At 71.1% G+C, this 113607-nt stretch carries 102 protein-coding genes, 1 tRNA gene and 1 pseudogene (2 of these 104 only partly in view); 41 read left to right on the top strand and 63 right to left on the bottom strand.

Annotated features, from left to right (window positions below):
• From ACFQQJ_RS09600 to ACFQQJ_RS09585, 4 genes are all read right to left on the bottom strand, one after another.
• A protein-coding gene (locus ACFQQJ_RS09600) for a hypothetical protein (RefSeq protein ID WP_377106005.1) crosses the window boundary here: on the bottom strand, positions 1-182 show its start. 697 nt of this gene lie to the left of the window's left edge; only the first 182 of its 879 coding nucleotides appear in the window; its start codon is at positions 180-182; its stop codon lies beyond the left edge, outside the window.
• A 127-nt stretch (positions 183-309) separates the two neighbouring features.
• The gene (gene rpmA / locus ACFQQJ_RS09595) at positions 310-570 is read right to left on the bottom strand and encodes a 50S ribosomal protein L27 (protein WP_377106004.1); all 261 of its coding nucleotides are present in this window, start codon (positions 568-570) and stop codon (positions 310-312) included.
• Positions 571-580: 10 nt separating this feature from the next.
• Positions 581-889 carry a 50S ribosomal protein L21 gene (gene rplU / locus ACFQQJ_RS09590; protein ID WP_377106002.1) on the bottom strand — a complete coding sequence of 103 codons (309 nt, stop codon included), beginning with the start codon at positions 887-889 and terminating at the stop codon, positions 581-583.
• 180 nt (positions 890-1069) lie between these two features.
• Positions 1070-1705, bottom strand: coding sequence for an ANTAR domain-containing response regulator (locus tag ACFQQJ_RS09585; protein ID WP_377106001.1), 636 nt, complete (start codon positions 1703-1705; stop codon positions 1070-1072).
• A gap of 186 nt (positions 1706-1891) precedes the next feature.
• Between ACFQQJ_RS09585 and ACFQQJ_RS09580 the strand changes: the two genes are divergently transcribed.
• Together ACFQQJ_RS09580 and ACFQQJ_RS09575 are read left to right on the top strand one after the other, a co-directional pair.
• The gene (locus tag ACFQQJ_RS09580; RefSeq protein ID WP_377105999.1) at positions 1892-3373 is read left to right on the top strand and encodes an Ada metal-binding domain-containing protein; all 1482 of its coding nucleotides are present in this window, start codon (positions 1892-1894) and stop codon (positions 3371-3373) included.
• Positions 3370-3897: a methylated-DNA--[protein]-cysteine S-methyltransferase gene (locus tag ACFQQJ_RS09575; RefSeq protein ID WP_377105998.1), complete on the top strand. Its 528-nt coding sequence runs from the start codon at positions 3370-3372 to the stop codon at positions 3895-3897. Before ACFQQJ_RS09580 ends, ACFQQJ_RS09575 begins: the two co-directional genes overlap by 4 nt.
• 88 nt (positions 3898-3985) lie before the next feature.
• On the opposite strand, the gene ACFQQJ_RS09570 is transcribed toward ACFQQJ_RS09575, so the two are convergent.
• On the bottom strand, positions 3986-4666 hold the full coding sequence (locus ACFQQJ_RS09570; protein WP_377105997.1) for an alpha/beta family hydrolase: 681 nt from the start codon (positions 4664-4666) through the stop codon (positions 3986-3988).
• Positions 4667-4736: 70 nt separating this feature from the next.
• Between ACFQQJ_RS09570 and ACFQQJ_RS09565 the strand changes: the two genes are divergently transcribed.
• On the top strand, positions 4737-6776 hold the full coding sequence (locus tag ACFQQJ_RS09565) for an NAD(+) synthase (RefSeq protein WP_377105995.1): 2040 nt from the start codon (positions 4737-4739) through the stop codon (positions 6774-6776).
• 57 nt (positions 6777-6833) lie between these two features.
• Here the strand turns inward: ACFQQJ_RS09565 and ACFQQJ_RS09560 are convergent, their stop codons facing one another.
• On the bottom strand, positions 6834-9656 hold the full coding sequence (locus ACFQQJ_RS09560; RefSeq protein WP_377105993.1) for an Rne/Rng family ribonuclease: 2823 nt from the start codon (positions 9654-9656) through the stop codon (positions 6834-6836).
• Positions 9657-9906: 250 nt separating this feature from the next.
• Positions 9907-10557 carry a TIGR03936 family radical SAM-associated protein gene (locus ACFQQJ_RS09555; protein WP_377105991.1) on the bottom strand — a complete coding sequence of 217 codons (651 nt, stop codon included), beginning with the start codon at positions 10555-10557 and terminating at the stop codon, positions 9907-9909.
• A 102-nt stretch (positions 10558-10659) separates the two neighbouring features.
• Here ACFQQJ_RS09555 and ACFQQJ_RS09550 point away from each other — a divergent pair, with 102 nt between their 5' ends.
• The gene (locus ACFQQJ_RS09550; protein ID WP_377105990.1) at positions 10660-11151 is read left to right on the top strand and encodes a GNAT family N-acetyltransferase; all 492 of its coding nucleotides are present in this window, start codon (positions 10660-10662) and stop codon (positions 11149-11151) included.
• Between the two features lie 32 nt (positions 11152-11183).
• On the opposite strand, the gene ACFQQJ_RS09545 is transcribed toward ACFQQJ_RS09550, so the two are convergent.
• The 9 genes from ACFQQJ_RS09545 to ACFQQJ_RS09505 all read right to left on the bottom strand — a co-directional run bounded on the left by ACFQQJ_RS09545 (position 11184) and on the right by ACFQQJ_RS09505 (position 20266).
• Positions 11184-11633 (bottom strand): VOC family protein, encoded by a 450-nt coding sequence (locus tag ACFQQJ_RS09545; RefSeq protein WP_377105988.1) that lies wholly within the window; start codon positions 11631-11633, stop codon positions 11184-11186.
• Positions 11630-13390 carry a SulP family inorganic anion transporter gene (locus tag ACFQQJ_RS09540; protein WP_377105987.1) on the bottom strand — a complete coding sequence of 587 codons (1761 nt, stop codon included), beginning with the start codon at positions 13388-13390 and terminating at the stop codon, positions 11630-11632. The genes ACFQQJ_RS09545 and ACFQQJ_RS09540 overlap by 4 nt, the downstream gene beginning before the upstream one ends.
• Before the next feature lie 56 nt (positions 13391-13446).
• A complete protein-coding gene (locus ACFQQJ_RS09535) occupies positions 13447-15405 on the bottom strand; it encodes a TIGR03960 family B12-binding radical SAM protein (protein WP_377105986.1) in 1959 nt (652 codons plus the stop codon).
• A 104-nt stretch (positions 15406-15509) separates the two neighbouring features.
• On the bottom strand, positions 15510-16274 hold the full coding sequence (locus ACFQQJ_RS09530; protein ID WP_377105985.1) for a DNA alkylation repair protein: 765 nt from the start codon (positions 16272-16274) through the stop codon (positions 15510-15512).
• A 7-nt stretch (positions 16275-16281) separates the two neighbouring features.
• Positions 16282-16962, bottom strand: coding sequence for a uridine kinase (locus ACFQQJ_RS09525; protein ID WP_377105984.1), 681 nt, complete (start codon positions 16960-16962; stop codon positions 16282-16284).
• Between the two features lie 12 nt (positions 16963-16974).
• Positions 16975-17961: a CPBP family intramembrane glutamic endopeptidase gene (locus ACFQQJ_RS09520; RefSeq protein ID WP_377105983.1), complete on the bottom strand. Its 987-nt coding sequence runs from the start codon at positions 17959-17961 to the stop codon at positions 16975-16977.
• Positions 17962-18116: 155 nt separating this feature from the next.
• Positions 18117-18533, bottom strand: a complete 417-nt coding sequence (gene ndk, locus ACFQQJ_RS09515) for a nucleoside-diphosphate kinase (protein ID WP_377105981.1) — start codon at positions 18531-18533, stop codon at positions 18117-18119.
• Positions 18534-18578: 45 nt separating this feature from the next.
• Positions 18579-18911, bottom strand: a complete 333-nt coding sequence (locus ACFQQJ_RS09510) for a DUF4233 domain-containing protein (protein ID WP_377106322.1) — start codon at positions 18909-18911, stop codon at positions 18579-18581.
• A gap of 20 nt (positions 18912-18931) precedes the next feature.
• Positions 18932-20266: a bifunctional folylpolyglutamate synthase/dihydrofolate synthase gene (locus tag ACFQQJ_RS09505; protein WP_377105980.1), complete on the bottom strand. Its 1335-nt coding sequence runs from the start codon at positions 20264-20266 to the stop codon at positions 18932-18934.
• Positions 20267-20325: 59 nt separating this feature from the next.
• Here ACFQQJ_RS09505 and ACFQQJ_RS09500 point away from each other — a divergent pair, with 59 nt between their 5' ends.
• From ACFQQJ_RS09500 to ACFQQJ_RS09485, 4 genes are all read left to right on the top strand, one after another.
• Positions 20326-20874: a DoxX family protein gene (locus ACFQQJ_RS09500; RefSeq protein WP_377105979.1), complete on the top strand. Its 549-nt coding sequence runs from the start codon at positions 20326-20328 to the stop codon at positions 20872-20874.
• Positions 20871-21665 (top strand): DsbA family protein, encoded by a 795-nt coding sequence (locus ACFQQJ_RS09495; RefSeq protein WP_377105978.1) that lies wholly within the window; start codon positions 20871-20873, stop codon positions 21663-21665. Before ACFQQJ_RS09500 ends, ACFQQJ_RS09495 begins: the two co-directional genes overlap by 4 nt.
• 106 nt (positions 21666-21771) lie before the next feature.
• Positions 21772-24363 (top strand): valine--tRNA ligase, encoded by a 2592-nt coding sequence (gene valS, locus ACFQQJ_RS09490; RefSeq protein ID WP_377105977.1) that lies wholly within the window; start codon positions 21772-21774, stop codon positions 24361-24363.
• Positions 24364-24368: 5 nt separating this feature from the next.
• Positions 24369-24851 (top strand): septum formation family protein, encoded by a 483-nt coding sequence (locus tag ACFQQJ_RS09485; protein ID WP_377105975.1) that lies wholly within the window; start codon positions 24369-24371, stop codon positions 24849-24851.
• 188 nt (positions 24852-25039) lie between these two features.
• Here the strand turns inward: ACFQQJ_RS09485 and ptsP are convergent, their stop codons facing one another.
• The 8 genes and pseudogenes from ptsP to ACFQQJ_RS09445 form a co-directional block, all read right to left on the bottom strand.
• Positions 25040-26734 (bottom strand): phosphoenolpyruvate--protein phosphotransferase, encoded by a 1695-nt coding sequence (ptsP, locus tag ACFQQJ_RS09480; protein ID WP_377105974.1) that lies wholly within the window; start codon positions 26732-26734, stop codon positions 25040-25042.
• A 2-nt stretch (positions 26735-26736) separates the two neighbouring features.
• Entirely contained in the window at positions 26737-27006 is a 270-nt protein-coding gene (locus ACFQQJ_RS09475; RefSeq protein ID WP_377105972.1) for an HPr family phosphocarrier protein, read from the bottom strand.
• Between the two features lie 138 nt (positions 27007-27144).
• Positions 27145-28437, bottom strand: a complete 1293-nt coding sequence (clpX, locus tag ACFQQJ_RS09470; RefSeq protein WP_377105971.1) for an ATP-dependent Clp protease ATP-binding subunit ClpX — start codon at positions 28435-28437, stop codon at positions 27145-27147.
• A gap of 76 nt (positions 28438-28513) precedes the next feature.
• Entirely contained in the window at positions 28514-29158 is a 645-nt protein-coding gene (locus ACFQQJ_RS09465) for an ATP-dependent Clp protease proteolytic subunit (RefSeq protein ID WP_377105969.1), read from the bottom strand.
• Between the two features lie 23 nt (positions 29159-29181).
• The gene (locus ACFQQJ_RS09460) at positions 29182-29775 is read right to left on the bottom strand and encodes an ATP-dependent Clp protease proteolytic subunit (RefSeq protein WP_377106321.1); all 594 of its coding nucleotides are present in this window, start codon (positions 29773-29775) and stop codon (positions 29182-29184) included.
• A 420-nt stretch (positions 29776-30195) separates the two neighbouring features.
• Positions 30196-31503 (bottom strand): annotated as a pseudogene (tig, locus tag ACFQQJ_RS09455) (trigger factor); the annotation flags it as partial.
• A gap of 312 nt (positions 31504-31815) precedes the next feature.
• Positions 31816-31886: transfer RNA gene (locus tag ACFQQJ_RS09450), tRNA-Gly, on the bottom strand.
• 146 nt (positions 31887-32032) lie between these two features.
• Complete coding sequence (locus ACFQQJ_RS09445) at positions 32033-32230, bottom strand: hypothetical protein (protein WP_377105967.1); 198 nt, start codon at positions 32228-32230, stop codon at positions 32033-32035.
• A 131-nt stretch (positions 32231-32361) separates the two neighbouring features.
• Between ACFQQJ_RS09445 and ACFQQJ_RS09440 the strand changes: the two genes are divergently transcribed.
• Entirely contained in the window at positions 32362-33180 is an 819-nt protein-coding gene (locus ACFQQJ_RS09440; RefSeq protein WP_377105966.1) for a YwiC-like family protein, read from the top strand.
• A 77-nt stretch (positions 33181-33257) separates the two neighbouring features.
• Positions 33258-34994: a PQQ-binding-like beta-propeller repeat protein gene (locus tag ACFQQJ_RS09435; protein WP_377105964.1), complete on the top strand. Its 1737-nt coding sequence runs from the start codon at positions 33258-33260 to the stop codon at positions 34992-34994.
• 6 nt (positions 34995-35000) lie between these two features.
• On the opposite strand, the gene ACFQQJ_RS09430 is transcribed toward ACFQQJ_RS09435, so the two are convergent.
• On the bottom strand, positions 35001-36272 hold the full coding sequence (locus ACFQQJ_RS09430; RefSeq protein ID WP_377105963.1) for an LssY C-terminal domain-containing protein: 1272 nt from the start codon (positions 36270-36272) through the stop codon (positions 35001-35003).
• Positions 36273-36465: 193 nt separating this feature from the next.
• Here ACFQQJ_RS09430 and ACFQQJ_RS09425 point away from each other — a divergent pair, with 193 nt between their 5' ends.
• A complete protein-coding gene (locus ACFQQJ_RS09425) occupies positions 36466-37221 on the top strand; it encodes a class I SAM-dependent methyltransferase (protein WP_377105961.1) in 756 nt (251 codons plus the stop codon).
• A gap of 10 nt (positions 37222-37231) precedes the next feature.
• On the opposite strand, the gene ACFQQJ_RS09420 is transcribed toward ACFQQJ_RS09425, so the two are convergent.
• The 8 genes from ACFQQJ_RS09420 to ACFQQJ_RS09385 all read right to left on the bottom strand — a co-directional run bounded on the left by ACFQQJ_RS09420 (position 37232) and on the right by ACFQQJ_RS09385 (position 49764).
• On the bottom strand, positions 37232-38380 hold the full coding sequence (locus ACFQQJ_RS09420; RefSeq protein ID WP_377105959.1) for a glycerate kinase: 1149 nt from the start codon (positions 38378-38380) through the stop codon (positions 37232-37234).
• A gap of 321 nt (positions 38381-38701) precedes the next feature.
• The gene (locus ACFQQJ_RS09415; RefSeq protein ID WP_377105957.1) at positions 38702-41158 is read right to left on the bottom strand and encodes a thiamine pyrophosphate-dependent enzyme; all 2457 of its coding nucleotides are present in this window, start codon (positions 41156-41158) and stop codon (positions 38702-38704) included.
• A 20-nt stretch (positions 41159-41178) separates the two neighbouring features.
• Complete coding sequence (lpdA, locus tag ACFQQJ_RS09410) at positions 41179-42552, bottom strand: dihydrolipoyl dehydrogenase (RefSeq protein ID WP_377105956.1); 1374 nt, start codon at positions 42550-42552, stop codon at positions 41179-41181.
• 24 nt (positions 42553-42576) lie between these two features.
• Positions 42577-43953 (bottom strand): dihydrolipoamide acetyltransferase family protein, encoded by a 1377-nt coding sequence (locus ACFQQJ_RS09405; protein WP_377105954.1) that lies wholly within the window; start codon positions 43951-43953, stop codon positions 42577-42579.
• Between the two features lie 21 nt (positions 43954-43974).
• Positions 43975-44730 carry a DeoR/GlpR family DNA-binding transcription regulator gene (locus tag ACFQQJ_RS09400; protein WP_377105952.1) on the bottom strand — a complete coding sequence of 252 codons (756 nt, stop codon included), beginning with the start codon at positions 44728-44730 and terminating at the stop codon, positions 43975-43977.
• Between the two features lie 213 nt (positions 44731-44943).
• Entirely contained in the window at positions 44944-46581 is a 1638-nt protein-coding gene (locus tag ACFQQJ_RS09395; RefSeq protein WP_377105950.1) for an alcohol dehydrogenase catalytic domain-containing protein, read from the bottom strand.
• A gap of 10 nt (positions 46582-46591) precedes the next feature.
• Positions 46592-48568: an SDR family NAD(P)-dependent oxidoreductase gene (locus tag ACFQQJ_RS09390; RefSeq protein ID WP_377105948.1), complete on the bottom strand. Its 1977-nt coding sequence runs from the start codon at positions 48566-48568 to the stop codon at positions 46592-46594.
• Positions 48565-49764, bottom strand: coding sequence for a hypothetical protein (locus ACFQQJ_RS09385; RefSeq protein WP_377105946.1), 1200 nt, complete (start codon positions 49762-49764; stop codon positions 48565-48567). Before ACFQQJ_RS09385 ends, ACFQQJ_RS09390 begins: the two co-directional genes overlap by 4 nt.
• Before the next feature lie 225 nt (positions 49765-49989).
• Between ACFQQJ_RS09385 and ACFQQJ_RS09380 the strand changes: the two genes are divergently transcribed.
• The 6 genes from ACFQQJ_RS09380 to ACFQQJ_RS09355 all read left to right on the top strand — a co-directional run bounded on the left by ACFQQJ_RS09380 (position 49990) and on the right by ACFQQJ_RS09355 (position 56633).
• The gene (locus ACFQQJ_RS09380) at positions 49990-50424 is read left to right on the top strand and encodes an RbsD/FucU family protein (RefSeq protein WP_377105944.1); all 435 of its coding nucleotides are present in this window, start codon (positions 49990-49992) and stop codon (positions 50422-50424) included.
• The gene (locus ACFQQJ_RS09375) at positions 50421-51995 is read left to right on the top strand and encodes a sugar ABC transporter ATP-binding protein (RefSeq protein WP_377105942.1); all 1575 of its coding nucleotides are present in this window, start codon (positions 50421-50423) and stop codon (positions 51993-51995) included. The genes ACFQQJ_RS09380 and ACFQQJ_RS09375 overlap by 4 nt, the downstream gene beginning before the upstream one ends.
• Entirely contained in the window at positions 51995-53008 is a 1014-nt protein-coding gene (locus ACFQQJ_RS09370) for an ABC transporter permease (protein WP_377105940.1), read from the top strand. The genes ACFQQJ_RS09375 and ACFQQJ_RS09370 overlap by 1 nt, the downstream gene beginning before the upstream one ends.
• A gap of 52 nt (positions 53009-53060) precedes the next feature.
• Positions 53061-54053 (top strand): ABC transporter substrate-binding protein, encoded by a 993-nt coding sequence (locus ACFQQJ_RS09365; RefSeq protein WP_377105938.1) that lies wholly within the window; start codon positions 53061-53063, stop codon positions 54051-54053.
• A gap of 82 nt (positions 54054-54135) precedes the next feature.
• Positions 54136-55614, top strand: coding sequence for a xylulokinase (xylB, locus tag ACFQQJ_RS09360; protein WP_377105936.1), 1479 nt, complete (start codon positions 54136-54138; stop codon positions 55612-55614).
• The gene (locus ACFQQJ_RS09355; RefSeq protein WP_377105934.1) at positions 55593-56633 is read left to right on the top strand and encodes a LacI family DNA-binding transcriptional regulator; all 1041 of its coding nucleotides are present in this window, start codon (positions 55593-55595) and stop codon (positions 56631-56633) included. Before xylB ends, ACFQQJ_RS09355 begins: the two co-directional genes overlap by 22 nt.
• 16 nt (positions 56634-56649) lie before the next feature.
• Here the strand turns inward: ACFQQJ_RS09355 and ACFQQJ_RS09350 are convergent, their stop codons facing one another.
• From ACFQQJ_RS09350 to ACFQQJ_RS09340, 3 genes are read right to left on the bottom strand one after another with little or no spacing between them, the layout of a single operon-like run.
• On the bottom strand, positions 56650-57492 hold the full coding sequence (locus ACFQQJ_RS09350; RefSeq protein ID WP_377105932.1) for a class II fructose-bisphosphate aldolase: 843 nt from the start codon (positions 57490-57492) through the stop codon (positions 56650-56652).
• A 13-nt stretch (positions 57493-57505) separates the two neighbouring features.
• Positions 57506-58435 (bottom strand): 1-phosphofructokinase family hexose kinase, encoded by a 930-nt coding sequence (locus ACFQQJ_RS09345; RefSeq protein ID WP_377105930.1) that lies wholly within the window; start codon positions 58433-58435, stop codon positions 57506-57508.
• Complete coding sequence (locus tag ACFQQJ_RS09340) at positions 58432-59451, bottom strand: LacI family DNA-binding transcriptional regulator (protein WP_377105928.1); 1020 nt, start codon at positions 59449-59451, stop codon at positions 58432-58434. The genes ACFQQJ_RS09345 and ACFQQJ_RS09340 overlap by 4 nt, the downstream gene beginning before the upstream one ends.
• Positions 59452-59621: 170 nt before the next feature.
• Here ACFQQJ_RS09340 and ACFQQJ_RS09335 point away from each other — a divergent pair, with 170 nt between their 5' ends.
• From ACFQQJ_RS09335 to ACFQQJ_RS09320, 4 genes are all read left to right on the top strand, one after another.
• A complete protein-coding gene (locus ACFQQJ_RS09335; RefSeq protein WP_377105926.1) occupies positions 59622-61193 on the top strand; it encodes an FGGY-family carbohydrate kinase in 1572 nt (523 codons plus the stop codon).
• Positions 61190-62248, top strand: a complete 1059-nt coding sequence (locus ACFQQJ_RS09330; protein WP_377105924.1) for a galactitol-1-phosphate 5-dehydrogenase — start codon at positions 61190-61192, stop codon at positions 62246-62248. The genes ACFQQJ_RS09335 and ACFQQJ_RS09330 overlap by 4 nt, the downstream gene beginning before the upstream one ends.
• Before the next feature lie 2 nt (positions 62249-62250).
• Complete coding sequence (locus ACFQQJ_RS09325) at positions 62251-63306, top strand: aldo/keto reductase family protein (protein WP_377105922.1); 1056 nt, start codon at positions 62251-62253, stop codon at positions 63304-63306.
• A gap of 164 nt (positions 63307-63470) precedes the next feature.
• A complete protein-coding gene (locus tag ACFQQJ_RS09320) occupies positions 63471-65120 on the top strand; it encodes a hypothetical protein (RefSeq protein ID WP_377105920.1) in 1650 nt (549 codons plus the stop codon).
• 265 nt (positions 65121-65385) lie between these two features.
• On the opposite strand, the gene ACFQQJ_RS09315 is transcribed toward ACFQQJ_RS09320, so the two are convergent.
• From ACFQQJ_RS09315 to ACFQQJ_RS09275, 9 genes are all read right to left on the bottom strand, one after another.
• Entirely contained in the window at positions 65386-66213 is an 828-nt protein-coding gene (locus tag ACFQQJ_RS09315) for a class II aldolase/adducin family protein (protein ID WP_377105918.1), read from the bottom strand.
• A 2-nt stretch (positions 66214-66215) separates the two neighbouring features.
• Entirely contained in the window at positions 66216-67703 is a 1488-nt protein-coding gene (locus ACFQQJ_RS09310) for a rhamnulokinase family protein (RefSeq protein ID WP_377105916.1), read from the bottom strand.
• Positions 67704-67827: 124 nt separating this feature from the next.
• A complete protein-coding gene (locus ACFQQJ_RS09305; RefSeq protein WP_377105914.1) occupies positions 67828-68166 on the bottom strand; it encodes an L-rhamnose mutarotase in 339 nt (112 codons plus the stop codon).
• Positions 68167-68397: 231 nt separating this feature from the next.
• Positions 68398-69564 (bottom strand): L-rhamnose isomerase, encoded by a 1167-nt coding sequence (gene rhaI / locus ACFQQJ_RS09300; protein ID WP_377105912.1) that lies wholly within the window; start codon positions 69562-69564, stop codon positions 68398-68400.
• 91 nt (positions 69565-69655) lie between these two features.
• A complete protein-coding gene (gene rhaS / locus ACFQQJ_RS09295) occupies positions 69656-70558 on the bottom strand; it encodes a rhamnose ABC transporter substrate-binding protein (RefSeq protein WP_377105910.1) in 903 nt (300 codons plus the stop codon).
• 228 nt (positions 70559-70786) lie between these two features.
• Positions 70787-71830, bottom strand: a complete 1044-nt coding sequence (locus tag ACFQQJ_RS09290) for an ABC transporter permease (RefSeq protein WP_377105908.1) — start codon at positions 71828-71830, stop codon at positions 70787-70789.
• Positions 71827-72852, bottom strand: coding sequence for an ABC transporter permease (locus tag ACFQQJ_RS09285; protein ID WP_377105906.1), 1026 nt, complete (start codon positions 72850-72852; stop codon positions 71827-71829). Before ACFQQJ_RS09285 ends, ACFQQJ_RS09290 begins: the two co-directional genes overlap by 4 nt.
• Positions 72849-74363, bottom strand: coding sequence for a sugar ABC transporter ATP-binding protein (locus ACFQQJ_RS09280; protein WP_377105904.1), 1515 nt, complete (start codon positions 74361-74363; stop codon positions 72849-72851). Before ACFQQJ_RS09280 ends, ACFQQJ_RS09285 begins: the two co-directional genes overlap by 4 nt.
• A 78-nt stretch (positions 74364-74441) precedes the next feature.
• Positions 74442-75515 (bottom strand): LacI family DNA-binding transcriptional regulator, encoded by a 1074-nt coding sequence (locus ACFQQJ_RS09275; protein WP_377105902.1) that lies wholly within the window; start codon positions 75513-75515, stop codon positions 74442-74444.
• A gap of 165 nt (positions 75516-75680) precedes the next feature.
• Here ACFQQJ_RS09275 and ACFQQJ_RS09270 point away from each other — a divergent pair, with 165 nt between their 5' ends.
• The 3 genes from ACFQQJ_RS09270 (at position 75681) to ACFQQJ_RS09260 (ending at position 78314) form a co-directional block, all read left to right on the top strand.
• The gene (locus ACFQQJ_RS09270) at positions 75681-76721 is read left to right on the top strand and encodes an agmatine/peptidylarginine deiminase (protein WP_377105900.1); all 1041 of its coding nucleotides are present in this window, start codon (positions 75681-75683) and stop codon (positions 76719-76721) included.
• The gene (locus tag ACFQQJ_RS09265) at positions 76718-77641 is read left to right on the top strand and encodes a nitrilase-related carbon-nitrogen hydrolase (RefSeq protein WP_377105898.1); all 924 of its coding nucleotides are present in this window, start codon (positions 76718-76720) and stop codon (positions 77639-77641) included. Before ACFQQJ_RS09270 ends, ACFQQJ_RS09265 begins: the two co-directional genes overlap by 4 nt.
• Positions 77642-77858: 217 nt before the next feature.
• Complete coding sequence (locus ACFQQJ_RS09260) at positions 77859-78314, top strand: hypothetical protein (protein ID WP_377105896.1); 456 nt, start codon at positions 77859-77861, stop codon at positions 78312-78314.
• Between the two features lie 47 nt (positions 78315-78361).
• Here the strand turns inward: ACFQQJ_RS09260 and ACFQQJ_RS09255 are convergent, their stop codons facing one another.
• Positions 78362-79255: a class I SAM-dependent methyltransferase gene (locus ACFQQJ_RS09255; RefSeq protein ID WP_377105894.1), complete on the bottom strand. Its 894-nt coding sequence runs from the start codon at positions 79253-79255 to the stop codon at positions 78362-78364.
• A gap of 175 nt (positions 79256-79430) precedes the next feature.
• Between ACFQQJ_RS09255 and ACFQQJ_RS09250 the strand changes: the two genes are divergently transcribed.
• Entirely contained in the window at positions 79431-79964 is a 534-nt protein-coding gene (locus ACFQQJ_RS09250; RefSeq protein ID WP_377105892.1) for a GNAT family N-acetyltransferase, read from the top strand.
• Positions 79965-79993: 29 nt separating this feature from the next.
• Here ACFQQJ_RS09250 and ACFQQJ_RS09245 read toward each other — a convergent pair whose 3' ends face one another.
• From ACFQQJ_RS09245 to ACFQQJ_RS09235, 3 genes are read right to left on the bottom strand one after another with little or no spacing between them, the layout of a single operon-like run.
• The gene (locus tag ACFQQJ_RS09245) at positions 79994-80797 is read right to left on the bottom strand and encodes an ATP-binding cassette domain-containing protein (protein WP_377105890.1); all 804 of its coding nucleotides are present in this window, start codon (positions 80795-80797) and stop codon (positions 79994-79996) included.
• A complete protein-coding gene (locus ACFQQJ_RS09240; RefSeq protein WP_377105888.1) occupies positions 80794-81840 on the bottom strand; it encodes an ABC transporter permease in 1047 nt (348 codons plus the stop codon). Before ACFQQJ_RS09240 ends, ACFQQJ_RS09245 begins: the two co-directional genes overlap by 4 nt.
• Positions 81807-82844 carry a substrate-binding domain-containing protein gene (locus tag ACFQQJ_RS09235; protein ID WP_377105886.1) on the bottom strand — a complete coding sequence of 346 codons (1038 nt, stop codon included), beginning with the start codon at positions 82842-82844 and terminating at the stop codon, positions 81807-81809. The genes ACFQQJ_RS09240 and ACFQQJ_RS09235 overlap by 34 nt, the downstream gene beginning before the upstream one ends.
• A 136-nt stretch (positions 82845-82980) precedes the next feature.
• On the opposite strand from ACFQQJ_RS09235, the gene ACFQQJ_RS09230 reads away from it, so the two are divergent.
• The 3 genes from ACFQQJ_RS09230 (at position 82981) to ACFQQJ_RS09220 (ending at position 86806) form a co-directional block, all read left to right on the top strand.
• The gene (locus ACFQQJ_RS09230) at positions 82981-84177 is read left to right on the top strand and encodes an ROK family protein (RefSeq protein ID WP_377105884.1); all 1197 of its coding nucleotides are present in this window, start codon (positions 82981-82983) and stop codon (positions 84175-84177) included.
• A 41-nt stretch (positions 84178-84218) separates the two neighbouring features.
• Positions 84219-84989, top strand: a complete 771-nt coding sequence (locus ACFQQJ_RS09225; protein WP_377105882.1) for an SDR family NAD(P)-dependent oxidoreductase — start codon at positions 84219-84221, stop codon at positions 84987-84989.
• A 161-nt stretch (positions 84990-85150) separates the two neighbouring features.
• Entirely contained in the window at positions 85151-86806 is a 1656-nt protein-coding gene (locus ACFQQJ_RS09220; protein WP_377105880.1) for a ribulokinase, read from the top strand.
• A gap of 45 nt (positions 86807-86851) precedes the next feature.
• Here the strand turns inward: ACFQQJ_RS09220 and ACFQQJ_RS09215 are convergent, their stop codons facing one another.
• From ACFQQJ_RS09215 to ACFQQJ_RS09195, 5 genes are all read right to left on the bottom strand, one after another.
• A complete protein-coding gene (locus ACFQQJ_RS09215; protein ID WP_377105878.1) occupies positions 86852-88207 on the bottom strand; it encodes an FAD-binding oxidoreductase in 1356 nt (451 codons plus the stop codon).
• A 65-nt stretch (positions 88208-88272) separates the two neighbouring features.
• Positions 88273-88554: a hypothetical protein gene (locus ACFQQJ_RS09210; RefSeq protein ID WP_377105875.1), complete on the bottom strand. Its 282-nt coding sequence runs from the start codon at positions 88552-88554 to the stop codon at positions 88273-88275.
• Between the two features lie 52 nt (positions 88555-88606).
• On the bottom strand, positions 88607-89053 hold the full coding sequence (locus ACFQQJ_RS09205; RefSeq protein ID WP_377105873.1) for a hypothetical protein: 447 nt from the start codon (positions 89051-89053) through the stop codon (positions 88607-88609).
• An 87-nt stretch (positions 89054-89140) separates the two neighbouring features.
• Positions 89141-89437, bottom strand: a complete 297-nt coding sequence (locus ACFQQJ_RS09200; RefSeq protein WP_377105871.1) for a hypothetical protein — start codon at positions 89435-89437, stop codon at positions 89141-89143.
• Positions 89438-89492: 55 nt separating this feature from the next.
• Positions 89493-90203, bottom strand: coding sequence for a hypothetical protein (locus ACFQQJ_RS09195; RefSeq protein ID WP_377105869.1), 711 nt, complete (start codon positions 90201-90203; stop codon positions 89493-89495).
• Positions 90204-90385: 182 nt separating this feature from the next.
• Between ACFQQJ_RS09195 and ACFQQJ_RS09190 the strand changes: the two genes are divergently transcribed.
• Both ACFQQJ_RS09190 and ACFQQJ_RS09185 read left to right on the top strand, forming a co-directional pair.
• Positions 90386-90667 carry an SHOCT domain-containing protein gene (locus ACFQQJ_RS09190; protein ID WP_377105867.1) on the top strand — a complete coding sequence of 94 codons (282 nt, stop codon included), beginning with the start codon at positions 90386-90388 and terminating at the stop codon, positions 90665-90667.
• Positions 90664-91611, top strand: coding sequence for a radical SAM protein (locus tag ACFQQJ_RS09185; RefSeq protein WP_377105865.1), 948 nt, complete (start codon positions 90664-90666; stop codon positions 91609-91611). Before ACFQQJ_RS09190 ends, ACFQQJ_RS09185 begins: the two co-directional genes overlap by 4 nt.
• On the opposite strand, the gene ACFQQJ_RS09180 is transcribed toward ACFQQJ_RS09185, so the two are convergent.
• Positions 91608-92921: a radical SAM protein gene (locus ACFQQJ_RS09180; RefSeq protein ID WP_377105863.1), complete on the bottom strand. Its 1314-nt coding sequence runs from the start codon at positions 92919-92921 to the stop codon at positions 91608-91610. The two genes, ACFQQJ_RS09185 and ACFQQJ_RS09180, sit on opposite strands and share 4 nt — an antisense overlap.
• Positions 92922-93008: 87 nt before the next feature.
• Here ACFQQJ_RS09180 and ACFQQJ_RS09175 point away from each other — a divergent pair, with 87 nt between their 5' ends.
• The 7 genes from ACFQQJ_RS09175 (at position 93009) to ACFQQJ_RS09145 (ending at position 98868) form a co-directional block, all read left to right on the top strand.
• Entirely contained in the window at positions 93009-93254 is a 246-nt protein-coding gene (locus ACFQQJ_RS09175) for a hypothetical protein (RefSeq protein WP_377105861.1), read from the top strand.
• Positions 93255-93384: 130 nt separating this feature from the next.
• Complete coding sequence (locus tag ACFQQJ_RS09170; protein WP_377105859.1) at positions 93385-93615, top strand: hypothetical protein; 231 nt, start codon at positions 93385-93387, stop codon at positions 93613-93615.
• The gene (locus ACFQQJ_RS09165; protein ID WP_377105858.1) at positions 93602-94003 is read left to right on the top strand and encodes a type II toxin-antitoxin system VapC family toxin; all 402 of its coding nucleotides are present in this window, start codon (positions 93602-93604) and stop codon (positions 94001-94003) included. The genes ACFQQJ_RS09170 and ACFQQJ_RS09165 overlap by 14 nt, the downstream gene beginning before the upstream one ends.
• Before the next feature lie 171 nt (positions 94004-94174).
• Positions 94175-95425 carry a DUF1254 domain-containing protein gene (locus tag ACFQQJ_RS09160; protein ID WP_377105856.1) on the top strand — a complete coding sequence of 417 codons (1251 nt, stop codon included), beginning with the start codon at positions 94175-94177 and terminating at the stop codon, positions 95423-95425.
• Positions 95426-95778: 353 nt separating this feature from the next.
• Positions 95779-96336, top strand: a complete 558-nt coding sequence (locus ACFQQJ_RS09155; RefSeq protein ID WP_377105855.1) for a GNAT family N-acetyltransferase — start codon at positions 95779-95781, stop codon at positions 96334-96336.
• A 166-nt stretch (positions 96337-96502) separates the two neighbouring features.
• Positions 96503-97537 (top strand): DeoR/GlpR family DNA-binding transcription regulator, encoded by a 1035-nt coding sequence (locus tag ACFQQJ_RS09150; RefSeq protein ID WP_377105853.1) that lies wholly within the window; start codon positions 96503-96505, stop codon positions 97535-97537.
• A 347-nt stretch (positions 97538-97884) separates the two neighbouring features.
• Entirely contained in the window at positions 97885-98868 is a 984-nt protein-coding gene (locus ACFQQJ_RS09145; protein ID WP_377105851.1) for a hypothetical protein, read from the top strand.
• A gap of 262 nt (positions 98869-99130) precedes the next feature.
• Here the strand turns inward: ACFQQJ_RS09145 and ACFQQJ_RS09140 are convergent, their stop codons facing one another.
• The 7 genes from ACFQQJ_RS09140 to ACFQQJ_RS09110 form a co-directional block, all read right to left on the bottom strand.
• The gene (locus ACFQQJ_RS09140) at positions 99131-99808 is read right to left on the bottom strand and encodes a response regulator (protein WP_377105850.1); all 678 of its coding nucleotides are present in this window, start codon (positions 99806-99808) and stop codon (positions 99131-99133) included.
• Positions 99809-99812: 4 nt separating this feature from the next.
• On the bottom strand, positions 99813-101183 hold the full coding sequence (locus ACFQQJ_RS09135) for a sensor histidine kinase (RefSeq protein ID WP_377105849.1): 1371 nt from the start codon (positions 101181-101183) through the stop codon (positions 99813-99815).
• A 181-nt stretch (positions 101184-101364) separates the two neighbouring features.
• Positions 101365-101487 (bottom strand): hypothetical protein, encoded by a 123-nt coding sequence (locus ACFQQJ_RS09130; RefSeq protein WP_377105848.1) that lies wholly within the window; start codon positions 101485-101487, stop codon positions 101365-101367.
• A gap of 294 nt (positions 101488-101781) precedes the next feature.
• Positions 101782-102315 (bottom strand): hypothetical protein, encoded by a 534-nt coding sequence (locus ACFQQJ_RS09125; RefSeq protein WP_377105847.1) that lies wholly within the window; start codon positions 102313-102315, stop codon positions 101782-101784.
• A 14-nt stretch (positions 102316-102329) separates the two neighbouring features.
• A complete protein-coding gene (locus ACFQQJ_RS09120) occupies positions 102330-103592 on the bottom strand; it encodes an ABC transporter permease (protein ID WP_377105846.1) in 1263 nt (420 codons plus the stop codon).
• On the bottom strand, positions 103589-104329 hold the full coding sequence (locus ACFQQJ_RS09115) for an ABC transporter ATP-binding protein (RefSeq protein WP_377105844.1): 741 nt from the start codon (positions 104327-104329) through the stop codon (positions 103589-103591). Before ACFQQJ_RS09115 ends, ACFQQJ_RS09120 begins: the two co-directional genes overlap by 4 nt.
• Positions 104326-105828: an efflux RND transporter periplasmic adaptor subunit gene (locus ACFQQJ_RS09110; protein WP_377105842.1), complete on the bottom strand. Its 1503-nt coding sequence runs from the start codon at positions 105826-105828 to the stop codon at positions 104326-104328. The genes ACFQQJ_RS09115 and ACFQQJ_RS09110 overlap by 4 nt, the downstream gene beginning before the upstream one ends.
• A 143-nt stretch (positions 105829-105971) precedes the next feature.
• On the opposite strand from ACFQQJ_RS09110, the gene ACFQQJ_RS09105 reads away from it, so the two are divergent.
• From ACFQQJ_RS09105 to ACFQQJ_RS09090, 4 genes are all read left to right on the top strand, one after another.
• Positions 105972-106682, top strand: a complete 711-nt coding sequence (locus tag ACFQQJ_RS09105) for a response regulator transcription factor (protein WP_377105840.1) — start codon at positions 105972-105974, stop codon at positions 106680-106682.
• A 7-nt stretch (positions 106683-106689) separates the two neighbouring features.
• Positions 106690-108123 carry a sensor histidine kinase gene (locus tag ACFQQJ_RS09100; protein ID WP_377105838.1) on the top strand — a complete coding sequence of 478 codons (1434 nt, stop codon included), beginning with the start codon at positions 106690-106692 and terminating at the stop codon, positions 108121-108123.
• A 20-nt stretch (positions 108124-108143) separates the two neighbouring features.
• Positions 108144-108989, top strand: a complete 846-nt coding sequence (locus ACFQQJ_RS09095) for a CPBP family intramembrane glutamic endopeptidase (protein WP_377105836.1) — start codon at positions 108144-108146, stop codon at positions 108987-108989.
• Positions 108990-109757: 768 nt separating this feature from the next.
• Complete coding sequence (locus ACFQQJ_RS09090; protein ID WP_377105835.1) at positions 109758-112793, top strand: TrlF family AAA-like ATPase; 3036 nt, start codon at positions 109758-109760, stop codon at positions 112791-112793.
• Positions 112794-112955: 162 nt separating this feature from the next.
• Here the strand turns inward: ACFQQJ_RS09090 and ACFQQJ_RS09085 are convergent, their stop codons facing one another.
• Positions 112956-113607, bottom strand: partial view of a HEPN/Toprim-associated domain-containing protein gene (locus ACFQQJ_RS09085; protein WP_377105834.1) — the 3' portion only. Its footprint extends 224 nt past the window's final position; the window shows 652 of its 876 coding nt (coding positions 225-876); its start codon lies beyond the right edge, outside the window — the gene reads right to left on this strand; its stop codon occupies positions 112956-112958.

Genomic DNA, 113607 nt, shown 5'->3' with positions numbered 1-113607 from the left:
ACCTTGGGGGAGGCGTCCCCGATGCCGCGGCAGGTGCGCCGGGTGATCCCGCCGAGGGTGACGTCGAGCACCACCTCGTCGGCAGAACGCACCTCGACCGTCCCGCGGGCGTCGCAGGCCGTGAGCGCCAGCGTCAGGACGGCCACGAGGGCGACGACGCCGATCCGGCCGGTGCGGAGCATGTCGCCGAGCATAACCGGCGGCCCGTCAGCACCCGGGGCGTCCGCCGACCGGCACGGGCACGACCGTTCGGAAACGCGGAAGAGGCGGCCCCGGGTGGGACCGCCTCTTGCCGTGCTGTGGGTTCGCCTACTCGGCGTCCTCGATCGCGATGTTCACCACGCGACGTCCGCGACGGGTGCCGAACTCGACCTTGCCGGGACGGAGGGCGAACAGCGTGTCGTCACCACCGCGACCCACGCCCTCACCCGGGTGGAAGTGGGTGCCGCGCTGGCGGACGATGATCTCGCCGGCGTTCACCTGCTCGCCACCGAACCGCTTGACGCCGAGCCGCTGCGCGTTGGAGTCGCGACCGTTGCGGGAGGACGATGCGCCCTTCTTGTGTGCCATGTCAGTAGCCTCAGCTCTCGATCCCGGTGACCTTGACCTGGGTGTACCGCTGGCGGTGACCCTGGCGCTTCTTGTAGCCGGTCTTGTTCTTGAACTTGATGATCCGGATCTTCGGACCCTTGGTCTCGGCGATCACCTCTGCGGTGACACTCGCCTTGCCGAGCTTCTTCGCATCCGCGGTGATCTTGTCGCCGTCGACGAGAAGCAGCGGGGTCAGCGAAACGCTGTCGCCGGCCTTCGCCTCGACCTTGTCGATCTCCACGATGTCGCCCACAGCAACCTTGTGCTGGCGGCCACCACTGCGCACGATCGCGTACACGCCCGACCTACTTCCCTAAGCTCTTTCCGACAAGCGCGCTCACCCCGACTTCGCGGGTGTCCTGCGCTTTGGGTCATGCTCCCGGCGACGCAAAGCCGCACAGTGAGCACCGAGGGTCAAGAATACGGGCCCCCGGGCTGAGGGGTCAAACCGGGCGGCGGACCGCGGCGTGCCCGGCCCTCAGGCCTGATCAGGTTCCAGGCCGGTGTCGACCATGCGTCCGGCGATCTCCCTGACCTTGATGTTCCGGTTCTGGCTCGCCGTCCTCAACCGGTCGAAGGCCAGTGCAGCGGTGAGCCGGTGGCGTTCCATGAGGATTCCGGTGGCCTGCCCGATGATCCTGTGCGCCTCGACCGCGTCCCGCAACTGTGCCTCGCGCCGGGCCGCCGAATCCTGGCTGACCAGCCGGTCCACTGCGATGGCGAAGGCCTGCGCGAACAGGTCGCCGATGATGAGTTCCTCGACGCTGACGCGACGCGGGACGGGGAACTGCACCCAGGCACGACACACGCCGCTGGCGCTGTGGGGTACGAGCAGGATGCCCGGACGCTCGTGCCAGACGTCGGGCGTCGGCGTGCTGGCCAGGCCCGTGGCCACCTCGTCGCGCAGCCCGTCAGACGGGATCCACTCGGGGACCTCGCCCACCGGCGGATCGACCCGAACTCCGACCTGGATCGTGCACTCCCCGTCGAAGAGCTCACCCAGCCCGTGCTCCGCAATCCCGAGGAGGGTGGCCAGGTCCTCCTCGGAAGCGAGGTCCCGGCCGACGCGGACAGCGGTCGCGTGGCGCGCAGCTTCCCTGACGTCCTGGTCCACTGTTCCCCCTGGTTGCGATGTGGGCGGTGCTCATTCTGCCGGTCGCGGGCGCATCTGGGCAGGCCACCGCGCCCAGGGCCGTCCCTGCTGCGCCCGGGGCCGCCGCTTCCCGGCCTGTCCGGATGCGGGACGGCCACGTCCGATTTCCGCTAGTTGTCGGTCGGGCCGCATGCCATGCTGATCGGCATGGACTTCGCGCAACGGTACCGGGCGGTCGCCACCCGCGACTCCCGCTTCGACGGCGCGTTCGTCCTGGCCGTGCGCACGACCGGCATCTACTGCCGCCCGTCCTGCCCGGCGCGCACCCCCCTGGCACGCAACGTCGAGTTCTTCCCCACCGGCGCCGCGGCGCACGAGGCGGGCTACCGGGCGTGCAAGCGCTGTCTGCCGGACGCCGTCCCGGGCTCACCGGAGTGGAACACCCGCTCCGACGTGGCCGCCCGGGCGATGCGCCTCATCGCTGACGGTGTCGTCGAGCGGGAAGGTGTCGGGGGACTCGCGTCACGGCTCGGCTACACCGCGCGCCACCTCAACCGGCTGCTCGGCGCAGAGCTCGGCGCCTCCCCGCTGGCCCTGGCCCGCGCGCACCGGGCGCAGACGGCACGGCAGCTGCTGGTGGCCACCGACCTCCCGGTGAGCGACATCGCCTTCGCTGCCGGTTTCGGCAGCATCCGCCAGTTCAACGACACCATCACGGCGCTCTACGACCGGACGCCGTCGCAGGTGCGCGCCACGCGTCCCGGCCCGCGGGCCACCTCGCCCGCCACGTCGGCGGGCTCTCCGACGCCGGGGACGCGGGTCGCGCTCGCGCTGCCCGTCCGGCTTCCGTTCGACGCCGCCGGGGTGTTCGCCTGGCTGGCCGCCCGCGCGGTGCCGGGGGTCGAGCTGGCCGGCCCCGACCACTACTCCCGGACGCTGCTGCTGCCGTCCGGCCCGGCGGACTTCTCCGTGCGCTGGGACGGCGCGCGCCTGCTCCTGGACGCCCGGCTGGCGGCGCTGTCCGACCTGGGTCCGCTCGTCGCGCGCGTGCGGCGCCTGTTCGACGCGGACGCAGATCCGGTCGGCATCGACGACGCCCTGCGCCGCGACCGTGCGCTGGCGCCGTCCGTGCGCGCCACAGCGGGAATCCGGCTGCCTGGGGCCGTTGACGCCCACGAGCTGCTGATCCGTGCGCTCGTCGGCCAGCAGGTGTCGGTGGCCGCCGCCCGCACGCACCTCAGCCGCCTGGCGGTGGAGCTCGGCAGCCCGGTCGCGGAGCCGTCCGGGGCGCTCACCACCCTGTTCCCCTCCCCCGCCGCCGTGGCCGAGCGCGGCGCACAGGTGCTCACCGGTCCGCGTGCCCGGATCGACGCGATCGTCGGTGTCTGCCGTCGGCTGGCGTCCGGGGAGCTCGAGCTCGGTATCGGGGACGACCCCGTCGACCAGCGCGCGCGGCTGGTCGCCGAGCGTGGCATCGGCGCCTGGACCGCCGACTACGTGGCCATGCGGGTGCTGGGCCATCCGGACCTGCTGCTCACCGGGGACGTCGCGCTCCGGGCAGGGGCCCGGCGCCTCGGGCTGCCCGACAGCCCCCGCGAACTCGCCGCCTGGGGGACGACCGTCGCCCCGTGGCGCTCCTACGCCGGCCTCCACCTGTGGCGGGCATCGACCGGAAGGAATTCACCGTGAAGCTGACCACCCTCGACACCCCGGACGGCCCCTTCACCGTGCTGGCCGACGACGGCGTCGTCCTGGCGTCCGGCTGGACCGACGACACCGGGTCGATCCTCGCCCGCCTGCCTGCCGGCGAGCGCCCGGCCGACGTGGCGGTCGTGCCTTCCGATCACGCCGAGGTCGCCGGGCCGGTGGCCGCCGTACGCGCCTACTACGCCGGCGACCCCGCGGCGCTGGACGCCGTTCCCGTCCGGCAGGCGGGCAGCCCTTGGCGCCGCAGCGGCTGGGACCGGTTGCGACGGATCCCGCCGGGAGCGCCGCTGAGCTACGCGGAGTTCGCGGCGGCCCTCGGCAACGCGAAGGCCGTCCGGGCGGCGGCGAGCATCTGCGCGAGCAACGCGCCGGCGCTGTTCGTGCCGTGCCACCGGGTGCTGCGCGGCGACGGCAGCCTCGGCGGGTTCGCCTGGGGCATCGACGTCAAGCGATCGTTGCTGGCACGGGAGGCCGCCGGCCGCCCGTCCGCGGCGCCGCCGGCGTGACGCGATCCGGCGGTCCGGTGTCGTGGTGGCGGTCGATCCGGGCGGGCGGGCCGCCGCCGATCCGGTTCCGGAGCGCGACAGCCCCCGGCTACTCGGCGGAGGGCACCGGCTCCATCACGTCGGCGATGAAGGTGACCACGGCACCGACGAGGAGCTGTTCGCGCTCGGCCACCGCCGGGGCCGGCAGGCTCCTGGCCGGGGCGAGGGAGTGGGTGGCCCCGGGCACACCGACGATGCGCTCGCCCGCGTAGCCGGCGTCGGCGAGCGCCCGCGCCACGTCGGCCGGCGTCCCGAACGGGTCACCGGCGCCCTGGAGAACGAGGACGGGCCGGGTCGTCGCGGCCAGTTCGGCCACGCGGCTCTTGTGCGGCTTGCCCGGGGGGTGCAGCGGGAAGGACAGCAGGACGAGGCCCGCGTCCGCCTCGTCGAGGCAGCGGCAGGCGCACCGGGCACCCGCGCTGCGCCCGCCGACGAACAGCGGCGTGCCCGCCCACCGCTCACGCAGGACGGCGACGGCCGGCACCCAGGCGCGATCGAGGGAGGCCGGCGGCCCGGCGACCTTCCGCCCCGCGACCAGCCACGGCTGCCGGTACCGGGCGACGCTGACGCCCGCTGCGGGCAGTTCCCGTGCCAGGAGGGCCAGGTCCCAGGCGTCCTCGCTGCCCCCGGCACCGTGCCCGAGCACCACCGCGGCCGTCGGCGTGACCGCCCCGTCGAGCACGAGTTCTCCGGGCCCGTCCGGCGTCTCCACGCGCAGCACCTCGCTCATGGGTACAGTCTCGTCGATCGACCGCCCAGCCGTGGCATGCTGAGGCCACACCGGAGCCAGGAGCGCTGTCATGGACTTCTTCAACCTCTACGCCCACGGGTTCGCGCGGGTCGCCGCCTGCACGCTGCCGATCCGCATGGTGCAGCCGCAGGCGAACGCCGAGGCGGTGCTCGCCCAGGCACGCGAGTGCGCGGACGCCGGGGCGTGCCTCGCGGTGTTCCCGGAACTCACGCTCAGCGGGTACTCGATCGAGGACCTGCTGATGCAGGACACCGTGCTCGACGCCGTCCAGGACGCGCTGGCCTGGCTGGTGCCGCAGACCGCGTCGGTCGGCTGCGTGATCGCAGTCGGGGCGCCGCTGGTCAGCCTCAACCGCATCTACAACTGCGCGGTGGTGATCCACCGCGGGCGCGTGCTCGGCGTCGTCCCCAAGTCCTACCTTCCGACCTACCGGGAGTTCTACGAGCGTCGCCAGATCGGTCCCGGCGACGACGTGACCGGCGAGATCCGGGTGGCCGGCCAGGACGTGCCGTTCGGCGCGGACCTGCTCTTCGCCGCGGACGACCTGCCGGGCTTCGTGCTGAACGTGGAGATCTGCGAGGACATGTGGGTGCCGATCCCGGCCAGCGCGGAGGCTGCGCTCGCCGGTGCCACGGTCATCGCGAACCTGTCCGGCAGCCCGATCACGGTGGCGAAGGCGGAGGAGCGCAAGGTGCTGTGCCTCTCCGGCTCGTCGCGGCTGCTGGCCGGCTACGTGTTCAGCGCCGCCGGGGAGGGCGAGTCGTCCACCGACCTGTCCTGGGACGGCCAGACGATGGTCTACGAGGCGGGGACGCTGCTGGCCGAGTCGGAGCGCTTCCCCGAGGGCCCGCGGGCGAGCATCGCCGACCTCGACCTCGGCACCCTGGTCCAGGACCGCCTGCGCCAGGGAACCTTCGACGACAACCGCCGCACCCATGCCGAGCGGGTGGGCGAGTACCGGACGGTGACCTTCGACCTGGAGCCGCCGTCCGGCGACCTCGGGCTGCGCCGGCCGCTGGCGCGCTTCCCGTTCGTCCCCGCCGACCCCGCCCGCCTCGCGCAGGACTGCTACGAGGCCTACAACATCCAGGTCAGCGGCCTCGAGCAGCGGCTCCGGGCGATCGGCCAGCCGAAGATCGTGATCGGCGTCTCCGGCGGCCTCGACTCCACGCACGCCCTGATCGTGGCCGCGCGGGCGATGGACCGGCTGGGCCGTCCGCGCTCCGACATCCTGGCGTTCACCATGCCGGGCTTCGCCACGTCCGCGCACACCAAGGGCAACGCCACCGCCCTCGCGCAGGCCCTGGGCGTGACGTTCGCAGAACTCGACATCACCGACACGGCGCGGCTGATGCTCGACCGGCTCGACCACCCGTTCGCCGACGGCGAGCCGGTGTACGACGTCACGTTCGAGAACGTGCAGGCCGGCCTGCGCACCGACTACCTCTTCCGCCTCGCCAACCAGCGCGGCGGCATCGTGCTCGGCACCGGCGACCTGTCCGAACTGGCGCTCGGCTGGTGCACGTACGGTGTCGGGGACCAGATGTCGCACTACAACGTCAACGGCGGGGTGCCCAAGACGCTCATGCAGCACCTGATCCGCTGGGTGATCAGCTCCGGCCAGTTCTCCGACGCCGTGTCGGCCACGCTCCAGGCGATCCTGGACACCGAGATCACGCCGGAACTCGTGCCCGTCGGCGAGGGCGAGACGCCGCAGTCGACGCAGGCCACGATCGGCCCGTACTCGCTGCAGGACTTCACCCTGTTCCACGTGCTGCGGCACGGTATGAAGCCGTCCAAGATCGCGTTCCTCGCCTGGCACGCCTGGCGGGACGCGGATGCCGGCGCCTGGCCGGAGGGCTTCCCCCACGACGAGCGGACGTCCTACGACCTCGCCACGATCAGGAAGTGGCTGGGCGTGTTCTGCTCCCGGTTCTTCGGGTTCGCCCAGTTCAAGCGCTCGGCGCTGCCCAACGGGCCGAAGGTGGTGCGGGGCGGCTCGCTGTCTCCGCGCGGCGACTGGCGCGCGCCGTCCGACACCTCCGCGGCCCTCTGGCTGGCCGAGCTGGAGAACGTGCCCCAGGGCTGACGGGCACCCCCGACGGGTGGACGCCGGACCGGAGGACCGGCCGGCGCCCTTCGTCTGCTACTCGGCCGCGACCGGCTCCGGCTGGGGGTCCGCCGGCTGGTCGGCAACGGGCTCCTCCACGTCGACGGGCTGGACGACCTCCGGCTCGACGTCGGACACCGGCTCGGCGGCGACGTCGACGACCTCGGCCGTCCCGGCCACGGCCTCGGTGGCCTCCACCGCCGGCTCGACGACCTCGACCGGCTCCACCACGGCCTCGGTGGTCACCGTCTCGGCGACCTCGACCGGCGCGTTCGTCTCCTCCGCGACGGGAGCGGCCGTGTCGTCCGCGCCGTGCGCGTGCTCGGAGGCGGCGTGGATGGCCAGGATCTCCGGCGCCGGTCCGGCCGGGCGGGCCGGCTCTTCCTTGCGCGCACGGGAACTGCGCCGGGTGGTGGCCTGCTGGCCGCCGCCGGAGCGGCCACCGCGGCGGGCGCCGTCCCGGTCGCCGCCGTCGGCCGGTGCCTGGGACGCCACCGGGGCGTCGTGCACGTGGTACCCACGACCCTTGCAGGTCTCGCAGGCGACGGTGAACGCCTCGGCGAGCCCCGTCCCGATCTTCTTGCGGGTCATCTGCACCAGGCCCAGCGAGGTGACCTCCGCCACCTGGTGGCGGGTCCGGTCACGACCGAGGCACTCGACCAGCCGGCGCAGCAGCAGCTCGCGGTTGGCCGGCAGCACCATGTCGATGAAGTCGACCACGATGATGCCGCCGATGTCCCGCAGCCGGAGCTGGCGGACGATCTCCTCCGCGGCTTCCAGGTTGTTCGACGTGACGGTCGCCTCGAGGTTGCCGGACGTGCCGGTGAACTTGCCGGTGTTCACGTCGATGACGGTCATGGCCTCGGTGCGGTCGATAATCAGCGAGCCGCCCGAGGGCAGGAACACCTTGCGTTCGAGCGCCTTCGCCACCTGTTCGTGGACGCGGTGTGCGTCGAAGATGTCGCCCTGCGTCGTGCGGTCCCAGCGCTTCAGCCGCTCTCCGAGGTGCGGCGCGACATGCTCGACGTAGGCGAGGACGGTGTCGTACGCGTCGTCGGCCTGTCCGTTGCCGTCGACGATCAGCGTGCCGAAGTCCTCGGTGAACAGGTCGCGGACGATCCGGACGGTGAGGTCCGGCTCGGCGTAGAGCTGCTGGGGCGCCTGGCCGGCCTTGACCTTCTTCTCCAGCACCTCCCACTGCGCCTTGAGCCTGTTGACGTCGCGGACCAGCTCCTCCTCGCTGGCGCCCTCGGCCGCGGTGCGGACGATGACGGACGCCTCCGACCCGATGAGCTCGTCGAGGATCCCCTTCAGCCGGCGGCGCTCCCCCTCGGGCAGCTTGCGCGAGATGCCGGACAGGTGGCCGCCCGGCGAGTACACGATGTAGCGGCCGGGGATCGAGATGTGCGAGGTCAGGCGGGCGCCCTTGGCGCCGACCGGGTCCTTGCTCACCTGCACCAGCACCTGCTGGCCGGACTTGAAGACCCGCTCGACCTTCTTGTCCTGCCCGGTGACGCCGAACGACTCCCAGTCGACCTCGCCGGCGTACAGGACGGCGTTGCGGCCGCGTCCGATGTCGACGAACGCCGCCTCCATCGAGGGCAGGACGTTCTGCACCCGGCCCAGGTAGATGTTGCCGATCATCGACGTGGCCGAGGCCCGGTCGACGTAGTGCTCGACGAGGACCCCGTCCTCCATCACGGCGATCTGGGAGTAGTCGTCGGCCTGGCGGATGAGCATGGTGCGCTCGACGGCCTCGCGGCGGGCCAGGAACTCCGACTCGCTCAGGATCGGGGTGCGCCGGCGACCGGCGGCACGGCCCTCGCGCCGGCGCTGCTTCTTGGCCTCCATGCGCGTCGAGCCCTCGATACCGGTGACCTCGTCGCTGGGGGTGCTGCGACGGCGCGGCTCGCGGACGCGAACCACCACGTCGACGCCGTCCTCCTCGCCGTCCCCTGCGTCCTCCCCGCGACGGCGGCGACGACGGCGACGACGCGACGCGCTCTCGGTCGCGGCCTCCTCGCCGGGCTCGGCGTCGCCGTCGGTGCCTGCGGCGGACTCGGCGGCTGCGGGCTCCTCGCCCTCCTCCTCGAGGTCCACGGCGGCCTCACCGGCCCCGCGGCGGCGGCGACGTCCGCCACGACGGCGGCGGCGGCGGCGCGAGGTCGTCCCGTCACCTTCACCGGCCTCGTCCTCGGCCAGGTCGGCGGCGTCCTCGTCCTCGTCGTCCTCGGCCACCTCCTCGACGTCCTCCGCGTCCTCCTCGGCCTCGGGCTCCTCGCTCAGCAGGCCGCCGATCGCGGCCGCGAGCGAGTCGAGCACCTGGTCGGGGGTCGCCTCCTCGGTCAGGCCGAAAGCCTCTGCCTTCACCCGGCGGCGCGTGCGGGTGCGCTCCTGGTGGGCGAGCTCGGCGAGGCTGGCGGCCACGTCGGCGTCGTCCGCGGCCTCCGCGGTCGCGCGGGTGGCGCGGCGCCGGCGGGCGGGCGTCCTCGGCTCGGCTGCCGGCGGCGCCGGCTCCTCGGTGGGCTCCGCCGTCACGTCGACGGCGGGGGCCTCCTCCAGCGGCAACGCGGCGGGGGCCTCGGCCTTCGCCCGGCTGCGGCGGGTGCGCTTGGGTGCCTCGGTGACCGGCTCAGGGGTGGGTGCCGCAGCGACCGCCTCGGCCGGCAGCTCGGGGGTCGGTGCCGCAGCGACGGCGGGCTCCGCGGAAGGAGCCGCCGGGACGGCGCCCGGCTCGACGGCTGCGGGCGGTCCGGCCGGTCGGCTGGCCGCGCGGCGGCGGCGCGGCGGGGCTGCGGGTGCCTGTTCGACAGCGTCCAGGGCAGGCTGGTCAGTATTCGGGTGTTCGGAATCGAGCACTGTTGCTCTCCTTCAGCGGCGGGGGTGCCGCAAACGTGGCTGCTCGTGGCAGCGAAGCCTCATCTGGTCGAATGCCTCAACACTGTCGGCCCCCGCGGTCGTCTGGCGTCGCGGTGAGGTCTCGGCTCGTGCCCGGCCTGTCACACCGGTTCAGCACTCGAGGGTCGGGGGTCTGGATGACTCCGGCCTGAGCCCCAGTATTCCACACTCCCCGGACCCGTCCCAGACCCGGTCCGGCGCGCCGCGGCCGTCAGCAGGCGAGCGGGTCGGCGATGCGCTCGCCGTCCCAGGACCCCTGCTCGAGGCGCGTCACCAGCGCGGGGACCCCGGTCCTGAGCCCCGGACGCAGCAGGTGGAGCGCCTGCACGACGTCGTCGGGACGCACCAGCGGCTCGCCCATCAGGGAGACGAGGTGGACGCGGTCCCCCTCCGCGGACAGCTGGATCACCGCCGCGCGCACGTCGAAGCGCCGCAGTCCCGTCTTCGTCATCCGCTCGACCTCGAGCCGGTCCGCGGCGAGCAGGTCCGCCACCGCCCCGGCCAGTTCCGCGGGATCGACCCCGGTCAGCACCAGTTCCCAGCGGGACGCGGTGAGCCGCTCGGCGAGCGAGCCGGCGGCCGCCTCGACGACGCGCACGACCACCAGGCCGTCCGGCATGGCGGCGTTCAGCTGATCGCGCACCCACTCCGGGTCGAGCACGGCGGCGAGACCCAGCTCGAGGTACTCGGCCTCGGTGGCCGCCCCGGTCGGCGAGGCGTTGGCATAGCTGATCCTCGGATGCGGGGAGAAACCGGAGGAGAAGGCCATCGGGATGCCGGCGCGGCGCAGCGCACGCTCGAACGCCCGTCCGAAGTCGCGGTGCGAGGCGAACCGCGCCCGTCCCCGCTTGGCGTACTGCACGCGCAGTCGCTGGACGGGCGGCGCCTGCTGCTCGGGCTGTCGTCGCGGAGTTACGGTTGCACAGCGTATCCGGACGTCCGCCGCAACTGGTTTGATGGGGCGGTGATCGACATCCGTCCGGCCCGGCCCGACGAGTACGCCGCCGCCGGCGAGGTGACGGTGGCCGCCTACCTCGCCGAGGGTGCCCTGGCGCCGGGAGACCCGTACCTGGAGCTCCTGCGCGACACCGCGTCGCGCGCGGCGGGTGCGGAACTGCTGGTCGCGGTCGACGAGACGGGGGCCGTGGTCGGCACGGTGACCTCCTGCCCTCTCGGCTCGCCCTACCGCGAGCTGGGCACCGACGCGGAGGGCGAGTTCCGCGCCCTGGCCGTCGCCCCCGCCGCGCGCGGACGCGGGGTCGGCACCCTGCTGGTACGACGCTGCCTGGAGCGGGCCGCGGCCGACGGCTTCGACCAGGTGGTGATCTCCTCCGCGGAGTGGATGACGACCGCCCACCGGATGTACCGGCGGCTCGGATTCACGCGCGTGCCCGAGCGCGACTGGTGGCCGCGCCCGGACGTGCACCTGCTGGCCTACGTCCACCCGTTGGGCTGACGGCCCCGCCGGCCGGGCAGGGGCGGGCGGGCTCAGGTGATGCAGAACTCGTTGCCCTCGGGGTCGGCCATCGTGTACCAGCGGTGGGGACCCTCGGACCCTTCGTGGAGGTAGGACGCGCCACGTGCAAGGAGGGCGTCGCGGGAGGCGTCGAGGTCCGGCCCGGTCGCGGTCACCCGGAGGTCGAGGTGCACGCGGTTCTTGCCCGCCTTCGCCTCAGGCACCTGCTGGAACAGGATCCGGCGGCACGCGCCTCCGTCCGGGGCGCCGGGTTGGGTGATCGCCGCTCCCGTCGCCCACCACAGCTGGCCACGCCACTGGCGGGTGTCGGCCTCACCGGCGTAGCCCTCGGCGATCATCCGGCGAATGAAGTCCTCGTTGGTCGGCTCGAGGTCCCAGCCCATGGTGTCGGCCCACCACTGGGCGAGCTCGTGCGGGTCCGCGCAGTCGACCACGACCTGGAACGACACCGGCACGGTCATTTCTCCTCCTTGGGCTGGGTGGTGGTGGCTTCAGGGATACCCGGGGGCCGCTCGCCGTACTCGCGCTCGTACCAGGCGGCGTACCCGGCCACGGCGGTCGGGAGCGTGGCGAAGATCCTGTCCTCGCCGACGGCCTCGACGAAGCCGGCCTGCGACAACTGTTCGCGGACCTCCATCTTCACCCTGGCCAGGGCGAAGACGATGCCCTGCCCGTCCAGCGTTCGCCGGAGCTGCTCGAGGGTGTCGACGGCGGTCAGGTCGACCTCGATGTTGGCCTCGGCGTTCAGGAGGAACCACCGCGGGCGGGGGTCGGCCCGGCGGACGGTCGCCAGTGCCCTGGTGAGGAAGTCGTCGGCGTTGGCGAAGAACAGCGGCGAGTCGTACCGGTACACGACCAGCCCTGGCACCTGGGTGGCCCGGGGATAGTCGTCCACGTCGTGCATCCCGGCGATCCCGGGCACGTAGCCGAGGACGCCGTCATGGGGGTGCGCGATGCGCCGGATGAGGTCCAGGATCGACAGGCCGACCGCGATGCCGATGCCGTTCAGCAGACCGGTGGCCAGCACCGCTGCCATCGTGACGAGGGCCAGCACGAGCTCGCTGCGCCGGAACGCGCCGATGCGGCCGAGCTCGGACAGGTCGACCAGCCGGAGGCCCGCGTACACGACCACGCCGCCGAGGGCGGCCTGCGGGAACGCCCCGAGGACGGGGGAGAACAGGTAGATCGAGCCGAGCACCATCGCTGCCGCGACCAGCGAGTGCAACTGGGTGCGGCTGCCGGCCGCGTCCCCGATCACCGTGCGGCTCGCGGACGACGACACCGGGAAGCCCGCCAGGAAGCCGTTGGCCACGTTCGCCGCACCCATGGCGAGCAACTCGCCGGTGGCGTCGACGCGCTCGTCGCGCCGCGCGGCGAACGCCCGTCCGGTGAGGATCACGTCGCTGTAGCCGACGACCGCGATGCCGAGCGCCGCCACGGCCAGCTGCAGGAGGTCGATGCCCTCGAGGTTCGGCAGTGCGGCCTGGGGAAGGTCCCGCGGCACCTCCCCGATCACCCGGATGCCCAGGGACCCCAGCGGCGTGAACGCCACCAGCGCCGCCGCGGTGAGCATCACCAGCAACGGACCCGGCCAGCGGGGCGCCCAGGCGCGCAGGGCGAACAGCGCGACCACCACGCCCAGGCCGACCAGCAGCGTGGGCAGGTGGACGGCGCCGAGCTGCGACACCAGCGACAGGGTCTGCGTGCCCGGGTTGTCGCCCTCGATGGCCAGGCCGGTGAGCTTGGAGTACTGGCTGACGACCATCAGCACGCCGATGCCGGCCATGTAGCCCACCAGGACCGGCTTGGACAGCAGGTTGGCGATCTGGCCGAGGCGGGCGACCCACGCGACCAGGCAGACCACGCCCACAGCGATCGCGATCAGCGCCGCGACCTCCGCCCGCCGGCCGGGGCCGACCTGGCCGACCAGCGCGGCGATCCCGGCAGCCGTCATCAGTGCGGTCGTGGACTCCGGCCCGATCGACAGCTGGCGCGAGTTGCCCAGGATCGCGTAGACAGCCATCGGCGCCAGCACCGCCCACAGGCCGGTGACCGGCGGCAGCCCGATGATCTCCGCATAGGCCATCACCTGCGGCACCAGGTAGGCAGCGACGGTGACCCCGGCGATCAGGTCGCCGCGCAACCAGGCCCGGTCGTAGCCGAGGAGGACCCCCAGCCCGGGCGCCCAGCGCCGCCAGCCGACAGGTTCCTCACCCATGGCGCAACGCTACGGGACGCCGGCGCCACCGGGCACCCGCCGCGGCGAAACGGCGCCTACCGCCCCGGGACCGGGGAGACGGCCGGACGCACCACGGTGAGCGGGAGCAGCGACCGCCCGGTCGGGCCGATCTGGATCTCGGTGCCGAACTCCGGGCACACGCCGCAGTCGTAGCAGCCGGACCAGCGGCAGTCCTCGACCTCCGCGCCGGAGACGGCGTCCTGGTAGTCCTGCCACAACCAGTCGCGGTCGAGGCCGGAGTCGAGGTGGTCCCACGGGAGCACCTCCCCCTGCGGGCGCTCGCGGGTGGTGAACCAGCCGACGTCCACGCCATGGGGGGCGAGCGCGCGCTCCGCCGCCGCCATCCACCGGTCGTAGGAGAAGTGCTCGCTCCAGCCGTCCAGCACCCCGCCGTCCCGCCAGACCTCCTCGATCACGCGTCCCACCCTGCGGTCGCCCCGGCTGAGCAGGCCCTCGACCTGCCCGGGCTTCCCGTCGTGGTAGCGCATGCCGATGGCGCGGCCGTACCGCTTGTCGGCGCGGATCTTCTCGCGCAGCAGCCGGAGCCGGTTGTCGATCGTCTCCGGGTCGGCCTGCGCCACCCATTGGAAGGGCGTGTGCGGCTTGGGCACGAACCCGCCGATGCTGATCGTGCAACGGATGTCGCGCGTGCCGGCGGCACGCCGTCCGGCCTCGATCACGTGGGCCGCCATGTCGGCGATGCCCAGCACGTCCTCGTCGGTCTCCGTGGGCAGTCCGCACATGAAGTAGAGCTTCACCTGGCGCCAGCCCTGGCTGAACGCCGCGGTGATCGTGCTGATCAGGTCGTCCTCGCTGACCATCTTGTTGATCACCTTGCGCATGCGCTCCGAGCCGCCCTCCGGCGCGAACGTCAGCCCCGAACGACGCCCGTTTCGGCTGAGCTCGTTGGCGAGGTCGATGTTGAAGGCGTCCACCCGGGTGCTGGGCAGCGACAGCGAGACGAAGCTGCCCTCGTAGCGGTCGGCGAGCTGGCTGGTGATCGGCCCGATCTCGCTGTGGTCCGCGCTGGACAGGCTCAGCAGGCCCACCTCGTCCAGGCCGGTGGCGGCGATCCCGCCCTCGACCATCCGGCCGACGGTCTCGATGTTCCGCTCCCGGACCGGACGGGTGATCATGCCGGCCTGGCAGAACCGGCACCCGCGGGTGCAGCCCCGGAAGATCTCCACCGAGTAGCGCTCGTGCACGGTCTCGGCGAGCGGCACCACCGGACGGGCAGGGTACGGCCAGTCGTCGAGTTCCATGAGGGTGTGCTTGGCCACCCGCTCGGGCACGCCCGGGGTGTTGGGCGAGACGGAAGCGATCGCGCCCGCGTCGGTGTAGCTGACGTCGTAGAAGGCCGGCACGTAGGCGACGCCGGAACGGGCGAGCTCGTACAGCAGGCCGCGCCTTCCGCCCGGCTTCCCGGACGCCTTCCAGCCGCGGACCAGGTCGGACACGGCCAGCGCGGCCTCCTCGCCGTCGCCGAGGACGGCGGCGTCGATGTAGTCGGCGATCGGCTCGGGGTTGAACGCGGCGTGGCCGCCGGCGATCACGACCGGCTCGTCCTCGCCGCGGTCCGCGGCGTGGAGGGCGATGCCGCCGAGGTCGAGGGCCTCCAGCAGGTTGGTGTAGCCGAGTTCGGTGGAGAAGCTCACCCCCAGCAGGTCGAACGCCCGCACCGGCAGGTGGCTCTCCAGCGTGAACTGGGGCAGTCCGCCGGCGCGCATCAGGGCGGCGAGGTCCGGCCACACCGAGTAGGTGCGCTCGGCGAGCATCCACTCCCGCTCGTTGAGCAGCTCGTAGAGGATCGCGAGGCCCTGGTTGGGCTGCCCCACCTCGTAGACGTCGGGGTACATCAGGGCCCAGCGCACCTCGGCGGCGGCGAAGTCCTTGCTCACCGAGTTCACCTCGCCCCCGGTGTACTGGACGGGCTTGCTGACCTGCGCCAGGAGCGGCTCCAGGCGGGGATACAGCGATGCGACGGTCGTGGTCATGGTCGGACCAGCGTAATCAATGCGCCGCCGGGTTCCGACCCCGCCGTCCTCGGCAACATTCGCACCCACTCCCCCGCTGACACCCGGACCGGCGGCTCCCCCACTCACCGCTGGCGGTGGACGCGCGCGAGGACGGCCGCGCTGCGGAGCTCGCGGAGCGCGTCCCTGGCGATCCAGCGGGCGGCCGTGGACGCGGGGTGCCGCTGGAGGATCTCCTCGGCGGTCGCGACGGCGGCCGCGTGGCAGGTGGCCGACCGCTTGCCGACCTGGCGCAGCGCCCAGTTCACGGCCTTCTTCACGAGGTTGCGGTCGTCGGTCGCCTCGCGCACCACCAGCGGGAGGAAGGCCTCCAGCCGCGCGTCGTCCGCCGCCTTGTCGTGGACGGCGAGGGCGCACATCAGCACGAACCCGGCGCGCTTGACGAACACCTCCTCCGCGCCCGCCCACTCCACGGCCTTGTCGTAGGCGAACGGGGTGGACGCGAACAGCCCCTGGAGCTGGTCGCAGGTGTCCCAGGAGTCGAGGTCACGCACCCACGCGTCGGCCTGGGCAGGGGTGACCAGCGCGGGGACGTCCACCAGCGCGGCGAGGATCCGAGCCTCGTGGCACCCGGACGCCCACAGCGCCGCTGCCACCTCGTGGGCGTGCGCGGGACGCTCCCGCCGCAGCGGGCGCAGCTCGCGCTGGAGCCCGCGCAGGACCGTCATCGGGACGCCGAGCGTGCCCTCCGCGCTGATGCCGTAGCGGGCCATGCCCGCCACGTTGGCCGGGTCGGACCGCTCCTCCAGGCGCCGCAGGAGCGCCGCCGCCAGGGCGTCCGGCCGCTCGGGGATCGCGTCCGCCGGGCCGGCGGCCACGCGGGTGGCCACGCCGGGCTCAGTCGATGACCGGCGAGTGCGGGGCGACGTTCTCCACGACCAGGTCGGCGCGGTGCGCCGGGTCGCACGAACGCAGGTAGATCAACTGGCCCTGGTAGTACCGGGCGTTGGCGGGGTCCTCGGGGTCGGGGGTGATCTTGTCCTCGCGCTCGGCCAGGCGGTGGAACGACTCCGAGAACGGCACCTCCAGCCACACCGACAGGTCCCAGACCTTGTTCTTCCTGCTCGAACACAGCTCGTCGCGGTGCATGAACATGCCGTCGATGATCACCACGGCGTCGTCGGGGGCGATCTTCCAGGGGGAGTTGACCTCGGACTCGGAGTCGAGGTCGTAGGCGGCCGTCCGGTAGCGGCCCGAGCCACCGTGCCCGAGCGGCTCCAGCACCTCGTCACTGAACCGCGCGTAGTCGTAGCTGTCCTCGAAGTAGCCCTTCGCGGAGCTGCGCCCCTGGGCGTACCGCTTCGACTGCGGGTTCAGGTAGTGGTCCATCGAGATCCGGATCACCGTGAGCCCGGACTCCCGGAGCAGGTCGGCCAGTTCGTCGGCGAAGGTGGTCTTGCCCGCGCCGTCGACGCCGTCGATGCCGACCAGCGTCCGCCCGCTGCGGGGACGGATCTTGGCCCGCAACCATTTGAGGGCACTGCCGGCGTCGACCTTGGTCACCACATCGTTAGTCATCTCACGCCCTTGTCAAGCGATCGTGTGCGAAGAGTTCCAGAATACCTCCGCGCCGAGGGCCCGCTCCCCAGGAGGTGGCGGGGCGGCCGGGGCGGTGGCCGTGGGGAGCCCGAGGCGGCGCGCCTGCCACAGCATCAGGCCGCCCACGACGACGACCGCGCCCATCTGCCAGAGGGTCTCCGGCCCGGCCACGCCGGCCTGCCGGTCGAACAGCCCGTCGAGGGAGGAGAACGGCAGCGTCGCCTCGCTGATCAGGTTGTTGACCACGTGCAGCGCCACGGCGGCCTCCAGGCCACCCGTGCGCCACGCCAGCACCGAGCCGACGACCGCGAAGAGAAGGTAGAAGGAGTTCAGCCACGGGTCGCCGGCGCCGTGCAGCAGCATGAAGACCACCGACGTGCCGACGGTCGCGACGACCAGCCCGACACGGCGGGACGAGAACCACGCGCCGAGGCAGCGCGCCCCCAGCCCACGCAGGGCGTACTCCTCACCGGCGGCCTGGAACGGCGTGGTGAGCAGGATCGTCACGATCAGGAAGAGCGAGTCGGAGTTCCAGGCCAGCCCCTCCAGCCCTCCCCCCAGCAGGATCTGGATGCCGGTCGAGACCGCGAGGACCACGAACGAGATCAGCGCGAAACGCCCGAACAACCCCCACCGGAACCCGCCGGTGATCGAGGAGAGCCACTTCGGGTGCTGGGCGAAGACCGTCCACGCCGTCAGGAACGCCAGTGGCACCCACAAGCCGAGGAACACGTTGTTGGCCAGGAAGAGCAGCGGTGTCATCGGGATGGAGCCGCCCTGGGCCTGCGCGGTCGTCAGCCTGCCGCTGATCACGTCCGGGATCACGATGACCGTCGCGACGATGATCGCCAACATAAGCCCGATGAGGAACATCCCGAACGCGGCCAGCGGCTTCCACCAGCGCAGCCGGGGAGCCCGGAAGAACTCGTGGTACTCCCGCTGCACCACCGGCAGGGCGGGAGGCTTGGGCGGGCGCATGGGCGGCACCGGCGGATAGGCGGGCGGCCACGGCACCGGAGGCGGCGGCGCGACGGCGCCCCCTGGCGCGGGGAACGGACTGCCGGACGGCCCGGGGCCGGGCCACGCCGGCTGCCCGGGCGGCGGCGCCCCCGGGAACGAGCCCTCGGGCGGGGTCAGGCCAGGCTCGGGAACCACAGGGCGACTTCCCGGGCGGCGGACTCGACGGAGTCCGAGGCATGCACCAGGTTCTCCCGGTTGGACAGCGAGTAGTCGCCGCGGATGGTGCCGGGCGCGGCGACGACCGAGTTGGTGACGCCGTTCATCAGGCGCACCACGTCGACGGCTTCCGGACCCTCGAGCACCAGGGCGACGAGCGGCCCGCTGGTGAAGTAGTCGCGCAGCGGCGGGTACCAGGGCTTCTCCACGTGATCGGCGTAGTGCCGGTCGGCCATCTCGCCGTCCACGTCGCGCAGGCCCATGGCGACGATGGACAGCCCCTTGGCTTCGTAGCGGGCGAGGATGGCACCCACCAGGCCGCGGCGGACCGCGTCCGGCTTCAGCAGGACCAGCGTCCGTTGCAGCTCCGTCATGGCGAGCACCTTACCCGGCGTCAGGGACGGCTCCGGAACGCGGGCTCACCCGCGCGGCGGGCCGGCCGGCGGGGTGGCCGCGATCCGGCGGCCCAAGGCGAAACACACCACCCACAGCAGGGCGAACATGCCACCGACGGCATACATCATCGGGGTGGCCAGGCCGAGCGCGATGCCCACCACCTGGGTGAGCCAGGCGAGCGGATAGCCGACCGGCCCGCGCAGCAGGGCTGCCGACACGATGGCGAGCACCGCTGCACCGCCGCCGAGCCCGAACGCGAGCCCGACCGGCACGGAGGAGACCTGGATCATCCCGGGGATCGCCAGGCCGAAGACGATGGCCTCGAACGCGAGGATGCTCAGCATCACCCGGCCCATCGGGTTGGTCGGGGCGAGCCTCACGCGTCCGCCCCCGGCCGCACCAGGAGGGCCCGTGCCTCGCCGGCGGCGTACACCGAGCCGGCGACCAGCACCCCGGACCCGGGGCCGGCCTCGTCGGCCAACCGGACGGCCTCCTCGATGGCCTCGGCCATGCCCGGAACCACCACGACGCGGTCCGCGCCGAACACGCCGGCGGCCCGCTCCCCCAGGTCGGCGGCCGGGAGGGCGCGGGTGGTGGAGCCGATGGACGTGCAGACGACGCTGGTCATCGCCTCGGCGAAGATCCCCAGCACCCCGTCCACGTCCTTGTCCGCCATCATCGCGACCACCCCGACCAGCGGCGTGAAGTCGAACGCCTCTGTCACGGCGTCGATCGTCGCCCGTGCGCCGTGCGGGTTGTGGCAGGTGTCGATCACCACGGTCGGCGAGCGCCGGACGATCTCCAGGCGCGCGGGCGCCTCCACCTGCTCCAGGCCGGCGGAGATCACCTCCGGCGGCAGCGGCTTGCCGCCCAGGAACGCCTCGACCGCCGCGACGGCGAGGGCAGCGTTCTGCGCCATGTGCGCCCCGAACAGGGGCAGGAACAGGTCGCCGAGCGGCCCCTCGGCGGTGTCGAGGCGCAGCACCTGGCCGCCGATCGCCGGCGTGCGTCCGATGAGGCCGAACTCGACGCCCTCGCGCAGCACCTCCGCGCCCACCTCTGCGCAGCGGGCCAGCAGGACGCGCGCCGCCTCCGGCTGCTGGGCGGCCAGCACGGCCTTCGCTCCGGCCTTGATGATCCCCGCCTTCTCCGCGGCGATCTCCGCGACCGTGCCGCCGAGCAGGTGGGTGTGGTCGAGGTCGACCGGGCAGACGACCGCCACCTCTGCCTCGACGATGTTGGTCGCGTCCCAGCGTCCGCCCAGGCCCACCTCGACGACGGCCACGTCGACCGGGGCGTCGGCGAAGGCGGCGTAGGCCAGCGCGGTCATCACCTCGAAGAAGGTCATCCGGACGCCCTCGAGCAGCTGGGCGTCCACCAGTTCCACCAGCGGCGACACCTCCTCGACCAGCGCGTCGAACGCCTCTTCACTGATCGGCTCGCCGTCGATGCTGATCCGCTCCGTCACGTCCACCAGGTGCGGGCTGGCATAGCGGCCGACCCGCAGGCCGAGCGCCCGCAGGAGCGAGTCGATCATCAGCGCGGTGCTGCCCTTGCCGTTCGTCCCGGCGATGAGGATCACCGGCAAGGACCGCTCCGGCGAACCGAGCAGGTCGCACAGCGCCCGGACGCGTGCCTGGCTGGGCGCGACCCGGTGCTCGGGCCAGCGGTCCTGGAGCTCTGCGACGATCTGGGCGTGGGTTCGGCTCATGGTCCGCTCAGCCTAGTACCCGGCGCGGGCGGGACAGGGTGCCTCGATATACTGACGCGGTGCCCGCCTCCGTGACCGCCGTGCCCGCGCGGCGACCCTGGCAGGAATGGGTGACGCTGGCCGCCCGCCTGGTCCTCGGCGGGGTCCTGCTCGTCGCCGGGCTCCTCAAGGTCACCCAGCTGGACGCCTCCGTCCAGTCGGTGCGGCTCTACCAGCTCCTGCCGTGGGAGGTCACGGCCGCCGTCGGTGCCGCGCTGCCGATCGTCGAGATCATCGTCGGCCTGCTCCTGATCACCGGCACCTTCACCCGGCTCTCGGCCGTGGCCGGCTCGCTGCTCATGCTGGCGTTCATCATCGGCATCGCCTCGGTGTGGGCGCGCGGCATCTCGATCGACTGCGGCTGCTTCGGCGGCGGCGGCGAGGTCGAGGCCAGCCAGACGCAGTACCCCGCCGAGATCGCGCGCGACCTCGGGCTGCTGCTCGCCGGCGCCTGGACGGTGTGGCGCCCGCGTTCCCCCTTCGCCGTGGACGGCTGGCTGTTCGCCGCCCCGGCACCCTCCGACGACCCCGTCCCCACGAACGAAGACGAGAAGGAGCCCACCCGATGACGCAGAACAACCGCGAGCGCCTGCGCCAGGCGCAGGCCGCCGCAGCCAAGCAGCAGCGGCTCACCCGTGCGGTGGGCGTCGGGGCCGCGGTGCTGGCCGTGCTGATCATCGGCGTCGTCATCGCGGTGCTGTTCCAGAATCAGGGCAAGAGCGCCACCGCCGGGTCGGTGACCCCGCCGCACGCCACGTCCGACGGCCGCGCAATCGAGGTGTACCCGGGCAAGGCGAAGGCCGGCGCGCCCGTCGTCGAGCTGTTCTTCGACTACCAGTGCCCGGTCTGCAAGCAGTTCGAGGGCCTCTACGGCGGCCTCATGAACACGCTGGCCTCTTCCGGCGAGATCGACCTGCGCTACCGCACCATGACGTTCCTGGACCAGAACCTCAGCAACGACGCGTCGGTGCGCGCCGGCATCGCGGCGACCTGCGCGGACGTGGCCGGGAGCTACGGCGCCTTCCACAACGAGATCTTCGCCAACCAGCCGGCCCAGGAGGGTGCCGGGTACGAGGACACGCTCCTGCGGGACACCATCCCGGCGACGGTCGGGATCAGCGGGGACGCGCTCACCAACTTCCAGGCGTGCTACGACAAGCAGTCCACCAAGGCGTTCGTGAACACCAGCAACGAGCTCGGCACCCAGGACCTGCTGGCGATCAGCAAGTCGGTGGGCACGCCCACCATCCACGCCAACGGCAAGGCCGTGTCCCTGTCGGACGTCGGCGCGGTCCAGCCCACGGACCCGGACGCTGCGGCGAAGCTCCTCCAGGTCTTCCAGAAGGCCGCGGGGGCCTGACGCCGACCCGGTGCTCGCGTTGTCCTTCCTGCCGCGCTGAACCCGGCGCGACGTCCGCAGGGCGTCGATTCTGATCTGGCGCGGGACGCTCAATAAGATGCACCCCATGACCGAACAGGCCCTGAACCGCATCGTGCCCGCGCCGACCGAGGGCACCGGCGGCGTACCGGAGCGTCCGGTGCTGGAGGGCCTCGAGGCGAAGTGGTCGCAGGTCTGGCGCGAGCAGGACACCTACGCCTTCGTCCGTCCCGCCTCGCGCGAGCAGGTGTTCAGCATCGACACCCCGCCGCCCACGGTGTCGGGATCGCTGCACGTGGGTCACGTGTTCAGCTACACCCACACCGACCTCGTCGCCCGCTACCAGCGCATGCGTGGCAAGCACGTCTTCTACCCGATGGGCTGGGACGACAACGGCCTGCCGACCGAGCGCCGAGTCCAGAACTTCTACGGCGTGCGCTGCGACCCGTCCCTGCCCTACGACGCCGACTTCACCCCGCCGGAGAAGCCGGACCCCAAGCGGCAGGTGCCGATCAGCCGGCGCAACTTCGTGCAGCTGTGCCACGAGCTCACCGCCGTCGACGAGCTGGCGTTCGAGAACCTGTGGCGCTCCCTCGGCCTGAGCGTGGACTGGAAGGCCCTCTACGCGACCATCTCCGACGAGGCCCAGGCGGTCGCGCAGCGCGCGTTCCTGCGCAACCTCGCCCGCGGGGAGGCGTACCTCTCCGAGGCCCCGACGCTGTGGGACATCACCTTCCACACCGCCGTCGCCCAGGCCGAGCTGGAGGCCCGTGACTACCCCGGCCACTACCACCGGGTCGCGTTCCACCGTCCCGACGGCGAGCCGGTCTACATCGAGACCACGCGTCCGGAACTGATCGTGTCGGTCTGCGCGCTGATCGCCCACCCCGACGACGAGCGCTACCAGCAGCTGTTCGGCACCACGGTGACCTCCCCGGTGTTCGGCGTGGAGATCCCGGTGCTCGCCCACCCGGCCGCCGAACCCGACAAGGGCGCCGGCATCGCGATGTGCTGCACCTTCGGCGACCTCACCGACGTGCAGTGGTGGCGCGAGCTGCGCCTGCCGACGCGCACCGTGATCGGGCGGGACGGACGCCTGCACGCCGAGACGCCCGACTGGCTGCCGGACGCCGCACCGTACGCGGAGCTCGCCGGCAAGACCACCTTCGGCGCCCGTGAGGCGATGGTCGCGATGCTCCGCGCGTCCGGCGACCTGGACGGCGAGCCCACGCCGACCCAGCGGATGGCGAACTTCTACGAGAAGGGCGACAAGCCGCTCGAGATCGTCTCCACGCGCCAGTGGTACATCCGCAACGGCGGTCGCGACGACGACCTCAAGGAAGCGCTGCTGGCCCGGGGCGAGGAGCTCGTCTGGGTGCCGGACCACATGCGGCACCGCTACGCCAACTGGGTCAACGGGCTCAACGGCGACTGGCTGATCAGCCGCCAGCGCTTCTTCGGCGTCCCCTTCCCGGTCTGGTACGCCCTCGACGCCGACGGCGAGCCCGACTACGAGAACCCGATCATTCCCGGCGAGGACGCACTGCCCGTCGACCCGTCCAGCCAGTGCCCGCCCGGCTACACCGACGACCAGCGCGGGATGCCCGGCGGCTTCGTCGGAGACCCCGACGTCATGGACACCTGGGCCACCTCCTCGCTCAGCCCGCAGCTCGCCTGCGGCTGGGAGCGCGACGAGGAGCTGTGGCGCCTGACGTTCCCGATGGACATGGCCCCCCAGGCGCACGACATCATCCGCACCTGGCTGTTCTCGCGCGTCGTGCGGGCGCACTTCGAGCACGGCTCGCTGCCGTGGAGGCTCGCGGCGATCTCGGGCTTCGTGGTCGACCCCGACCGGAAGAAGATGAGCAAGAGCAAGGGCAACGTCGTCGTGCCCACCGACATCCTCGACCGGTTCGGCTCGGACGCCGTCCGCTGGCGCGCCGCGATGGCGCGTCCCGGCATGGACTCCCCGTTCGACGAGACCCAGATGAAGGTCGGACGGCGCCTCGCGATGAAGATCCTCAACGCCAGCAAGTTCATCCTCGGCATCGCCGCGGACACGCCCAGCAGGACCCGGGCGACCGAGCCGGTGGACCTTGCCATGCTGGGCGCCCTCGCCGACGTCGTCCGCCAGGCGACCGCGGCGTTCGACGCCTACGACTACTCAACCGCCCTTGAGACATCCGAGAAGTTCTTCTGGCAGTTCTGTGACGACTACCTCGAGCTCGTGAAGGAGCGCGCGTACGGCTCAGAGGAGCCCGAGGCCAGCGACTCGGCCCGCGCCGCGCTCCGCCAGGCCCTCGACGTGCTGCTGCGGCTGTTCGCACCGTTCCTCCCGTTCGTCACCGAGGAGGTGTGGTCGTGGTGGCGCACCGGTTCGATCCACCACGCCGCGTGGCCGACGGTCGACGAGATCCCTGCGGACGGCGGGAACCCGGCGCTGCTGGCGGACCTCGCGGAAGCCCTGATCGGGATCCGTGGCGCCAAGTCGCAGGCGAAGGTCTCGATGAAGACCGAGGCCACGCGCGCGGTCTTCTCCGGGCCCGAGGACGTGCTGAACCGGCTCTTCGCCGCAGAGGACGACCTGCGGGCCGTCGGACGGATCACGAGCCCGATCGAGTGGCAGGCGACCGGTGCGCCGCTCGCGGTCGCCGTCGAACTGAAGCCCGCAGAGGCCTGAGGCCCGTGCGGACGCGCACCGGCGGTCACGGGTGGCGGGCGATCGCCGTCGGGCTGGTCGCCGGGTTCGCGCTGCTCGGGTGCACGCCCGGCCCGCGTGACGGCGCCGGCCAGGTGACCGCCCCGGCGACCACCGACACCTTCTCGGTGCGCGTCGGCGACTGCCTCGACAAGCTGCCCAGCGAGAGCACCGACGCGCTCGCCCTCCTCCCGTGCGCCCAGCCGCACTTCTGGGAGGCGTTCGCCTCCACGACGCTGGAGGGCGAGGACTACCCCGGCACGGCCGCCGTCCGTGACCGCGCCGAGCAGGCGTGCAACGCGGCGTTCGAGGGCTTCGTCGGGCTGCCCGAGAAGAAGTCCCGGCTCGACATCACGATGCTCACCCCGACCCGCGAGACCTGGACCGGCGCGGGCGACCGCGAGGTGGTCTGCCTGGTCGGCAGCCCGAGCGGCGGCATCACCGGCACGCTGAAGGACGCCGCCCGCTGACGCACGCACCGCGTCCGCCCCGGCGTTCGTGACGCGCCGCTTCGTCCGTCCGCCTCGCAGCGCGCCGCTTCCCCGTCTGCCCCAGGGCGCGCGGCCCGCCTGAGGGGCAGTTCGGAAGAGTCGGTCTTGCGGGCCGGCTGGCGCCGGCCGGCCCCAGCTCCGATCGGAGAGGACCGGCCGGCCCGCCCTCAGACCAGGTCGGCGAGAACCGGGTCGGCCATCGCCATCACGGCGGCCTTGGCCTCCGTGGCGTTGGTGCCGGCGCGGGCAGCGGCGGCCATCTGCTGGCACTGCGTGAGCGTGTGCAGGCCCAGCGCCGTCCGGACGGCGGGCACCTTGCCCGGCGCCATGGAGAGGCTGGACACGCCGAGCCCGGCGAGGACCAGAGCGAGGCCTGGGTCACCGGCGGCCTCACCGCACACGCCGACCGGCTTGCCCATCGCGGCGCCGCCCTCGCAGGCCAGGGCCACGACGTCGAGCAGAGCCGGCTCCCACGGGTTCAGCAAGGCGGCGAGCTCACCCTGCATGCGGTCGGCCGCCATCGTGTACTGCTGGAGGTCGTTGGTGCCCAGCGAGGCGAAGTCGACGTGGTAGAGGATGCCCTTGCTGCGGATCGCGGCCGCGGGGACCTCGATCATCACGCCCACCTTGGGCAGGCCCAGCGCCCGCACCTTGTCGGCGAACCAGGTGGCCTCGGCCTGGGTGGCGATCATCGGAGCCATCACCCGGACGTCGGCACCGGTGGCCTTGTAGGCCGCGGCCAGTGCCTCCAGCTGGGCGTCCAGCACGTCGGTGCGGATCATCCCGAGGCGGATACCCCGCCGTCCCAGGGCCGGGTTCTCCTCCGGCCCGAGGTCGGCGAACTTCAGCGGCTTGTCCGCGCCGGCGTCGAGCGTACGGACGACGACCCGGCGGGTGCCGAAGGCCTGGAAGACCTCGGTGTAGGTGGCGGTCTGCTCCTCCACGGTCGGCATCGTGTCGCGGTCGAGGAACAGGAACTCGGTACGGAACAGGCCGACGCCCTCGACGGGCTGCTTGGCCGCCTTGCGCGCGTCGTCGGCGGTGCCGATGTTCGCCAGCAGCGCGACCGGGTAGCCGTCCTTGGTCGCACCGTTGCCCGTGCCCCCGGCCAGGGCTGCGGCACGGCGGCGCTTGCGTTCGGCGAGCAGCTCGATCTCCTGCGCGGTCGGGTTGACCGTGATCTCCCCGACGCCGCCGTCGATCGCGACGGTGGTCTCCGCAGGGATCCCGAGGATCCCGACGGCTTGGACGACGGCCGGGATGGCCAACTGGGACGCCAGGATGGCGGTGTGGCTCGTCGGGCCGCCGGCCTCGGTGATGATGCCCAGGCAGGTCTCGGCGGTCAGCGTGGCGGTCTCGGCGGGCGCGAGGTCGTGGGCGGCCAGGATGCTCGGCACGGTGAGGGACGGCACGCCCGGCTCCGGCTGCCCGAGCAGGCGGGCGACGGCCCGGTCACGGACGTCGCGCAGGTCCGTCACCCGCTCGGCCATGTAACCGCCGAGCGACTCGAACATCGCGCAGTACTCCTCCACCGCCGCGGTGACGGCGGTGGCCACGCCCAGCCCCTTCTGGAGCTGGGTGTCGATGCCCATCGCGAGCCCGGGGTCCCGCGCCATCATCGCGCCGGCCTCGAGGATCGGCTTGGCGTGCTCGGCGGCCGAAGCGGCCCGGGCGTCCAGGCCCTTCGCCACGTCGTCCAGCACCTGGTGGACGGTGGCGGAGGCCGCCGCCGCGTCCGTCGTCGGGGCCTCGTCCGCCGGAGCCTTCGGCGGCGGGGTGACCACGACGAGCGGACCCACGGCGGTGCCGGCACTGACGCCGATCCCGTGGAAGGTGCAATGCAGTTCGGCGTCGCCGGCCATGGCTACTCCGCGTCGAGATCGCGCGACAGCAGCGCGACCAGGGAGTCGAGCGCCGCCTCGGCACCCTCGCCCTCGGCCGACAGCGTGACGACCTCGCCGTGCTTGGCGCCCAAGGCCATCACCATCAGGATGCTGCGGGCATCCACCGGGTTCCCCCCGGCCTTGGCGATCGTCACGGGCAGTCCGGTGGCGGTGGCAGCCTGCACGAACAGCGACGCGGGGCGTGCGTGCAGACCGACCGAGGACGCGATGCTGACTTCACGGGTGGCCATGGGGAACTCCTTCGTTGGCAACGTTGTCGACGGGTCCACAATGGCATACCCGCGCCGCCGCTTGCGACCCTTTCCGCCATTGGCGGGACTATGACGTTTCAGTCGGCCCCGATGTCCCCGGGAAAGGTGCGGGAGGGGTCAGGCGCTCTTGTCGCGACGCTCGGTGCGGGCCAGCTGTGCGCGGCTGACAAGCTGCGGAGCAACACCGTCGGTCACCACGTCGGCGTCAACGAGCACCTGCGCCACCTCGTCGTCGCTGGGCACGTGGTACATCACGTTGAGCAGGATCTCCTCCAGGATCGACCGCAGCCCGCGGGCCCCGATCCCCCGTCGCAGCGCCATCGCTGCGATCGCCTGGATGGCCTCGGGCGTGAACTCCAGGTCGACGCCGTCGAGCTCGAAGAGCTTCCGGAACTGCTTGATCAGCGCGTTCTTCGGCTCGACGAGGATCCGCACCAGCGCCTCCTGGTCGAGCTGGGCGACCGTCGAGATCATCGGCAGGCGTCCGATGAACTCCGGGATCAGCCCGAACTTGTGCAGGTCCTCGGGACGGACCTCCTCGAACGGGTTGAGGCTCGTCGGACGGCGGACCGCGGCATCGTTGTTGAAGCCGAGCGGACGCTTGCCGACGCGGGCGTTGATGATCTCCTCCAGGCCCGCGAAGGCCCCGCCCACGATGAACAGGATGTTCGTGGTGTCGATCTGGATGAACTCCTGGTGCGGGTGCTTGCGCCCGCCCTGCGGCGGCACCGAGGCCGTGGTGCCCTCGAGGATCTTCAGCAGCGCCTGCTGGACGCCCTCGCCGGAGACGTCGCGGGTGATCGACGGGTTCTCGCTCTTGCGGGCCACCTTGTCGATCTCGTCGATGTAGATGATGCCGGTCTCGGCCTTCTTCACGTCGTAGTCGGCGGCCTGGATCAGCTTGAGCAGGATGTTCTCGACGTCCTCGCCCACGTAGCCGGCCTCGGTGAGCGCGGTCGCGTCCGCCATGGCGAAGGGGACGTTCAGCATCCGCGCGAGCGTCTGGGCGAGGTAGGTCTTGCCGCAGCCGGTCGGGCCGATGAGCAGGATGTTGGACTTGCCCAGCTCGACGAGCTCGTCGTCGGCGATGCGGCGTCCGGGCGTCGCGGCCTGGGCCTGGACGCGCTTGTAGTGGTTGTAGACGGCGACCGAGAGCGCCTTCTTGGCGGTCTCCTGGCCGATCACGTAGGAGTCGAGGAACGAGCGGATCTCGGTCGGCTTGGGCAGCTCGTCGAGGAGTCCGGCGTCACTGGTCTCGGCGAACTCCTCCTCGATGATCTCGTTGCACAGGTCGATGCACTCGTCGCAGATGTACACCCCCGGTCCTGCGATGAGCTTCTTCACCTGCTTCTGGCTCTTCCCGCAGAACGAGCACTTCAGCAGGTCCGAGGTCTCGCCGATGCGTGCCACGTTGCGCCTTCCGTCCGTGTTCACCGCCAACCCTAACCCGGCCATCCCAGCGTGACTGGGATGGCCGGTGTGCGAGTCAGTGCGGCAGTTCCTTGAGCGAGGTGAGGATGTCGTCGACGATGCCGTACTCGACGGCCTCCTCGGCCGTCAGGTACTTGTCGCGCTCGATGTCGAGGCTGATCTTCTCGACGGTCTGCCCGGTGCTGTCGGCGAGCATGCCCTCCATGAGCGACCGGATCCGCAGGATCTCCTTCGCCTGGATCTCCAGGTCGGAGGACTGCCCGTAGCCGCCCTCCGTGGCCGGCTGGTGGATCAGGATCCGGCTGTTCGGTAGCGCCAGCCGCTTGCCCTTGGTGCCTGCGGCGAGCAGGACGGCGGCGGCCGAGGCAGCCTGGCCCAGGCACACCGTCTGCACGTCCGGCTTGATGTAGCGCATGGTGTCGTAGATCGCGGTCAGCGCGGTGAACGAGCCGCCCGGCGAGTTGATGTACATGCTGATGGGCCGCTCGGGGTCCATCGACTGCAGGCACAGCAGCTGGGCCATCACCGCGTTGGCGATGTCGTCACTGATCGGGGTGCCGAGGAAGATGATCCGGTCCTCGAACAGCTTGGTGTAGGGGTCGACGCGGCGGATCCCGTAGGACGTCCGCTCCTCCCACTGGGGGATGTAGTAGTCCATGCGCGGCTGCGCGGGCGCCAGCCCGGCGGGCAGGGTGTTCATCGCCTGGTTCATTGGATTGGGCCTCACTGGTTCGGGGCGGCGGTCTTGATCTGCGAGGCGCGCTCGTAGACGTGGTCGATGAAGCCGTACTCCAGGGCCTGCTCCGCGGTGAACCAGCGGTCGCGGTCGGAGTCCTTCTCGATCTGCTCGACGGTCTGCCCGGTGTGCTCGGCGATCAGCGCGGACATCGTCCGCTTGATGTGGAGCGACTGCTCGGCCTGGATCCGGATGTCGGACGCCGTGCCGCCGAGGCCGCCGGAGGGCTGGTGCATCATGATCCGGCTGTGCGGCAACGCGAAGCGCTTGCCCTTCGCGCCCGCCGAGAGCAGGAACTGGCCCATCGAGGCGGCCAGGCCCATCGCCACCGTTGCGACGTCGTTCGAGATCCACTGCATGGTGTCGTAGATCGCCATGCCGGAGTCGACCGAGCCGCCCGGGCTGTTGATGTAGAGGTAGATGTCCTTGACCGGATCCTCCGCGTTGAGCAGGAGCATCTGGGCGCAGATGGCGTTGGCGTTCTCGTCACGCACCTCGGAGCCGAGGAAGATGATGCGGTTGGCCAGAAGGGACTGGTAGACCGAGTCGGTCATGCCGATGCCGCCGGGACCCGCGGCCATCGAGGGGCCGCCCTGAAGGGCAAGAGATTCGTTCACGCAGGCGAACCTACCCGCTGACACCGACGAATCCGATGACTTGGGCGCCCTGTTCGCTGACGGCGCACCGCCGGTCGCGGTCCGGCCACGACGCGTGCGCGACGCCCGTCACGCCGACCGCTGCGGGACTGCCCGGCCCGAGCCGGAGGCGAGCCACGACGCTCCACCTCCGCGTTTGCCCCCGAGCGCAACTCGCGCTGCCGGAATTCCGGCAGCGCGAGTTGCGTTCGGGGGCAAACGGGACGAAGGGCGCGGCTGGCCGGGGGTGGGGCGTAGCCGGCCGGTGCCGGGCACGGAGACGCGCAGCGGCGCCGCCACCGTGAGGTGACGGCGCCGTTGGTCAGGTGTCTACTCGGCGTCGACGACCGGCGCCTCCGCGCCGGACAGGTCGACGGCGTTGCCGTCGGCGTCGGTGACCTTCGCCTCGGCGACGATCAGGCCGAGGGCCTTGTTGCGGCGGATCTCCTGCATCCAGGCGCCCACGTGGTTGTGCTCCATCATGTGCTGGGCCTCCTGCTCGGGGCTCGTGCCGTTCTGGGCGGCCTTGCGCACCAGCAGCTCGGACAGGTCGGCCTGCTCGACGCCGACCTCGGCGTCGTCGGCGATCTTGTCGAGGATCAGCTGGGCCTTGAGGCCGCGCAGGGTGGACTTCTCCACGTCGGCCCAGAAGGCCTCAGGAGTGTCGGCCTCCTCCTCGGCGCGCTCGAGGTAGTCCTCGAGCGTGAGGCCGGCGCCCTGGAGCTGCGAGGTGATCTGCTCCTTGCGGGAGGCGACCTCCGCCTGGACGAGACGCTCGGGCACCTCGAACGCCGTGGCCTCGACCAGCGCCTCGAGCACCTTGTCGCGACCGCTGGCGACCTGCTCGGACGCGACGAGCTCCTCGACCCGCTTGGCCAGGTCGGCGCGCATCTCCTCGACCGTGTCGAACTCGGAGATCAGCTGCGCGAACTCGTCGTCCAGCTCGGGGAGCTTCTGCTCGGCCACCTTGGTGACGGTGACGGTGATGTCGGCCGGCTCACCCTCCAGCGGGCCACCGACGAGGGTGGACGCGAAGGTGGCCTCCTCGCCGGCACTGAGGCCGGTGACCGCCTCGTCGAGGCCGTCGATCATGCCGCCGGAGCCGATCACGTAGGTGACGTTCTCCGCGGTGGCGTCGGGCAGGGCCTCGCCGTCGCGGCTGCCCACCAGGCTGAGCGTCACCTGGTCGCCGGCGGCGGCCGGGCGGTCGACGTCGGTGCTGGTGGCGAACCGCTGGCGCAGCAGCGCGATGCGCTCGTCCACCTCTGCGTCCACCGGGCGGCGGGCGTCGACGGTGGCGGTGAGCGAGGAGAACGCCGGCACGGTGAAGTCGGGACGGATGTCGATCTCCGCGGTGAACTCGACCAGGTCGCCGTCCTCGAGCTTCGTGACCTCGACCTCGGGCTCGCCGAGCGGGATCACCTTGGCCTCGGTGACCGCGGCCTCGAAGGCCGAGGGCAGTGCGGCGTTGATGGCCTCCTGGAGCACCATGCCGCGCCCGAAGCGCTGGTCGATCACCATGTTGGGCACCTTGCCCTTCCGGAAACCGGGGATGGTGACCTGCTGGGCGATCTCGCGGTACGCCTTCTCGAGGTGCGGCGTCAGGTCGGCGAAGGGGATCTCAACGGTGAGCTTGACCCGGGACGGGCTCAACTGCTCGACGGTGCTGGGCAATGCGGGCTCCTGATCGGACGTAGACAGACCTCCCAATCCTAGACGACGCCGCGGGCCCGCCGCGCCAGCGGCGGATCGCGGGGAGTCCGGACGAGGCCGGCGCCAACCGGCCGAGGAACAGACGACGCCGCGGGCCCGCCGCGCCAGCGGCGGATCGCGGGGAGTCCGGACGAGGTCGGCGCCAGCCGGCCGAGGAACAGACGACGCCGCGGGCCCGCCGCGCCAGCGGCGGATCGCGGGGAGTCCGGACGAGGTCGGCGACGCAGTGGGCGGAGGCCCGGAGCGGGCGCGGAACCCCGCGCCGCCGAAGAGAGCGGATGACGGGAATCGAACCCGCATGGCCAGCTTGGAAGGCTGGGGCTCTGCCATTGAGCTACATCCGCGTGCCCGCCAAGACTAACGGACGCGTGAGGATGCCGTGGTCACGGCGGGTGCCCGCGCAACTCCGTGGACGGCGCGAACAGGCAGGCGGAACCGCTCCGGGGCGTTCGGTCCCCGGAGCGGTCCGGCTGTCAGACCGGTGGCCGGATCAGGCCGCGAGCCAGGCTTCCCTGGTCAGGACGGCCCCCATGAGACCCATGGTGGTCAGGCCGACGAAGACGCCGCCGGCGCCGACGTCGGCGAGAATCCCCGCCTGGGCCATGAATTGACTGAGGACGGTCGCCAGAACGGCGCTCCCCGCGATCACCCCGATGATCATTCCGCCGATACGCACCAAATAGCGCATCTTGCTCCTCCCCCCGAATGAGCAGATACCGGAATCCTAGGGGGAGGCCGGGTGCCGGTCCATTGCACTCGCCAAGAATTGGCTGAGTTTCCCGGACGGGGCGCGCCCGCGCGCGGCTAGCATCAGGCCCCGTGCCCCCCGGTCACCGAACCCGTGCCCGTCGCTCCGCGGCGTGGTTGCCTCGCCAGCACGGCGCGTGGTTCATGCTCGCCCTGCCCGTGGTCGTCGGGGCCATCCTCCGCTCCGCCGACGCCGTCCCGCCGTCACCGGAACTCCTGCCGGTCGTCGCGTGCTGGCTCACCGGCTACCTGGCCTTCCACGCCGCGACGGTGTGGCTGAAGGCGCCGCCGGGGAGGAGGGCGTCCGCGCGCACCCCGCTGCTGACCTACGGCGCTGCCGCCACCGGCCTCGGCCTCGCCTCGCTGGCGTGGGGCGGGACGGACCTGCTCGGCTGGGTGGTCCCGTTCGGCCCGCTGGTGGCCGCGGCCCTCGCCCTGGCCGCCGGGAGGCGCGAGCGCAGCCTGGCCAGCGGCGCGCTGACCGTCGCCGCGGCGAGCCTGATGACCCTGGTCGTCCGGTTCGTGACCCCGCAGGCCTTCGGTGACGCGCTCGGCTCTCCTGGCGGTACCCGGGCCCTGTGGTACACCGGCCTGGTCTTCGCCTACCTCTTCGGCACGGTGCTGTACGTGAAGACCATGATCCGCGAGCGTGGCTCCGGACGGTGGTGGGCGGCGTCCCTGGCCTGGCACGGACTCGCGACGGCGGTCGCGGCCGCGGCGGCCGTCGCGGGCCTGCTCCCATGGCCGTGGACGGTGCTGTTCGCCACCACCGTGGTCAGGGCGTGGCTCGTCCCCGTCCTCGCGGCGCGCCGTCCGGTGCGTCCGCTCGCCGTCGGGTTGGTCGAGATCGCCTTCACCGCCGCGTTCGTGGTGGTCGCCGTCACGGCGTGACCCGGCCGCCCGTGTCACGGTCGGAGCGGGCCCGAGCCGGACGTAGACTCCCGGTGAACCCGACGAAAGGCCGCCGAATGCCGACGTTGCGCGGACCGCGCGTGCTCGCTGCCACGCTGGCGTCGGCCGCACTGGTCTCCCTCGCCGCCTGCTCCACCGCAGACGTGGTGACGACCGGCCCGCGGCCGCACTCCCCCACTGCCACCACCACGCCGTCCCGCAGCGGAGAGACCGACCCGGCGCGCCTCGCGCTGTCGCTGCCCGACCTGCCGGGCTGGACGGCGCCGACGGCGGTGGGCGACGGGACCTTCTCCCGTCCCATGGTCTCCGGGGGCGACGTGAGCTGGAAGGTGCTGGACCAGAACAACGCCGTGGTGCCCGACTACCGGCCCGCCGGACCGGTCGCGTTCGGGGACTCCTCGGTCTACACCGAGGTGCCGGGCGTCCTGACCTTCCGCGGCAACAACTACCGCGACGCCCCTGCCTACGGCACCACCGACGTCCGCGAGAAGAAGCTCCAGGTGGTGTGGACGCAGGACACCGGCGACGTCTACGCGGAGGGCTCCCACTGGGCCGGCGCGGGGTGGACCGGCCAGCCGCTGCTGGTGAACTGGCCGACCGCGACCAAGCAGGCGATGGGCCTGTCCCAGGCCCAGGTGGACGACCCCGACTTCGTCGAGGTGCTCTACCCGGTGGTGGACGGCAACGTCTACCGCCTCGACCTCGCCACCGGACGCCAGACGAAGGCACCGATCTCGACCGGCTTCGCCTTCAAGGGCACCGGGTCGGTCGACCCGCGCGGGTACCCGCTCCTGTACGCCGGCATGGGCCTGAACCAGAACGGCGACACCGAGGGCACCTGGCGCTACCGCATCTTCGACCTGATCCAGAACAAGGAGGTCTCCGGCTGGGACGGCTCGGACGCGGGCGCGCCGCGCGACTGGGGCGCCTTCGACTCCTCCGCGCTGGTGAACGCCGCCACCGACACCCTGATCGAGCCGGCAGAGAACGGCCTGGTCTACAAGGTGAAGCTGAACGCGAGCTTCGACGCCGCGGCGAAGTCCGTCAGCGTCCGCCCGGAGTTCACGAAGCTCTGGTACACGACCCCGGACTCCTCCCGCCACGGCATCGAGGGCTCCGCAGCCGCGTACCGGAACCTCATGTTCGCCGGTGACAACGACGGCAACATCGTCTGCTGGGACGCGACCACGCTCCAGGTCGTCTGGGTGCACCCCACCGGCGACGACACCGACGCCACCATCGTCCTGGAGGACACCCCGTCCGGGCCGTTCCTGTACACCGGCAACGAGATGGACAAGCGCGGCGAGGGCGACGGCGGCGCCGCCCACGGTCCGGTCACGATCCAGAAGCTCAACGCGCTGACCGGCGAGCAGGTCTGGCAGTACCAGGTGGACGCCGCGTACAACAAGGCCGTCAACGGCGGCCTGATGGCGACGCCCGTGCTGGGCACCGGCGAGGTGTCCGACCTGGTCTTCTTCAACATCGCAAAGACCGGCTCGGACAAGCAGGGCTCCCTGGTCGCCCTCGACCGCCAGACCGGCGCGGTGGTGTGGAACCGCACGCTCCCCCACTTCGGGTGGAGCTCGCCGCTGCTGCTCACCGGCACCGACGGCCACACCTACGGCGTCCTCGGCGACTCCAGCGGCCTGCTGCACCTGTTCGACCCGAACACCGGACGCGACTTCTCCACCCTCCAGCTCTCCCAGAACATCGAGGCCTCGCCCGCGGTCTACGGCAACATGCTGGTCGTGGGCACCTACGCCAAGAAGCTGTACGGCATCCGCATCAGCTGACCCCCCTCAGACGGCCCCTCCGGCGTTCGTCCGCCCGGTCGCGAACCGGCGGGCGGCCTCCCCGGACAGCGCGAGCAGCACGAGGACGCTGATCGCCAGCGGCACCAGCCCGGCGTGCAGCGGCCCGTGCTGGTTCTCCAGCGCCCGCGTCACCCAGGTCGACGCGATGGCGGCGGCGCTCAGCGCGCACAGCGCGAGACGGGCGAGGTTGGACCCGAGGAGCGTGGCCGCGGCGAGGGCGAAGTCGGACGCCGCCGCAACGGCCAGAACCACGCCGACGAGGACAGGGTCCGGCAGCGCGGCAGCGTCCGGCGCCAGGACGCCGTTTCCGGCGACACCGAGGATCGCGGCGGCGAGGACGAGGTAGACCAGCCCGCGCAGCGCCGTGACCGCCACGCCGAAGGTCGTCTGGGAGGGCCGGCGCCGCCGCGCCGGGGTGACGGCCGCGGGCACCACCACCGGCGCGGTGGGCTCCGTCTCGGGAGCCGGGAGCGTCCGCAGGTCGAGGACGGGCAGGTCGCCGTCGGTCTCGATCAGGTCGCCACCACCGTTGCGGGAGTGGTAGCCGGTGGCGAAGTCGCGCAGGACCCCCACCGCCACCCCGGGGCTGGCCGCGGTGACGGTGGCGACGATGTGGTCACGCTCGTCGTCCACCTCACGATCGATCTTGTGGGTCACCTGGAGGGTGAACAGCGACAGGCCCACGCTGCGGTCGTAGGTGCCGGCGGCCAGCCAGTCGACCTGGAAGCCACCGGGCAGGAGCCACCCCGGCGGGCAGCGCCAGAAGCGCACGTGGTGGCGCTTCGACGGGCTCCCTGCCACCTCCTGCTGGTAGGCGAAGTCCTGGCGTCTCCGGAAGAGGAACAGCGGGCTGACGGGGGCCTCGGCGTAGCTGCGGCGCGACAGCGTGCTGGTGACGATCCGCCAGCCCGTCGTCGGGTCGAGCTCGTCCGCCCGCGTCCAGCCGGCCGCGGCCATCGCGTGGTGCACCTGGGCCTCCGTGCCCCGCAGCGCGAGGTTCACCGGATCACCGAGGAGCCCGTCGGCCGTCCGGGTGCGGCCGATGAAGTAGTCCGGCACGTAGACGCCGGTGAGGATCCGGTGGAGGCGCGGAAGGACGAGATAGGCGACCAGCACCCAGAACACGACGAGCAGCAGCAGTTGCCAGCCCAGACCGATGCCCTCCTGGAGGGTCAGGTAGGCCAGCCAGAGGGAGGCCAGCCCGCCGAGCACGAAGAACGCGGCGTCGATCCGCGCCAGCCAGCGGTCACGTCGCATCGCGCTCCTCCCGGTCAGGCGTCCGCGGGCACCACCGGGGACCCGGCCGCTGCCCTGCTTCGGTCCGTACGTTCGGTACTGAAGGTAGGACCACAGCGCCGGGGACGCCAGCGTGGTCACGGGGCCGGGTGCGCGGGACCGGGGCCCGGCGCCCCACGGTTGACGCCGGTAGCCGGTGCCCTAGCATGTGGCGATGCCCGTTCCCGCGATGTTCGACCGTGGCGCTGCGCACTACGACCTGCTGGTCGGGCTCAACCCCGGTTACCACGCCGAGTTGCGGCGCGCGGCCGTCGCCCTCGCCGAACGGACGACGTCCGCGAACGGCGGCCCGCGGGTGATCGACCTCGCCTGCGGCTCCGGCGCGTCCACCCGGGCTCTCCTGGACGCCCTCCCGGGCGCGACCGTGCGAGGCCTGGACGCCTCCGCGGGCATGCTCGCCCAGGCCCGCGCCAAGGAGTGGCCGGACGGCGTGCGGTTCGAGGAGGCCACCGCCGGCGCCCTCGACGTCGACGGGCTCGGACGCGGCCGGTGGGACGGCGTCCTCACCGCCTACCTGTACCGCAACGTCGCGGCCGCCGACCGCGCCCGCGCCCTGGCCGAGGTGTTCGCCCTGCTCGCGCCGGGATCGTGGCTCGTCGTCCAGGAGTACTCGGTGCGCGGCCGCAGGGAGGCGCGCTGGCGCTGGAACGCGGTCTGCTGGCTGGGCATCATCCCGCTGGGCGTCCTGCTCGACCGGAACCTCGGCCTGTACACCTACCTGTGGCGCAGCGTGCTCGACTTCGATTCCGTCCAGGAGTTCGGCGACCGGCTGGCCGCCGCGGGCTTCGTCGACATCGCCCGCCACGACGCGGACGGGTGGCAGCGCGGCATCCTGCACACCTTCGTCGCCCGCAAGCCCGGTGAGGGACCGGCCCGGGAGGAGGGCCGGGGCGCGACGGACGGCCGGTAGGTCGCTCGGGCTAGGGGCGCCGACCGCCGGTCGGGGTGCCGTCGGCCCACCGCCGCAGTGCCGCGGCCACGGCGTGCTCGAGGTTCTCCGGCCCGTCGGCGAGGGCGGTGGCGAGGTCGGCGGTGGCGGGCGTGATGGGCACGATCGCGGCGAAGCCGGCCCGCAGGAGCGCGTCCTCGCCGTCCCCCACCCGTCCCGCGAACGCCATCACCGGCACGCCGTGACGGGCCGCGACGGCCGCGACGCCGGCCGGGGCCTTGCCGGCCAGCGTCTGGGCGTCGATCGCCCCCTCGCCGGTCAGGACGAGGTCGGCCCCGGCGACGGCCTGCTCCAGGCGCGCGGCCTCTGCCACGACCTCGACGCCGGCGCGCCGGTGGGCGCCCAGGCTCAGGAAGGCCGCGCCGAGGCCGCCCGCCGCACCGGCGCCCGGCAAGTGCCGGACGTCGGGCAGGCCCGCGCGGGTGAGGGCGTCGGCCACCCGCGCCGCGATCGCGTCCAGGACCGGCACCTGCACAGGCGTGGCGCCCTTCTGCGGGGCGAACACGGCCGCGGCCCCCTGCGGCCCGAGAAGGGGGTTGGTGACGTCGCAGGCGAGGTCGATGCGGGTCGCGCGCACCCTCGGTTCGAGGCCGGACAGGTCGACGCGGTCGAGCCGGGCCAGCCCCGAAGGGGTGGGGTCCAGAGGGAGGCTGTCGGCGTCCAGCCACCGGGCGCCGAGCCCGGCCAGCAGGCCCGCACCCGCGTCGCTCGTGCCCGTCCCGCCGAGGCCGACGACGAGCCGGGTCGCGCCCTGGTCGAGGGCGTCCCGCACCAGGGCGGCCACACCGCGGGAGGTGGACGCCATCACGTCCCTCTCGCCGGGCGGGACGAGTCCCAGCCCGATCACTGAGGCCACCTCGATCACGGCCAGACCATCCGCCGTCAGGCCGTAGCGGGCCTCGACCGGCCGTCCCCGGTGGTCCCGGGTGCGGACGGTTCGCCAGCGTCCGTCGAGGGCGGCGACGAGCGCGTCCGCCGTCCCCTCGCCGCCGTCGGCCATGGGAATCTCGCGGCACACCGCGTCCGGGAAGACCGCGCGCACGCCGTCCGCCATCGCCGCCCCCGCCCGCGCTGCCGTCATCGACTCCTTGAACGAGTCCGGGGCGAGGACGACCGTCAACGTCCGTCCCTCGCCTCCTCGCACCGCCCCAGACAAGCACAGCGCCCCCCGCTTGTCGACGCCCGGCGTCCGCCCTCCCGCTCGCGTCCCCCCCTCCCCCCCAACTCCGTTCCCGCCCCCGAGTGCAACTCCTGCTACCGGAATTCCGGGAGCAGGAGTTGCACTCGGCAGCGGAAACGGGCGGTGAGGCGGACGGACGGGCGGCACGCGACCGATCGCCTCACCCGTCCGTCCTCCGTTCGCTGCCGAACGCAACTGTTGCCCCCGGAATTCCGGGGGCAACAGTTGCGTTCGGGGGCAGGAACCGGGATGGGGTGGCGGCTAGACGCCCAGGCGGCTGCGGCGGATGAGCTCGCCGTCGGTGTAGTTCGCGGTCGGGACGTGGCCCGGCAGCGGCAGGATGCGCTCGTGGATGGCGTCCACGATCCACTCCGGCTGCGGGAAGAACAGGTCCTCCAGCTCCGGCGCGGGCGTGATGTGGTTGCGGGCGCCGACCACGACGACCGGGGCGTCCAGGGCGTCGAAGGCGAGGTTCTGGATGTCGCTGGCGACGGTCTGGAGGAACGAGCCGCGGGTGACGGCGTCCGAGGCAAGGACGAGGCGTCCGGTCCGGCGCACCGACTCGAGCACGGTGGTGTAGTCCAGCGGCGCGACGAACCGCAGGTCGATCACCTCTGCCGACACCCCGTACTTCTCCTGGAGCTGGTCGGCGGCCTCGAGCGCCCGGTAGAGCGTCGCGCCGAGCGTCGCGATGGTCACGTCGGTGCCCGCACGGCGGACGACGGGCTGGCCCTCGGGGGTCTCGTAGTACCCCTCCGGCACACCGTCGGCCTCGAACTGCTCGCCGATGTCGTAGAGCAGCTGGGACTCCAGGAACACCACCGGGTCGGTGCCGGCCAGGGCGAGGTTGAGCATGCCCTTGGCGTCGGTCGGCGTGGCCGGGAAGTACACCTTCAGGCCCGGGATGTGGGCCACGAGCGCCGCCCAGTCCTGCGAGTGCTGCGCGCCGTACTTGTTGCCCACGCTCACCCGCAGCACGAGCGGCATCGTCAGCAGGCCGGCCGACATCGACTGCCACTTGGCCATCTGGTTGAACACCTCGTCGCCGGCGCGGCCGAGGAAGTCGCAGTACATGAGCTCGACGACCGCCCGTCCGCCCGACAGCGCGTAGCCGACGCCCGCACCGACGATCGCCGCCTCGGAGATCGGGGAGTTGAACAGCCGCCGGTACGGCAGCAGCTCGGTGAGCCCACGGTAGACGGCGAACGCGCCGCCCCAGTCACGGTTCTCCTCGCCCCAGGCACACAGGGTCGGGTCGACGCTGTACCGGTGCGCCATGGCCTCGAACAGGCCGTCGCGGAACTGGTACATCTTCACCTTCGACACCGGCTTGCCGTCGGCGTCCTTCGCGGTCCGGATCTTCTTCGCGATCGCCTTGACCCGCGCGTTCTCGGCCAGCGGCTCGGACAGCTCCGGCTCCTCACCGTCGCCGAAGGCCTCCACGTGCCCGTTGGAGAGCATCTTCGACTCCACATAGGTGGCGTCGACCCGCTCGAGGTCGTCGCTGGACGCCAGCGCGAGCACCTTGGTCAGCCGCTCGACGATGCGTGCGTGCAGGTCCTCGACGGCGGTCTTCGACAGCACCTTCTTGCTGACCAGGAGGTCGGAGAAGCTGGTGATCGAGTCGGCGGCCTCCCAGGCCTCGATCTCGTCGCGCGTGCGGTAGCTGGACGCGTCCGAGGGGCTGTGGCCGGAGATGCGGTACGTGATCGTGTCGAGCAGGACGGGGCCGCGCCCGGCGAGCAGGAGCTCCTTCTTGCGGGCGATCGCGTCGGCCACGGCGAGCGGGTCGTAGCCGTCCACCCGCTCGGCGTGCATGGCCTCGGGGTTCACGCCGGCGCCCACCCGGGCGAGCACGTCGTAGCCCATGGTCTCGCCGTCGGTCTGGCCGCCCATGCCGTAGAAGTTGTTGAAGAAGTTGAAGAGGATCGGCGGGTTGCCGCCGTCCTCGGTGCGCCACAGCTGGCGGAACTGGTCCATCGCGGCGAAGGTCATGGCCTCCCACACCGGCCCGCAGCCCATGGACGCGTCGCCGATGTTGGCGATCACGATGCCCGGACGCCGGTTGACCCGCTTGAACAGCGCGGAGCCGTTGGCGATCGGCGCGGAGCCGCCGACGATCGCGTTGTTGGGCATGGAGCCGAACGGGGTGAAGAAGGCGTGCATCGAGCCGCCCATGCCACGGTTGAACCCGACCTTGCGGGCGAAGATCTCCGCGAGCGTGCCGAACAGGATGAAGTTTTCGCTCAGCTCCTCCGCGCTGTCGTAGCCGATCTTCTCCGCGTAGCGCAGGGTGTCGCCGCCGAGGAAGCCGCTCATCACGTCCGAGAGCTTCCCCGCGTCCATCTTGCGGGCGGCGGAGAAGCTCTTGGCGAGGATCTCCCCGTGGCTGCGGTGGGAGCCGAAGATGTAGTCGTCGGCGTCGAGCTCGGCCGCCTGGCCGACCGCAGAGGCCTCCTGGCCCATCGACAGGTGCGCAGGGCCCTTGTGGTTGTACTCGATGCCCTGCCAGCCTCCGGTGGTCTTGATCGAGTTCAGCATCGACTCGAACTCGCGGATCGCCAGCATGTCGTGCAGCATCGCGACCAGGCCGTCGGCGCCGTAGCGCTTCTTCGCCGCGGTGAAGTCCTGGCGGTACGCGTTCACCGGAATCGGCGGCACGGTGATCGTCGAGGGCTTGCGGACCTCGGCCGGGTTCACGTTCAGTGACTTGGGCATGTCTTCCTTCTGTCGTTTCTTCAGTCGTTCTTGATGGCCCACGCGGCTTCGCGGATGCCCTCGGAGACGGTCGGGTGGGGGAACACGACCTGGCGCAGGTCGTCGACGGTGAGCTCGGTCTCGAGCACGGTCGCCGCGCCCCAGATCGTCTCGGGCGCGTACGTGCCGAGCATGTGGACGCCGAGTACCGCGCGCGTGCGCCGGTCGGCGATGAGCTTGACCGCCCCCGGTCCGCGCACGCCGTTCTCGGCGACGAAGCGCCCGGACACCGCCAGCGGCACGGTCGCGGTGAGGACGTCGTGGCCGCGCGTCCGCGCCTGGGCCTCGGTGAGGCCGACGCCGGCGGCCTCGGGCATCGAGTAGACCGCCCACGGGATGGTGTCGGTGCGCAGGCGCTGGCCCGCCCGCGCGGCGGCCACCGGGTCGATGATGTGCGCGGCGGCGATCTCGCCCATCCGGTACGCGGCGTGGGCGAGAAGGCTGCGTCCGGTCAGGTCGCCGACCGCCCAGGTGCGAGGGAGGTTCGTGCGCATGGTGTCGTCGACGACGACGCCGCGGGGCCCGACCTCGAGGCCCGCCTCGGCGGCGCCCCAGCCGTCCACGAGCGGACGCCGCCCGACGGCCATCAGCACGAGGTCGGCCTCTGAGCGCTGCTCGACCCCCTTGGCGTCGGTGTAGACCACCGTCCCGCCCTCGATGGCGGTCACCCGGCAGCCGAGGTGGAAGGTGACGCCGGAGAGGGCCTTCCGCAGGCGCCCGGCGAGGTCGTCGTCCATGAACGGGACGATCTCGGGCAGCATCTCGATCACCTCGACGTGGGAGCCGAAGGCCGCGAAGAGGGAGGCGAACTCGACGCCGATCACGCCACCGCCGATGACCGCCAGCCGCCTGGGCACAGCCTCGACGGCGAGCAGCCCGGTCGAGTCGACCACCAGCGGGTTGTCCTCGGCCCCCGGGATGGGCGGCATCACCGGCACAGAGCCGGTTGCCAGGATGACGTGGTCGGAGGTGCGGCGCACGCCCTCGACCTCCACCACGCCGGGCGCGAGGAAGGTCCCGTGGGCCCGCACGACCTCGACCCCGGCGCGCTTCTCCGCGGCGCCGACGCCGGCGACCAGCTTGCCGACGACGTCCGCCTTCCACGCCTGGACGGTCGGCCAGTCGTAGGTGACGTCGGTTGCGGTCACCCCGTACGTGGCGGAGTGCCGGGCGTGCTCGTACAGCTTCGCGGAGTTCAGCAGGCTCTTGGTCGGGATGCAGCCCACGTTCAGGCAGGTGCCGCCCAGGGACTCCTTCTCGACCAGCAGCACCTTCCGGCCCTCGTGGCCCAGCCTCTCGGCGGCGATGTAGCCACCGGGACCGCCGCCGAGGACGATCACGTCATAGTCAGCCATCAGTGTCTTTCCTTGTCAGGGCGTTCAGCCGAGCACGGTGAGGTCGATGTCGGCCACCGCGGCGCACAGGTCCTTGAGGTAGCGGGCCGCGTCCGCCCCGTCGATCACCCGGTGGTCCGCGGTGAGCGAGAACCCGATCCGCTGCTCCGCGCCGACCGTGCCGTCGGGGTTGACCACCGCGCGCGGGAAGATCGCGTCCACGCCCAGGATCGCCACCTGCGGCACGTTCAGCAGCGGCGTGAACGACTCGATGCCGAAGGCACCGAGGTTGCTCACCGTGAAGGTCGCCCCGCCGAGCAGGTCAGGGCTGATCGAGCCCCCGATCGCGTCGAGCGCGAGCTGCTTGGACCTCTTCGAGAAGTCGCGCAGCGTGAGGGTCTCGGCGAACCGCAGGGTCGGGACGAGGAGGCCGCGCGGGGTGTCGACCGCCATGCCCAGGTGCACGCTGGCGAAGGTGCGCAACGTGTTGTCCTCCAGGTGGGCGTTCACCACGGCGTGCCGGGCCAGCGTCCGCACCGCGGCGTAGCCGACCAGGTCGCCCACCGTCACGGCGGCGAGCTCGGCGTCCGCCGCACCCTTGAGGCGCGCGCGCAGCGCCAGGAGGCCGGCCGCGGGCGCGGTGGCGGTGTAGGTCAGCTGCGCGGAGGTGGCCAGGGAGTTCATCATCCGGTCCGAGATCACCTTGCGGATGCCCTTGAGCGGGGTGTCGGTGAACGCGCCGGGGAACTCCGCCGGTGCGACTGCCGCCGGGGCAGCCGGGACCTCCACGCCGGCGGGAGCTGCAAGGTCGGCGCGGGTGACCCGTCCGCCGATGCCGGTACCGGCCGCACCGGGAACGAAGCCCTCGGCCTGGGCGCGGGCACCGGGCGTGAGGCCCGGGCCGGCCGCCATGGCCGCCTGGACGTCCCTCTCGATCACGCGGCCGTGGGGGCCGGTGCCGGCGAGCGCCGCCGCCGCGATCCCCTGGCTGGACGCGAGGGCGCGTGCGCGCGGCGAGACCGCCCCGGAGGGGACGGCGGACGCGACCGGCGCCGCTGCTGCGGCGAGCGGCTCGGGCGCGGGCTCCGGCACCGCCGGTGCATCGCTGGTCGACACCTCGCCCGCCTCACCGGTCGTGACGGGCGGCAGGCCGGCGCCGGCGAGGAACTCCTCGACGTTCTCCCCCGGCTCGCCGACCACGACGATCGGCTGCTTCACCGGCACGTCGTCGCCCTCCTCGGCGAGGAGCGCGAGCACCGTCCCGGACACGCCGGCGGGCACCTCCATCGACGACTTGTCGGTCTCGATCTCGCACAGCAGCGTGGAGGCGTCGACGACGTCGCCGACCCCGACCAGCCAGGTGGTGACCAGGCAGGACTCCACCGTGTTGCCGAGCTGCGGCATGACGACGACCTGAGCCATGGGTGTTGTTCTCCTCGTGTTCTAGACGAAGCGGGCGCGCACGCCGCTGCTGTTGAGTTCTGCCTGGTCGGACGCGGCCAGGCGGGTGTCGGTGATCACGCCTTGCAGGTCGGGCAGGTCCATCACCCGCACGAAGCCTGCCCGGCCGTACTTGGAGGAGTCGGCGACCAGCCACGACTCGGTGGCGCGGGCCCGCATCGCGCGGATCACCTCCGCGCCCTCGGAGAAGGCCGTGGTGAGCCCCCGCTCCACGCTGAAGCCGTCCGTGCCGAAGAAGGCGAGGCGGACGTTGAAGTCCTCGATCGTGCGCAGCGCCACGGGACCCACCATCGACTCGCTGGTGCGGTGGAACGTCCCGCCGGTGAGCACCACCGTGAGGTTCGGGTACAGCCGCGCGTGGCGCACAACGAGGGTGGAGTTGGTCAGGATCCGGACGCCGCGGCGCGCGCCCAGGTGGCTGACGATCTCCGCGCAGGTGGTGCCGGCCTCGATCATGATCAGGTCGTCGTCGCCCACCAGTTCGGCGGCCGCCGAGCCGATGCGGGCCTTCTCCCCGGCGTGCTGGAGCTGGCGTTCGAGGACGTTGCGGTAGCCGGTGGCCTCCGCGCCGCCGTGGGTGCGGGCCAGCAGCCCGCGGTCCTCAAGGTTGCGCAGGTCGGTGCGGATCGTGACCTCGGACACCCCCAGGTCGCGCGAGAGGCCCGCGACCGTCACCGATCCCTCCCGGGCAAGGCGCGTCAGGATCGAGGACTCGCGCTCACCGCGCTCGATCGCCATCGACCGGTCCTTTCGATTAGCTTTCGTTTTGGGCCTTATACCGATTCAATCATAAGCAGTCGCTGCTCTGCCCCGCAACCCGTCTCGGATCGCCGCGGGAACAACTCCACCGGACGACCGCACGCAGCGAGCCCCCGGCGGTGGAGTGACCGCCAGGGGCTCGGAGCGGGCGAAGGGAGTGGGCAGAGGCGACGGGCCGGACGGCCCGCCGGATCAGGACGCGGTGGCCAGCAGGGCCGCCTCGGCCTCGTTGGTCCAGCGGGTGCCGTCCATGGCTGCGGCGACGGCGGGCAGCCGTTCGGCGAGCTCGTCCAGACGCACCATGCCGAGGTCGGGGAGCATCGGGTAGACCATGATCTTGCCGCCGGAGGTGCGGTTGTTGACGCTCTCGATGGCCTCGGCCACCCCCGCCATGCCGGTCACGGCCCACAGCGAGACGTTGGTGTCCAGCTGCCCGGACTCCACCTTCGCCAGCATCGTCTTCATGTCCTGGATCCGGGAACCGGACGTCCCCACCAGGTAGATGCCCTTCGTGGCGATCGCGGTGAGGTCGAGATCGGCCATCGTGCCGATGGCGAAGCCCGCGAACGCGTTCACGATCGCGCCCTCGGTGGCGATGTCGACCGCCTGGGCGATGAGGAACGGCGCCGGCACCATCGCGGCGATGTAGGTGTAGCCGGGTTCCAGCGGCTCGGTCCGGCTGTTCCGGAACGTCGCGGGGACGCCGTTGGCCTCGGCGACGGGCGCCACGACCGCCGCGAGGTGGGCGAGCCGGGCGTCGTCGACGTCGACGGCGTCCATCGAGATGCCCGGAACGCCGCTGACCGCCGTGCGGACGGTGTGCATCAGGCCCATCGGACCCGCGGCCCCGACGATCGCGATCCGCTCGCCGTCCCGCAGTTCGCACTGCGCGGGGATCCGGGCGTAGCCGTGCGCCGCGTCGTCCCCTGCGGTCCCGGTGTAGCGGATCAGGTCGTAGTGGACGCGTCCGACGTCGATCTTCACCGGGCGGGAGAAGGCGCCGCCGCACAGCACGACGTCGAGCACGCCGCCGAAGCCCAGCTTCGGCCCGAGCGCCTCGACCACGTCGGCGTCGGAGCCGGCGTAGACGATGTCGTCGAAGGTGCCCTCCACCTCGTCCAGGGACCCTGCGCGGACCGCACCGGGCACGTCGAGCGCACCGACAACGGTGATCGAGGAGGGGGTGGCCTGCGCCAGCAGGTCATCGATGCCACGGACGGCGTCCGCGACCACGAGCAGCCGGCCGCCCTCCCGCAGGTGGCAGCGCTCGCCCCAGGCGTAGGCCGCCTCGACGCAGGCCCACGGTTCGATCAGGGCGACCGCGGAGGCCGACGGCCCCTCGCTGACCGGGATCAGGAACCGCTCGCCGGTGGCCGGGTCCATGATCACGCGCTCGTCGAGCACGACGTACTCCTGGAGCGCCCCCTCGAAGTTGTAGCCGAAGGCAGCGTTCGAGCTGGCCGTGGGCAGGTGGCGGTAGTCGGTCTGCACCAGCACCCGCTCCCCCACCCGGTGGTGGCGCACCTGCGAACCGACGGCGACGATCCGTCCGACCGGCTCGTGGCCCGGGACGATCGGCTGGGCGCCGGGGCGGTAGCTGGGGATCCCCGCGAGCTCGTCCGCGCCCAGTCCGCTGAGCACCTCGCTCTTGCGCGGGTGGTTGGTGAAGGCGTGCAGCAGCTTGGTGTCGGAGAAGCAGATGCCGCAGGCCTCGGACTTCAGCAGCACCTGGGTCGGCCCCAGGGGGTACATGGCCTTGGCCTCGTTGTGCACCACCTGGTCGGGGCCCACGAACTGGATCGCGTGCTGGGTGGCGGGGAATTGGGTCACGTGCCTCTCCTCAGTTGAGCATGTTCTGGCCACCGGTGACGGGCACCGCCTGGCCGGTCTCGTACGTCTGTTCCACGATGTAGTACACGGCCTTCGCCAGGTCGGACGGCAGGCAGCCGCGGCCCATCGGCACCTTGGACTCGTAGGACCTCCGGACGTCCTCGACGGTCTGCGCGCCGGGCACCTTGCCCGCCCTGAGGTACTGGACGAAGAGCCCGCGCTCAGGGTCGGTCCACAGGGGGCCGTCGAGGTAGTTGCCCGGGCAGATCGCGTTCACCTTGATGCCGTACTCGATCAGTTCCAGCGCGAAGCTCTGGGTGAGCCCGATGCCGCCGAACTTCGAGCCGGCGTAGGCGAAGTTGCGCTTGGAACCCTCCAGGCCGGACTTGGAGTTGATCTCGATGATGTCGAACAGGGCGTCCGGACGGACGGCGTGCTGGGCGGCCATCACCGGGGCGGCAGCGCGGACGCCGAGGAAGTAGCCGCGGTAGTTCACGTTGGTGACGAGGTCGAAGTCGGCCACCGGCTGGGTCATCACGCCCTCCGCGCGCAGCACGCCGGCGTTGGAGATGAACACGTCCAGGCCGCCGAACAGCGCCACCACCTGCGAGATCGCGTCGAGCTGGGACTGCTCGTCGGCCACGTTCACCTGCACCGCGACCGCGCGCCCGGCGCCATGGCGGGCGCTCAGCTCGGCGGCGTTCCTCGCGGCGAGCTCGACGTTGAGGTCGGCCAGCACGACCTGGGCACCCTCGGCCAGCAGTTCCGTGGTGATCCCCAGCCCGAAGCCCTGGGCAGCGCCGGTCACCACGACGACCTTGCCGTCCATCCGCCCGGCCCGGGCGCCGGCGGCCATCGCCTTCCGGTAGCTCTCGGCCTCCCAGTTCTCGATGAACCCGCGCTCGGCGGCGTCCATGCAGCGGACGGTGCCGATGCGCTCGGCGTCCCTCGCGACGCGCAGCGCGTCGGTGAAGGTGGCCAGCGCGGTCTGCGCTGCGCCGAGGTCGGCGCCCGCGCCGAAGGCGACCAGCCCCGGCACGACCGCGATCACGGGGTCCTTGCCGTGGCGCACCCGGTAGGCCTCAACCGCGGCCACGACCTCCGCGGCGGTGTCGCCACCGGCGGTCGGGGCGAGCACGAGGGGAAGGGAGCCCGCGTAGACGATCTGGTCGGGGATCAGCGGACCGCCGGTGAGGATCTCCTCGCCGGCCGGCGTCGTGGTCACCGCGCGCACCAGGTCGGAGGCGTCGGAGGTGACCACCGCCAGCCGGTCGGCGGTGCCGAGCAGCCCGCGGAGAGTCGGGGCGACGACGTTCACCAGAGCGGTCAAGGAACCCCGGTCGAGCGGTTCGGCCACCGGCGCGGCGGTGGCGTCGATGGCGGAGGCGATCGCCCCGGTCAGCCGCTCCGCCCGCTCGGTGAGCTCCGCGGCCGAGTTGCCGGAGACGATGATGCCGTGGTTGCCGAGCAGCGTGATGCCCGGTGCCGGACGCCCGGTGCGCGCGGTGTAGGCGTCGCGGACCCTCTCGACCTCGCGCGCCAGGGGCACGCCCGGGTCGGTGTAGGGCACGAACACCGCGTCATCACCGAGCAGGCGGGCGGCGAGCGCCTCCGCGTCGGCGTTGCAGGTCAGCGCGTTGGCGACCAGCGGGTGGGTGTGCAGCACCAGGGCGTCGGGGATGAGCGCGTGGAAGAGGATCTCCACGCTCGGACGGCGTCCGCCCGGGGCGTCCACGAGCGCCTTCGCCGCGGCGGCCTGGACCGGGTCACCCTCGACGGGCTCGTCGGAGTGCAGGGCATCGAGCAGGACGTCGGTGCGCAGGCCGACCAGGTCGGCGGCGGTGAGCGTGGCCAGCGGGACGCCGCTGGGCTTGATCCGCAGGACCCCGTCCACCTTCACCGAGGCGTTGCCGCCGCCCGCCCGCGAGTACTCGGGATCGGCCCCGAAGGCGTTCGCGACCGAGATGAGCTCTTCGACCAGGTTCACCGCTGCTCCTGCTTCCTCGTGATCAGCCCGGCGCCCAGGGCGACCAGGTCGCCGGTGGGGACGTCGGTGCGCCCACCGGTGGAATCAACGTAGCCCGGACGCCCCGCGGCCACCTCGTGCTGGTGGGCGGCGACCACGCAGGTCGCCTCCCAGAACGCCCGCCGGGCGACGTCGGAGACGGGGCCGTCGACGCAGGCCACCTCGATCGGGATCCGGTCGAGCGTATTGTGCTCCGTGCCGCCCATCACGATGATGCCGGCGTCGGTGAAGGCCTTCACGTAGGCGTCCACGCACGCGGAGGTGTTGCGGATCGGGATCAGTTCCGCGGCGTGGATGCCGCGCTCCAGGAGGGCGGACGCGAGTCGCGTCGCCGGCTCCTCGAACGGGCAGACCGGACTCACCCCGTCGGCCAGCGTCGGGTAGGTGGGGATGCCGTCCATCTCGAGCACGTAGCGGTACGCGTCGCCGAAACCCAGCGGCACCTCGGCGACGAAGCCGGGGGTGCCCACCTTGATCAGCCGGGAACGGAGCTCTCCCTGGAGCGCCACCGGGTCGTCGGTGTCGACCTTCGACGGGCCGCCGTAGGCGCGCTCCAGCACGGCGCAGCGCTCGGACACCGGCAGCGCGGCCAGCGCACGCTGGAAGGCCTGCGCGACGTGGCGCTCCTGGAGCGACACCCACTCCACCGGCACGCCCGCGGAGGCGGCGACGTCCGCGGCCACCAGGGAGGCGGTGAGGCCGGTGTCGAGGCCGCACTCGGCGAACCAGGTCGCCAGCTTCGCCACCATCTCCGTTGCCCGCCGGTCGTTGCCCTGCCGGATCTCCGTGGCGATCCGCGCGGCCACCGCGGACTTCTCCCGGAACGGGGAGATGCCCTTGCCGCACAGGTACATGCGGCCCGGGTTGGCCGGGTCGTTCACCCGGATGCCGGCGGCGGCCAGCTCGTCGTCGAGGGTGATGAACTCCAGCCCGTACAGCGGCACGATGCCGGCCGCTGTCGCCTGCTCGGCGAAGCGCGCGTACACCTGCTGGTCGAAGAAGTTGGAGATGCCGACCGCTCCGGCGTCCTCGGCGGCCGCCGCGGAGACGGCGTCCTCGACGGTACGGAAAGCGGAGAAGTTCGGCGGGAAGTGGACGTGGGTGTTCACCACGGGGAAGTGCTCCCCAGCGGCACCCGGGACGTCGGCGTCAGTCATCTGCAGTACCTGTCCTGCTCTGCGGACGGCCTCGGCGCCATCCTGTTTGTAACGATTCAAGAGCGTAGCACGGTTGCGTGACCCGCGGCAGGCGTCCTGACGCGCGGGCTGCCGGCGGCGTCCGGCGCCGTCCAGCAGAAATCGATCTCAGATTGATTACGATTCGCCCACGTCGCGTGACAAGCATCCGCTACCCTCCCTACGATACAGAAATCGATTTCTCAGATGGAGGCAACGATGCTGCTCAATCTGGATCCGGTGCTCACCGGCCAGTTGCTGCTCGCGCTGGACGAAATGGGCCACGGCAACGCCGTGGTGATCGCCGATGCCCACTTCACCGCCGCGGCGCTGGCGAAGAAGCACCTGGTCGACCTGCCCGGGCTGAGCTCGCCGCGGGTGCTGACCGCGATCCGCTCGGTCCTCGTGCCGGACACCTACGGGCCCACGCTCGACCTCATGGAGTGCCCCGAGGGCCTCCAGCCGGTGCAGGAGGAACTCATCGAGGCCGCGAGGCTGGACGGGGAGCCGTACCGGCTGATCGAGCGCTTCGCGTTCTACGACATGGCGGCGGAGGCCGAGCTGATCATCCGGACCGGCGAGACCCGGATCTACGGCAACGCGATCTTCCGCAAGGGCGTGACCCCGGTGATGCCCGCATGACCACCACCGAGACCGCACCCGCCCCGGGCGTGCACGATCCCGACCTGCTGCTGCAGGTCGAGGGGGTCGGCAAGACGTTCCCGGGCGTGAAGGCGCTCGAGGGCATGCGCCTCGACCTCCGCAAGGGCGAGGTGCTCGGCCTGGTCGGCGAGAACGGCGCCGGCAAGTCCACCCTGATGAAGCTGCTCACCGGCATCTACACCAAGGAGGAGGGCGAGTTCTGGATCAACGGGCAGCCCCTCACCGCCAGCACGCCGAAGGAGGCGCAGGAGGCCGGGCTGTCGATCATCCACCAGGAGCTCAACCTGGTGCCGCACCTCAGCGTCGCGGAGAACATCTGGCTGGGCCGCGAGCCCGTCAGCGGCGGGTTCTTCACCCGCCCCGGGGCGCAGGTGCGCCAGACCCGCGAGCTGCTGGAGCGCCTCGAGATGAACCTCGACCCGAAGGCGCTGGTGTCCAGCCTGACCGTCGCCAAGCAGCAGATGGTCGAGATCGCGAAGGCGCTGTCCTTCGAATCCACCAAGGTCCTGATCATGGACGAGCCCACCGCGGCCCTGAACGACGCGGAGGTCGACCAGCTGCACGAGCTCATCCGGCGGTTCATCACCCCGGAAACCGGCGTCGTGTACATCTCCCACCGCATGGCGGAGCTCAAGCGCATCGCCGACCGCATCACCGTGATCCGCGACGGCCACTACATCGACACCATGCCGATGGCCGAGACCAGCCTGGACGACGTCATCTCCAAGATGGTGGGACGCGCGATCAACACCGGCGCCCGCCCGCAGAACGTGCGGCTGGACCGCCCGGTGGTGCTGAAGGTGTCCCACCTGTCGACCAAGGCGCTGCTGAAGGACGTCAGCTTCGAGCTGTACAAGGGCGAGGTCCTCGGGTTCGCCGGGCTGATGGGTGCCGGACGCACCGAGGTCGCCCGGGCGCTGGTCGGCGCGGACCCCATCGTCTCCGGCGAGGTGGTCCTCAACGGCAAGGCCGTGACGATCCACTCCCCCTCCGCCGCCGCTGCCCACGGCATCGGCTACCTGTCCGAGGACCGCAAGCGGCTGGGGCTGATGCTGCCGCTGTCGGTCTCGCACAACATCGCGATCAGCTCGATGGGCGAGCGGTTCTCCCGGGCCGGGTTCGTCAACGACAAGGCGATGCGGGCCTCCGCCGAGGAGTCGCGCACGCTGCTGCGGATCAAGACACCGTCGGTGAACCAGCTCGTCAAGTACCTCTCCGGCGGCAACCAGCAGAAGGCGATCGTCGCGCGCTGGCTCGTCAAGGACTGCGACATCCTGATCTTCGACGAGCCCACCCGCGGCATCGACGTCGGCGCGAAGGAAGAGATCTACCAGCTGCTCAACCAGCTGGCCGAGCAGGGCAAGTCGATCATCATGATCAGCTCCGAGCTGCCCGAGGTGCTGCGGATGTCCCACCGAGTGATCGTCATGGCCGACGGCCGGATCACCGGGATCCTCCCGGCGGACGACGCCACCCAGGAGGCGATCATGCGCCTCGCAACCCATCGCGACGACGCGATCCACCACGTGACCGAGAAAGCAGAGCACTGATGTCCACTCCCACCCCGGCGACCGAGCCCGCCCCGAAGATCGCCAGGATCTCCTGGCGCGAGCGAGTCCAGCAGCTGATGGCGCTGGCCGGCCTCGTGCTGATCTTCACGGTGTTCTCCGTCGCCAGCCCGCAGATCTTCCCGCAGTACTCGAACGTGACGACGATCCTGTTCTCGACCACCGTCGTCGGCCTGCTGTCCCTCGCGGCCACCCTGGTCATCATCACCAGCGGCATCGACCTGTCGGTCGGTACGGCGATGACGCTCGCGGCGGTGATGTCGGCGACGTTCATCGTGAACTGGCACATCCCGGTGTGGCTCGGCATCATCATGACGATCCTCTTCGGCGGCCTGGTCGGCTTCGTGAACGGCTTCAACGTCGCCGTCCTGCGGCTGCCGCCGTTCATCGCGACCCTCGCGATGATGCTCGTCGCCCAGGGCCTGGCGCTCGTCATCTCCAACGCCCGGCCGATCTACTTCGATCCCACCGAGCACGCCGGCTACATCTGGCTCTCCACCGGCAGCATCATCCCGGGCACCCGGTTCCCGAACGCGGTCCTTGTGCTCGCGCTCGCCGCGGTGGTGGCCTACGTCCTGCTCAACAAGACCCTCCTGGGCCGCTACGACATCTCCATCGGCAGCAACGAGGAGGCGACCGCGCTGTCGGGCATCAACACCAAGAAGTGGCTGGTCGTCATCTACGCCGTGGCCGGGCTGTTCGTCGGCCTCGCCTCGATCATGATCTCGGCGCGCCTCGGGTCGGCCCAGCCGGCGACGGGCGCCGGCTACGAGCTGCAGGCGATCGCCGCGGTCGTCATCGGCGGCACGTCGCTGTCGGGCGGCAAGGGCACGATCGTCGGCACGATCATCGGCGCGCTGATCATCTCGGTCATCAACAACGGCCTCCAGATCCTCTCGGTCCGCCAGGAGTGGCAGAACGTGATCCTCGGCCTGGTGATCCTGATCGTCGTGTTCATCGACCAGCTGCGGGCCCGCCGCGCAGCAACCACCTGATCCCACCCCAACCACCACAGACTCCCGCAACCACCCAACGAAGGAGAATCAGATGCGGAAGATTTCAGTGGGGCTCGTCGCGCTCGGCGCGGCAGCCTCGATGGCCCTGGCGGCCTGCTCCTCCGGAGCCCCGGCAGCCAGTGGCAGTGCCTCCGGCCAGGCGTCGTCCGGCGAGAAGCCGTACATCGCCATCGTCTCCAAGGGCTTCCAGCACCAGTTCTGGCAGGCCGTGAAGCAGGGCGCGGAGCAGCAGGCCGCCAAGGACGGCGTGACCATCACCTTCGAGGGCCCGGCCACCGAGTCCGAGGTGGAGGCCCAGATGAACATGCTGACGGCCGCGCTGGCGAAGAAGCCTGCCGCCCTCGGCTTCGCCGCGCTGGACAGCAAGGCCGCTGCCCCGGTGCTGCAGCAGTTCAAGGACGCCAACATCCCCGTCGTCGCCTTCGACTCCGGCGTCGACTCCGACATCCCGGTGACCACCGCTGCGACGGACAACAAGGCCGCCGCCGCCGAGGCCGCCAAGCACATGTGTGAGCTCGTCGGTGGCGCCGGCACCGTGGGTGTCATGGTCCACGACCAGACCTCCCGCACCGGCCAGGACCGTCGCGACGGCTTCATCGAGGGCATGAAGGCCACCTGCCCGAACGTGAAGGTGCTCGACCCGCAGTACGGCAAGGGTGACCCGAACATCAGCGCCGACATCGCGTCGTCGATCATCGAGGCCAACAAGGACCTCAAGGGCATCTTCCTGGCCAACGAGGGCACCGCGATCGGTGGCATCAAGGCCACCCAGCAGAAGGGCATGGCGGGCAAGCTCGTCCTGATCGGCTTCGACTCCGGCACCGACCAGATCAACGCCATCAACGACGGCACCATGGCCGGCGCCATCACCCAGAACCCGGTCGGCATCGGCGAGCAGGTCGTCGCCGCGGCCGTGAAGACCCTCAAGGGCGAGACCGTGCCCAAGGTCATCGACACCGGCTTCTACTGGTACGACAAGACCAACATCAACGACGCCAAGATCCAGGCGGTTCTCTACAAGTAGTCGTTGGTCGAGGTAACTCTCTCTCGTGGGGGCGGTCTGCACGCCGGACCGCCCCCACGTCCCTCCCCGGAACAGGACACGCATGCTCATCGCTCACGACCTGGGCACGTCCGGCAACAAGGCGTCGCTGCACGCCGCGGACGGGCGACTGATCGCCAGCGCGACCTCGTCCTACCCCACCCGCTACGCCGCCGACACGACCAGCGAGCAGGACCCGCACGACTGGTGGCGGGCCGTCGTGGAGACGACCCGCGAGCTGCTCGCGACCACCGGCACCTCGCCCGCACAGGTGGACGGCATCTGCGTCTCCGGGCAGATGATGGGCCTGGTCATGCTTGACGCCGCGGGGACGCCCGTCCGGCCGGCGATGATCTGGTCCGACCAGCGGGCCGCCACCGAGGCGGCGCGGCTCGCGTCCGCCGTGGGCGACGTCGCCGCCTACCGGATCACCGGCCACCGCATCGCCGCCACCTACACCCTGCCCAAGCTCGCCTGGGCCCGTGAACACGATCCCGCCGCCTTCGCGGCGACGACGGCGATCTGCGTCGCCAAGGACTACGTGAACCTCCGCCTCACCGGCACGCTGGTGACCGACCACTCGGACGCCTCCTCCACCGACGCCTACGACCTGGCGACCGGGACGTGGTCGACCACCCTCCTGGACGCCGCGGGCGTGCCCGCCGCGCTGTGGCCGGAGATCGTGGAGTCGACCGCCGTGATCGGCACCCTCACCGCGCCCGCTGCGGACGAGCTCGGCCTGCTCCGGGGCACCCGTGTGGTCGCCGGCGGAGGGGACGGGCTGATGGCCTCCGTCGGCGCCGGCTGCGTCACCCCCGACTCCCCCGGCTACGTGTGCCTGGGCACGTCCGCGTGGTACGCCACCACGACGACCTCCCCGCTGCTCGATCCCGAGCGCCGCTCGTTCAGCTTCCGCCACGTCGTGCCCGGCCTGTTCGGCGCGTTCGCCACCACCCAGACCGGCGCCGGCTCGCTGCAGTGGGCCGCGGAGGCCCTGGGTGAGGAACCCGCGGAGGTCTCGGCCCTCATCGCCGCGGCGGCGGACGTCGCCGCAGCCGGCGAGGGATTGTTCTTCCTGCCGTACCTGATCGGCGAGCGCTCGCCCTGGTGGGACCCCGACGCCTCGGGCGTGTTCGCCGGCCTGCGGATGCACCACCGCCGCCCCCACCTCACGCGCGCGGTGCTCGAGGGCGTGGGCTACAGCCTCGCGCTGTGCATGGCGCCCCTGCGGGGCGGGCGCGAGGCCGAGGTCGTGGACGTGATCGGCGGCGGCGCCGCCAGCGACGCCTGGCTGGGGCTGCTCGCGGACATCTGGGGCGTGGGCGTGCGGCGACGCAGCGTGACGACGCAGGCCAACAGCCTGGGCGCTGCCGTGACCGGACTCGTGGGACTGGGCCTGGCGGACTTCTCGATCGCCCCTACGCTGTCCACCGTGGAAGCAGAGTTCGCTCCGGGCGAGGGCAGCGGCGCACACGTCGCGCACCTGGAGCGCTTCGCCGACGCGTACCGGGCGCTGCGTCCGTGGTTCTCCGGTGGCGCGTGATGGTCACCATCTACGACGTCGCCGCCCTGGCCGGGGTCTCCCCGGCCACCGTCTCGCGCGTGTTCAACGGCATCAAGGTCACCCCGAGCCGGGCCGAGGCCGTCACCCGTGCCGCCGCGGAGCTCGGGTTCGTGCCGAACCGCAACGCGCGCCGGCTGCGCACGAGCTCCTCGGAGATCATCGCGATGATGGTGCCCGACATCGAGAACCCGTTCTTCACCGTGATGACCCGCGCCGTCGAGGACGTGGCCCGCGCGCAGGGCTACTCCGTCATGCTGTGCAACACCGACGAGGATCCCGCGCGCGAGCAGGAGTACCTGCGGGTGGCCGTGAGCGACCCGGTGGCCGGCATCATCATGGTTCCGAGCAGCCGGACGACCGACCTCCAGCTGGCCCGCGAGCGCGGCGTCCCCGTGGTCTGCGTCGACCGCCGCGCGCCGGGCAACGCCTTCGACGCCGTGGTCGCCGACAACATCGGCGGCGCGATCGCCGGCACGCGGATCCTGCTCGAGTCGGGCTTCCGGCGGATCGGCTGCATCAGCGGTCCGGAACGGGTCGAGACGGCCGAGGACCGCGCCGCCGGCTGGCGGATGGCGGTGGAGCAGGCGACCGGGGCGCCGCCGTCCCCGGAGCTGCTGCGCCGCGCCGAGTTCACCGTGGCCGGCGGCGAGCAGGCCACGCGAGAGCTGCTCGCGCTGGACGACCCGCCGGACGCCATCTTCGCCGCGAACAACAAGCTGTCGACCGGCGTGATCCGCGTCCTCGCCGAACGCGGGATCCTCCCCCCGACCACCGGCGTGATGGCCTTCGGCGGCCTCCCGCTCGTCGTCCTCTCCCCCATGGGAATCCTGGTCACCCACCTGCCCGCGCGTGAACTGGGCCTCACGGCAGCCCGGATGCTGCTCGAGCGCATCGACGGCCTGGACACCCCCGCCCGCGACATCGTGCTTCCCGTGGTGATCAGCAACGAGGAGGACGGGCTGACGCTCATCGACGGTCGCACCGGCGCCTTCGGCTGAGACCGGTCGCCGCGGCTCAGGAGGGCAGCGGCGTCCCGTAGAGGGTGAGCAGGCGGCCGGCCTCCGCCGAGACCGCGTCGCGCGCCGGGCGCATCCACTTCCGGGAGTCGACCAGCGCCTCGTCGGCGGCCAGCGTCGCGCGCACCGCTCCGGTGAACACCTTGTTCAGGTGGGTGGAGACGTTGATCTTGGTCATGCCGGCGGCGATCGCCCGGCGCATGCCCTCGTCCGACACCCCCGACGAGCCGTGCAGCACGAGCGGGACGCCGACGGCCGCACGGATGGCCCGGATCAGGTCCTCGTCGAGGCTCGCGTCCCTGGTGGTCATCGCGTGGGAGGAACCCACCGCCACCGCGAGCAGGTCGACGCCGGTGTCGGCGACGAACGCCGCGGCATCCTCCGGCGACGTCCGCGCGGACGGGTCGTGGACGCCGTTCTTGCCGCCCACCTCACCCAGTTCCGCCTCGACGTCGGCGCCGCGCGCGTGGCAGAGCGCGACGACCTCCCTCGTGGTCGCGCGGTTCTCGTCGTCAGGGAGCTTCGAGCCGTCGTACATCACCGAGCTGACGCCCAGCGAGACGGCCTCGCGGATCAGCCCGACGTCCTCGGCGTGGTCGAGGTGCACCGCCACCTGGGCGGACGAGGCGCGCGCGACCGCGAGCGTGCCCAGGCACAGCGGCGCGAGCGCGCCGTGGTAGCGCACGGCGTTCTCGGAGATCTGGAGCACGACCGGACGCCCCGTGCGCTCGGCGGCCCGGACGAAGGCGGTGGCGTGTTCGAGGTGGATCACGTTGAACGCGCCCAGCCCGAGGCCGGCGGTGCGGGCGGAGAGCGCGAGGTCGCGCAGGGAACTCAGCATGGATCGATCCTGTTCAGCTCTGGTGGACGGTGACCGGCACCTCGAGGGTGTCGGCGAAGGCGGGGTCGAAGCGGCCGGTCTCAGGGTGCGCGGCCGCGGCTGCGGACACGCGGACGCCGAGCGCGAGGGCGTCGGGGAGGTCGAGGCGCCGGGCGAACCCCGCGGCGAGGCCGCCGACGAGGACGTCGCCGCACCCGACCGGGTTGACCGCGGCCACCCGCGGAGCGCGGGCCCGCACCACCTGGTCGGCGGTGACCGCGACCGCGCCCTCCTCCCCGAGGGACACCACGACCGCGCCGGTGCCCGCGACGCACAGCGTTCGCGCGGCGTCCACGACGGCGTCGAGGTCGGGCAGGTCGGCACCGACGAGTGCCGCCAGCTCCTCGCGGTTCGGCTTGGCGAGCGTCGGGGCGGCGCGGAGGCCCTCGGCGAGCAGGACGCCGCTGGTGTCCAGCAGCACCGGGCGCCCGGCCTCGTGCGCCGCGCGGACGAGCGGGACGTAGACGTCGGCGGGACAGCCGGCAGGGGCGCTGCCGGACAGGGTGACGACGTCCACCTGTGGCAGCAGGCCGGCGAAGCGCCGCTCGAGCGCCGCCAGGTCGTCGGCCGTGACGGTCACACCGGGTTCGAGGAACTCGGTGGAGGTGCCGGCGGCGTCGATGATGTTGATGCAGGTGCGGCTCTCCCCCGCCACGCGCACGAACTCGTCGCCGATTCCCTCCGCAGCGACCCCGTCGGTGATGAACGCGCCCGCGAAGCCGGCGACGAAGCCCGAGGCGAGCACGCGCTGCCCGCACAGCTGGGCGCCGCGGGCGACGTTGAGCCCCTTGCCGCCCGGGCCGGCCAGCACGCGCGCCACGCGCTGGACGCGTCCCAGCGTGACGGCGCCGACGTCGTAGCGCTTGTCGATCGCTGCGTTCAGGGTGACGGTGAGGACGGTCACGAGGCGGCTCCGGGAAGGGCGAAGGTGGCGCGGTCTCCGACGACGAGCCGCGTGTGGAGCACGACCGTGCGGGCCTCCCCCTCGCGTTCGCCCTCGATCCGCGCGAGGACGAGTTCCGCCGCGCGGGCGGCGATCTCGGCGACCGGCTGGACGACGAGCGTCGGTCGTGGCCGGATGATGCGGGCGAGGTCGAGGTTGTCGAACCCGACGATGGCCGGACGCGGGAGGTCGGTCCCCAGCTCGTTGAGGGCCATCGTGGCGCCGAGCGTGAACTCGTAGTTGGCACACACCACCGCCGTCGGCGGGTGGTCCAGTTCGAGCAGCCGCCGCATCCCGTCGTAGCCGCCCTCGATGCTCACCGCGTCCGCCTGCGTGAGCTCGCGGCGCGGCAGCCGGCCGGTCGCCGCCTCCACCGCGGCCCGGAAGCCGATTCGCCGCTCGCGCATGGTGAACAGCGTGTCGGGCCCCGCGAGCAGGGCGATCTCGCCGTGTCCGGAGCCGGTGAGCAGGTCGACGGCCGAGGCGATCGCCGCCCGGTTGTCCACCACCACCGCGTCCGCACGGCCGTTGGTCACCGGGCGGTCGACCGAGATCACCGGGATGCCGCGCTCGTGGGCGGCGTCCAGCCCGGCCACCTCGTCGCCCACCGGGATGATCACCAGGCCGTCCACCATCTTGCCGATCAGGAAGTGGATGGCCTCCGCCTCCGCCTCCGCGCTGCCACGGGAGTCGCAGATGATCGCGCCGTAGCCGGCCTCGCGCAGCCGTTCCTCCATGCCGGAGACGATCGTGGTGTTGAAGGTCGAGTTGAGTTCGGCGAGCACGACCCCCAGCGTCCGGGAGCGGCGGCTGCGCAGGCCGCGCGCGAAGTCGTTCACCTGGTAGCCGAGGTCGCGCGCGGCCTGCTCGATGAGCACCCGGTTGGCGTAGAGGACGTTGCCGCCGTTGAAGTACTTCGAGATGGTCGCGAGCGACAGCCCGGTCAGGCGCCGGATGTCCTTGTAGGTGGCGACCACGGTCCTCCCGCCATTAGCGAAACGTTTCGTGATGCCCAGCCTGATACCGAGCCCCGCGCTTGTCAAGTCATCCTAGATCACGGGCGAAACGATTCGCCAGCCATTGCGGACCCGTCGCGGGGTGAGCTAGCCTGATCCAGAGCAAAACGTTTCGCTCTCAAGGAGGAGAGGTGGCCGCAACCAGCCGGACCGGCGCGTCGGCGCCGGTGTACCTCGGGGTCGACATCGGCACGTCCGGCGCTCGCGCGATCGCCGTCGACCGGACGGGTCGCACGCTCGCGACCGCCGACCGTCCCTATTCCCTGCACACCCCCGCACCGGGGCACGTCGAGCAGGACCCGAACGACTGGATCGCCGGCGCGATGGCCACGATCACCGAGGTCTGCGCCTCCGGCGCGTTCGACCCGGCGGACGTCGCCGGCATCGGCGTGGACGGGCAGAGCTGGGCCTGCGTGCCGGTGGACGAGACGGGTGCGGTGCTGGCCAGGACCCCGATCTGGATGGACATGCGCGCCCAGTCGATCTGCGACGAGACGCTCTCCCGCGTCCCGGCCGCCACCATCCTCGGCGTCGCCGGCAACCGCCTCAGCCCCAGCTACTCGACGGCCAAGATGCTGTGGTTCGAGCGGCACCGTCCCGACGTGTTCGCACGGACGCGGTGGTTCCTCCAGTGCAACAGCGTGGTGGTGATGGCCCTCACCGGGGTCGCCAGCCAGGAGCACTCCCAGGGCTACGGCTGGCACTTCATCGACGTCGCCACCGGCGGCGTGGACCACGCCCTCGCCGCCGCGCTGGGCTGCGACCCGTCCCGGGTGCCGGAGGCGGTCGAGCCGACGGCCGTGGTGGGCGGAGTGACCCCGGCCGTGGCCCGGGCCACCGGCCTCGTGGCCGGCACCCCCGTGGTGGCCGGCGGCCTCGACGCCGCCTGCGGCACCCTGGGCGCGGGCGTCTTCCGTCCCGGCCAGACCCAGGAGCAGGGCGGCCAGGCGGGCGGCATGAGCATCGCCCTCGACGCCCCCGTGGCCGACGAGCGGCTGATCCTCTCCCGCCACGTGGTGCCGGGCAGCTGGCTGCTCCAGGGCGGGACGGTCGCCGGCTCAGCGAGCCTCGCCTGGCTGGCCCGGGTGGCCGGTGCGGCCGAGCTGGCGGCGTCCGAGCACTCCGGGCGCGGCCTGTATGAGGAGGTCTCCGCGCTGGCCGCCACCGTGGGCCCCGGTGCCGAGGGCCTCGTCTTCCTGCCGTACCTCTCCGGCGAGCGCTCCCCGCTGTGGGACGCGGACGCGCGCGGCGCGTTCGTAGGCCTCCACCTGGGCACCGGGCGCGGCCACCTGTACCGGGCGGTGATGGAGGGCGTCGCCATGGCGCTGCGGCACAACCTGGAGGTCGCGCTCGCGGCGGGCGCCGGGGTGACCGAGCTGCTGGCGATCGGCGGCGCCACCCGCAGCCCACTGTGGATGCAGATCAAGGCCGACGTCACCGGGCTCCCGGTCGTGGTCACCGCCAACCCGGACGCGACCCCGCTCGGCGCGGCGATGCTGGCCGCCATCGGCACCGGCGGCGGGACGGTGGACGACCTCGTCGGCGACTGGGTGCAGCGCTCGGCCGGCTACGTCCCCGACCCGGACACCCGGGCCACCTACGACCGGCTGTACGCGGTGTACGCCGGCCTCTACCCGGCGCTCGCGCCCAGCATGCACGCGCTCGCCGACCTCAGCCGAACCGGAACGGAGAACGCACTGTGAGAGCAGCGGTCCTGCACGCCCCCCGCGACGTCAGGGTGGAGGACGTCCCCACCCCGGAACCGGGACCGGGCGAAGCCCTGGTCCGCGTCCGCATGACCGGGGTGTGCGGCTCGGACATCCCCCGCGTGCTCAGCGACGGCGCGCACTTCTATCCCATGGTGCTCGGCCACGAGATCGCCGGGGAGGTCGCGGCGGTCGGTGACGGCGTGGACGGCACCCTGGTGGGCCGTCGCGTCGCGGTCGCACCGCTGCTCCCCTGCCACGCGTGCCCACGTTGCGCCGCCGGTGAGTACGCCCAGTGCCCGAACTACAGCTTCATCGGCTCGCGACAGTTCGGCGGGCTCGCCGAGTACGTGGTGGCTCCCGTGGCCAACCTGACGGTCGTCGCCGACAGCGTCCCCTTCCGCGACATCGCGTTCTTCGAGCCGTCCACCGTCGCCCTGCACGGTGTCCGCCACGCCGGGTTCAGCGGCGGCGGCAGCGTGCTCGTCCTCGGCGCGGGCACGATCGGGCTGTTCACCCTCCAGTGGGTGCGCATCCTGGGCGCGGACCGCGTCGCGGTCGTCGACGTGAACCCCGACCGGCTGGCCACCGCCACCGCGCTCGGTGCGGACGCCACCTTCGACGCCCGCGAACCGGACCTGCTCGCCCGCCTGCGCGCGTGGCAGCCCGGCGGGGTCGACCACACCTTCGAGACCGCCGGCCAGAACGCCACCATGTCGCTGGCCTTCCAGGCCGCCGGCGTCCACTCCCGCGTGTGCTTCATCGGCAACAGCCACGCGGACCTGACCTTCGACCACGCGGTGTTCGAGCAGCTCAACCGCAAGGAGTTCTCGCTCACCGGCTCGTGGATGTCCTACAGCGCGCCGTTCCCGGGCACCGAGTGGTCGCTGACCGCCGAGTGCGTGGCCGACGGCCGCCTGCGGATCATCGACGACCTCGTCCACGGCGTCTTCGACCTCGCGCAGGTGATGGACGCCTTCCGCCTCTTCGAGACCCCCGGCGCCGTGTCGGGGAAGATCCTGTTCGACCCGACCCCCGCCATCCAGGAGTGACCATGACCACCACCGCCCACGACACCGTCGACCCCACCACGGTGCCCCGGCTGGCCCTCGCCGGCGGCGCCACGATCCCCATGCTCGGGCTGGGGACGTTCGGCTCGGACCGCTTCTCCCTTGAGGACATCGCCGAGGCCGTCGGCGTCGCCCTCCGCACCGGCTACCGCCTCGTCGACTGCGCCTCGGTGTACGCCAACGAGCACCTGATCGGCCCGGTGCTGAAGAGCACGATGGCCGAGCTCGGCCTCGCCCGCGACGAGGTGTTCGTGATCTCGAAGGTCTGGAACGACGCCCACGACCCGGCCGCCGCCGTGGCCTCCGTGCACAAGAGCCTCGCCGACCTCGGCCTCGACCACCTCGACGCGCTGCTGATCCACTGGCCGTTCCCGAACACCCACGAGCGCTTCGCCGCGCCGGACGCGCGCAACCCCTCGTCCCGTCCCTACATCCACGCCGAGTACATGGCGATGTACCACGCGCTCGAGGAGCTCGTGGACGCGGGCCTGGTGCGGCACCTCGGGGTGTCGAACATGACCATCCCCAAGCTGCGGCTGGTGCTGCGGGACGCCCGGATCGCCCCGGCGATCAACGAGATGGAGCTGCACCCGGCGTTCCAGCAGGGCGAGCTGTACCAGTTCAGCAAGGACCACGGCATGGTCGTGATCGGCTACTCCCCGATGGGCTCGCCACGCCGGCCCGAGCGCGACACGTTCGAGGGCGACGTCGCCGACATGGAGCACCCGGTGGTCGTGCGGATCGCCGCGGAGCTCGGCGTCCACCCGGCCGAGGTGTGCCTGAAGTGGGCCGCCCAGCGCGGGCACGTCGCGATCCCCTTCTCGGTGAAGCCCGCCCAGATCCTGTCCAACCTCCGCGCGATCACCACCAACCCGCTCACCCCCCGGATGCTCAACGACCTGCGCTCGGTCGAGGCCAACAGCCGCCTGATCAAGGGCCAGGTCTTCCTGTGGGAGGGCTCGGGCGACTGGCTCGACCTGTGGGACGTCGACGGCACGATCCCGGGCTGGACCGGCTACGGGAGCACAGCCGCGGAGTAGCCCCGAAACGCCGCGTTCCGCGGTCCGGCCACCCCTGCTCCGGACCGCGGAATTGGCACATCCGCCTTGACTCTGAAATCGATTGCTGAAACGATGAAGGGGAGCTCGTCCCGACGTTCAACGAAGTCCCGCGGGGCGACGGACAATCCTCAAGGAGTCTGACAGTGAGCACCTACCTCGTGCCTGAAATCCCCGTGCGGCCGGCGGCCGAACCCCACACCCTGTACGTCGTCGCCAGCGGTGACCTGCGCCTGACCACCAACGTCAAGACGTGGGGCATGCAGCAGCAGGTCGAGGCACAGTTCGCCGCTGCGGCCAACGCCCTCGGGTGGAAGGTCACCCGCGCCCACGGCGTCGACCCGGTGAAGGGCCACGGCTTCATCGACAATCAGCGCAAGGGCATGGACGTCTTCGCCGCCATCCCCGCCGACGCCCCGCTCGTCGTGGTCGAGGCCGTGTGGCAGTACAGCCACCACGTGCTGGCCGGCCTGCGCGACCACCAGGGCCCGATCCTTCTCGCCGCGAACTTCGCCGGCGACTTCCCCGGCCTGGTCGGCATGGCGAACCTGCACGGCTCCCTCACCAAGGCCGGCGTGGCCCACTCCACCATCTGGAGCAAGGACTTCACCGACGAGTGGTTCACCGCGAAGCTCCAGGAGTGGCTGGCCACCGGCGCGATCGTCCACGACACCTCGCACGTGCGCGACCTGCCCGAGCTGCCCGACTCCGCGGAGAAGCGGCTGGGCGAGGCGCTCGCCGCGGAGCTGAAGGCGAAGAAGGCGATCCTCGCCGTCTTCGACGAGGGCTGCATGGGCATGTACAACGCGATCATCGACGACGAACTGCTCAACCCGGCGGGCATCTACAAGGAGCGGCTCAGCCAGAGCGCCCTGGTCGCGGAGATGAACAAGGTCACCGACGCAGAGGCCGCCGCCGTCCGCGCCTGGCTCGACGAGAGGGGCATGACCTTCCACGTCGACAACGAGGGCGACTGGAAGGAGTGCCTCACCGACGCGCAGCTCACCAGCCAGTTCAAGATGTACATCGCCGCGCTGCGGATCGCGGACGACTTCGGCGCCGATGCCGTCGGCATCCAGTACCAGCAGGGCCTGAAGGACATGGTGCCCGCGTCCGACCTGGCCGAGGGCCTGCTGAACAACGTCGAGCGTCCCCCGGCCTACTCCCGCGAAGGCGACCGGGTGCTGTTCGACGGCAAGGCGATGCCGCACTTCAACGAGGTGGACGAGGGCGTCGCGGTCGACGCCGTGGTCACCAACCGCGTCTGGACGGCCATGGGCCTGGACCCGGCCACCACGCTGCACGACGTCCGCTGGGGCGACGACTGGGAGGACGACTTCGTCTGGGTGCTGGAGATCTCCGGCTCCGTCCCTGCGTCCCACCTCGGCGGGTACGCCAACGCCCACTCCTACCGGCAGAGCTACTACTACTTCCCGCTGGGCGGCGGCACCCTCGCCGGGGTCTCCAAGCCGGGCGAGATCGTGTGGTCGCGGGTGTTCATCATGGACGGGGCCCTGCACGTCGACCTGGGCCGCGGCACCTGCATCGAGATGCCCGAGGCCGAGGTGCAGCGTCGCCTCGACTCCACCAACCCGGAGTGGCCGATCATGAACGCCGTCCTGCATGGCGTGAACCGCGACCAGCTGATGGCGCGCCACAAGGCCAACCACATGAACGTGGCCTACGCTCCGGACGCGGCGAGTGCCGACGCGGCCCTGATCGCCAAGGCGGCCATGTTCCACGCCATGGGCTACCAGGTCCACCTGGCCGGCGACGTGGTCCCCGCGATCGGCTGACCCCCGCCGGGCTCACGCCCGGCCCCTGACGTCCATGGGCGGACGGACAGCGGGCGGCCTCGGATGTGCGATCCTCCGAGCCGCCCGCTTCGTCCGTCCACTCCCGCCTCCGGCGCCCCTTCCCACCCCGCGCTCGCCGCACCCCCCAACCCGCGCTCGCTACCGAGTGCAACTCCCGCTGCCGGAATTCCGGTAGCGGGAGTTGCACTCGGGGGCAGGAACGGGGTTGGGGTGGGGTGGGGCCGCGAGGGGACGGGGGGACGCGTCAGCGGAAGAGGCCGGTGTCCACGTTGAAGGCGGTCACGACGCGGTTGAGCTCCTCGTCGGTCAGGCCCTGGGCGCGTCCGCCTGAGCACAGGTTCATGTACTCGTACAGCGCGCCGGTCTCGGCGTACTCGATGCGGTCGCAGGCTTTGAGCGGGGACGTGTCGGAGCGGGCCATGACGCCGTGCTTGGCCCACAGGACGATCTGGTGCCTGCGCAGGTTCGCCACGTTGGCGGCCATCAGCTCGTCGGACCCGGGCACCATGAACGGCAGGTAGCCCACCCCCTCCCGCAGCTGGACGATCGTCTCCGGCTCCCAGCGCAGGATCGCCGCGTTGAGGGCCGGCGTGCTCTGGTAGTCCGGGATGTGCGACAGGTGGGTCAGGTGCGGCGGCTGCGCGTGGATCACCGCGTGGAATCCGATCCCCCGGTCGCGCACCTGGTCCTCGTGCACGGCGAGGTGGGAGTTGAACTCCGAGGTCGGGCGGTCGAAGTTGCCCTTCCTGCGGTGGTGGAGCGTTCCCGACCGTCCGCCGGGGTGAACCACGACCGCTCCGAGGTTGTTGCGCGGATTGTTGCCGACCTGCCTCAGCCGGCAGCCCGAGCCGGTGACCAGCACGGTGTAGCCGGCCAGGTGTGGCGCGTCGTAGGGCAGCTCGATCTCGCGGGAGACGTTGAAGAAGTCGTCGAGCTCGACCGGCCAGTTGAAGCAGGCCGAGATGTTGCCCGCACCCGCCTCGACGGCGTCGATGTCATTCAGGCGCCGCCCGGCGGCGCCGATGCTCTCGATGACCTCTGCGACGGTCTCGGGGTAGGACGTGGTGCCCATGGTCAGGCCCTTCCTGGGTAGGCCCGCCGCTCGGCCGCGGCCCACTGCTCGGGCCCGAACGGCAGGACGCCGGGGGTGTAGGTGATGAGGTCGGAGGAGGCGATCGCGACCTGGCGCAGAGCCATCCGGTCGCCCTCGATGGCGCCGCAGGCGCGAGCCTGGACGAGCAGGTTGCCCAGCGCCGTGCCCTCGGAAGGGCCGGCCACCACCGGCAGGCCGGTCGCCTCGGCGGTGAGCTGGCACAGCAGCGTGTTCTGGCACCCGCCACCCACGATGTGCACCACCGACACCTCGCGTCCCGCCAGCCGGCAGGCGCGCTCGATCGTGCGCCGGTACGCCAGGGCGAGGGAGTCGAGGATGCAGCGGCAGGTCGCTGCCGGGTCGTCGGGCAGTTCCTGGCCGGTCTCCGCGGCCATCTCCCGCAGGCGCGCGGGCATGTCGCCGGGCGGCAGCAGCCGCTCGTCGGTCATGTCGAGGACGCAGGCCAGGCCGGGCAGGGCGGCCGCCGCCTCGAGCAGCGGGACGAGGTCGACGTCGCGTCCGGCGGCCTTCCAGGTGCGGATGCTCTCGCTCAGCACCCACAGCCCCATGACGTTCTTGAGGTAGCGGACGGTGCCGTCGATCCCGAGCTCGTTGGTGAAGTCGGCCTCGCGGCTGGCAGCGGTCAGCACCGGCTCGTCGAGCTCGAGCCCGACCAGCGACCAGGTGCCCGAGGAGACGAAGGCGAAGTCGGCGCTGCCGGCCGGGATCGACGCCACCGCGGAGGCGGTGTCGTGGCCGCCGACCGCGACGACACGGACCGGCCGGCTGAACAGCCCGTCGGTGGTGGCGCCCAGCACCGTCCCCGGCTCGACGAGTTCGGGCAGGACGCGCGGCACGGGCAGCCCGTAGGCGCTCGCGAGGTGATCGCAGGTGGACGCCGACCAGGTGCGCGCGGCCACGTCCAGCAGCCCGGTGGTGGAGGCGATGGTCATCTCCGCGACCGCTCGTCCGCACAGCCAGTACGACATCAGGTCGGGGGTCAGCAGCACCGTCGAGACGCGGCTCCAGTCGTCGTCGCGCCCGGCGACGAGCTGGAAGATCGTGTTGAACGGCATCACCTGCAGGCCCGCCGTGGCGTACAGCTGCTCGGCCGGGAGCGAGGCGAAGACCAGCTCGGGGACGCCGTTCGTCCGGTCGTCGCGGTAGTGGAACGGGCTCTCCAGCAGCTCGCCGTCCGCGCCCAGACGCCCGTAGTCGACACCCCAGGTGTCCACGCCGACGGACTCCAGCGCTCCCCCGCTGGCCTCGATCGCCTTCTCGATGCCCTCACGCACATGGGCGAAGAGGCCGGCGGCGTCGGTGTGGATGCTCCCGTCCGCGCCGTCGACCGGCCCGTTGGGGAACCTCGTGGTCTCGCTGAGGGTGAAGCGGCCGTCCTCGAGGCGCCCGAGGATGACGCGTCCGCTGGAGGCGCCGAGGTCGGCGGCGGCGAAGTACCGGGCGGTCATCGGGACGCTCCGGGGCACGGGCTGACGGGGAGGATCATGGCGCTTCCTTGCGACTGATTGAATCGTTTCACATCATACGGACGGCGATCGCCGTTGTCAAGGAAGAGCCTAGCGGCGAGGCGACTCAGCGACCGGCCGCACGCAGCTGGTCCTCGAGGTTGAAGACCTCCTCGACCCGCTCCCACGCCTCGTCCGGTGCACCCTCGGACGCGAACATGCGAGACATCTCCGCCTGCCACCTCGCGTTGACCTCCGTGGCGCCCACAGCCTGCTGCGCCGCGTCGAGGTCGTCGGCCTCGCAGTAGCCGATCAGCAGGCCGTCGGGACGCAGGAACAGCGAGTAGTTGCGCCAGCCGGCGTCCCTCAGCGCGACCAGGAGGTCCGGCCAGACAGCGGCGTGCCGCGCCTTGTACTCCTCGAGCCGGCTCGGGTCGACATGGCCCAACAAGCAGTACCTCGCCATGGGTGCTCTCTCCTCTCCGGAGCGTCGAGGGCCAGCCTTAGCGCCGAGGGCCAGCCCCTGTGGGCTGGCCCTCGGCGACAACGCTGGCCCTCGCCGGGTTGCGTGGGTCGCGCGGTTGGGTCGCGCGGTTGCGTGGGTCGCGCGGTCGCGCGGTTGCGCGGGTTGCCGGGTTGCGTGGGTTGCGTGGGTTGCGCGGTCGCGTGGGGTGCGGGGGTCGCGGGCGGACGCGGGTCAGGCGCCCCAGCCGGCCTGGGTGCCGCCGACGCGCTCGGCGGCGATGCGGCCGAGGTAGCCGGTGGCGGCGAAGGCGGCCATCGGGTCCGCGGGCAGCCCCCGGGACTCCCGCCAGTCAGCCAGGTCGGCGCGGACGTCGGTGTAGAAGGCGTCCATGAAGACGCCGTTCGCGCCGAGGACGTCGCCGGCCTCCTGCGCCGCCGCGAGGGCGTCGGTGTCGACGAGCATGGCCTTGGCCGTCATCTCCTGCACGTTCAGCACCGAGCGGATCTGGCCGGGGACCTTGTCCTCGACGTTGTGGCACTGGTCGAGCATGAAGGCCACCCCGGAGTCGGGGCCGTAGCCACCGCCGCGGACGACCTCGTACAGGATCCGGAACAGCTGGAACGGGTCGGCAGCCCCGACGATGAGGTCGTCGTCGGCGTAGAAGCGGGAGTTGAAGTCGAAGCTGCCGAGCTTGCCCAGCCGCAGCAGCTGCATGACGATGAACTCGATGTTGGTACCCGGAGCGTGGTGGCCGGTGTCGAGGCAGACCATCGCCTTCGGGCCGAGCGCGGCCACCTGGGCGTACGAGGTGCCCCAGTCGCACACGTCGGTGTGGTAGAACGCCGGCTCGAAGAACTTGTACTCCAGCACGAGGCGCTGGTCAGGGCCGAGCCGGTCGTAGATCACCTGGAGCGACTCGGCGAGGCGGTCCTGGCGTCCGCGGAGGTCGGCCTGGCCGGGGTAGTTGGAGCCGTCGGCGAGCCAGATCTTCAGGTCGCGGCTGCCCGTGGCGTCCATGATGTCGATGCACTCGAGGTGGTGGTCGATCGCCTTGCGACGGACGGCCGGGTCGAGGTGGGTCAGCGAGCCGAACTTGTACGCGTCGTCCTGGAACGTGTTCGAGTTGATCGTGCCCAGGGCCACGCCAAGGTCACGGGCGTAGGCGGCGAGCGCTGCGTAGTCGTCCACCTTGTCCCACGGGATGTGCAGGGCGACGGTGGGCGCCAGGCCGGTGAAGGCGTGCACCTGCGCGGCGTCCGCCAGCTTCTCCTGCACGGTGCGGGGGGTGCCCGGCGTGCCGAACACCTTGAAGCGGGTCCCCGAGTTCCCGAACGCCCACGAGGGCAGCTCGATGGCCTGGAGGGCCAACTGGTCAGTGATGGAGGCGAAATCAGTCATCTCGGGTTCTTCTCTGCGTGCGCGCGTCGATGGGGGTCGAGGGGTGGGGGTGTGGTGCCCGGCCGGTGTCCGGCCGGGCACCACGGACAACTCAGAAGTTGAAGTTGTCGATGTTGTCCTTGTTGAACTTGTAGGGCTCGCCGAGCAGGACGGTGGCGTCAGCGCCGATCGTGTACTCCTTGTCGCCGGCCTTGAAGGTCTCGCCCTCCTTGCCGGTGATCTCGCCCTTGACCATGGCCGCGGCGGCGTAGGCGGCGAGCGCGCCCAGCTCCTCGGGGTTCCACAGCGCGAACTCGGTGACGGTGCCGTCCTTGACGTACTCGCGCATCTGGTTCGGGGTGCCCAGGCCGGTCAGCATGACCTTGCCCTTGGCCTTCGAGGTGGACAGGTAGCGGGCCGCGGCGGCGATGCCGACCGTGGTCGGGGACACGATGCCCTTCAGGTTCGGGTGGGACTGCAGCAGGCCGGCGGTCTTGTCGAACGAGGTCTGGTCGTCGTCGTTGCCGTACACCACGTCGACGAGCTTGACGTTCGGGTGGCTCGCGGCGAGCTCCTTCTTCATCATGTCGATCCAGGCGTTCTGGTTGGTCGCGTTGGCCGCGGCCGACAGGATCGCGATCTCGCCGGAGTCACCGATCTCGGAGGTGATGATGTCGACCTGCACCTTGGCGATGCCCTCGGCGGTCGCCTGGTTGATGAACAGGTCGCGGCACTCGGGGTTGGTGTCGGAGTCGAAGGTGACGACCTTCACCCCGGCGGTCTTGGCCTCCGTCAGCGCGTCGCAGATGGCCGACTTGTCGTTGGCCGACACGATCAGCGCGCCCACCTGCTGCTGGGTGGCGGTGTTGATGTAGGAGACCTGGCCGGCCGGGTCGTCGCCCTTGGCCGGGCCCACCTGGGTCACGGTGCCGCCGACGGCCTGCACCGCCGCCTGGACGCCCTTGAACGAGGTGTCGAAGTACGGGTTGCCCAGGTTCTTCGGCAGGAAGGTCATGGTCAGATTCGCCGCGGCCGGGGCCGAGGACGCCGGGGCGGAGCCGGAGGCGGCCGGGCTGGCAGCGCCACCCGACGAACAACCGGCAGCAAGCAGGAGGCTTGAGGCCGCCAGCGCCGCCATTGCACGGAGACCCACACGGGACTTACCGAGCATCATGGGTGATCCTTTCGTTTGGTCGGGCCCGACGTTGGGCCAGACGGTTGATTGGGGCAAGCCCCGGTTCCTTCAGGAGGTCTTTGCGGGTGGAGCGGCCGGACGGAGGCGTTTCGCCTGGATCCAGGACAGGACGCTGCCGGCGATCACCGACAGCACCAGCAGGACGCCGGTGATGATGCTCACCACGTCGGACGTGATGTTCACCAGTTGCAGCGCCTTGGACAGCACGCCGATCAGCAGGACGCCGGCGACGACGCCGTGCAGGGCACCGCGTCCGCCGAACACCGACACCCCGCCGAGCACGACCGCTGCGATCACCTGGAGTTCCATGCCGGTGGCGTTGTCGCCGCGCGCGGAGTTGTAGTAGAGCGCGTAGTAGATGCCGGCGAGCGCGGCCATCAGCCCCGACAGCACGAACAGCACCAGCCGGGTGCGCTCGGCGTCCACGCCGGAAAACACGGCGGCGTCCTTGCTCAGCCCGATCGAGAACACACCGCGGCCGAACGGGGTGAAGTGCAGCATGATCGCGAACGCGGCGAGCAGCAGGACGAAGACGATCATCACCGTCGGGATCCCGCTGCCGCCGATCTTCGACTTGACCAGCGTCGTCCACCAGCGGTCGAACTGGGTGATGGCTGTCGTGCCGAGCAGCCCGACAGCGATCCCGCGGTAGAGCGCGAGCGTACCGATCGTCACCGCCAGCGCAGGCAGGCCGATCCGGGTGACGAGGAGGCCGTTGACCAGGCCGCCGAGCGCTCCGACGAGCAGGGCGATCAGGCCGGCCACGGGGACGGACAGGCCCATCTGGGTGCCGAGCCCCAGCGTGACGCTGCTCAGGCCGACCATCGAGCCGACGGACAGGTCGATGTCGCCGGTGATCATCACCGGGGCCATCGCCAGCGCGATCAGCAGGATCGGGGTGACGTCGAAGAGCAGGTAGCCCAGCGTCACCGGGGTGGCGAACTTCGGCACCATGACGGACGCGGCCACGACGACGGCGAGGAGCAGCGCGATGATCGCCATCTCGCGGTTGAACAGGGCCCGGCGCCACAGGGGACGGCCGAACTCGGCGTACGTGCGGGTGTCCGGACTGCCGGTGGTGAGCGTGGTCATGCTGCGCTCCTGTCTTCCATCAGTCGTTTGGCCTGCCGGTTCGCCAGCACGCGGTCGAGGATGATCGCGCCGATGATCAGGGCACCCACCACGGCGCGCTGCCAGAAGTCGGGGATGCCGAGGACGGGGAGGGCGCGGTTGATCGTGAGCAGCAGGTAGGCGCCGAAGACGGCACCCAGCACGGTGCCGCTGCCGCCGACGATGGCCACGCCGCCGATGACGGCCGCGCCGATCGCCTGGAGCTCGAAGCCGTCGCCGACCTGGGAGTTGATGGTGCCGTAGCGGGCGGCGAAGAGCACGCCACCGAGCCCGGACGCGGCGCCGCTGGCGACGAAGGCGATGAGCACGCGCTTGGTCTTGGCCAGGCCGTACAGCTCTGCGGCGTCGGGGTCGGAGCCGATCGCGTAGAACTCGCGTCCGCCACGGGTGTTCGCCATGTACCAGCCGACCATCGCCAGGATCGCCACGGCGAGGATCGTGATCACCGGGATGGTCAGCACCTGCTGGGTGCCGAGGGCGAGGAAGTCGCGCGGCATGTCGGAGGCGTTGATCCGGTTGCTGCCGGTCCACACCACGTTGATGCCGCGGTAGGCGTAGAGGGTGCCGAGGGTGATCACCATCGCCGGCACGCGTCCGAACGCCACCAGCGCGCCGTTGACGAGGCCGAGCAGGCTGCCGAAGGCGATGCCGACGAGGAAGACCAGCGGGATCGGGAACCCGGGGACGGCGACGAACAGGCTGCCCACGAGGTACGCGGTCAGGCCGACGATCGAGCCGACGGACAGGTCGACGCTGCGGGTGATGATCACCACGGCCTGGCCGATCGCGACCACGGCCACGATGGCCGGGGTGAGCAGCAGGTCGCGCCAGCCGTCACCGCTGAAGAGGAACTGCGGGTTCTTCACGGTGGTCGCCGCGACGACAAGGGCGAAGGCCAGGAAGATGCCGGTCTCGCGGGAGCGCGCCAGGGAGCCGAGCCGGCTGAGCACTCCGGGGGCGGGCGGGGCGGCCACGGTCGTCACGCGACGTCCTCCTTGTCGTGGGTGGCGGCGAACATGACCGACTCGGGAGTCGCCTCTGCTCGCGGGATGTCTGCGGTGATCCGGCCCTCGTGCATCACGAGGACGCGGTCGGCCATGCCCAGCACCTCGGGCAGCTCGGACGAGATCATCAGGATCGCCAGGCCCATGCCGGCGAGCTCCGACATCATCCGGTGGACCTCGGACTTCGTGCCGACGTCGATGCCGCGTGTGGGCTCGTCGATGATCAGCACCTTGGGGTTCGCCGCCAGCCACTTGGCCAGCACCACCTTCTGCTGGTTGCCGCCCGAGAGGGTGCCGGCCACGGCGTCCAGGGCCGCGGTCTTCACCTCGAGCTTGCGCGCCCAGATCTGGGCCTCCGCGTTCTCGCGCCGCGCGGTCACCAGGCCGAAGGTGGTGAGCGTGGGACGGATCGCGTCGGTGATGTTGCTGGCGACGGTGGCGTCGATGACCAGGCCCTGCTTGCGCCGGTCCTCCGGCACGAGCGCGATGCCCTGCTTCATGGCCGCGCTGGGCTTGCGGCGGGGCAGCGGCTTGCCGTCCACGACCACTGAGCCGGCGGTGTAGGGGTCGACGCCGAAGACCGCGCGGGCCACCTCGCTGCGTCCCGCGCCGACGAGGCCGGCGAGGGCGACGATCTCGCCGGAGCGGACGGTGAAGCTGATGTCGGAGAACACGCCGGGCTCGGTGAGCCCGGTCACCTCGAGCAGCGGACGCCCGATCTCGGCCGCCTGCTTGGGGAAGAGCTCGTTGACATCGCGTCCGACCATCCGGCGCACGATCTCTGCCACCGAGGTGTCGGCGATCGCGTCGGTGGAGATGTAGGTGCCGTCCCGCATCACGGTGACGGTGTCGCACAGGCTGAAGACCTCGTCGAAGCGGTGCGAGATGAACATCAGCGCCCGGCCCTCGTCGCGCAGGCTGCGGGCGACAGCGAACAGCCGGTCGACCTCGACACCGGACAGGGCCGCGGTGGGCTCGTCCATGATCAGCACGCGGGCGTCCAGGGAGATGGCCTTCGCGATCTCGATGATCTGCTGGTCGGCGATCGACAGGCCCTCGCAGGGACGGTCGGGGTCGATGCGGACGCCGAGCCGCTCCATCAGGCCGACGACCTCCGCGCGCATCGCCGCCTTGTCGATGCGGCCGAAGCGGCTCACCGGCTGGCGCCCCATGAACACGTTCTCGGTCACCGACAGGTCGGGGAAGAGGGTCGGCTCCTGGTAGATCACCGCGACGCCGGCGTCCTTGGCCTCGGCCGTGGTGCGGAAGTGCACCGGCGCGCCGTCCATCTCGAAGGTGCCGGTGTCGCGCTGGTAGAGCCCGGCCATGATCTTGACCAGGGTGGACTTCCCGGCGCCGTTCTCACCGACGACGGCGTGTATCGAGCCGGCCCGCAGGGCCAGGTCGGCGTTGCGCAACGCGACCACCGCCCCGAAGCTCTTCGACACGCCCTTGAGCTCGAGAACCGGTGCTGCCTGGCTGTTGTCCACCGAGCTGCCTCCATTGGCCGATGCGTTGAAACGTTCCATAAGAACGATTCATGACCCTACGGAAGAGGAGGCCCGGTGTCAACCCTTCCGGGGCTTGCGGCGGTGTGTCGAGCGGCGCGCGACCAGCTGCGGGACGAAGCGGATCGTCTCGTGGACGTGCGGCAGGCCGGCGTCCGCCGCCTCCATCTCGGCGAGGAGCAATTCAGCGGACTTGCGGCCGATGTCCTCCCGCGGCTGCCGGATCGAGGACAGCGGGACGGCGGCCGCCGCGGCGAAGGCGATGTCGTCGTAGCCGATGATGGCCATGTCGTCCGGCACGCGCAGGCCCGCGGTGGTGAACCCCTGGAGCAGGCCGATCGCGATCAGGTCGTTGGCCGCGAAGACGGCGGTGGGGCGCTCGGCCTCGGGCAGCGCGGCGATCTCCCCCGCGCTGCTGACGCCCGCCTCGAGACTCGTGGTCGGGGTGCTGACCACCAGCAGGGACGTCCCCTCCCCCGCCTGGTCGACGGCCAGTTCCGCGCCGCGGCGGCGGTCCCTGACCTGGGCGAGAGTGCTCGGGCCGCCGACGAACGCCAGGCGGTGGTGGCCCTGGTCGAGCAGGTGCTCGGCGGCGAGGCGGCCGCCGACGAGGTCGTCCACGCCCACCGAGCAGTAGTCGGTGCCGGTGCCTGCTCGGTCGACGATCACCACGGGGATGCCCCGGCGGCGCAGCTTGAGCACACGCTCGGCGCGGTCCTCGATCGGGGCGAACAGGACGCCGCCGATGCGCTGCTGCTCGAACCGCTCCAGCAGCGTGAGCTCGCGGGACAGGTCGGAGTCGCTGTTGCCCACCTGCACCGAGTACTGCTCGTCGTAGAGCAGCCGCTCCGCGCCGCGGATCACGTCGGCGAAGAAGGGGTTGGACAGGTCCATGACCACCATGCCGATGGATCGGCTGCGGCCGGCGCGCAGCTGCCTGGCCGACTCGTTGGGTACCCAGCCGAGCTTCGCGATCGCCTCCTCGACGCGCTGGCGGGTGGCGTCGGACACACGGTCGGGCGAATTCAGCACGTTGGACACCGTGCCGACGGAGACCCTCGCGAGCATGGCGACGTCGCGCATGCTCACCGAACTCCTGGGCGTCATGGACACTCCGATCTGGCGATTGGTCACGATTAGATCACAAAATCGGTTCATTGAAACGGATCATTCACGGGTGTGACACACGAGGCGCGTCACGACCACCCGGCGCCTTCCGGCGCGGGCGGCACGCCGTCCGCTGTTCACCGCCGCCGGCCGCCGGGTGCGTCGCGCCGTGACGTCTGGAACGCTGTGCCCATGACCTGGCGGATGCCGGCAGAGACCGAGCCGCACGAGCGCACCTGGATGGCGTGGCCCTCCGGCGGCTACACCCTCGGCGACACCGCGTTCGAGGCCGAGCTCGCCCGGACCACCTGGGCGGCCGTCGCCAACGCCGTGGTCGACCATGAGCCGGTCTCGATGGTGGTGCCGCCGTCGGCGGTCGCCGACGCGCGCCGGCTGCTGTCGGCGTCGGTCGAGGTGCACGTGCACCCGCTGGACGACGCCTGGTACCGCGACACCGGCCCGACCTTCGTGCTCGACGAGGCGGGACGCCTGGGAGCCGTCGACTGGGTCTTCAACGGCTGGGGCGCCCAGGCGTGGGCGCGCTGGGAGCTGGACGCGCAGGCGGCCCGGGTGGCGATCGCCGCCAGCGGCGCCGAGCCGGTCTCCTCCCCGCTGGTGAACGAGGGCGGCGGCGTCCACACCGACGGCCACGGCACGGTCCTCGTCACGCGGACCGTCCAGCTCGACCCGGGCCGCAACCCGGGCTGGGACGAGGCCGCGGTCGAGGCCGAACTGGCGCGGACGGTCGGCGCGCGGCGCGTGATCTGGCTCCCCCGTGGGCTGACCCGGGACAGCCGGGAGTTCGGCACCCGCGGCCACGTCGACCTGGTCGCGACGTTCACCGGCCCCGGCGAGGTGCTGGTGCACGTCCAGCACGATCCGGCGCATCCCGACCACCCGGTGACCGAGGAGCTCGTCGGGCTGCTCCGGGCCGCCACGGACGCCGACGGACGGTCGCTGCGGGTGACGGAACTGCCCGCGCCCCGCGGCCTGACCGATGCCGAGGGCTTCGTCGACCACAGCTACGTCAACCACTACGTCGCCAACGGCGTGGTGGTGGCCTGCGCCTTCGACGACCCCGCCGACGCCCCCGCGCGGGAGATCCTCGCCGGGGCATACCCAGGACGCGAGGTGGTGGCGGTCGACGCGCGTCCGCTCTTCGCCCGCGGCGGGGGTATCCACTGCATCACCCAGCAGCAGCCGGCCCGGCCGGCGCCACAGGAGGTCCGATGAGAACGCTGGTCGCCGACGTGCTGGACTCCCCCGCCCGCGTGCGGACGGGCGACCGTCCGCCGCTCGTGGTGGGACTGGTGCAGACGCGTTGGCACGCGGACCCGGCCGAGCACGCCGCGGTGCTGGCCGACGGGATCGCCTCGGCCGCCGCGGCGGGCGCCGAGGTCGTGTTCCTGCCGGAGCTGACGCTGTCGCGCTACCCGGCGGACACCCTGCCCACCGGCCGCCCCGCCGACCTGGCGGAGGACCTCGCGACCGGCCCGACGGCCACCCTTGCCGCGACGGCGGCCCGGGAGCACGGGATCTGGGTGCATGCCTCGCTCTACGAGCGCGCGGACGGCCCCGACGGGCTGGGCTTCAACACCGCGATCCTGGTGGGCCCGGACGGAGGGATCCTGGCCCGCACGCGCAAGCTGCACATCCCGGTCACCGCCGGCTACCACGAGGACCGGTACTTCCGGCCCGGGCCCGCCGACGACCCGTACCCGGTGACCGCGCTCCCGGTCCCGGCGCGTCCCCGCATCGGGCTGCCGACCTGCTGGGACGAGTGGTTCCCCGAGGTCGCCCGCGCCTACAGCCTCGCCGGCGCGGAGGTGCTCGCCTACCCCACCGCGATCGGCTCAGAGCCGGACCACCCCGGCTTCGACACGGAGCCGCTGTGGCGCCAGGTCATCGTCGGCAACGGGATCGCCAACGGGCTCTTCATGGTCGTGCCCAACCGCTGGGGCGACGAGGGCCTGGTGCGCTTCTACGGCTCGTCCTTCATCTGTGACCCGTACGGACGGGTGCTGGTGCAGGCCCCCCGCGACGGCGACGCCGCGCTGGTGGCGTCCCTCGACCTGGCCCAGCGCGACGACTGGCTCACGCTGTTCCCGTTCCTGGTCACGCGGCGTCCGGACACCTACGGCGGCCTCACCTGAGTCGCCGCTCGCGCTCAGCACGTGACGTTCTCCCCCGTGTTCGGTGGCAAACGTCACACCCGAGCCGGCGTTTCCTTGACCTTCACCCTGCGGCAAGGTTTCCACTGGATCCCGGAGGTGGTTGAGATGACCCAGGACGGTGTCGGAGTGATCGTCGAGAGGCTGCGGCTGGCTTTGGGCGCTCATCCAGCACGACCGGACGCGCACGCTGGAGCGGGTGCTGCCGGAGCTGCGTTCGCCCTTCCCGCAGGCCCGGGCGCAGGGGCTGCACACGCTGTCCAAGCTCGGCGACCCGCGCGGGTGGCCCGCGATCACCACGGAGCTGCTGCTCGATGCCGAGGACGACGTGGCCCGGACGGCGTGGCGCGCTGCTGCGGCCCTCGTGCCGGCGCACGAGGCGGCGGCGCTGGCCGAGGTGCTCGCGACCCAGTTCGGTCGCGGCGACCACGCCACCCAGCGCAGCCTGAGCCGCGCGCTCGCGGCGCTCGGGGCCGCGGCCACCCCGGTGATCGAGCGGGGCAAGGCCCACGGCAGCACGAGGGCCCGCGCGCACGCGGTGGCCACCGAGAGGCTGGTGAAGAACCCCGACGTCGGCTTCGACGTGGCCCTCGCCGCCGCGCAGCGGACGGTGGCCCTCCACGGCGCCCCGCTCGTCGGGGACCTCGGGGAGTGAACGAACCGGGCCACGGTCAGGAGTGGGCCCGCTGAACGGCCGATGCGTCAGGACGGGGCGTCGCCGGACGGCGGGTGCCGCTCCGCCCGGACGCCGGCCAGCGCGACGCGCTCGCCGGGGTTCACCTCAAGTCGCCGCCCCGCCGGATCGAGGTAGCGGGCCCGGTACTCCGGCACGCCCACGTGGTCGATGAGCGCCAGGCCGGACGTGGTGAGGAAGGACTCGAGGTCGGTGGGCTCGATCCCGAAGATCCACCCCTCCGTGGCGGCGAGCTGCTGGGTGAACGGGTCCGACCAGCCCTGGTACGCGCCGTCCCCGACAAGGGACGGAAGGACGTAGGTGAACACCAGCATGCTGCCCGGGGCGCATCCGGCGACGAAGGCCATGGTCGAGCGCACCGCGGGTTCGCTGAGGTACTGGGTGACTCCCTCCCAGACGAACAGCGCCGGCAGACCGGCATCGAACCCCGCCGCGGCGAGCGCGTCCGGGAGTGGCTGCGTCTCGAAGTCGATGCCGACGTAGCGCACCTCCCCCGCGCGGGCCGGCACGGCGCGCAACCTGCTCCGCTTCTCCCGCTGGATCTCGGGGAGGTCCGCCTCGAAGACCGTGCACCGGGCGAGGCAGGAGAGCCGGTGGGCGCGGGTGTCCAGCCCGGCACCCAGGATCACCACCTGCGTCCGCCCGCTCTCCGCCCAGGCGGTGACGACGTCATCGATGTAGCGGGTCCGCATCACCACGCCCCCGCGGGTGCCCGCGGGCAGCGAGTCGATGAACGCGCGCTGCATCGCCTCGACGCCCGACACCATCACGAGGATCGGGTCGAGGACCGTCGCCACCACCGGATCGTCGACCTGGCGCAGGCCGGGCGGCTGCTGCTGCTCGACGAGCCGGCACAGGGCGGCGCCGCTCGCCGTCCGACTCACCCCTCGGGACCGCGCCATGGGTCAATCAAACACCGGCCCGCGCGCCCGCGTGCCGGCCGGCCGGAACGGTCAGGACGAGGCGGTGCAGCGGTCGACACCCCGGCGGGGTGCGGGGGTGTCGCCCTCGGCGTCCTGCGGGTACTCCTGGCGGCTCGGCCGCCCGGGCGGGACCGTCCCGATCTACGCTGGGCCGATGGCCTCGCTGTTCGCCGACTACCGTCCCGACGACCGCGGCGCGCGTCTCCCGGTGGTCGTGCGGGAGCTGGCCGAAGGGGACGTCGAGGCGTGCGTCGTCCTGGCCGTCCAGCGCGATGGCGGGGAGCCGGCGGCCCGGTGGGCCTCCTTCGAGCGCAGCCTGCACAGCGCCGACCGCAGGACATTCGTGGCCGTGGTCGACGGTGGGGTGGCCGGTTACGCCACGGCCGGGTGGTTCTCGTCGAGCGCGCTCTCACCCGGCTCGACGATTCCCGACGGGTGGTTCCTCCTCGGGCTCGTGGTCGATCCCGGGTGCCGGCGACACGGCGTCGGACGGGAGCTGACCAGGGTCCGGCTGGCCTGGCTCGGGGAGCGGACGGACCGTGCCTGGTACTTCGTGAGCAGCGCCAACCGGGCCTCGATCGACCTGCACACCGGGTTCGGCTTCCGGCTCGTCGCGAGCGACGTCGATGTGCCGGGGGTGGCGTTCACCGCCTCCGGTCAGCTCTTCTGTGCCGACCTGCCTCGCTGACGGCGTGGGATCGGGCGCGTGACGACGGGTCAGGTCCCGTCGCCGTGCGGAAGGTCCGCATCGGCGAGGCCTTCGTTGCCGGCCCTTGCACCGGTCATGATCGCGACGACGTCCGTCATGCTGACGTCGGTGGGCCTGACCAGCGCGACGCGCTGACCGAGCCGGTGGATGTGGATCCGGTCGGCGACCTCGAAGACCTGGGGCATGTTGTGGCTGATCAGGATCACGGCCACTCCACGGTCCCTGATGCGGCGGACCAACTCGAGGACCTGGCCCGCCTCACGCACACCCAGGGCCGCCGTCGGCTCGTCGAGCACGACGACCTTGCTGCCCCAGGCGGCCGCCCTGGCGACAGCCACGGCCTGCCGCTGGCCACCGGAGAGGGTCTCGACCTGCTGGCGCACTGACCTCGCGGTGGTGATCCCGAGCTCGCGGAGGGTCGCCGCGGCGCGCGTGCGCATCGCGGGCTTGTCGAGCAGCCGGAAGAACGAGCCGAGCACGCCCGGGCGTCGCTGTTCGCGACCGAGGAACATGTTGGCGCTGATGTCCAGCGCCGGGGCGACCGCAAGGGTCTGGTAGACGGTCTCGATGCCGTGCCGGCGAGCGTCGATGGGTGAGTGGAAGCGCACGCGCTCCCCGTCGAGGAGGATCTGGCCCGAATCCGGGACGAGTGCTCCGGTGAGGGCCTTGATGAGTGTCGACTTGCCTGCTCCGTTGTCGCCGACCACGGCCATCACCTCGCCCTCGCGGACCTCGAAGTCGGCGCCGTCGAGGGCGGTGACCGCCCCGAAGTGCTTGAAGAGCCGGTGCGCGGCCAGGACTGGTGCACTCATCGGGCCCGCCTTGTGATCTGGTCGATCAGGACGGCCGCGACGACGAGGACGCCGGTCGCGATGTCCTGGTAGAGGGAGTCGATCCCGGCCTGGGTGAGGCCGTTGCGGAGCACCGTGACGATCAGCGTCCCGATCAGCGTCCCGATGACGCCACCCCGCCCGCCGAAGAGGGAGGTGCCGCCGATCACGACCGCGGTGATGCTGTCCAGGTTCCCGCTGGCATACCCGCTCGGATCGGCGTTCGGGATGCGACCCAGGGCCTGCCACGCCGCGGCGGCGTAGCACAGGCCCGCCACCAGGTAGACGCTGAGCAGGACGCGCCGGGTCTTGATGCCGGCGAGACGCGCCGCCTCGGGGTCGTCGCCGACCGCGAGCACGTGCGTGCCCCACCCGGTCTGGGTGAGGGCGTACCAGGCAAGGGCGTACGCCGCGAACCAGACGAACACCCCGATGGTGAAGCGGAAACCGGCGATGGGAACCGGGGTGCCCAGCCAGGCGATCAGGTCGTTCTGGACGGGAATGCTGCTGGAACCGGTGTACAGCCGTGCCGCAGCGGTGACGACCGTCAGCATGCCGAGAGTGACGATGAACGGGGGAAGGTTCATCTGGCTGACGAGCAGGCCGGAGATCGCGGACAGCGCGAGGGCGACCGCGAGGCCGATGAGGAGGGCCACAAACGCGTTGTCCGAAACCTTCACGACCTTGGCGATGACCACCGAGGCGAGGACCATGATCGCGGCATTGGCGAGGTCGATGCCGCTGGTGAGGATGATCATCGTCTGCCCCAGCGCCAGCATCCCGATCACGATGGACTGGGTGAGGATCAGCGAGATGTTGCTGGGGGTCAGGAACGTGTCGGTGAGCGCGGAGAAGACCACCGACGCGAACAGGAGGGCGACGAGCGGGCCGAGGACGCCCCCGCGCGTCGCATCGACCAGGAACCCCCGGATCCGGTGCACCCCGGTAGGGCGAACCTCGGTGTCGAGGTTCGCACCCACCGGGGCGTCGGTCACTTGGTGCCCCAGCAGTTCTGCAGGCCCCACGCGGTGTCCTTCGAGTCCAGCCCGGCGGCCGGCTTGTCGGTGATCAGGACGGTGCCGGAGTTGATGATCCCGCTCGGCTTGGTGCCGTCCTTCGCGTACTGGAGGATGGCCTCCACGGCCTTCTCGCCCATCAGGGTCGGGAACTGCGCGACGGTGGCGCCGATCTGCCCGTCCTTGACAGCCTGCACGCCGGAGCAACTGCCGTCGATACCGGTGAAGAGGATGCCCGATTCGAGCCCCTGGGCCTTGGCCGCGGCGTAGGCACCCTGAGCCATCGGCTCGTTGATGGAGTACACGACGTTGATGTCCTTGTGTGCCTGCAGCATGTTCTCCATCGCGGCCTGACCTCCGTCGACGCTGGCACTGGTCTCCTTCTCGGCCACCACCTCGGGCGACTGTTCGGTGAGCCCCATGCCCTTGAGGAACCCGTCGTGACGGGCCTTGGACGTCTTGTCGGTCAGATCGTAGTCAAGCAGCGCCACCTTGGGTGCCTTGTCACCCAGCGCGGCCTTGGCCCACGCGCCGGTCAACCGGCCGGCCTCGAGGTTGTCCGTCTCGAAGGTGGCGTCGACGGCGTCGGCCGGATCGGTCTCGGTGTTGACCGCGATGACGAGGATGCCCGCGTCCCGGGCCTGCTTGATCACCGGGACGAGGGCGGTCGCGTTGGCCGGGTCCACGACGATCCCCTTCACCTTCCGGTTGATCATGTCCTGGATCGCCGTCACCTGCGTCTCGGAGTCCCCTGCGGTCTTCGAGTTGGCCGTGATGACCTGGGCACCGGCCGCTTCGGCCTTCGCCTTCGCGGCGTCCTGGATCGCTCCGAAGAACGGATTACCCAGCTGTTGTTCCACGATGCCGATCAGCATCTTCTCGGACGGCGCGCTGCCGCCGCCGCTCGCTGCCGGCGTGCTCGTCCCTGTTGCGCAGGCCGTCAGGCTCAGGGACATCAGCGTGACCCCTGCCCCGATCACCTGCAGCGCAGCGCGGCTCCTGCGTCCGCTCATGTGTTCCACCTCTCCAGTGAAGTGCCCGTGCGTTCTCGCTCGGTTTTGCACCAGCCTCCACTCCCTTTTGCGTGATGTCAAGCAAAAGATCGTAACTTCTGTTGATCCGCTACACGAAGCGGTCTAGTCTGCCGTCATGACCCAGACCGATGGGCGCCCGGCGATGCAGGCGGGCCCGCTGGAGCCCGAGGACCTGCAGCTCGCTGCCCGCCTGTGGCGGAGCCGCACGACGCGCGCAGGCCTCCAGCGAGAGTTCGGGCTTTCCAGAACCGCGCTCGGGGCCAGGCTCGAGCGGCTCTTCGGCTCTGGACTGGTCCGGGAGTCGCAGCACGCCGAGCAGTCCGGTGGTCGTCCGGCTCGGCTCCTCGAGGTGAATCGCGACTACGGCGTCGTCGCCGCCGTCGACATCGGCGAGCGACACAGCCAGATCGTGTTGTGCTCCCTCGATCCGGACGTGGTCGCGCGCCGCGAGGTCTCGCTGCAGCTGGACGCCGGGCCGGAGGCCATCCTGGACTTCATCGCCGCGACGGTCGAGGACCTGCTGGAGGAACGGGGTGCCGGGCAGCCCGAGCTCATCTGCGTCGGCCTCGCGTTGCCGGCTCCCGTCGACTTCGCCGCCGGAAGGGTCACCGGGTACTCGGTGCTCCAGGGCTGGGACGGGTTCGACATCAGAGCACGCCTGGGCGCACGGCTGGGCGTCCCGATCCTCGTGGAGAACGATGTCAACGCGATGGCCGTGGCGGAGAAGACCCGCATGTGGCCGGACACCCAGTCGCTGTTCTACGTCAAGGTCGGCACCGGCATCGGCAGCGCGATCTTCACCAACGGGGCGCTGTACCACGGTGCGCAGGGCGCGGCGGGTGACATCGGGCACATCCAGCTCGACGGCCACGGCGAGCCGCTGTGCCGGTGCGGCAATCGCGGCTGCGTGGAGGCGCTCACCGCGGGGTGGGCCATCGTGCGGGACCTCGGCGACCAGGGAGCGACCGACACGGAGACCATCGTGCGACTCGCCACGGCGGGGAACCCGCATGTCCTCGAGTCCCTCCGCGAGGGGGGGCGCCTGATCGGTGAGGCGGTCGCCTACGCGACCAGCCTGCTCAACCCCGAGGTGATCGTCATCGGCGGCTCCCTCGCCGCCGCCGGGGGGCTCATGCTCAGCGGCGTCCGGCAGGTCGTGTACGACCGCGTGCTCCCGCTGGCCACCCGGCGGCTCCACCTGGTGCCCGCCCGCGTGGGCAGCGACGCCGCCGTCCTCGGCGCAGCCCAACTGGCCGTGACGTCCTGGCTGGAGCAGGAGCCCCTTCGCCCGGCAGCTTCCGCCATCGCCTGAAAGCCGTGGGAGTCCCCCACCCTACGAAAGGAACCACGCACGTGTCAGTCCTCGACCAGTTCTCCCTGCACGGCAAGGTGGCGGTGGTCACCGGCGCGAATCGCGGCATCGGCCTGGGCATCGCCCGCGCGTTCGTCGAGGCGGGCGCCACGGTCGTCGTTGCCGCCCGTGACGAGGCTCGCAACGAGCAGGCGGTGAGCGTGCTGAGCGCCGTGGGACCGGGCGAGGCGACTGCCGTTCGCACCGACGTCAGCGACCGCGCTTCGGTCGAGAACCTCGCCCGGGCCGTCGTCGCCGAGCACGGCCAGATCGACGTCCTGGTGAACAACGCCGGCATCGGGTTCCACGCGGACGCGCTCACTCTTCCCGAGGACGAGTGGGACCGGCTGTTCGACGTCAACCTGAAGGCCGTCTGGCGGTGCTGCCAGGTGATCGGGCAGCACATGGTGGCCCGACGCAGCGGCTCCATCGTGAACATCGGCTCGATGTCCGGGCTCATCATCAACCGCCCGCAGTGGCACGCGCCCTACGGCATCAGCAAGGCGGCCGTCCACCATCTCACCCGCTCCCTCGCCGCCGAGTGGGCGCCCCACCACGTGCGCGTCAACGCCATCGCGCCGGGCTATGTGAAGACCGAGATCGCGGACATCGACAAGCCCGAGTACCGCCACTACTGGATCGACGAGGTCCCGATGCAGCGATACGCAACCCCTGACGAGATCGCACCGGCGGCTCTCTACCTGGCCAGCGACGCCTCCACCTTCGCCACCGGATCCGTCCTGGTGGTGGACGGCGGCTACACCCTGTGGTGAGGCCGGGAGCCGGGAGGGGCGGCGGCCACGCTCCCGTGGACGCCGCACGACCGCCGACACCCTGACCGCACCAGCCCGACAGACACCGACCCCTGCAGGAACCGTCCCAGCTGGCCACAGCGCCATCGCCCGGCCTTCCTGCCCACCCTTGAGGAGCGCACATGGCGCAGGCAAACCTGGTAGCCGGAGTGGACTTCGGCACCGATTCCGCCCGTGTCTGCGTCTGGGATCTGGACGTTCCGGCCTGCATCCTGACCGTGACCCGGCCGTTCAAGCGATGGGCCGCCGGCGCGTACTGCGTCCCTGAACGTCACCAGTTCCGTCAACACCCTCTCGACCATCTCGAGGCACTCGAAGAGGCCTTCCTGGAGGTGGCCCGCGTGTTGGGCGAGGCCTCGGTCGCTGCGTTGGCGATCGACGCGACCGGGTCGACCCCGGCACCCACCGACCAGCACGGGGTGCCGCTGGCACTCCTGCCGGGACACGAGGACGATCCGGACTGCATGTTCTGGCTCTGGAAGGACCACACCGCCTCGGACGCCGCGGACCGGGTGACGCGGGTGCTCAGCGCTCACGATCCGGACTTCACCACCTATCAGGGGCGCTACAGCTCGGAGTGGTGGTGGGCGAAGATCCTGCACGCGGCCACACACAGCCCCACCATCAGGCGGCATGCGGCGTCCTGGGTCGAGCACTCGGACTGGCTGCCCAACCTGCTGACGGGGGTGGACGACGTCAGCCAGTTCTCGCGCAATGCGTGTGCGGCCGGCCACAAGGCCCTCTTCAACCGTCGTCTCGGCGGAATGATCCCCGAGGCCATCCTGGAGGAACTCGATCCCCACCTGGCCCGGGTGGCCCGGAGCTTCAGGACGCCGCCTGATCCGGCGGGCACCCCGCTCGGCACCCTGACCGGGGAGTGGGCGGGTCGCCTCCGCCTCAGCCCGAGCACTGTCGTGGTCGTCGGGTCGCTCGACGCCCACGCCGGCGCGGTCGGGGCCGGCATCGTGCCGGGGACCCTGGTCAAGGTGGTCGGGACGTCGACGGTCGACATGTTCCTCACCGACTACCCCACCATCGAGGGGCACGACATCAGGGCGATGTGCGGCGTCGCCGAGGACTCGATCGTGCCGGGCTTCCTGGGCGGTGAAGCCGGCCAGGCCGCCTTCGGCGACCTCTTCGCCTGGTACACCCGCATCCTCACCTGGCCATGGGAAGCCGTCCTCCGCGACCAGCTGGAAGCGCTCCTGCCCCCAGAAGTCGTCGATCGGGCGCTCGCCGCCGGCCGGGACGCGCTCCTGCCCGCGCTCGAGCGCGCGGCGTCCGAACGCCGTCCCACCGGGATCGTTGCGCTGGACTGGATCAACGGGCGCCGCTACCCGGACCTGGACGACCACGCCAGCGCTGCGCTGCTGAACCTCCGGATCGGCCATGACGCCGTGGACCTCTACCGGGCACTCCTGCACGCGGCCGTTGCCGGCAGCAGGGCCATCTTCGCCGGGCTCTCCGGTGCGGGAGCGGTGTTCGAGCGGGTGATCCTCGTGGGAGGCGTCGTCCGCAACTCCAGGCTCGTCTGCCAGGCCCTCGCCGACGGCCTCGGCACGGAAGTGATGGTCTCGAAGGTGGAGGAGGTCTGCGCGGCCGGTTCGGCCATCTACGCAGCTGTCGGCCACGGGGCGTACGCGTCCATTCCGGAGGCACAGAGGGCACTCTGCGAGCCGTATGCCGCGGACTTCACCCCCACCCCCGCCGGAATGGCCGACTTCGACGTTGTCTACGCGAAGTACCTGACGGCCGCGGGAGGTTTCGACCAGTCCTGACCCCTCGTCCGACCTCCGCCGCAGTTCCCGGGCGAGCGCTGGCCGTCAGGACCCCTCGGGCAGCACGTTGTGGTTGCGCGAGAACAGGTTGTCCGGGTCCCACTCGCGCTTGAGGGCCGCCAGGCGTGCGAGCGTCGCCGGGGGGTACATGCGTCCGGGCAGGCCGGGTGCCACCGCGTTCGTGAAGTTGCCGTAGGTGCCGAGCGCGCGCTCGGCGAAGGGGGCCAGCAGGGCCTTCATGCCAGCGGCGTCGGCGTCGGTGGAGCCCGGGGGCAGGAACCCCGCGGTGAGGACGAACGCCTCGGCCGTGCGGAAGGCGATGGCCGTCGCGACCGGGTCCACGTCGCCGAAGGCGCCGCCGAGCCACCGGACGAGGAACATCGGCGCACCGGCCGCGTCGGACGCCGCCACGAGCGCGTCTATCAGGTCATCGTCCAGCGACTCGAACCAGCCGTTCTCGTCCACGATCGTCGGCATGACCATGCCGGGCGGCGGCACGGGCGCCTCCTGCAAAAGGTCGCGGTACTGCGCCGCCGCCACCTCCGAGGACTGCACCTGGGGAAGGGCGAGCAGCGGCGCGAAGGCCACGCGGGCGGCGTCCTCGTCAGGTCCGGCCCACGCCAGTTCGAGCGTTGTCTGGCCGGGCATGTCCGGGCCCATCGCGGGGGTGCGCACGAGCGACCCGTTGAGCTCGCGCGGAGCCGCGCGCATCACGTCCCGGAAGGCCCGGACCAGCGCTGCGAGGTCGGAGCCGTCGAGGGTGAGGCGTGCGTGCACGATGCCGGCGAGCGGATGGGCGAGGAAGTCGAACCGCGTCACGACCCCGAGGTTGCCCCCGCCGCCGCGCACCCCCCAGAACAGTTCCGGGTGGGAGGACACGGACACCTCGAGCACCTCGCCACGAGCCGTGACCAGTTGCACGCCGGTGAGCTGGTCGAGCGCCAGCCCCCAGCGGCGAACGACCCAGCCGATGCCGGCCCCGAGGGTCAGTCCGCCGACGCCCACCGAGCGGGTGTCGCCGGAGCTGACCGCGAGGCCGTGCCGGCCGAGTTCGTCGGCGACCTCACCCCAGGTCGCGCCGCCGCTCACGTGCACCAGGCGCCCGCCATCGGCCGCCGGCGGCCCCCCGTCCACCTCGACCCGGCGCAGGTCCCCCAGGTCGACCACCAGGGCTCCCGGGAGCGACTCCCAGTTGCTGTGGCCACCGCCGCGCACGGCGACGGGCAGGCCTTCCGCGCGGGCCGCGGCGAGCGCCGCCACCACATCAGTGACGCCGGCGACGCGCACCACTGCGGCCGGCTCGCCGGTTCGGCCGTGGTAGAGCCGCGCCGTGTCGAAGTCCGCCGAGCCCGGCAGGACGAGGGCACCCTCGAGGGTGGAAGCAAGCTGGTCGAGCGACATGCCGGCCACGCTACGGGCGGGCACCGACACTCCGACACCCCCACGGCGCCGACTACGCAAAGCCTCTAGGGCCAGCCGACCACGAACCCACCGACGATCATGCCGGCGGCGAGCGCCACCACGGCGAGCACGAGCAACTGGCGATTGCGGGCTTCCCGCGCTCCTCCAGCGCTCGACTCGTCAGCCTCGGCCAGCTCCCGCGGGACGGGCTCGACGACCCGCACGGGCTCACCGTGGTCGGGGTCAAGGCTGTCGCGCTGCGGGTCGTGGAGCGGGCCGCCCGGGGTCAGCCAGCGCGCGGTGATCGGGTCGAAGCGCTCCGCCGGCGGCGGCAGGATCCGGGCCATGGGCACAGCCTCCCATCGCTCGTCGCCGCCGGGAAGGGCCCCACCGATCGGGTCAGCCCAGCTCGGTCGAGAGCTCGGCGGCCGCGGCGACCAGCGGGTCGTCCGGGTCGAACTCGCGCTCGCAGGACGCGATGCTGACCTGCGCGCCCGCCTCGAGCCAGGTGAGCACCTGCTCCTGGCCGTCGTAGGCGATCGGGCAGGTGCCGGTGAACGGCGGCGCCTCGGCCAGGCCGGTCTGCGCGACGGCGTCGGCGAGGGCGGCGACCCGGCCGCCCGGCAGGGTGCCGGACCGCGTCCCGCCGTTGCCCACCGCGGTCCAGGTGCCGTCGCTCAGCACCGTGATGCTCGACTCGCAGGTTGTCCCGGTCACGCACAGCCCGCCCCTGGCCTCCGCCTTGAGCAGCAGCACGACCGGCTCAGGGCTCGGCGGCGCGGCCGGGGCAGCCGGGATCGCGGTGCACCCCGTCAGCACGACCGCGAGCAACACCAGTGGACGCATCGCCGGATCCTCCCGCTCGGTTTCCCTCTCCACGCGGTCCGGCGGGGTTTCGTTGCACCGGGACGCCAGCCCCGCACCCTCGACCGGTCAGTGCGGCAGCATCGCCAGCAGGTTCATCCCGATGGTGAGCCCGCCCCAGATCGCACCGACGGCGAAGGCGGTTCGTCCCCCGCGGGCGAGGTAGCGGATCATCGCGAAGGCGGGCGGCAGCGTGGCGAGCGTCCCCAGCCCTCCGACGAAAAGACCCACCGGGTCACCGTTGGACAACAGGATCAGCCGGATGAAGGCGAATCCGAGAGGGATGCAGGCCACGAGGACGACGAGGGCGACCACGACGGCCCACGCCGGCCGCCACGGCGTCGTCGGGTTCACGCTGGCGGGCACGGTTCACACGCTAGCCCCGCGAGCGGCCCCGCACGGCTGGTTCGCTCCGAACACCTCACCCGACAGGCACGGACGCCCTCCGGCGCGACCCGGCCAGCAGCAGTCCGAGCCGGACGAGCGCGACGAGCAGCAGCACGCTGATCGCGCCTGTGGAGAGCATGATCGCCGCCACGGCGATGAAGGCCGGCTGCTCGGGCCCGAAGCCGCTGAACGGTGCCAGAAGCAGGAGCAGCGCACCGATCACGGCGGACGCCGTCCCGATCCGCCGCGCGAACCGGAACGGGCTGTGCCGCAGGGCAAGGGCGAGCGCGGCGAGCGTGGCGCCGACGAGCAGCCCGAACAGGGGCAGCATCCACAGGTTCACAGCGAGCCACGTGGCGAACTGGGTGACCTGCGCCGGCGCCTCCGTCTCCGGGGACGTGGCCAGGTGCGCCCAGGTCAGGTGCACGCCGGCGGCTGCGGCGGTGGCGAGGGACGCGACCGCGGTCGTCACCGTGAGCCCGAACGAGCGGCCCTCGGTGAAGGCGTGCGCCAGCGCGACGACGAACGCCAGCAGCGCGACGTCCACGATGAGCAGCAGCCCGCCGAGCACCGTCACCCCGAAGGGCGCGGCGGGCTGGCCGGCGATGAGGGCTTCGATCGGCCCCATCCCCACGCTGAACACCAACGCCGTGCCGAGGAGGACGAGGACGCCTGAGGCGAGCGCGGTGGTGGCGGCGAGACGGTGGTCCGCGTCCCACTGGAACGCGAGTTCCTGGTCGGTCATGACTGACCTCCTGCGGGCGGTCGCGTGGCAACCGGTCTGGCCGCCTCGGCGGGCCCCCGCAGGATCAATTCTAGGCCTCCGCGACCCCGCCGGAGAGGCCGCGGCGGACTTCTCCGGGGATCGCCTCGCACCCCTCGCACGGCTCTAGGCTGGAAGTGCGTCGACGCGTGGGGGTGGTCAGTGTGCATCCGTTCTACGGTCCGAGTGGTCGACTGCTGTCGGGGCGGGACACCCGCCTGTCCGGGCTGGCCTCGATGGCCGCCTACCTGGCCTTCTGGGCCGGGGCCCTCGTCATCGCGCGACGCGAACTCGACCGCCGGTGGCCTCCGCATCCGTGCTCCGGCGACGACGCCGACCCCGCGCTGACGGTGCTGCGGGAGCGGTTCGCGCGCGGCGAGCTCGATGCGTCCCAGTACCGCGCGATGCGCGACGTGCTCACCGGGGACGCCGGCGGCACCCCATGACCACCGCCACCCCGGCCCGCTCCCGGCTCGGCTTCTGGGCAGGGCTGGGGTGGTTCGGCCTGAGCACGGTGCTGTTCCGCCGGCGCGACCCGATCGTCGGCTCGCTGATCGTGACCGACCGCTGCAACCTCGCCTGCCGCCACTGCGCGGTGGCCAACCTGCGCAGGGTCGACTACCCGTTCGCGACCCTGCAACAGGATCTGCGGCGGCTGCGCGCCCAGGGCGTGCGCATCCTGCTGCTCTACGGGGGCGAACCGCTGCTGTGGCACGACGGGACGCGGACCCTGCACGATGTGATCGCCGAGGCACGCTCGCTCGGCTTCGGCTGGGTGGGCGTGGTGACGAACGGGACGCGCGGCGTCGACCTTCCCGAGGCCGACCTGGTGCTGGTCAGCCTGGACGGGACGCGCGAGCACCACGACGCGATCCGGGGACGGACCTACGACCGGATCCTGGCCGCCATCGAGACCGCGACGACGCCCAACCTGTGCCTCTACATGGCCGTGAACCGGGAGAACGTCGATGACGTCGAGGACGTGGCCCGGCTGGCCACCGCGCTGCCGGCGGTGCGCGGGGTGTCCTACAACCTGCACACCCCCTACCCGGGCACCGAGGCGCTCACTCTGGAACCGGAGCAGCGCCGGGACGTGTGCGAGCGCATCACGGCCCTGATCAGGGACGGCTACCCGGTGGTGAACCTCGCCGCTGCCCTGCCGCGGGTCGCGGACCTGTCGGCCCCGCGCCCGTGCCCGCAGTGCGTCGTGGTCGAGGACGGCGAGCAGTGGACGTGCGGGCGGTGCAGCGAGATCCCCGGCCTGTGCGAGCAGTGCGGCTTCACCTTCGCCGCCGAGCTGTCCCTGCTGTTCCGCGGTGATCCGGCGGTGGTGGCCGAGGTCGTCCGCCGGTACCCGTCCCTGCTGCGCGGACGGGCGGCGCGACCCTAGAGCGGACGCCGGGTGAGGGCCTCCACGACCGTCCAGAGCCGGCGCCGGTGCGCGGACTCCGGCGCCGCCCAGCCGGCGCGTCCGCCCTCGTGCGCGTGCTCGGCGAGCATCTGCGACCACAGCGGCTCGATCAGGTGGTAGGTCACCCAGCGCTCGAGGTCGTGGTACCGGTCGAAGCCCCGCGGGGTGAGGGCCCGGCAGCCGCCCGGCCCGGCCGGCGTGAGCAGCCCGCCAGCCGCCAAGAGGGCCGCCGCCGGGCGCAGCAGCACCCCCGCGGGCTCGGACGAGCCGCGCGCCGGCGGGCACAGCCGCCCGGAGTACGCCTGCCAGAAGGCGTCGTAGAGCGGCCCACCGAGGCGTCCGAGGTGCATGCGCTGCGCGACCGGCAGCCGTCCGGCGTCGAGCGCGGCGACGTAGGTCTCGACGCCGAAGTGGTTCACCAGGAAGTCGCGGCCGAGGAAGGACGACGCCCCGGCGCCCAGGCCGAGGAAGCGCCGCCGGGTGATCGAGGTGTAGCTGGGGGCGTCGGGACGGTTGAACGTCCACACCGATCGCCGCTCGTACCCGTGCTCGCGGGCCAGCCGTGTGGCCTCGGCCAGCACTTCGTGCTCGCGGCGGCGGTCGTGGGCGGCCGGCCCGAAGGCGGTGTAGCCGAACCGCATCAGCGGGTAGGTGGAGACCTGGTGCACGCCGAGCTCGAAGCAGCCGACCAGATCGCGCAGGAACGACCCGGCGTGGGCGTCGTCGTACTCGACGTCGAGGATCAGGTCGGCGTCGACGAGGTCGAACCGTCCCACGGCGTCCTCGAGGGCCGCACGTGCCTGCCGCGCGTCGTGCGGACGGCGCAGGTGGCGCAGCACCTCATCCGAGAACGACTGGACGCCGACGCTGACCGCGGTGAAGCCGAGCCGGCGCAGCTCGTCCAGGCGTTCGGGCGTCGCGTGGGACGGCAGCACCTCGATCGCACGCTCCCCCGTCACCGGGAGCGCGTCGAGCACCGGCCCGAGCAGGTCGGGAAAGAGCGTCGGCGTGCCACCGCCCACGTACAGGGACGTGAAGCCCGTCCCCCCGGCCACACCCGCGTCGACGTAGCCGCGTGCCTCGGCCAGCAGCGCGTCGAAGTACCGTTCGGGCTGCCCGGTGCGCGGAACGACCTTGTTGTAGGGGCAGAACGGGCAGATGCGGGAGCAGAAGGGCACGTGCACGTAGGCGCCGAGCGGACCGTCGACCAGCCCGACGACGCGCGCGGCGTCCCCCACCACCGGCTCCGCGGGGTGACGCAGGCGGCCCGACGACCTTCCCGAGCCCATACCGCCATCGTCGCAGACCGGTGACCCGCCCGAGGCGGGTGACGGTCAGGTGCGGCGGGAGGCCCCGCGGTCTTCTAGGCTCGGGCCATGGCCATCACGCGCGAAGAGCTCATCCGGATCCTTGCCGAGGCCGACCCGGTGGGGCTGGTGGCCGAGGGCGCCCCCGTCGACGAGTACGCGGCGGAGGCGGACGCGATCCTCGGGCTGCGCGGCGTCCCCCAGCTGACCGAGATCACCGGCGTGTTCGCCGTCAGCTTCGGCGACCCGGGCGCGTGCACCCGCGAGACCGCCCGCTGGATCGCCGAGGAGATGGTGCGCCGCGCCGAGAACTGACGTCCTCCTCCAACGCGCCGGGAGTAGGTGCGTGAGAGCGATACGCAGAGCCGCACCCGCTCATGGGACGCACGATTCTGCCGATCTGCGTATGCTTCCGAATCGGCGCCCAGGGCGCCATAATGGCTCCATGCCGAATATTCAGATCAAGGATGTACCCGAGGACACTCACGCGGTCCTGCGGCAGCGGGCAAGCGCGGCACACCAGTCGCTACAGGAGTACCTGCGCTCGAGGCTGATCGCGGAGGCGGCCCGGCCCACGCTGGACGAGGTGTTGGCCCGCGCCGGGGGCAGGGCAGGCGGGTCGCTGCCGTTGGCGGACGCGGTGAGCGCGTTGCGGTTCGACCGTGCTCGTCATTGATGCCAGCGTCCTGTCTGTCGCCCTGCTCGACGACGGCCCGGACGGCGACACGGTGCGCAGCAGGTTGCTCGGTGAGCAGCTCGCCGCGCCGTCCATGATCGACCTCGAGGTGGTCTCGGTCTGGCGCGGCCTGGCCCGTGCCGGGCAGGTCGATTCTCGTCGGGTCGGGCTTGCCCTGGATGATCTGCGGGACCTGCCGATCCAGCGGGTCGAGCACACTCCGCTGCTGACCCGGTGCTGGGAACTGCGCGACAACCTCACGATCTATGACGCTGCCTACGTAGCGCTGGCCGAAGCGCTTGAGGTGCCCCTCCTCACCGGCGATCAGCGTCTCGCCCGATCCACCGGCCCCCGCTGCAGCATCGAGGTCATCAAGGCCAGTCGCTGACTTCGCGATCATGCCGCGCCGCGGACGGTAGCCTCCGGCTGCCCGGCCGCGACCTCATCTGCCGCGCCGCGGACGGTAGCCTCCGGCTGCCCGGCCGCGACCTCATCTGCCGCCAGCAGTGACGGTGCAATCTCGGTGACACCCGCTTCGAATCTTCCTAGACTCCTTTGTGTGGAGCACATCCAGATTTCTGACCAGCTGGCCGTGGATGCCTATCTCTACGGGTACTCGATCGACGAGGCGTACAAGTTCCTCTACGAGACGACGATCCAGCCGGGTCGCCCCATCAACGAGTTCCAACTCCTGACGGACCTCGCGGACGACACCTACACCGCGCACCCCACGATCAACAACGACACCCTCCACCTGCAGGGGTGGTTCGATGTGGCCAGCGAGCCGGTGGTCGTGACGATCCCCGACCACGACGAGGGCCGGTACTGGATCCTGCACACGATGGACCTCGGTCACTACACCAACGCCATGATTGGGTCCCGCACGCGCGGCACCGCCGGCGGCCGGTTCCTCTTCGCCGGCGGGGACTGGAGTGGTGAGGTTCCTGAGGGGATCGACGAGGTGGTCCGCTCGGACTCAAACCTCATCAAGGTCATGGGGCGGATCATGACCGTCGGGGGGGATGATCTCGCACCTGCGCGAGCGCTTCAGGACAAGTGGCGAGTTCAAGGTCTGTCGGAAGTGACCGGATCGACCCCGCCTCCTCCGACGCAGCGGTCGTTCCCTGACCCGGATTCGACCACCTGGCTTGAGCGAGTGAACTTCGTGCTCGCAGACGGCTCGATGGCAAGGACAGATGCTGACTGGTTGGCCCGATACGGCGAGATCGGCCTCGCGCCGGGGAAGGACGACTTCACTCCCGAGCAACGGGAGGCGGCCGCCCGTGGCGAACGGCTGGGAATGGAGCACCTCCGCGCACTCGCTCCGCAGATGACCAACTCCAAGCGGCTTCTGGGCACGCGAGCCGACCTTCAGTCCGAGCAGCGCGACGTCTTTGCTGAGGGTACCTACCTCGGCCAGTGGGGCCTTCCACCGGTGGAGTCCGTCTATCTCAAGACCGAGACCGGGTCGGATGGCCTGCCCCTCAACGGCGCGAACGGCAAGTCCTACCGAGTCCGATTCCTTCCTCCGGACGTCAGCGAGTTCTGGTCGTTCACCGTCTACGGGAACGACAACCGGCTGATGGCCCCGAATGCGCTGAACCGGCACAGCCGCGGCGACCGTACCCTCACCCCCGATGCCGAGGGCTACTACACCATCGAGCTCAGTGCCGACGCCGAACGCAACCGCGACAACAGCAACTACCTCCCGCTGCCCGAAAAGGACTCCTATGTGATCGTCCGACTTTACGGCCCGAGCCAGGACATTCAGGACAACGGCTTCCCGATGCCCGTGTTCGAAGTGGCTTGAGCCTCGGGAGACCACCGACCACAGGGCGCGGCCGCGGGGCACCCACCAAAGGCGGACCCGACAGGCGCCACAAAGACAACCCTGAGCTGCCGATCATGCTGGCCGGCGGCCTCGACCTCAGAACCGCGAACGGTCTCAACTGGGTCCTCCAGGTATCTCGAGAGGATGCGGGTAACAACGTGGCTGCCCTGCTTGGCTCGGTGCCGAATAGCCCCGTCCCTCAGTAGCTTCGACGGGTGAGCCACGAATGCTGGCCCTACCTGGGAGCTGCGCAAGACCATGCGACTTTGCCCCCTCAGGCGCCGGCCGGGTCTCCGCTTGTCGCGCTGGCACGCAGTGGGGATGCTGAACGCATGAGTTCGCCCTACCCCCTCCGCACGGAGCACCTGATTCTGCGCCCGCTGCGTGAGCAGGACATCGACGTTATCCTCGCCTACCGCAACGACCCGGACGTGGCGGCACTACAGGACTGGGACCTTCCCGTGTCGCGGGAGCGGGTGGAGCGGCACGTCGCGGCCCAGACGGGGTGGGTCGACGTCCTCCCTGGCGAACCGCGTCAGATCGGTATCGAACGGGACGGCGAACTCATCGGCGACCTCTACGTGAGACTCGACGAGCATGGGGGCGTCGCCGAGATCGGCTTCACCCTGCGGACCGAGTTCCAAGGCAGGGGGTTCGCGTGCGAGGCCGCCTCCGCCGTGGTCGCCGATCCGATCGAGCGCCTCGGGTGCCACCGGATCTTCGGCCAACTGTCGCCGGAGAATGTGCGCTCGGCGAAGCTGCTCGAACGGCTGGGAATGCCCGTCGAGTCGCTGGCACCCAAGTCCTACTGGTGCCGTGGGGCCTGGGACGGCAACCTCGTCTACGCGATGAACGACGCCGAGTGGCGGACGCGTCCCGCCTCGATGTGACAGCGCGTCACAGCGCGCGCATCGGCCGTCCGCGCACGCTGATGGAGCTCGAGCCCCAGGGCAATCGCGGGCTTCCAGTCGGCCTTCGACGACACAACGAGGGAGCCTGCCGCACCCCGGCTGGTGAGGTGACCCCGGTCTACACTTCGGGCAGGAGGTTCGAGCGATGGCAGCGGGTGTGGGACGGTCGTCGGCGAAGTCGGTCCGCGCCCGTCGCCGCCAGGTGGTCGACCTCGTGACGGCGGCCGGTGCGATCAGCGTGGAGGACCTCGCGACCCAGACCGGCGTGTCCAGCGTCACCATCTATCGCGACCTGTGGGCCCTGGAGAAGTCCGGGCAGCTGACCCGCTCCCAGAGAGGGCTCGTCTCCCTTGCGCCCCCACACCGAAAGAACGACACGGACGCCCTGTCGGACCCCACGCAGCATGCCCGTGGCAAGGCCGCTATCGCCGATGCCGTGATCAAACGGATCCCTTCCGGGAGCACGGTGATCATGGACTGCTCCACCGCGGCCGTCGAGATCTCGCGCGAGCTGCTCGACCAGGAGCTCACGGTGATCACGGACTCCCTGGCAGTGGCGAAGGAGTTGAAGCGGGCGCCCGGCATCCGCCTCTTGCTGACCGGAGGGGAGTACCACGCCGCCAGCGAGTCCCTCGTCGGCAAGGCCGCGATCGACATGGTCGCCGGCCTCCGGGCGGACTACAGCCTGATCGGGGTCACCGGGATCAGTGCGAGCGGGTGCTTCCACCCGGTCGAGGCCGTGTCCCAGGTGAAGCAAGCCATGATCGCGTCCTCGATCACCCCGGTGCTCCTTGTCGACCACACCGACTGGGCCGTCACCGCGCTGCACCGGTTCGGCTCGCTGTCGGACTTCGCCGAGGCCGTGGTCGACCCCGATACCAGCGCCGAGCAGCTGGCCATCCTGCGGGAAGCCGTCCCAACGGTCACGATGGCCGAGCACCCCACCTGCCCGTACTGTGCGGGCCTCTCCTTCCGCCTCCACCTGGATGGCGTGTGGCGCCTGGTCCACGAGGACGACGGACAATCGCCGCGGCGAGAGCTCACCCCCGCGGAGGCTCGTGAGTTCTTCCTGACGGGCGGCGCCAAGACAACGTGCCCGCACTGCGGCGCGACCATCCGCGGCTACAGAGGTGGATCGCAGCCATCAGCCTCGGTGGGGATCCTGCCGTCGAGGTCGTGACGTCCGTCCTCTGACTCGTGGCGGGAGAGCACCGCGCTTCTCCGTCGGCGCAATCACCTGCCGGTAGGCACCGTCGGACGCCGACCGTCCTCTCGCGCGCACTTCACAAACGTTCAGCGTCTTCACATTCGCTGCACAAACTGACGGCGAGTAGCGCGAACCCGACAGCGTCTCTTCACTTTTAGTGTAGTTTTTCTTTCAGTTGTGGGCCTCGCATCGTCGCGAGGGCCTTGCCTGAGGGAACGCCCTCGCTCGGTGATCCGCCCGGGAGCACCTCCGAGCCGGCGCTCCTTCCGGCACCCGCTCGGGAAGCTGGCGCAACGCATACCTGTGAAGGAAGAGGACCTATGGAGTTCCTGTTCATGCTCATCGCATCTCTCGGCGGTGGCCTCATCGGCGCCGCGTTCGGCGCCAACTTCGCCTTCGCGATGGTCGGTTTCGTCCTGATGGGCGGGATCGGCGCCGCCGTCGCCGGAGATCCGAACATGAGCACGATGCTGTTCAGCTACGTCGCCTTCGGCCCGTTCCTCGGCCCGCACGTCGCCTTCGCCGGCGGTGTCGCGGCGGCGGGCTACGCGGCCAAGAAGGGCTACCTGGAGACCGGCCGCGACGTCGGTACGCCGCTGGCGAAGCTCGGCAAGGTCGACGTCCTGATGGTCGGCGCGCTGTTCGGCGCGCTCGGTTTCGCGATCCAGCAGGGCATCGCCCTGATCCCCTGGTTCGGTGGCCACACGGACGGCGTTGCGCTCGCGGTCGTGCTCTCGGGCATGATCGCCCGACTCATGTTCGGGACGCCGTCCCTGCTCAACGCGAAGAAGCCCGGCACGAACGGCCTGCTCGGCGTCGACGATGCCAACTGCTGGGTGCGCTTCCAGGAGAAGCCCAGCCAGTTCCTGACCCTCGGCGCCCTGGCCGGCCTGTTCGCGGCGGGCGTCTCGATCATGCTGGCAACCCATCTGCCCTCGATCGGCGGCTCGGCGAACACGCTCGCATTCGGCGTCTCGGCCATCACCATCGCGTTCCTCAACATGGGCTGGTCGACACCGGTCACCCACCACATGACGAACATCGGCGGTCTCGCTGCGGTCGCCTTCTACCCGGTCGTGGCAGGCGCTCCGACCATCGTCGCGGCCGGCTGGAACCCCGGTGCGGCGGTGGGTGCGATCCTGATCGGCGCCGTGTTCGGTGCCATCGCCGGAGGGCTGGGCGAGTTGTTCCAGCGCCTCTTCCTGGCCCGAGGCAACACCCACATCGACCCGCCGGCCTTTGCCATCTGGGTCGGCAACACCCTGGTCGCGCTCTGCCTGCTGGCGGTGGGCGGAGCCGCCTGAGCGGTGACGCACGGACGTCCCGGCGCCATGTGGAATATGGCGCCGGGACGCGAGCCGGAACGGCCCTGAGCGGGCGCTCGCTCAGCGTAGCCCGTCGAGGAGATCAGCTACACGGATCACCCCGAACCGGCCCGCGCACCGACCCGGTCGCGCAGAGAGGAAGCACCACCGGTGTTCTCCGGCCGGGTCGGTGTACACCGCAGGCGGACGCGAACGCCCAGCTCGCCCGTGTCGAGCCGGGCCACCGCGCGCGACCGGCCGGTCAGGGACGTTGCAGGTAGGCCAGCACCGCGAGCACCCGGCGGTTGTCGGAGAGGGACTCGGCGAGGTCGAGCTTGGCGAAGATCGCGCTGACGTTCTTCTCCACCGCCCCGGTGCCGATCGTGAGACGTTCGGCGATGCTGGCGTTGCTGCGGCCTTCGGCGATCAGCTCGAGGACTTCCAGCTCCCGCGGCGTCAGTGCCGCGAGCGGGTCCCTGGCTGTCGCCACCAGTCGTTTGACGACCAACGGGTCGAGCACCGTCCCGCCCTCGTGGACGCGCCGGACGGCCTCGGTGAACTCGGCCAGTGAGGTCACCCGGTCCTTGAGCAGGTACCCGACGCCACCACGAGCGTCGGCGAGCAGCTCCCTGGCGTAGATCGTCTCCACGTACTGGCTGAGCACCAGCACCGCCACCGACGGGAGGCTGCGCCTCAGCTCGAGCGCAGCCCTGATCCCCTCGTCGTGGTAGCCCGGGGGGAGCCGGACGTCGATCACCACGACGTCCGGTTCGGCCGCGCGCACCCGCCCGACGATGTCGTCGGCGTCCGCGAAGGCCCCGACCGTCAGGTAGCCGGCCTCCTCGAACAGGCGCGCCAGGCCCTCGCGGAGCAGCACCGAGTCCTCGACGAGCAGGATGCGGATCGTGCCCGCGCCAGCGGTGGGAGCGTTCGGGGCCACCCGCTCAGGATAGGGACGCCGGCGTGGCCGGGCGAGCCCCCAGCGCGAGCGGGACGACGATGTCGACGCGGGTCGGACCACCCGGAGGGCTCTCCAGCGTCAGGGCGCCCCGCAGTCCGTGGAGACGCTCCTGGAGCCCGGCCAGACCGTGGCCGTCGCCGACCACCGCTCCCCCGCGACCGTCGTCGGTGACACTCGCCCGCAGGCGGCTCGGCTCGTCCCGCTGGACGCGGGCGCTCACGGCGACCTCGCGGGCGCCGGAGTGCTTGGCGGCGTTGGTCAACAGCTCGGCGACGACGAAGTACACCGCGCGGGCGACCTCCGGCGGGACGGCCTCATCCAGGGCGGGATCGAGGTCGGTGCCCACCGGCAGCGGGCTCTCCTCGGCCAGCGCGGTCAGGGCGGCCAGGAGGCCACGGTCGGCCAGGAGCGGCGGGGCGACCCCGCGGGACAGGGCGCGGAGTTCGTCGAGTGCGGCCTTGGCCTGCTGCTGCGCCTCGCGGGCGAGGGCGGCGGCGCGGTCGGTGTCACCGGCGACCGCCTGCCGCTCGGTGGCGGCGAGGTCCATCTGGAGCCGCACCAGCCGCTGCTGGGGGCCGTCGTGCAGGTCACGCTCGAGGCGTCGCATGGCGGAGTCCTCGGCGGTGACCGCCGATTGGCGGGCCCGCGCCTCCGCGTCCGCCCGTGCGGCGAGCTCGTCGGAAGGCCAGCGTCCGAGCAGGGCGGCCGCGATCGCGTGGCGCAGGCGACCCAGCCCGTTGATCACCCACGGCAGCGTGATGCCGAAGAGGATCCCGGTCCCGAGGTACGCCACGCTCTCCACCGCGCGGACGGTCGCGCCCTGGAGGAAGGGCAGCTGGGCCTGCAGCCAGCCCGGCCAGTCGTTCACCGAGGGGTCGGGGAGGAAGGCCTGCCAGAACCAGTAGGTCAGCCCGCCCAGGGTGGTCGCCCACCACGTGACCGCGAGCGAGAAGGTGACGGTGCTGACGATCGGGTTGATGATCAGCCCGTGCAGCAGGTAGGACCAGTAGTGGCCCGACCGCAGCGGGGCGAGCAGGCGGGAGAGCCAGTGCGTGTCGGCGACGGGACGGCGCCACTCGGGCTCGGCGACCTCCGGCAGCCCGGTCCAGCCCAGCATGGCCCGCTCGGCGACGCCGAACCCGCGGGCGAGCAGGAGCGCACCGGTCATCAGCGGCAGTCCGACCAGGAGGATGACCATTCCCAGGCCGGCGAAGAACACGGCGCTGAGCACCGAGATCGCGACCATCGAGACGACGAAGCTGGCGATCAGGAAGGCGGACGTGCCCGGGGCCCGGCCCCAGGCGGTGACGTAGCGATGGAGCCAGGAGGCGTCCTCGGGGCGGTCGTGGGGCATCGGGAGTCTTCTCTCACTTGCGGGGCGATGGCGGCCTGCGGTCGTGGCTTCGAGCCGTGTCCGGGCCGGTGACATCACACTAGGGACACCCTAGGGGCGGCCGGCATCCGGCGGCCTCCCCAATTGGCACGGGGGTTATCCCCCGCGTCCGTGCCCCGTCGATGACGCCTCGTCGGTGTCGCTAGCCCAGCGAGATGGACCCGTGTGCGCTGAGCTTGGCGGGGTCGGGGCCGGTGGAGATCTCCAGGATCAGTCGCGCGAGAATGCCTGTCGACCACAGGTGCCGTCCCGCCGGCCGTCCCATGGGCCGGACATCTGGCTCGCCGCGGAAAGCCATCGCTCCACCCCGCGCCCGGGTGTCACGCGCGCGCTGGCCTGGAGGAAATCTGCTCGACGTGGCCGCACGATCGGTGGCACCAGCGGAGGCGTGGGCATGACGAACCCACCGATTCCGGCGGCGGGCTGGGTTCGCGGCGAGCCGGGCAGACGGTCGAGTGCGGGTGGTGCCGCCGGGCCGTCGACGCGCCGAGAGGTGGCCGAATCCCGACGCCCCTGCTACCTCGGCGAGCAACTCCTCGCCTGACCGGGCCCGGTCGATTCAAGGGCAGCGGCCCGAGCCGTCGGGACGGATCGGGACGGACGCGTCGACCACGAGGCGGTGGTCCTGGAGCCGGACGGCCGTCGCGAGCAGGCACTGCCCGGCGATCGTGGGCGTCCCGAGCCGTGCGGCAAGCTTCGCGCGCTGCCGCTCAGGCAGTTCGACGCCGGCAGCGGTGGCGGAGGCGACGCTGAACACCAGCCGCCCGTCGCTGACCTCCGGCTGCAACTCGACGGTGACCGGCACGGGCCCGAGAGGGGTCTTGCGCTGCGTGGTGATCCGGACACTGTCGTCGATCTCCACGTCGGTGGCGTCGCCGAGCCGCGCCAGGGCGCGCTCGTCGATTCCGGCGGTCACCGGGACGGAACCGGCGAACAGTCCGGGCAGCGCAAACCCGTTGAGCCGTAGCTCGACGCCGACCGGAGCCCGAGCCGCCAACTGCTCGCTCACGGCATAGCGGGCCGTGGTCTCCGCGGCAGCGCCCACGACGGCCAGGACGGCCGCCGCGACGACGGCGATTCGGACGTACCTCATCGGTCTCTCCATGGTCATTCGTGGCGTAGTGCGTCGATCGGGCGAAGAGCGGCGGCGCGGGTGGCCGGGTAGATCCCGAAGAAGAGGCCGACCGCCAGCGCGAAGCCGAACGCGATCAGCACCGACCACGGGTCGATCACCAGCTGGAAGCCGGCGATCCGGACCTGGCAGAGGAGGGCGCCGAGGGCCATCCCTGCGAGCCCGCCGATCACCGACAGCAGCGTGGCCTCGATCAGGAACTGGAGGATGATCTCCGAGCGGTCGGCTCCGATCGCCTTGCGGACGCCGATCTCCCGGGTGCGCTCGGTGACCGTGACCAGCATGATGTTCATCACCCCGATGCCGCCGACCAGCAGGGAGATCGCTGCGATGGCACCGAGCATGATCGTCAGGGTGCCGGTGATCGAACTGGCCGCCGACAGCATGCTGGCCGACGTGATCACCGTGAAGTCGCGGTCCTCCGAAGAGGTCCGGTGCCGCTGGTCGAGGATCGCCTCGACCTGCGCCTGCGCGTCGGTCACCGTGTCGGCACTGCCGGCCTGCACGGCGATGCTGCTCAGATCGCCGTAGCCGGAGATCCGGTCCTGGACCGCGGTGAGCGGCGCGATCACCCGGTCGTCGGAGTCGCGTGCGCCGGCCGAGCCCTTCTCGACGAGGATCCCGATCACCGTGAACGGGGTGCCGTTGAGCTCGATGTCGTGACCAAGCAGGGCTTCGGCCGGCTCGACGCCGAGCGCTTCGGCGACGCTGGTGCCGACCAGCACGACCCTGGCGTGGGCCTGCTCGTCGGTGGCGGTGAAGGTGCGCCCGGCCGAGACCTGGTCGTTCGAGATCGCCAGATAGGTGCTGGTGGTCCCGATCGTGCTGGCGATCTGGTGGGACGCGCCGGAGTACGTCGCGACCACCCCGGCCGGCGACACCACCGCTGCGGCCGCGGTCACGTCGGTGGCCAGTCTAGGATCGGCCAGGGCCGCCGCATCCTCGCTGGTCAGGCTGGCCGGACGGGTCCTGGTGCCGGCCTCCGTGCCCGTGCTGACCTCGGTCCGCCTGAGTCCGAGCAAGCCGGAGGTGGTGCTGGTTCCCGGTGTGACGGTGAGGGTGTTCGTGCCCAGGCTGCTCAGGGTGGAGGTGACGCTGCGGCTGGCGCCGTTCCCGACCGCCACCAGGACGATCACCGCGGCTACGCCGATCAGCACCCCGAGCATGGTCAGCGCGCTGCGCACCTTGTTCGCGGTGACCCCGCGCCAGGCGAACCGGAGGCTCTCGGTGAGGTTCATCCGGCCGCCTCCAGCCGGTTCCAGCAGGGTGGTGGGTCAGCGACGGCGGCCTGGCGGCGGTCGGACTCGATGCGTCCGTCCCGCATCCGCAGCACCCGCTTGGCGTGGGCGGCCACCTCGTCCTCGTGGGTGATGACGACCAGCGTCCGTCCCTCGACCGAGAGGCCGTCGAACAGCTCCAGCACCTCGGCGGTGCTGTGGCTGTCCAGCGCGCCGGTCGGCTCGTCGGCCAGCAGCAGCACCGGTTCGCCGACGATCGCCCGGGCGATCGACACCCGCTGCTGCTGACCTCCGGACAGCTGCGCCGAGGTGTGGCCGAGGCGGTTGGCCAGCCCGACCTGGGTGAGTGCGCTGACGGCGCGCCGGTGCCGCTCGGCGGGGGGAACGCCGGCGTAGGCGAGCGGCAGCTCGACGTTCTCCAGCGCACTGGTGCGGGCGATCAGGTTGAAATGCTGGAAGATGAAACCCACCTTGCGGTTGCGAATCCGGGCCAGCGCCCGATCGTCGAGCTCGCGGACGTCCACGCCGTCGAGGAGGTAGGTTCCCGAGGTGGGCTCGTCCAGGCACCCGAGGATGTTCATCATCGTCGACTTGCCCGAGCCCGACGCACCCATGATCGCGACGTAGTCGCCGAGCTCGACCCTGAAGCTGACGCCGTCCACGGCGTGGACCTCCGAGTCACCCTGCTGGTAGGTCTTGCGCAGATCGGAGACCTCGATCACCGCCGGCCGGGTCACTTCGCGCCCCCCGTCGTCCCCGCGGTGAGAACCACCTTGTCGCCGACCTCGAGCCCGTCGGTGATCTCGGTGTCGGTCGCGGTGACCAGGCCGGTGCCGACCGGCACCTTCGTCTGCTCGGCGCCATCGACCCGGACCACCCAGGTCCGGCCGTTCTCGGTCAGCACTGCGCTGGAGGGCACCTTCAGCACGCCGGAGGCGGTCGCGGTGGTGATCGTGACGGTGGCGGTCTGGCCGACCCTCACCGCCGTCGTGTCGCCGGTCAGCGAGATCGTCGTGCGGTAGGTGACCACGTTCGCGTCGACCGTGCTGGCCGGATCGATCGCGGCGACCGTCCCGACCAGCTGGGCGCCGGAGGCCGGCAGGACGACCGTGGCCGGCTGGCCGACGGCCAGTCCGACGGCGTCAGCCTCGGCCACGGAGGCTGCGACCGTCAGCGCGTCCGGATCGACCAACGTGACCACGCCCTCCGATGCGCCCGAGCCGGCCGCCACGCCGGCCGAGCTGGGTTGGCCGACGACCGCGTTCACCGTCGACACCGACGCATCGAACGGCGCGTGCAGGATCGTGGCCGCCAGTGCGGTCCGGGCCTGGTCGAGGACGACCTCGGCGGCGGCAACCTGGGCCTCGGCGGCGTCGACGGTCCCGGCCCGAGGGCCCTGTTGGGCGACCTTGACGGTGGCGCGCTGCTGGGCGAGCGCCTTCTTGGCCGAGTCGCGGGCACCCTCCTGGGTGGTGACTGCGGTTCGGGCCTGGAGCACAGCGGTGTCCCTGGTGCGCTCGGCCTGGGCCAGGGCGGCGTTGGCCGCGTCAAGCTGGGCCTGGTCGGTTGCGAGCTGGGTCTGCAGGCCGGCGATCTGGGAGGTGAGCTCGGCGAACCGGGCGGCGTCGGCGGGATCGGCGGGATCGAGGGTGGCCAGTTCGGCCTTGGCCGCGTCCAGCTGCGTTTCGTGAGCGGTCATCGTGGTCTGGGTCGCCGTCACCTGATCCTGGGCGTCCCCCACGAGCCGGGCCTGCTGGGACACCACCAACTGGTAGTTGTCCTGGGCTGCCGACAATGAGCGCTCGGCGTTGCGCAGCGACTGCTCGGCCGTGTCGACGGCCGCGCTGTCGGCAGCTCGTTCGGCACTGGTGCGGGTCTGGGTGGCCGTGGTCAGGGCAGCGTGGGCTGCGTCCAGCCCGGCCTCCGCGGCATCGACCTGCTGCCGGGCGGCGGTGTCGTCGATGGCGACCAGTGGGTCGCCGGCCTCGACCTGGTCGCCGGAGGCGACGTAGACCTTGGTGACGATGCCGGCCGCACCGCGCATGGTCAGCTGGGAGGTGAAGCCCGCGCTGACGTTGCCGGGCGCGGTCAGGGTGGCGGACAGGTCGCCTCGCACGACGTCGGCGGTCGACACGCCGGCCTCGGGCGGACGCGCGGCGTTGGCGACGACGAGACCGCCGACCCCGGTGGCGAGGGCGACGGCGACGGCGGAGATGATCAGGGGGCGGCGCTTCATGGGCGTCCCTCCCGACGAGGTGCGGGGGTTCGTAGCAGGTGCATGGCTGGAACCCTGCCGTCGGCGGATGCCAGGACCACGCGAGCTCGGTGAGAATCCGGTGAGAGCGCAAGATTCTCACCGAACTGTCATCTTCACCCGCCATGATCGTCGCCATGGAGCCGGCTGCCGAAATCCTGGTCGTGGACGATGAGCCGTACATCGCCGAGATGCTCTCGATGAGCCTGCGCTACGCCGGCCACCGGGTGACGACCGTCGGCACCGGCTCGGACGCGCTGCGGGCCACCCGTTCGGCCACGCCCGACCTGGTGATCCTCGACGTGATGCTCCCCGACATCAGTGGCTTCGACCTGCTCAGCAAGCTGCGCAGCGGCGGTCGGCCTCCCGTGCTCTTTCTCACCGCGAAGGACTCGGTCGAGGACAAGGTGCGCGGTCTGACGCTCGGCGGTGACGACTACGTCACCAAGCCGTTCAGCCTGGAGGAGGTCGTGGCCCGGGTGGGCGCGCTGCTGCGGCGCAGCAGCCCTGCCGAGCCCGACGAGGTCGAGACGCTGCGCTACGCCGATCTGGTGATGGACGAGGACGCCCACGAGGTGTGGCGGGGAGAGCAGCTGATTCCGCTGTCGCCGACCGAGTTCGGCCTGCTGCGCTTCCTGTTGCGCAACGCCGGGCGAGTGGTGTCGCGCGCGCAGATCCTTGACAACGTCTGGCACTACGACTTCAACGGCGACTCCTCGGTGGTGGACTCCTACATCCGCTACCTCCGCCGCAAGATCGACGTTCTCGATCCGCCACTGATCGAGACCGTCCGTGGCATCGGCTACAGCCTCCGGCTGCCGCGGCAGCCGAGGTGAGGACACCGTGACGGCGCTGTCCCTTCGGGCCCGGCTGGTGCTGGGCATGGCCCTGCTGATGGCCGCCGGACTGATCGCCGCGCAGGTGGCCGGGATCGCGATCTTTCGTGCGGTCCAGCTCCAGCGCATCGACCAGACCCTGCAGGCGCCGTTCCAATCCGGGGCGATCCCCCAGGTACTCATCCGCCTCGGTCAGGAGTGCGACACCAGCCGGATCGCGGGCGGGCTCAAGCTCCCCGGCGACTATGCGGTGCTGCTGACCGACGATACCGGCGCGGTGACCTGTGTCCTGGCTCAGGACAACCAGGCCGGCGGGCCCGTCCTCGACCTCGACCGGACGACGCTGGCTGCCGCGGCGGCCGACGAGCGGATCGTTGCCCTCGCCGGTGGCAATCCGGACGGGGCCGGCTGGCGGGCAAGGATCATCCAGGGCGACGACGGCTATGTCATCATCGCGATCTCGCTGGCGAGCACCAGGGAGTCGGTGGCGAGGCTGACGCTGATCTCGGTGCTGGTGAGCCTGGGCATCCTCGTCGTCGCCGTGCTGGCCGGCCTGATGATCGTCCCGGTGGCACTGCGTCCGCTGACCGCAATCGAGCGCACGGCTCAGGAGATCGCGGCCGGTGACTACAGCAGAACGGTCGACACGCTGGCGCCCCACACCGAGGTGGGGCACCTCGCGGCGGCGGTGAACGCGATGCTGGCGGCGCTCCGCGGCGCTCTAGACCAGCGGAACGCGACCGAGGCCCGGCTGCGGCGGTTCGTGGCCGACGCCAGCCACGAGCTGCGCACGCCGCTGACCACGATTCGCGGGCATGCCGAGCTGTTGCGCGACCGCGCTGCGCGCGACCCGGCCGATGTCGAACGCAGCATCAGCCGGATCGAGGCGGAGTCCCGGCGGCTGTCGGCGATCGTGGACGACCTGCTGCTGCTCGCCCGCCTGGACGACGTCCGTGAGCTCGAGCGCGAGCCGATCGACCTGCTGGCGATCGCGACCGAGACCCTGGTGGACGCGCGCGTCCGCGAGCCCTCCCGGGCGATCACGCTGCGGCATCCGACCGACGATCCGTGGCTCGACGTCGCCCCAACGGTCCTCGGCCAGGAGGGGATGGTGCGACAGGTGCTCACCAACCTGCTCGCGAACGCGGTGAAGTACACCCCGGCCGAGACGCCGATCACGATCGAGGTCGGCGTCCGGGACGGGCTCGTCGTGGTCTCGGTGATCGACCACGGTCCCGGCTTGCCGTCGGGAAGCGAGGCCGAGGTGTTCGAGCGGTTCCAGCGGGCCGATGCCGGTCGGGCGCGCAGCCAGGGCGGAGCCGGTCTCGGCCTGGCGATCGCGTCCGGGATCGCCGAGAGGCACAACGGCAGCCTGCGCTACCGACCGACACCGGGCGGTGGGGCCACGTTTGTACTGCGCCTGCCGCACCAGGACCTCTAGGGAGTGGGAAGGTGCCGACCATGCAGCGGCCAGTATCCGGAGCGCACGCATCCGGCTCGAACTCCTCGTCGGGAGCTGCCAGGCGCGGCGGGCTGTCGGTGTTCCTGCTCATCGCCTTCGTCGTGACCTGGATGATCTGGCTGCCGATCCTGGTCCAGGCGCGGACGTCCGGGCTCGCGGCGATGCCACCCACGTTCTTCCTGGCGTCCGTCGGTCCCCTCTGCGGTGCGATCGCGGCAGCCCTGTGGGAAGGAGGGCCTCGCGAGCTGGCGCGCTGGGCGCGACGCACCTTCGCCACGGGATTCGCCCCGGTGTGGTGGCTGGCCGGGATCGGGATGCCCCTCGCCTACCTGGCGGTCGGCTGGGCCAGCGCATTCCTGGTCACCGGTGTGTGGCCCGACCCGGCCGGACTCGGCCTGACCGGGAAGCTGCCCGGTCTCGCCTGGCCGGTGGTCGCCGTGGTCTGGGTGCTCACCTTCGGGGTGGGCGAGGAGGCGGGTTGGCGCGGCTGGCTGCTCCCCGCACTGTCGCGGAAGATCTCGGTGTTCTGGTCCAGCCTGATCGTGGCCGGCGTCTGGATCAGCTGGCACCTGCCTGCCTTCTTCTTCAATCCGACCTACACCGCGATGGGGCCAGGGATCATCGGCTGGATGCTTGCGCTGGTGTGTGGCTCGTTCCTTCTGGCGTGGATGACCGCTGGGGCCGGCTGGAGCATCCTTCCGGTGCTGCTGTGGCACGCTGGCTTCGACCTGCTCACCGCCGCCGACATGTCCGCAGGCGTCATCGCCTCCGTCATCAGCGCGATCGTGATGATCCAGGGAGTACTGTGCGCGTGGCTGCTGTGGCGACGACGCCATGCCTTGTGACAGCGGGTGGCCATCTCGACGCGGGTTTCGGACTCCCTCGCGCCCAAGGGAGCGGCTGTCGACCCTGAGCCCAACCGCGGTCTTGTGCCGGGCCGTTCGCCGTCTTCGATATCGGCCCTCTTCAGCCAGTCGCGCTACGTCGCGAAGTGGATCCCGACGTCCTTCGCCATCTGTTCCCGTCCGGCTGCGGGCTCACTGGCCCTCACAACCCGGACGACATCGTCGCGGAGCTCCTTGGGAGCCGGCTTCCGGGACACGGTGGACATCCTCCCGGCCCAACCCCTCAGATAAGGCAGATCAGTTGTCAGCGATCCGTGCAGCAGCCCTTTGACCTAGTCGGCGAGGCATAATGCCTAGCCCCAGGGTGGGGCACAAACAGTCGGGGCGACAGGACTCGAACCGGAGGGATGGGCGCGAGCAACTGGGGTTTGACTAGGCCTGATAGGCAAGGTGCGACGATCTTGCCCGCTAGTTGGGGCTTATCTGGGGCATAGATTCCAGCATGTGAACCTGTCGCCCTTGCTGAGGTCCAAACGAGCTCTGTGTCAGGTCAGCACGCGCTTCACTTGTTCACTCTTGTGCGGCTGACAGGGTCGCCCATCCCGGCGCAGCATCCTCCGGCGGACAAGTCAGATCCGTGCGTGACAGGGCCGCCTTTCCGCCACGAAGCGTGAGATCAGGACTGCCGACCTCGGGCACCAGCCTGGGTCTTCCCATTTGGAAGTACTTCGGCGAATCACCACCACCATTGCTACCAATGGCGGTACGGTGAGCACGCTGAACGCCACCTATCGAAAGCACAACTCGGTGACACACCTCCGCCATGAACGGGGTGCGGAGTGGAGCATCTGGGATCTCCATGTTCACACGCCCGACTCAATCCAGCACGGCTACGGCAGTAGCGACACCGCTTGGCAACGGTTTATTGACGAACTCGAGAGCTTGCCGAAGGATCTCAGAGTAATTGCGGTGAGCGACTACTGGTTCCTTGACGGCTTCCGGAAGATCTCCGCCGAGCGGACGAAGGGGCGCGTCGCCAACCTCGACGCCGTATTCCCCGCGATCGAGATCCGTCTGCAAGATTTCGCTGGCACTGATGGCTCGCTCCGCCGCATCAATGCTCATGTGGTCTTTGACCCAGGAACTACCGCCGATTTTATCGAGCAACAGTTCGTCAGCGCTCTCGCCCCTAGCTTTCAACTCGAGCCAGGGCAAAGCGCCCCTTGGAACCAAACCATCACTAGGGAATCAGTAGCAGATCTCGGGAGTGCAGTCATCGCAAGTGTGCCCGAAACGGAACTGGGCTCCTACGGTTCTCCTCTTCAGGAGGGGTTCAACAACTTGGTGGTGCCATTTGCCAAGATCCAGGAACTTCTGGGAAGATCAGTGCTGAAGGATAAGGCGCTCCTGATCCTAGGTAAGGCCGAGTGGACATCCTACAAATGGAACGAGCAATCAATCGCATCCAAGAAGAACCTTATCAATAGCGCCAAGGCGCTATTCACGGCGTTCGGGGACCCGTCAAGCTGGGAGTCACAGGTCGCTGCGTTGAGGCAAGCGAATGTCAACCACCGCATCCTGGACTGCAGCGACGCCCATCATTGGAGTGACAGTGCTAACAAGGACCGACTTGGCAACTGCCACACGTGGATGAGAGCCGTACCGACCCTGGTTGGCTTGCGACACGCGCTCGAGGAGTTCGAAAGTCGGGTGCGCGTGGGCCGTGCGCCAGAGGAGGTTTCAAATACGCAGATCCGGCCCGGCTCGTACCTACAGTCGGTGAGTATCCGGCCTAGCAACGCTGAGGTTGGATCCACCTTTGACTACGCGCTGCCGCTGAACCACGGCTTCGTCGCGATTCTAGGAAACAAGGGCCAGGGCAAGTCCGCGCTTCTGGATTGTGTAGCACTGGCCGGGAACAGTGACCGGAGTGAAGATTTTGCCTTCCTAACAGAATCTCGGTTCCTGAATGGCAATGCGAGCGCTGGTGACTATGTCGCGACTATCCAATGGGCCGATGGTACTGCGGACGCGAGGGCGCTCGATGCCGGGTGCGTCCGGGAGCGTCCAGCAAGGGTTGAATACCTTCCACAATCGTACGTTGAGCGGATCTGCAATGCGCGTCCGGGTAGCAGTGAGGCTGCTCGCTTTGAGTCGGAGCTTCGCAGCGTGCTATTTACCCATATCCCTGTGTCGGACCGGCTTGGGACTGAGTCTTTTGATGCACTGCTGCAAACGAAAAGGGCGGCTACCAAGTCCACGATCCGTGAGCTAGAGCGATCCCTCGAACTACTGATCGCGGAGGCGCTGGAGCTTGTGCAGTTCCAGCAGAGTCAGCGGAGAGAAGCGCTGGACGGGCAACTTGCAGGCCTGCGTACCCAGTTTGAACATGCCAACGCTGCATTGGACGCTGCTCGCGAGGAGTTGCGTAGGGCGAATGCGGAGTCGGCCAACAGTGAGCGCTTGGCCGCAGTGGCGTCGGAGCTCGCATCGCTCGAGAGTGACCGCGAGCAACTGCAGCTGAAGAGCAGTTCAGCTGCCACCCTATTGGGGCTCCTCGAGCGCGTACACGCAGAGGCCGGTAGGGCGCGCGCAGACGCCACCTCTCTGCGGAACCAGGCGGAGGCTGTCAACGAAGGCCTGAGGACCGCGTTCGCCGCCGCACAACTCCCGAAGGAGGCCGGCGGATACGTCCAGTTCGCAACGGATGAGGCATACCTCGATGCACTCCTGGTCGAGGCTGACAGGAGATCGACGACCCTGAGGCAGGGGCAGGCCTCGATCTCACAAGCAGATCTTGAGCTCCGCGAGAAGATCGAGGCGCTCCAGGACGAATCTGCGAGGCTCGACGCTGCCGCCGAACGCGCACGTCAGCTAGTTGTAGACACCGAAGCTAGGGTCACGAGTCTTCAAGGAGCTGCAGACGACCTGAACTCGATCGAGGGGATCGAGCAGTTGATTGCGAGGCTTGAGCAAGCCCCCGCCCAGGTCGATGAGCTCCGCACCCGCATGCTCGACACCTGTAGAGAGATACACACGGTGATGCAGCGCGAGCGTGAAGATCTCGCGGTCCTGTACAAGCCCGCAACACAGTTCATGGAGCAGCATCCTGAGCTTGTCGCGACGGGTCTGCAGGTGAGCACCAGCTTGGAGGTTGGTGCCAGATTTGCTCAGGTCGGGGAGTCTCTCGACGGGCGCAAGGCGGCGGATACTCTACGTTGGCTGGAGCGCGTCCCAAGAACGCTGGCTCTCGACGACTGGGACTCAGTGGAACCCGTGCTGCGGAAGTTCCTCGACCTCATGCTTGCCGACGCGACCGGCTACATGCTTAAGGGCGGGTATTCGCTCAAGCAGGTCGCGAGCGACTTCCTTTCGCTGCGGTGGGCAACGCTCCGCTTCGGGCTGACCGGAGAAGGCCGACCGCTCGCCGAACTGTCTCCCGGGCAGCGAGGTCTCATCCTCGTCCTCTTCTACCTCCTCCTCGACCGAAGAGACTCGCCGTTGTTGCTTGACCAGCCGGAGGAGAACCTGGATAACGAGACGGTATCCGCGGTGCTGGTGCCGGCGATAAAGGACGCGGTACGACGTCGACAGCTCCTGATCGTGACCCACAACGCCAATCTCGCCGTGGTGGGCGACGCCGATCAGATCGTCTACTGCCGGTACGCCGAGGACCACTTCTCCGTGACAGCCGGTTCCCTTGATGATGTCGAAAGCGCCCGTCACGCAGTCGATGTTCTGGAAGGCACGAAGAGGGCCCTGGCGAACCGGTGGCTGAAGTTTGAGGCACTACCTGCTGTGTGACGCACCAGAGCCGCCTTATCGCGCACTGTCTCCGGCGGACCCGACGCTTGGCCGTCGTGGTCGTCCCTGGGCACGCTCGACCACGACCTCCGCACGGCTGACGGTGTCCTCGTCCGCCAGCGAGCCGCACGCACGCCGCGATCTGTCCGTGCTGTTCCGGGGTCAGAGCAAGCCGGGGAGGGGAATCGGCAACGCCTTGGCGACTTCCAGAAGGAGCTCGATGCTCGCGACCAGTTCTTGGTCAGAAAGCGTGTTGTGCGGGTTCTCCGGATGATGGATCTTGTTGCGTACCGCGATTGGCAAGGTGGTCGTCTCTTGCGCTATCGCACCGTTTCGCTGCACCCGCGTGTACGGCGTTGCCCGCGGTACGCCCTGCTGCACCAGCCAGTCATCCAGCTTTCCGGGGGTATTTGCATTCGCGTAGTCCTGCAAGCGACCCACGAACATGGTGTGGTCGATGATGTAGGTTCCACGGTCGACGTCGGTTAGGTCCTCCATGGAGGCCCAGCCGCTGTCGACCAAGTCCTGGTGGTGCCAGCGCAGCGGCAATGACCGATTTGCGATTGGGTCGGCAAGCACGCGCAGTGTGATGGCGAAGTCGAGGCCGAAGATGAAGTCTTCGAGGCCCGCATCGTCAGTGTCCCAATCGGTGAGGAGGTCCACGACGAACCTGCGGAAGTCCCACACGTAGGGCTTGAGGTCGGCGGTGGTTAGTGCGGGGAAGTCTAGGCTCGTGAGCCGTGCGTAGAAGTCCGCGAAGGACAGTCGCAAGTCGGCGGTCCGGTTCCAGCGGATCACGGCTGACTCGAACCTC

The organism is Propionicimonas sp. T2.31MG-18, assembly GCF_964266745.1.
In the GTDB taxonomy this organism is placed as follows: domain Bacteria; phylum Actinomycetota; class Actinomycetes; order Propionibacteriales; family Propionibacteriaceae; genus Propionicimonas.
Note: the sequence above shows the minus strand (reverse complement) of the source record. Positions and strands in the feature narration are given on the sequence as shown.

Excerpts from the sequence above, each read along its gene's own strand:
- rpmA (WP_377106004.1), bottom strand. The coding sequence starts at position 570 with ATGGCACACAAGAAGGGCGCATCGTCCTCCCGCAACGGTCGCGACTCC.
- ACFQQJ_RS09580 (WP_377105999.1), top strand. The coding sequence starts at position 1,892 with ATGGACTTCGCGCAACGGTACCGGGCGGTCGCCACCCGCGACTCCCGC.
- ACFQQJ_RS09570 (WP_377105997.1), bottom strand. The coding sequence starts at position 4,666 with ATGAGCGAGGTGCTGCGCGTGGAGACGCCGGACGGGCCCGGAGAACTC.
- ACFQQJ_RS09565 (WP_377105995.1), top strand. The coding sequence starts at position 4,737 with ATGGACTTCTTCAACCTCTACGCCCACGGGTTCGCGCGGGTCGCCGCC.
- ACFQQJ_RS09545 (WP_377105988.1), bottom strand. The coding sequence starts at position 11,633 with ATGACCGTGCCGGTGTCGTTCCAGGTCGTGGTCGACTGCGCGGACCCG.
- ACFQQJ_RS09540 (WP_377105987.1), bottom strand. The coding sequence starts at position 13,390 with ATGGGTGAGGAACCTGTCGGCTGGCGGCGCTGGGCGCCCGGGCTGGGG.
- ACFQQJ_RS09535 (WP_377105986.1), bottom strand. The coding sequence starts at position 15,405 with ATGACCACGACCGTCGCATCGCTGTATCCCCGCCTGGAGCCGCTCCTG.
- ACFQQJ_RS09525 (WP_377105984.1), bottom strand. The coding sequence starts at position 16,962 with ATGACTAACGATGTGGTGACCAAGGTCGACGCCGGCAGTGCCCTCAAA.
- ACFQQJ_RS09520 (WP_377105983.1), bottom strand. The coding sequence starts at position 17,961 with ATGCGCCCGCCCAAGCCTCCCGCCCTGCCGGTGGTGCAGCGGGAGTAC.
- ndk (WP_377105981.1), bottom strand. The coding sequence starts at position 18,533 with ATGACGGAGCTGCAACGGACGCTGGTCCTGCTGAAGCCGGACGCGGTC.
- ACFQQJ_RS09510 (WP_377106322.1), bottom strand. The coding sequence starts at position 18,911 with ATGGGCCGGGTGATGCTGAGCATCCTCGCGTTCGAGGCCATCGTCTTC.
- ACFQQJ_RS09505 (WP_377105980.1), bottom strand. The coding sequence starts at position 20,266 with ATGAGCCGAACCCACGCCCAGATCGTCGCAGAGCTCCAGGACCGCTGG.
- ACFQQJ_RS09495 (WP_377105978.1), top strand. The coding sequence starts at position 20,871 with ATGACGCAGAACAACCGCGAGCGCCTGCGCCAGGCGCAGGCCGCCGCA.
- valS (WP_377105977.1), top strand. The coding sequence starts at position 21,772 with ATGACCGAACAGGCCCTGAACCGCATCGTGCCCGCGCCGACCGAGGGC.
- ptsP (WP_377105974.1), bottom strand. The coding sequence starts at position 26,734 with ATGGCCGGCGACGCCGAACTGCATTGCACCTTCCACGGGATCGGCGTC.
- ACFQQJ_RS09475 (WP_377105972.1), bottom strand. The coding sequence starts at position 27,006 with ATGGCCACCCGTGAAGTCAGCATCGCGTCCTCGGTCGGTCTGCACGCA.
- ACFQQJ_RS09465 (WP_377105969.1), bottom strand. The coding sequence starts at position 29,158 with ATGAACACCCTGCCCGCCGGGCTGGCGCCCGCGCAGCCGCGCATGGAC.
- ACFQQJ_RS09460 (WP_377106321.1), bottom strand. The coding sequence starts at position 29,775 with ATGGCCGCGGGTCCCGGCGGCATCGGCATGACCGACTCGGTCTACCAG.
- ACFQQJ_RS09445 (WP_377105967.1), bottom strand. The coding sequence starts at position 32,230 with ATGCGCTATTTGGTGCGTATCGGCGGAATGATCATCGGGGTGATCGCG.
- ACFQQJ_RS09435 (WP_377105964.1), top strand. The coding sequence starts at position 33,258 with ATGCCGACGTTGCGCGGACCGCGCGTGCTCGCTGCCACGCTGGCGTCG.
- ACFQQJ_RS09430 (WP_377105963.1), bottom strand. The coding sequence starts at position 36,272 with ATGCGACGTGACCGCTGGCTGGCGCGGATCGACGCCGCGTTCTTCGTG.
- ACFQQJ_RS09425 (WP_377105961.1), top strand. The coding sequence starts at position 36,466 with ATGCCCGTTCCCGCGATGTTCGACCGTGGCGCTGCGCACTACGACCTG.
- ACFQQJ_RS09415 (WP_377105957.1), bottom strand. The coding sequence starts at position 41,158 with ATGCCCAAGTCACTGAACGTGAACCCGGCCGAGGTCCGCAAGCCCTCG.
- lpdA (WP_377105956.1), bottom strand. The coding sequence starts at position 42,552 with ATGGCTGACTATGACGTGATCGTCCTCGGCGGCGGTCCCGGTGGCTAC.
- ACFQQJ_RS09405 (WP_377105954.1), bottom strand. The coding sequence starts at position 43,953 with ATGGCTCAGGTCGTCGTCATGCCGCAGCTCGGCAACACGGTGGAGTCC.
- ACFQQJ_RS09400 (WP_377105952.1), bottom strand. The coding sequence starts at position 44,730 with ATGGCGATCGAGCGCGGTGAGCGCGAGTCCTCGATCCTGACGCGCCTT.
- ACFQQJ_RS09385 (WP_377105946.1), bottom strand. The coding sequence starts at position 49,764 with ATGACTGACGCCGACGTCCCGGGTGCCGCTGGGGAGCACTTCCCCGTG.
- ACFQQJ_RS09380 (WP_377105944.1), top strand. The coding sequence starts at position 49,990 with ATGGAGGCAACGATGCTGCTCAATCTGGATCCGGTGCTCACCGGCCAG.
- ACFQQJ_RS09375 (WP_377105942.1), top strand. The coding sequence starts at position 50,421 with ATGACCACCACCGAGACCGCACCCGCCCCGGGCGTGCACGATCCCGAC.
- ACFQQJ_RS09370 (WP_377105940.1), top strand. The coding sequence starts at position 51,995 with ATGTCCACTCCCACCCCGGCGACCGAGCCCGCCCCGAAGATCGCCAGG.
- ACFQQJ_RS09365 (WP_377105938.1), top strand. The coding sequence starts at position 53,061 with ATGCGGAAGATTTCAGTGGGGCTCGTCGCGCTCGGCGCGGCAGCCTCG.
- xylB (WP_377105936.1), top strand. The coding sequence starts at position 54,136 with ATGCTCATCGCTCACGACCTGGGCACGTCCGGCAACAAGGCGTCGCTG.
- ACFQQJ_RS09350 (WP_377105932.1), bottom strand. The coding sequence starts at position 57,492 with ATGCTGAGTTCCCTGCGCGACCTCGCGCTCTCCGCCCGCACCGCCGGC.
- ACFQQJ_RS09325 (WP_377105922.1), top strand. The coding sequence starts at position 62,251 with ATGACCACCACCGCCCACGACACCGTCGACCCCACCACGGTGCCCCGG.
- ACFQQJ_RS09315 (WP_377105918.1), bottom strand. The coding sequence starts at position 66,213 with ATGGGCACCACGTCCTACCCCGAGACCGTCGCAGAGGTCATCGAGAGC.
- ACFQQJ_RS09310 (WP_377105916.1), bottom strand. The coding sequence starts at position 67,703 with ATGACCGCCCGGTACTTCGCCGCCGCCGACCTCGGCGCCTCCAGCGGA.
- ACFQQJ_RS09305 (WP_377105914.1), bottom strand. The coding sequence starts at position 68,166 with ATGGCGAGGTACTGCTTGTTGGGCCATGTCGACCCGAGCCGGCTCGAG.
- rhaI (WP_377105912.1), bottom strand. The coding sequence starts at position 69,564 with ATGACTGATTTCGCCTCCATCACTGACCAGTTGGCCCTCCAGGCCATC.
- rhaS (WP_377105910.1), bottom strand. The coding sequence starts at position 70,558 with ATGACCTTCCTGCCGAAGAACCTGGGCAACCCGTACTTCGACACCTCG.
- ACFQQJ_RS09290 (WP_377105908.1), bottom strand. The coding sequence starts at position 71,830 with ATGACCACGCTCACCACCGGCAGTCCGGACACCCGCACGTACGCCGAG.
- ACFQQJ_RS09270 (WP_377105900.1), top strand. The coding sequence starts at position 75,681 with ATGACCTGGCGGATGCCGGCAGAGACCGAGCCGCACGAGCGCACCTGG.
- ACFQQJ_RS09265 (WP_377105898.1), top strand. The coding sequence starts at position 76,718 with ATGAGAACGCTGGTCGCCGACGTGCTGGACTCCCCCGCCCGCGTGCGG.
- ACFQQJ_RS09255 (WP_377105894.1), bottom strand. The coding sequence starts at position 79,255 with ATGGCGCGGTCCCGAGGGGTGAGTCGGACGGCGAGCGGCGCCGCCCTG.
- ACFQQJ_RS09250 (WP_377105892.1), top strand. The coding sequence starts at position 79,431 with ATGGCCTCGCTGTTCGCCGACTACCGTCCCGACGACCGCGGCGCGCGT.
- ACFQQJ_RS09245 (WP_377105890.1), bottom strand. The coding sequence starts at position 80,797 with ATGAGTGCACCAGTCCTGGCCGCGCACCGGCTCTTCAAGCACTTCGGG.
- ACFQQJ_RS09235 (WP_377105886.1), bottom strand. The coding sequence starts at position 82,844 with ATGAGCGGACGCAGGAGCCGCGCTGCGCTGCAGGTGATCGGGGCAGGG.
- ACFQQJ_RS09230 (WP_377105884.1), top strand. The coding sequence starts at position 82,981 with ATGACCCAGACCGATGGGCGCCCGGCGATGCAGGCGGGCCCGCTGGAG.
- ACFQQJ_RS09220 (WP_377105880.1), top strand. The coding sequence starts at position 85,151 with ATGGCGCAGGCAAACCTGGTAGCCGGAGTGGACTTCGGCACCGATTCC.
- ACFQQJ_RS09215 (WP_377105878.1), bottom strand. The coding sequence starts at position 88,207 with ATGTCGCTCGACCAGCTTGCTTCCACCCTCGAGGGTGCCCTCGTCCTG.
- ACFQQJ_RS09210 (WP_377105875.1), bottom strand. The coding sequence starts at position 88,554 with ATGGCCCGGATCCTGCCGCCGCCGGCGGAGCGCTTCGACCCGATCACC.
- ACFQQJ_RS09205 (WP_377105873.1), bottom strand. The coding sequence starts at position 89,053 with ATGCGTCCACTGGTGTTGCTCGCGGTCGTGCTGACGGGGTGCACCGCG.
- ACFQQJ_RS09195 (WP_377105869.1), bottom strand. The coding sequence starts at position 90,203 with ATGACCGACCAGGAACTCGCGTTCCAGTGGGACGCGGACCACCGTCTC.
- ACFQQJ_RS09185 (WP_377105865.1), top strand. The coding sequence starts at position 90,664 with ATGACCACCGCCACCCCGGCCCGCTCCCGGCTCGGCTTCTGGGCAGGG.
- ACFQQJ_RS09180 (WP_377105863.1), bottom strand. The coding sequence starts at position 92,921 with ATGGGCTCGGGAAGGTCGTCGGGCCGCCTGCGTCACCCCGCGGAGCCG.
- ACFQQJ_RS09175 (WP_377105861.1), top strand. The coding sequence starts at position 93,009 with ATGGCCATCACGCGCGAAGAGCTCATCCGGATCCTTGCCGAGGCCGAC.
- ACFQQJ_RS09170 (WP_377105859.1), top strand. The coding sequence starts at position 93,385 with ATGCCGAATATTCAGATCAAGGATGTACCCGAGGACACTCACGCGGTC.
- ACFQQJ_RS09155 (WP_377105855.1), top strand. The coding sequence starts at position 95,779 with ATGAGTTCGCCCTACCCCCTCCGCACGGAGCACCTGATTCTGCGCCCG.
- ACFQQJ_RS09150 (WP_377105853.1), top strand. The coding sequence starts at position 96,503 with ATGGCAGCGGGTGTGGGACGGTCGTCGGCGAAGTCGGTCCGCGCCCGT.
- ACFQQJ_RS09145 (WP_377105851.1), top strand. The coding sequence starts at position 97,885 with ATGGAGTTCCTGTTCATGCTCATCGCATCTCTCGGCGGTGGCCTCATC.
- ACFQQJ_RS09135 (WP_377105849.1), bottom strand. The coding sequence starts at position 101,183 with ATGCCCCACGACCGCCCCGAGGACGCCTCCTGGCTCCATCGCTACGTC.
- ACFQQJ_RS09130 (WP_377105848.1), bottom strand. The coding sequence starts at position 101,487 with ATGGGACGGCCGGCGGGACGGCACCTGTGGTCGACAGGCATTCTCGCG.
- ACFQQJ_RS09125 (WP_377105847.1), bottom strand. The coding sequence starts at position 102,315 with ATGAGGTACGTCCGAATCGCCGTCGTCGCGGCGGCCGTCCTGGCCGTC.
- ACFQQJ_RS09120 (WP_377105846.1), bottom strand. The coding sequence starts at position 103,592 with ATGAACCTCACCGAGAGCCTCCGGTTCGCCTGGCGCGGGGTCACCGCG.
- ACFQQJ_RS09110 (WP_377105842.1), bottom strand. The coding sequence starts at position 105,828 with ATGAAGCGCCGCCCCCTGATCATCTCCGCCGTCGCCGTCGCCCTCGCC.
- ACFQQJ_RS09105 (WP_377105840.1), top strand. The coding sequence starts at position 105,972 with ATGATCGTCGCCATGGAGCCGGCTGCCGAAATCCTGGTCGTGGACGAT.
- ACFQQJ_RS09095 (WP_377105836.1), top strand. The coding sequence starts at position 108,144 with ATGCAGCGGCCAGTATCCGGAGCGCACGCATCCGGCTCGAACTCCTCG.